The organism is Stenotrophomonas sp. 22692, from assembly GCF_052045015.1.
GTDB classification, from domain to species: domain Bacteria; phylum Pseudomonadota; class Gammaproteobacteria; order Xanthomonadales; family Xanthomonadaceae; genus Stenotrophomonas; species Stenotrophomonas geniculata.
Map to the genome: position 1 here is coordinate 281,875 of NZ_JBQEMR010000001.1, position 102,631 is coordinate 384,505.

Sequence of the window (102,631 nt, forward strand, 5' to 3'; positions counted from 1 at the left end):
GCTGGGCAATGGTCAGTTGATCAGCCACAAGCCGTACACCTTGCGCGGTGCCACGCCGGGCCAAGCGAAAACGCTCGACCTGCGGCTGGAAGCGAGCAGCTGGAACCTTCCAGCCGGCAGCCGCCTGACCTTGGTGGTCGATACCGTGGACCTGCGCTATGCGGGCATCAGCCAGCTGGGTGGGGCGGTGACCTTCAGCTCGCCAGCCAATGCGCCGTCGGTGCTGAAAGTGCCGCTGCATTGATGTGCGGCCGCGCCCGTTGCGGCGGGCGCGGTACACCGGGCCGGAAAACTGCGAGACTCGTGTTTGTCCCGGCAAACGGATGAATCCATGGTCATTGCATGGCTGCTGCTCGGTGCGGTGCTCGCGGCACCCACCGCGAAAGGTGCGCCGATCGATTGGCCGGACACGCTGTTGAAGGATCTGGACGCTGCCGACGCCGCCCTGCGTGGCAGTCATCCGGGCGCAGTGGATCTGCGGAATCCCGGGTTCGGCGCGCAGCTCGACGAGGCCCAGGCGCTTGCACGTTCGCGTGCGGGTCGGGTCACCAACTACCAGGGCTACTGGTGGGCGATGAAAGGCTATGCGGCGTCCTTCAACGATGGGCATGTCAGCCTCAACGCGCTTGCCGACGCTCCCGATGTTCCAACGCAGTGGCCCGGGTTCCTGACCGGTTTCGACGGCGATGCGCAGTTGGTCATGACCGTGGATGGTGGCCATGGCCATCCGCCACTTGGGGCGCGATTGCTGTCCTGTGATGGCATCGATGCACAGACGCTGGCTGCGCGCCGGATCGGGGACTTCAGCGGGCGCTGGAACCTGCAGGCCAGCCGCATCCACGGCGGTGGCGAAGTGCTGCTGGATCAGGGCAATCCGTTCGTGCCCACGCTGCGCACCTGCGTTTTCCAGGTGGATGGACACGAGAAATCCTACACACTGCAGTGGCAGCCACTGCAGGCGGCACAGCGCAAGGAGCGTCTGGCCGATACCCGGCGCAGCTTCCGCCCGGCCAACGGCTGGCACATCATGCCCGATGGCGGCTACTGGATCACCACCAGCAGCTTCAATGCCGACCCCACGGAGCAGAACTTCAAGGAACTGACCGCCCTGCTTGAGCAGCTTGCTCCGAAAGCCGAAGCACTGCAGCAGGCACCGTCGGTGGTGCTGGACCTGCGCGGCAACAGCGGCGGAGCTTCGCAATGGAGCATCGAACTGGCGCGATTGATCTGGGGCCGGGCCGCCGTGGACGTGCTGCCCGACCCCAGCTGGGTGGAGTGGCGGACCTCCGAGGCCAACATCGCCCAGTTGCGCAGCTTCCTGCAGAAGCTGGTGCAGGCGCCCGACGCGTCGCCAGAGCTGCGTCGTATGCTGGAGTCGGTGACGGCGGGCATGGCACAGGCACGCGGCCGGGGTGAGGCATTGTGGCGCGAGCCATCCGAGGCCAGCGCAGATACAGCACCAACCTCAGGCCCGGCCGCACCGCTGCGCAAGGGCAGGGTGGTGATCGTGGCTGATGCAGCCTGTGGTTCGGCCTGCCTGGATGCGCTGGACCTGTGGAAGCGGTTGGGCGCGGTGCAGGTGGGCGTCGAGACATCGGCCGACAGTCTCTACATGGACGTGCGGCCAGAGCGGCTGCCAAGCGGGCTGGCCAGGATTTCGGTGCCGATGAAGGTGTTCCGGGGGCGGGTGCGTGGTTCGAACGAACCACACGTGCCCGATCATCGCTATACCGGCGACATGCGGGACACCGCAGCACTTGAGGCGTGGATCTCCGGACGATGATCCCGTCCTGGTGGCGTACCGGTGAAGCAGTTCCGGCGCATTAAACCTTTTCACCGGCAGCTGCATCCAACCCGCAATGAGCCCGGCAACCGCTGCTGCAGCTCTACTGACCGAAGGAGCCCTCGGATGTGCGAACTGCCTCGTACTGCGCTTCAATGCGCGATGTTGATCATGCTGGTGCCTTTCGCAGCAGGTGCTGCGGTCACCGAAGTTCCGTTCGAGCTGGGCAAGGATCACCGGATCTACGTGGAGGGTACGATCAACGGCTCGCGACCACTGCGCTTTCTCGTCGATACAGGCGCGTCGGCCATCGCCGTTGCCAGGCGCATCCAGCAGGACGCGAAGCTGGTCATTGACGACCAGAGTGAGAACACCGGTTCCGATGGCGTCACGCTTCTCGACTACAGCACGCACAACGCCGTGCAGATCGGCGGCGTGCAGCGACCGATGGGGGCCGTGGTGATCGACTACACGGGGCGCCCCTTCGATGCAGTACTGGGCTGGACCTTCTTCCAGGGCAAGGTGCTGGAGATCGACTACGACCGCAGCCTGCTGCGCGTGCACGACGATGTTCCCGACCTTGCGGGGTATATCCGGGCCAACGTGCGCTGGATCGACAATATCCCAGCCATCCAGGTCACGCTCGGCAACGGCAGCAGCACTTTCGCACCCTGGCTTACCCTGGACACCGGCAGCAACGGCAACATCGACCTGTCCTACGCCTTCGGCAGCGCCCACCGCCTGCAGGAAGCGTTTCCGGAACGACTTGGAACATCACAGTTCAGCGGCAGCGCGGGCCGGAAGATCCGCGCGGTGGACGTGCGCGTGCCCGTGGCCAGCATCTCGACCCTGCAACTGAAGGGGCCGAAAGCCTCGATCACCGTCGATGACGATGGCTCCACGGACGACGGGACGCTTGGCAGCGAAGTCCTGCAGCAGTTCAATATCCTGCTGGATGCCCGTTCCGGCAGCATCTATCTGCGTCCCAACCGTCGCTTCGTCGCCACCCCGGCGGGGTGACCACGCGCGTTCGGCATTCAGCGCTGGACATCCGCACCTCCATCGCCCAGCAGGGCCAGCACCTGCGCCTCAGCTACCGGGCTGAAGTCACCGGGAATGGCGTGCTTCAACGCGCCCGCAGCCAGTCCGAAGCGCACGGTGCTTTCTGCGTCGAGCCCGGACAGCATTCCGTGCAGGATGCCGGCGGCAAAGGCATCGCCGCCCCCGATGCGATCAACGATACCGAGGAGCGGGCGCGGTGGTGCCTGCGCCCGCGAGCCGTCGCGGCCGAGCAGCAGCGCGCCCAGGATGTGATGGTCTGCGCTCACCACATCGCGCTGGGTGCACGCCAACCACTGCAGATGCGGGAAGGCGGCAAAGGCGGCGGCCGCAGCGGCTTCGGTCCGGGCGACGGCATCGTCCTGCGGAAAGTGCAGCCCCAGCCCCAGTTCGATGTCCCGATGATCGGCAAAGACAATGTCGGCCTCGGCGAAGACTTCGCGCAGGATCGCCCCGGCGTCGCCGCCCCAACGTCGCCACAGTGAGGGACGGTAATTGCCGTCGAAGGACACCTGGACGCGCGCCGCGCGCGCCGCACGCACGGCCCCCAGCACGGACCCGGCCACGTTGTCGCCCAGCGCCGGGCTGATGCCGGAGACATGCAGCAGCTGCGCGCCGGACAGTAGAGCGGGCCACGCATGATCCTCGGCGCTGCTGTTTGCGAATGCAGACCCCGCCCGGTCATACACCACTTCACTGGCGCGGTGCACCGCACCGGGCGCCAGGAAGTACAGGCCCATGCGGTCGCGATCCACTTCGCGCACGCCGGCCACGCCTACGCCATGCCGCCGCAGCTCGGCCACGGCATGCCGGCCCAGCGCGTTGCCGGGTACCGTGCTGACCATCTGCACATCGTGGCCCAGGCAGGCCAGCGAGACCGCAACATTGGCCTCGGCGCCTCCTACATGGACCTGCAGCTGCGGCGTCTGCAGCAGCAGTTCACGACCCGGCGCACCCAGGCGCAGCAGCAACTCACCGAAACAAACCACGCGGCTCATCGGTTCCCTCTCAGTCGGCGGTGGCGCAGCCCAGCATGCGCAGATCGATGGCATCGGCCATGCGCCGGTAGCCTTCGTCGTTGGGATGCAGATGGTCGCGGGTGATGTCGTTGGGCAACGATTCCGCCGCTTTCGGATCACGCAGGGCGGCATCGAAATCGATGATGCCATCGAACCCGGTCTGCCCACCGCGTGCCCACTGGTTGATCGTGGTGCGGGTGGCTGCGGACACGGGCTCGTAGCGCTCGGAGCCGCCGAATGGGGTCAACGTACCCAGCCAGGCGCGGATGCCATGCGCATGCAGCCGCGCCGCAACCTGCTGATAGCCCGTCAGCATGTCCGCCGCATTGCGGCCAGGCAGCGGCTGCGCGCCACCGCTATGGCGGATGTCATTGATGCCTTCGAACAGGATCACCTGATCGGCATCGGCCGCCGCGATCACATCGCGATCCAATCGTGACAGTGCGCTGTGGCTGCGGCCATGGTCAAGCAGCTTGTTGCCGCTGATGCCCTGGTTGAGCACCACGAACCGGTTCGGGCAGGCCTGCTGCAGGCGCTGCGCCAACCGCTCCGGCCACTGGTTGAAGGTCCCGCGACGGGCTGTGGCACCTTCCGTGATGGAATCGCCCAGCGCCACGATCACCTGGGGACGATCTGCGCGCTGCACCATCACCGCCGAGAACACGTTCTGCTGGTAGCTCAGCCGCACGCTGTCGGCAACGGTTGCCTGCCTGCCGTCCGCTACCCGTAGCTCGGTGCGGCGCACGGCGGGACGGGTGGGCTGCGGGAAATAGGCACTCACGCTGATTTCCTGCAGCGCCGCCACCGGCATCCGCACCGGATCGCTCAGCAGCACGGCACCCACCGGCACCTCGATGACCGCGCGGCCATCCACCGTTACCGGTAGCGGTGCGGCCTTGCCGTTCTTGACTCCTAGGCGCAGGTCCTCGACCCGCAAGGGCACCGTGCCGAGCTCGTTGCTGATGCGCAGCCGCAGCGCATCGCCACGGCTGCCGATACGCATGTCCTGGCGCACGGTCTGTGCGGCGAACTGTACGGGTGCCTCGGCGGTGCCATCCTTGCGGTCAGGTGCCGGCGAGGCGGTCCAGGCGGTGACCCAGACCGGTGCAGCCAAAGCGGCAGGCGCGGCCGCGGCGGAACAGATCGTCAATGAAAGCAGGAGCGTCCAGCGCTGCATGAGCAGGATTCCAGTCAGGAGAAGTAGGTGCCGCCGTTGACGTCCAGATTCGCACCGGTGATGAACGCCGCCGCATCCGAGGCCAGGAATACAGCAGCGTCAGCGGCTTCGTCCGGCGCACCCTGGCGGCGCAGCGGGGTGGCGCCGGCAACGGCCGTGCGCACTTCCGGCTTGGTGAACTCGTCGTGGAAGCGGGTGGCGATCATGCCGCAGCACAGTGCGTTCACCCGGATACCCTTCGGCCCCAGCTCCTTGGCCATGGCGCGGGTGAAGGTCATCACCGCCGCCTTGGCGGTGGCGTAGATCGATGCGCCCGGGCCGCCGCCATCACGACCGGCCTGCGAGGCGAAATTGACGATGGCCGCGCCTTCGCGCATGTGCGGCACCACCGCGTGCGTGGTGAGATAGGTGGAGGTGATGTTGAGGTCCATCACCATGTGGAAGAACGCCGGGTCGATCTCGGCCAGCGGGCGACGCTGCACCATGCCACCGGCCACGTTCACCAGCAGGTCGATGCGCTCACCGAACGCGGTCTGTGCTGCAGCGACCAGGCCGGCAACGGCAGCGGCATCGGTGACGTCGGCGCGATGCACGATGGCCTGGCCACCGGCCGCCTGGATCTGCGCCAGCGTTTCCTGGGCACTGGCTTCATCATTGGCGTAGTTGATGCAGACGCGTGCACCGGCGGCAGCCAGTTTGATCGAAACGGCGCGACCGATATCGCGGCCACCGCCGGTGACAATGGCCACCTTGTCCTGGAACGACATGCGGAAAACTCCTTGGTTTGCGGGGGAATGGATGTACTTGGAAAAGAAGGAGACCCAGGCTCAGCCGGCGCGGCGGTCGAGCTTCTGGATAGGCCCGGTCCACCACCACAGCGCGGCCAGCGACAGCGGCACCAGCGCGGCAACGAGGATGAAGATCGGAGCGTAGGAATGGCGGGTCAGCACCGGCACCAGCCAGGTGGTGATCAAGGTGCCGGCCACGGCCGCGAGGCCACCGAGGCCCGCCAGCGTGCCCACCGAGCGGCCGTCGAACAGGTCGCCCGGCAGGGTCTGGATGTTGCCGATGGCCACCTGGAAGCCGAACAGCACGGCAGCGATCGCCAGCACCGCCAGCAGCGGCTGGTTGGCCAGCACGGCAGCCAGCAGGGCAGGGGCCATGATCACGCAGCCCAGCGTGATGGCCAGCTTGCGGGCGCGGTCCACGCTGTGCCCGGCGCGGATCATCCGCCCGGACAGCCAACCGCCGCTGAGGCTGCCCAGCATCGCGCCAACGAACGGCACCCAGGCGAACAGGCCGATCTGCTTGATGTCGAAGCCGAAGGTTTCGGCCAGGTAGATCGGCAGCCAGGACACGAACAACCACCAGATCGGGTCCAGCAGGAAGCGGCAGGCGAGCATGCCCCAGCTCTGCCGGTGGGCCAGCAGCTCACGAACGCTGGCCTTCGGTGCCACCTCTGCCTGCTGCCCGGCCTGGTCTTCCTGGATCAACCGGCGCTCGGCATCGCTCACCCACGGATGCTTGTCCGGCCCGGCGCGGTAGACAAACAGCCATGGCAGCAGCCACAGGAAGCCGATCGCACCGACCAGCACGAAGGTGCCGCGCCAGCCCAGCCACAGGTACAGGCCGGCGATGGCCGGTGCGGAGACAATCGCGCCGATCGACGCACCTGCGTTGAACACGCCCTGCGCCAGTGCGCGCTCGCGTGCCGGGAACCACTCGGCATTGGCCTTGACCGCGCCTGGCCAGGCACCGGCCTCGCTGATGCCGAGCATCGCCCGCACCAGGCTGAAGGACAGCATCGAATGGGTGACCGAATGCAGGGCGATGGAGATCGACCACACGCTGATCGACAGGGCGAAACCCAGGCGCGTTCCGATCATGTCGAACAGGCGCCCGAACAGGAACTGGCCGGCGGCATAGAACAGCATGAACACCGTCACCAGCAGCGCGTAGTCATTCTTGGTCGCGCCCACTTCCCTGGCGATTTCCGGCCACATCACCGCCAGTGCGTTGCGGTCGATGTAGTTGATGACCGTAGCCACGGCGATCAGGCCCACGATCAGCCAGCGCACTGTTGAACGCACCGGCACCTTGCGCAGGTTGGCCACCACCGCAGGGCCGTTCATTTCGCGTCATCCTTGCTGCGGTCCATGCGCGCGTGGCTGCCGCTCCAGCCGTAGGCATGGCCGTCGACGGTCACGCTGTGCTCGCCCTTGGCGCTGCTGTCATCGGCCACGCCCAGCGCGATGCGGGCTCCACTGGCAAGGCGCAGTTCGATCACCTCGGCATCGCTGCCACGGGTGCGCACGATGTCCTTGATGCGGCTGTCGGCGCCGTGCACGTACTCGGCGGTGCCGTTGTACTCGCCGTGCGGCTCCAGCACGCTGAAGAAGGCCACGTCCTTCTGGCCTTCCACGCGCTGCAGCAGGGCCGGTTCGCGGCGCAGGTTGAATTCCGGGTCGTTGGCACCGCTTTCCACCAGCAGCGCCTGCGCGGGTGCGCTGCTGCCGAAGCGGTAGGTGTAGAAGCGGCCGTCCAGCAGCCAGGCCAGCGAACGCGGTTCGCTGCCGGGTTTGCTGCGTGCATCCAGCCACAGGTGCTGGTAGCCGTTGTCCTTGCCCAGCACCGGGCGGTGGGCGGGGAAGTGTTCGGCCTCGAAGCCGGTGGTGACGATGTGACCGTTGAAGTGCAGCGGCAGGTCGTAGCGCGCGGCCTTGTTACCGTGCACCTGCAACAGATCCAGCACCACTGGCAGACCCAGGTCGGGGTGGCGCAGCAGCGCCTGGGTGCGGGTGAAGATCACGCCTGGATACGCATCGCGCATCGTTGCCGAGGCGACCTGGGTATCGGCATCGGCCCGGAAGAAGCGCACCTGCGGCGCGTGTTCCTCGCCGCGTTTCCAGTCGCCCTTGAAGTGGCTCTGCTCGTCCACCACCAGGGTGTTGTGAGCCACGGTCTGCTTGGCCCAGCTGCGGTTCTCAGCCAGGTAGATGCCGCCGCGCTTGGCTTCCACGTTGAGGAAGCGGGCCGCGCCGTAGTCGGTCACCACCGGGTTGCCGTTGTCGTAGAACAACCAGTTGAGCTTGTCGAAGTGGCCGTGGCCCATGCCCTGCATGGTGTCCTTCTGCACCAGCGCCTGGCCGCGCTCGCCGTTCATGCGCAGAATGGCCAAGCCGCCGCGGTCGCCGTCAGGGCCGTCGCGCAGCAGCATCGGCCTGTAGTCGAAAGGCTTGGCCTTGTTCGCCGCCAGCGCCTGCGCCACCTCCAGCCCTTCGGGCGAAAGCAGCAGGCGCTTCTGCTGCTGGGCCACGGACAGCATGCGGTCATCACCGGTACGCGCATAGGCGATGCCGATGCCGGCCACCAGCTCTTCGGTGTCGATGCCTTTGTCCAGGATGGCGTCGTTGATCGGGAAGAACAAGCCGTTGTAGCTGGACTGCACCAGCACATCCACGGCCTTCAACAGCACGCCGTCACGGCGCGCGAAGATCTTCCGCTGAGGTTCGTTGCGTTCTATGGCATTGGCGAACAGCAGGAACGGCGCCAGTGCATAGCGCTGGTAGTAGGGGCCTTCCTCGTAGTAACCATCGGGCGAGAACAGCAGGTCGATCTGCCGAAGAAAGCCGAATTGATCGTCCTTCCGACTGCCGCGCAGGGATTTCTCCACCAGCTCAGGGTCGCGCAGCACGTAGCCGGTCATGCCGGTGGCGGCCACCGCCCAGGTGGCGTGGTTGTGGATCTGGTCGTAGTTCTTCGGCTCGCTGACGAGGAACTCGGCCATTGGCCGGAACACCTTCGATTCGATGGTGTTGCGGTCGTTGGCGGACAGCGCGTCGCGGATCGCGTCGTAGCCCTGGATGGCGTTGACCAGCCATACCGAATCGTTGAGCACCTGCCAGAACACGCGCCCGGGGATCTGCCCACGGCCTTCCGGGTGCGGGCCCAGCGTCGGGTAGAGCTGGGCATACTGCAGCAGCATGTCGCGCGCATAGTCCACGTAGGCCCTGTCGCCGGTCAGCCGGTACAGCGTGCCCGCCGCCAGCAGCGCCTGGTAGTTGCGCTTGTGCTGTTCATGGGTGCGCCCGCCGCCCTTGTCCTTGGGTACCGGCACGTCGATACCGGCTTTCATCATCTTCTTCAGCGTCGCCTCGGTGCGCGCCTGTTCCTTGGAAAACCACGGGTAGCGGCGGCCTTCGCTGGCCATCTGCTGCCACTGTGCGGCGGTGACCAGCACCGGCGCGGCCTCGGCCTGTCGCACGGCAGCAGTGGGGGCTGCGAACAGCGATGCGCTCGGCAGCAGGGCGAAGGGGGCGGCCAAAGCCAGGGAAACGAACAGCGGCTGCAACCTCATCGATCAACTCCATTGCGGGTGCGTGGCAGGGCAACTTCGCCCACCTTGGGATACCAGGCAACGCCGGTCGCCTCGCGCGCGGTCATCGCCAGGGCAGGATCGGCACCCACGGCGGGCAGGGCAGGCGTGGCAACCCACAATCCGCTATCAGCCTGCTGCAGGCTGACACCACGGCTCTCTACGCCTCCCGGGAACACAGTGCTGGCTGCCGGCGACTGCACGTTGCCACTGAAGTCGATACCGGCCAGCGAACTGGCGGCACTGGGCGGGTTCCTGCTGGTGCGGTTGACGATCAGGTTGCCGGTGAAGCGGCTGTTGCTGGCGGCCACCACGATGCCCTTCGCCTCATCATGGCCGACGCCGAAACTGATCTTCGCCACGTCCACGAAGGTGTTGCGGCTGATCGTGGCATTCACCACCGGCGCATAGCCGGACAGCGGCGGATTGGCCTGCGCATCCATCACCGCCAGTGCCGAACGGTTGCTGGACCCGGCCAGCCGTTCAAAGTAGTTGTTGCTGACGGTCTGGTCTGCGTTGATGATGCGTACGCCGCCGGTGCCGGCCTTGTCATCGCCGAGGAAGACATTGTCGATCACCCGGTTGCCATTGCCGTGGCGCAGGGTCAGTGCTCCGGCCGAACGATAGAACACGTTGCCGCGGAAGGTATTGCCGCCAGACTTGTTGGAGACGATTTCGGTCTCGCCGTCGCAGCCTTCGAACCAGTTGTTCTCCACCGTGCTGTTGGAATTGCTCAGTGAGGTGTCACTGGTGCCGACGCGAATCGTTTCACCGCCGTTGACGCCCAGCGCTGGGCGTGGGCCGAACCAGTTGTGGTCGATGCGGTGCTGGTTGTCCAGGCCCTGGGTGGCATCGCGCACCACCACCACGGTCGGCCCGGCATTGGTCTTGCCGCGCAGCTGGCTGTGATCGAGGCGGTTGTGGCTGCCATAGAAGGAAACCCAGTAGTCCTGGTCGCTGGCATCGGGGTTGGTGTAGTCGTCGATCACCAGGCCGGTGACGCGGCTGTTGCTGGCGACGGCCTTGCTCGATTCGCGGAATGCCACCACCGCATCACCCGGTGCGTAGCCGTTGCGGAACACCAGGTTGGACACCTGCAGGTAGTTCCCTGCCAGGCGCAGGTCCGAGCGCCCGCTGAAGACGACCTTGCCGGCGGTCTGCGCGCGCAGCGTGATCGGCGCGGCTGCCGTGCCCTGGCCCTTCAGCAGCAACCGGGCGTCGGTCCAGATGCCGTCAGCCAACACGATCTCATCGCCGGGCTGCAGCGCCGAGGCGGCGGTAGTGAACTCAGCGACATCGTGGACGAGCCAGCTGGTTGCACTTGCCGCTGAAGTGGTCAGGCACATGACCAGACCAGTGGCCAGGCAAAACAGTGATGGATTGTTGGACGGGTGAGGTGGCAGCGAGTGAATGCGCATGAAATCCTTCCAGGGACGGCCCGGCCGTCGTTTCAGGGTGGGTCTGCATACCACTTTCGGGTCTGTTGTAAGCCAGCCTTCGCGCAAAGTCATGCTGCAGAAGCACATTAAATTGCGATCAACTGGTATGGATCAAAGGCATTTGAACATTCACATACCAATTGGTTGACATTTTCATGTCGCCGTGCCGAAGCTGCGTCCCACGCCTGGCATGCAGGCGATCCTTTGGGAGGAGGAAACCATGCGGCGACCCGCCGGAGCAGTGCACAGCATCTCGTTGTCCCCCACACCCCTGATCGTGGCGCTGCTCGCCGTGCTGGCGGGCCTGCCCACGGCCCAGGCGCAATCCAGCAAGGAGGCAGCAGGGCAGGATCCCACCACGCTGGACCAGGTGCAGGTCACCGGCATCCGCGAATCGATGCAGAGTTCGATCAACAAGAAGCGCGACGACACCGTCATTGCCGACGTGCTCTCGGCCGATGACATCGGCGACCTGCCGGCGCCCTCGCTGGCCGACGCGATCGAGACCCTGACCGGCGCCGCCTCGACCCGCGACAAGACCGGGGCCTCGGAAATCTCCATCCGTGGCCTGGGCGCCTTCCTCAGCAGCACCAACTTCAATGGCCGCGAGATCACCAACGGCAGTGGCGACCGCTCGGTGAACTTCAACATGTTCCCCGCCGAGCTGATCAATACGGTCGCCATCTACAAGACCCAGCGCGCCGACATCATCGAAGGCGGCGTGGCCGGCACCATCGGCCTGGAAACAGTGCGCCCACTGGAGTACGGCAAGCGGGCGGCGCAGATCGATCTGCGTGGCAGCTGGGCCGAGTATGACAAGAAGTACCGCGACGACGACGGCATCGGCTACCGCGGCACCGCCAGCTACATCGACCAGTTCGAGTTCGGCAACGGGCAGCAGCTGGGCATTTCGCTGGGTTTCCAGCGCCTGGACGGCACCGATCCGGAAGAGAGCATCACCAGCGGTTCCACCTGGTATGCCTGCGATGGCACGCAGAACGTGGGCAATGCCAACTGCAATGAAGTGTCCGCGCAGGCCATCGCCAACGGCGCACCTTACTACCTGGTGCCCAGCAGCCGCATCTACCGGCTCAAGCAGGAGCGCAACGACCGCCAGAGCGAGTTCGCTGCACTGCAGTGGCGGCCCAATGACGTGGTTGAAGTGAATCTCGACTTCGAACACACCGAGCGCAACTGGTACGAGAACCGCAGCGATCTGAGCCTGTCCAACGCACGTCGCGGCATCACCCAGCGCGACGTGGACGCAGAGGGCATCGTGCGCCACCTGCATGGCAGCACCTCGATCGACTCCACCTCCAACCGCTACTGGCGTGGCGAGGAATACACCGGGGGTGGCCTGAACCTGATCCTGCGACCGACCCCGGCCTGGGAGCTGTCCACCGATCTTTCGTACTCGCACACCAATCGCCTCGATAGCGAGCGCATGACCCGCCTGCGCGCGAACCAGCGCGACGTCAACAATGCCGCCGTGCCCGGCATCAGCAGTGGTGCCACCGGCTACGTGGACTATGACTGGGACTGGCACGGCGAAGTGCCCAGTGTTGCCCTGGCGCCGAACTTCGACCCCACCAACTGGGACGCCTACACCGGGGCGGCGCGGGTGACCTCAAGCGCAACGGAGAACGACCATAAGATCAAGGCCGGCCGCTTCGATGCCAGTTTCATGCCCGAGTCCGGTTTCTTCACCCGCATCAAGGGCGGCGTGCGCGCCAGCCAGGCAGACTACCGCCTGCGCGACAACACCCTGGTAACCGACTACGACCAGCGCGTGGCGACCGACAAGGCGAAGATCATCGCTGCCAACCAAGCCTGCCGTGCACCATTCCCCCAGGATGACTTCATGGATGCCGCCAGCGGCAACACGATCTCCTCGTGGGCGTACTTCGATCCGAACTGCCTGTACCAGTCGTTCCGTGGCAGCCTCGACAGCGGGCTGGATCCGGGTTTCCAGGATCCGAACAATGTCGATATCACCGAGAAGACACGCGCGCTCTATCTGCTGGGTGAGTTCAGCAGCAGCCTGTTTGGTTTGACGGTGACCGGCAACCTCGGCCTGCGCTGGGTCAAGACCGATGTTCGCTCCGAAGGCGTGCGTACCGGCCTGCGTATCGAGGACAACGGTGACGGGACGATCCGCCTGCAACCCACCGGCGAGTACAGCACGCAGGTGTTCAAGGCGGGCAACGACAAGCTGCTGCCCAGCCTCAACGCGGCCTTCGAACTGCGCCCGGACGTGTTGCTGCGGGTCGGTGCATACCGCGCGATGTCACGGCCGGACATCGCCGCGCTGGGTGCGGGGCGCACCATCAACGTGAGCAGTGATGCCACCTACGGCAACCTGGCCGATGCGCTGGATGACATCAGCGCCAGTGGCAACCCCGCTGCGCAGCCGCTGATGTCCTGGAACGGTGACCTCTCCCTGGAGTGGTACCCGAACCCGGACACGATGCTGGCCGGCGCGGTGTACTGGAAGCAGTTCAACGGCGGCACCGCCACGGCGCTGGTGCCGGAGACCTACACCATCGACGGCCAGAGCGTGACCGTGCCGGTGCGCCAGCAGGTAACCACCGACGAGGACAGCACGCTGACCGGCTTCGAGCTGACCGCCACCCATCGACTGTCGTACCTGCCCAAGCCGTTCGACGGGCTGGGCTTCAAGGTCAGTTACAACTACGCCGATGCCGACTACCGGACCCAGGACTCGCGACTGGGCGAGCAGCTGGCCAGTGATGGCACGATCATTCCGGCGATCGTGCCGCCGGCGGGTCTCAGTGGCTTCTCGCGGCACGTCCTGTCAGGTTCGATCTACTGGGACGTCGGACGTTTCAACATCCAGGCCATCGGCAAGTTCCGCTCGCACTACTACCAGGACTTCACCGGCAATACCGCGCAGCAGAACCGCTACTACGATGACAACACCAGCGTGGACCTGCGCCTGCGCTACCGGGTGAACAAGCAGTTGTCGCTGTCGCTGGAGATGATGAACCTGACCAATGAGCCGCGCGTGGCCTACCAGCCGCTTTATGGGAACTTCCGCGAAGTGGTGACCTACGGGCGGCGTGCGTATTTCGGTGTACGATACAAGTTCTGAACAGGGCGGCGCGGCCAGTGGTCGCGCCGTCGCTCCAACCGGACCCTTGCCGGCCGCGGTGGCAGGGCAGGGACCCGGAGGGAATCGCCAAGGGTCAGCCGCATGTCCGCCAACCGCCTTTACCAGACCATCGCCGCCAAGCTCCGCAAGCTGATCGAGGACGGCGAATTTCCGCCGGGCTCGCGGCTGCCGGGCGAGCGTGAACTGGCCGAACGGTTCGGTGTCAGCCGGGTCACCATCCGCGAAGCCGAGATCGCACTGGAAGCACAGGGCTGGATCGCCATCCGCATCGGTTCGGGCGTGCATGTGAAGCCGCGTCCGACGCAGGCGTCCGGCGGGCTGCCGGATGTCAGCGCCTTTGACCTCACCGCTGCTCGCGCGGTATTCGAAGCCGAGGCTGCCGCGCTGGCTGCCAGCAATCTGGATGATGCCGGCATTGCCGAGTTGCAGGCGTTGGCCGAAGCGCTGTGCCGTCGCGACCTGAGCGATGCGGAAGCAGGCGAGTACGATCGCCGTTTCCACCTGGCCATCGCACGGCTTTCCGGTAACCCGGTGGTGGAGTTTTTCGTGCAGCAGATCTGGCGCATGCGCAGCGAACTGCCGCGGGTGACCGAGGTCTATGCACGGGTCTGCCATGATGATGGCGCCAGCCGTGCCGACGAGCACATGGCGATCTTCGAAGCCTTGCGTGCGCGTGATCCGGTGGCCGCGCGCAATGCCATGCGCCATCACTTCCAGCGCCTGTTCGAAGCCATGCTGCAGGCGACCGAAAGCCAGGCGCTGGAGGAGATCCGCCGCCGCACGCAGCAGGACCGCGAACGGTTCATGGCGACGACGCGTATCTGAAAGGCGTTCTGCGGGCGGCGACCTGATGTGGCTGGCTACCGCCGTCGGGCTTGATGCCCACGGCCTTTCTACACCGCTGGAACCGTGATCCGCTGCAGATCCAGCTTGGCCCTGAGCGCATAGTGCTTGCGGGTGACCGGCACGGTGCAGGTCAGGCGTGGATCCAGGTAGTCCTTGAACATCGGCGGTCGCGAAGCGCCCAGATAGAACGGCCGATCCTGCTTCACCGCGGCTGGCAGCAACACGTCGGACAGATCACTGTCGGACGCATCGGTCACCAGGCAGGGGGCATGGCGGAAGCCGAGCCTGCGCAGCAGGTACAGCCGGTGCGAGCCGTTGGTCAGGATGATCCGGCGGCCAATACGTGTGGCGCTGATCAGGTTGTCGCTGAAACCGAGATAGATGACAAGGGCGTGGCTGGCTGCGCCGAACGGCTCGTAACCGGCGATGGTGCGAGGGTCGATCGTCGCCACGTCGAGGAAGCGCAGGTCGTTGGACGCAGATGCGAACGTGTAGATGCCATCGGACTGGGTAAAGCGCACATCCGGATGTGCGTGGCGTCCACGTCGCGCCACCAGCTCCATGATCTCGCTTGCATCGGGTGACGCGGCCGTGGCCGCTGCAAGCTGATCGATGTGGCGCAGGTTGATGCACTCCTGGAAGACCACCAGCCGGTCGATCTCCACCATCTTCCAACTGCGTGGGACCATGCTCGTCATGCGGTGCATCGAGGGTTGGCGAAGCGCCTGCTCGGCCAGTGGCCGCATTTCTTCGGGCAGGTCGAGGACGTCCATGGCATCGGCGTCGTCTGCTTCGTCGTGATGAAGGTGACGCACGAGGGCGCGGGCATCCCGCCACTGCTCCACCAGCATCGCTTCATCAAAGCTTCCTGGTGGGCAACGCTCCCGGACGAAGCGGATGAACTTCGGCAGTGGAAACAGGCCCTTCAGCAGAAGGGTGGAATCAAGGCCATCGTCATTGATCTCGGTGGGCATCCATCTCGCTCTCTTGGGAGTCGCTGCAGCGGCGTCCGATCACGGTCGGCCGTCACACCAAAATAATATGTTATATCGTAACATTTGCGTGCCTTGGCGGCAATCGTCCTGAAATACGCAGGGCGACGCTGGCCTGGCCGCTGTGCATCCGCTGCATCGCGTGGGTGCATCCACTGACTAGAGGAGATGTTCATGAACGAACTGATTGAGCTGGGCGTAGTGGCTGGAGAGCAGAATCACGAAGATCCGAGTGAACTGATCGAGCTGGGCTCGGTGGTTTCCGAAACGAAGGCGCACAACCACGGCACGTTGTGGGATGGCGTCTTCCCGACCACCTCGCCCTGATCCATCGCACCCTGCATGACCTGCGGTGCATGCCCCCCGCATGCACCGCTCTGATGCCTGCAGCAGCATGAGATCACGCTCGCGATGGACCAGCCTGAAACCACCTACTTCCTTTCGAAGCACGCACATGTCTGTGTGACCGGTGACGCAATGGTCATTCTTGATCAGGCCTCCGGCAGCTATCTCTCCATCGATCGGCGCGGAGCGGCGGCGCTTGGCGGGCTGGTGCAGGACTGGCCCCTGGCCTCCGATGGAGCGCCGAGCCCGAGGATGCTGCAGTCGCTGCTTGATCGGCGCCTGATCACCCAGGATCCGCTGCGTGGCAAATCCGCAGTAAGTGCCGAAATCGCGTTGCCCCTGCACTGGGTGCGCGAGGGCGAGTCCCGAGGATGTCCGCCGATCACGGCCTGCGATGTGCGCCGCTTCCTGGCCTCGGTCACGCGCGCGGCCTGCAGCAGGACGTTCCTGCCTTTCAGCTACACGGTGTCGGCAGCCCGCAGGCGTGGTCAGGCCTCCATGCCGGGCGAGGTGGATCTGCAGCAGCTGGCCCTCCTGGTCCGGGTGTTCGATTGGTTGCGACCGATCGCCTTCAGGAAGACCGATGAGTGCTTCCTCTACTGCCTGGCCATGCGTGAGTTCCTGTCGCGGTACGGCATCGTTCCCGCGTGGGTGTTCGCGGTGCGCACCCAGCCGTTCGCAGCGCATTGCTGGTTGCAGCACGGCGACCAGGTCCTGACCGACATCCCCTTCAATCTGCGCCGGATGACGCCCATCCTGGTGCTGTAACCGGCTTGAGGCATGTACCGATACATCGCTCTGTTCTGGAACGAACATTCCGAATCCGCTCGTGCGCAGGCTTTGCAGGCCATGGAACGGATCGAAGCGGGCCGCCCCGGAATCGCCTGCGTGATGAAGGGCTGCGGCGGCGCCATCTATGCCCAGACCGACAACCCGGGCTACTTCGAGTACAGCCGGTCCGGTCCGCTGGTGGTACTCGGCAAGCTGTTCCACAAGGTGTTCGCCGCCGATACCGTTCCCGCACAGGCATTTCCCGATGCTGCATCGGCAGACAGCGCCTGCAGTACGCAGGGCAGGAGCCTGGTGGAGCAGTACTGGGGGCGCTACGTTGCCGTGGGCTACCAGCCGGATACCACCCGCTGGTTCGTGCTGCGCGATCCGACAGCGGAGATTCCGTGCTACATGACCACGGTCGATCAGTTGACGGTGGTCTTTTCGAGCATGGAAGACTGCCTGCTGCTGGGAGTGGGTGACTTCAACGTCGACTGGTCGTTCCTGTCCTATTCGCTGCTGTTCCCGTTCCGTGACGGCCTGCAGACAGGCTTCGAGGAGGTCACCGCGCTCGAGGCGGGCGAGGCAGTGACGATCCGTGATGGCCGGCCGATCGGCCGGCACTACCAGTGGGATGTGGTGCGGCAGGCCAGTGAAGCGCCCATCGAAGATCTGGAGGAAGCCGTGCAACTGGCACGTGCAACGCTGCTGGGCTGTATCGGTGCGCTGGCGAGCCAGCATCGATGCATCCAGCTTCAGTTGTCCGGCGGGCTGGACTCCTCCATCGTCCTCGCCGGCCTGCTGCATGCGCCCTCCGCACCGGAGGTGAAGTGCGTCCATCACTACGATGCCGGCATTGGTGCCGATGAGCGCATGTTCGCGCGCATGGCCGTTGCCGGTGCCCGTGAATCCTCCGGAAGAAGCTGCGAGTTCGTCGAGTACCAACGGCAGCCGCACTGCTCGCTGGAAGAGATCATGGACTTCCCGCGAACCGCGCGTCCTGCGCATTGCTCGGGTTACCTGCTGCATCGGCGCGACGTGGATGTCGACGCGGACACGGTGCAGTTCACCGGTGTCGGCGGCGATGCGGTCTTCCTCCGCTTCAAGGGCAATGCCGCTGCCATCGATTATGCGTGGCGGCGTGGGATCGACCGCGAGTTCTTCCGTGTTGCGTTCGAAACCGCGCAGTCGGGTGATTCGCTGTACGGGGTATTCAAGGATGCCTTCGTCCACGGCGTGCTCAAGAAGCCGGGCAACATCAATGGCCGCTGGGGCAACCCGTGCGAATGGGTGAAGGTGGATGCGTCCGAACAGGATGGCGTGCCGCCGGCCTGGCTGCGGCAGGCACGCGCACAGGGGCACAGGCTCTCTCCGCACAAGCTGGCGCACATCGGCCGGATGATCTTCCCGACCAGCGTGCTCGATCCCTTCGAGGGCGCAGGACGCTGGCACGGCGTATCACCCATCAGCGCGCAGCCTGTGGTGGAACTGTTCGCCCGCCTGCCGCTGCACCTGCTGATGGCCGGCGCGGAAGACCGGACGATCGCGCGTCGCGCACTGCAGGGCCTGCTGCCGCAGGCGCTGCTGTCGCGCAAGGTGAAGTCCTACCTCGACGATCACTCGGTGGCGGTCACCCAGCGGCATCAGCAGTTCATCAGGGGCCTGCTGGTGGATGGCCTGCTGGCGCGGCGGGGCTACATCGACAGCGCATCGGCCGACGCGGGCATCCGCAGGGTCAGCCCGGATCACTCATCCCAGGTGCTGGGCATCTTCGGTCCGCAGGTCAACATCGAAGCCTGGCTCAGGCGCTGGATGGGCCGGCCAGGCGCGCCTGCGGTCGGCGTGGCCTAGGCGCTCCGGCTCATTTCCTCAAGGTAGAGGCTCTCCAGGTCATTGGCGGTGATCGTGCTGGCATCCAGTGTCCTGCGCAGCCTGCCGGCCTGCATCAGTCCGATGGTGGTCGCCACTTCGCGGGCACGGAACAGATCGTGGGTGGCCATCAGGATCGCCGTGCCGCGATCGCGCTGGCGCACGATCAGCTCGTGGAATTCGGCCGAAGCGGTCGGGTCCAGGCCGGACGTCGGCTCGTCAAGGAGCAGCGCCCTGGCTTCCTTGATGATGGCCAGCGCGATGCCCACCTTCTGGCGCATGCCCTTGGAGTAAAGGCCGACGCGTCGCCCGAATGCCTCGGGCGCCAGCCCGGCAGACCTGAGCGCATCCTTCAGCCGTGCGGGCGAACGCTGCTCCACCGCAGCCAGGCGCGCGAAGTAATCCAGGTTTTCATAGCCGGTCAGTTCGTCATACAGCGCCACGTTCTCCGGGATGTACAACAGGCGCCGGCGTACCTCCTGTGGCCGCTGCCAGGCACTGAGCCCCTCAACCTCGGCGGATCCGGAGGTGGGTTCGAGGAAGCCCAGGAACAGCTTGATCGTGGTCGACTTGCCGGCCCCGTTGGCACCCAGCAGGCAGAAGATCTCGCCGGGAGCTACCGTGAAGCTCACATCATCCAGCGCCCGATGCGTGCCGTGTTCCTTGACCAGATGCGTTGCAGTCAGCATGAGTGGTGTACCTCAGGGGGTGGCCAGCCGACGCCGCATCGACCAGGCTGCGATCAGCAGAAGCAGGGTGGCGACCGCCAACGCGGCCAGGTCGATCATTACACCGCGTTGCAGGGCGCCCGCCGTGTCCTGGAATTCGAAACGGGGCAGGGCGTCGTACTCGGCCAGCGTCTGTGGCACGTCACGGTCCAGATAGGCCTTGTGCAGCTGCCGACGTGCGTGCCAGTACATGAGGACCTGCTGCTGGAACGCCAGCGCCCGGTCGGCGTCGGATCCGGCGAGGCGGTCCAGTGCATCCTGCACCGCGACCGACGGCAGCAGCAGGCGCGCCCGGTCGAGTGCCCGGCGTCGCACGTCCTCAGCCTCCGTATGCGCGGCGATCAAGGGCGCGATGGCCTGATCGGCCTGGACCAGATCGGCATAGGCCACGCGCACGGCGTCCGCAATGCGCGGTGCTGGCGAACGCGTGGCGGGGGAGGCTGCCGCGTGGCGCAGTTGCTGCTGGCGGGCAGTGTTGGCCAGCTGCGCCTTCAATGCGGTCGCCAGCTGCATCTGCGAGGGCGGTGGAACCCTCAGGTTCACCGCTGCCAGGACCAGTGACGGGGCCATGACAACGATCAGCAGCCACAGTGCGCCGGAAGCGATCGCGGCCTCGGTGGTGCGCCGGGCGAAGCAGCCGATAAGCACCGCCAGCGCCAGCCAGACGCTGCCGTAGGCGAGCACGATCAGGGCAAGCGCGGCCAGGCCGGAAGGACTCGTGGCCCCCGAACCAGCGGCAACGGCCAGGATGATCGCCAGTGCAGGCAGCAGCACGATGGCACCTCGGGCCAAGGCCTTGACCGCGATCAGCCGTCCCGCCGCGATGGGCTGTGACAACACCAGCGCTGTGATGCCGCGCTCGCGTTCGCGCGACCAGAGATCGAAGGTGGTCGCGAGGATGACCAGGGGCAGAAGGAACACAATGACGAAGGCCAGGTCGAATCGGCCTGCGGCCTGCACGGCGGGATTACCGATGTCGGACCACACATGCCTGAGCAGCTGGCTACGGTCACCCAGCGCAACCACGTCGGCGGTGTAGGGGTAGGCGTCCGCCTGTCCAATCGACAACGCCGCCATCGGGCCGGGAGGGAGCACAGGCTGGACGCGGGGCAGTACCGACGGCGCCTTGCCAACGAACCCCCGGCTGCGGTCCCTGGCATCCTGTTCTTCCGCGTTGATCAGGCTGATGGCCGCCTCGCGCTGCCCGACCCACGCACTGCCATTCCATGCCGCATAGGCCGCCAGCACCACCAGCAGGCCAAGCAGCACCGGCAACGCCCGGTCACGCAGCAGGCGACGGATCTCATGCCCTGCGATCGACAGGCTGCTCATGGGGCACTCCCGAGATGCCGCGCGGACGTGAACACCAGCCCCAGGGCCAGCAGCACCCAGGCCAGCAGGATGGCGAAGTTCACCGACTGTGCCGCGGCGATGTGGCCCAGCGGGGGTTGTTGCGGGCTGTACGCCACGGAGCGGGTAAGGGTCGCGATATCGGCCAGATGCTTGCTGCCGTTCGCGGCCTTGTGCTGTTTCACTTCCAGGTTGAGTGCCTGGATCAGCCGGTAGCGATAGTCTTCGACCCCGCGCAGGAACGCCAGATGTGCAGGGAAGTCGGTGCGCGCCAGTGCCCGTGACACGGCCTGCAGCGCGAGGGTGGGGGACAGCGCCGCAAAGGCGCGTTGCGTGATCGCCTGCCGCTGGTAGGTGGCGTAGATGCGCTCGAAGTGGCGGTTATAGGTCTCGGTGGAATTCGCTTCGGCGAACTCCAGCGCCACACCGCGGAAGTTGACCGGAAGATCGTCCACGTCCTTCACCTGGTAGCGTGCCAGCATCTCTGCTTTCAGTGCGTCCAGCCGCTTGTCCGCCGGGTCGTGACCATCAGCGCCGTGCTCCGCGTCCTCGGTGACCGCCGCCCGGAACGCGGGTGCAGTAGGCGTGGGATACAGCGATTCGGCCAGTGCGGGGGCCACCCGCGGCGCGAGCAGGGTGGCCACCACCCAGAAGCCGAGCAGCACCACCAGCGACGTGCGTGCTGCGCTGAAGCGCGCCGAGACACCGATGGTGATGGCGCAGAACACCAGGAGATAGAGCGCATACGCCGCGAACATCGCAACGAGCGCCGTGATGTCGGCCGTGCCGAGGGTGCGGCCGACCATGCCCGGAAGGCTGACCGCCAGCAGGGCGAGGACCAGCAGCAGTGATGCCGTTGCCAGCGCGATCAGTCGGCCACCGATCAGCACGTGGGCCGATGCACCACTGCCGAGCTCCTGGCGGAGGGTTTCGCGGGCGACATCGCCGGAGAGGCTGGCGAATCCGGCAAGGATGATCAGCAGAGGCGCCACGACCTGCAGCGCCCATGCGGCGGAGAAGCCATCGAACCGGCTGAGCGCGGTGCCGGCGTCGACGGGTCGGTGCCGGGCCGGGTTCTGCGCATGGCCTTCGATGAACACCGAGGTGCCGACGAAATCCGTGATGCCCGGGTCGAGCGCCGCCAGCGGCCGCACCGGCGCGGGAATGGCGCGGCCGACGTGCGCGGCAGCATGCGGGTCGATCGTGCCCTGGCTGTCCCATAGCCCGGCCTCCTGCTCCGCTACGATCTGGCGCTCCTGGGCCTGCTGCGCCAGCCGTGCTGCGCCCGTGGTAACCGACGCTCCCGCAAGCAGCAGCAGGGTCAGCGCGAGCCACAACAGGCGCCGCTCGCGCCACATCAGCTTCAGCTGGGTCGCGGCAACGACCAGCGTCTGGCGCACGGCGGATGCGGGTCTGGAGAAGGTGGGGGAGGCATCGCTCATGGCGGGCGCCCTACCAGCGATGGGTCAATGTCATGGACAGGAATCGGCCGAGCGCCGTTGCATTGGTCGGGTCGAAACCGGTGTTGATGCTGTTGACGATGAAGGGCGGATTCCGGTCGAACAGGTTCTGCACGTTGAAGGCCAGCGAAGTGCCCTGTCCGGCACCGGCAGCACCGCTGAAGTCATACCTGAGATTGAGGTCGACCGTCGTCCACGAGCTGACATGGGGGTCGGCGCGGTTGGCGGGATCGCGATAGCTGTCCACGTAGTTCACGAACAGCCCGCCGGCAACCTGCCGGTGGCTCATGGCGAGGCCGCCGCGCACCTTCAGGTCGACCGGGAAGTACACCGCATTCACCGCGTCCACCTCGGGCGAGGTGGCGGTCACGCGGCGCTTGGAATCGATGATGTACTGGCCGGCAAGGTTCAACGCGATGCGGGTCTGGCCAGCGTCGAAATCGTAGGAGGCATTGAAATCGACGCCGCGCTGCGAAGTGAACGCGTTGTTGCGGAAGCGGTTGTCGAGGATGACCTCGCTGCTGGTTTCATCGGTTCCTGGTGCCAGGGCATAAGGGCCCACCCGCGATACGAACAGTCCCAGGCCGGAGGCACCCAGCTGGCGCGCCTGCTGGATCTGCTGCGGCGTCGGGTTGACGGTGAGCAGGTCCGCATAGGGCGCGGTGGACTGCAGGAACAGCGACGGGAAACTGCCGCCGAAACCGCTGCCGATCCGGTCGGCATACTCGATGTGGTAGTAGTTCGCGTCGATCTTGAGGCCCGGCAGCGACGGGGGCGCGAACGAGACGCCGCCGGTCCAGGTCTTGGCACGTTCGGGCCCCAGATCCGGGTTGCCGTTGGAGAGCATCATCAGCACCGTGCTTCCGTTGGCCGCGCTCGGGTTGGGTACTTTGGCCACCACCACAGTGTTGTTCAGCTGCATGTCCTGGTAGACCGGCGCGCGGTAGGAGCGGCCGTAGCTGGTGCGGAATGAAAGTCCTTCCGTTGCTTCCCACAGCAGGCCGAGCTTGGGATTGAGGGTGGAACCGAAATCGCTGTAGTCGTCGTAGCGTGCGGCCGCAGTCAGCGACAGCCGGCGAACGCCAGGCATGTCTGCCAGCAGCGGAATGTTGAACTCTGCGAAAGCGGAACGGATCGTGCGCTGCAGATCCAGCGGCTTCTCAAGCCCACGGTGATCGAGCAGTTCATAGCCATCGCGGCGGTAGCCCGCACCGAATGCCGCGCGTACGCTGCCGGCCGGAAGATTGAACAGCTCGCCGTCGGCGATCATCTCCAGGTAGCGCGATTCGGAATGGGTATCCGTCGGCGGTGCGGTGCTGACCGAGCTGCCGGTGATGGTGGTTCTCTCGTAGGAGACGTCGCTTCTGCCGAATCCGGAATTCAGACGGGCCTGCCACTGGCGCGGAAGCTCGAGGGTAAGGCCGGCGAACACATCGAACTGCCGCGTGTGCGGGAACAGGCGGGTCTCGTCGGCAGTGCCGGAAATGGTGGTGTCCATCTCGCGCTTGGCAAAGGAGCCGGTCAGGTTGAGCGTCAGCACATCACTGAGCGCCTGCACGCCGTCCAGATGCAGGCTGTGCCGCTTCGAGCCGGGATAGATGTCGTACGGCCTGACCGTGACGTTCCTGGAAAAGTCCTTGTCGACCGCGGCGAGGTTGGACTGCTTCAGGAACTCGTAGCTGGCCATCAGGTGGCCACCCTCCCACGACCAGCCGGCCGACTGCGATGCCTGGTATTCGTCCATGTTGCCGCGGGTGACGCTGCCGTAGCGCAGCGAGGTTTCATAGCCGGTGAAATCGCGGCGCAGGACGATGTTGACCACACCGCCGACGGCGTCGGTGCCGTAGATGGCCGAGGCGCCATCGGTGAGGATCTCCACGCGCTCGATGGCACTCAGCGGAATCAGCGAGATGTCGACGTACTGATAGCGGTTCGAGGAGGTCACGCGGTGGCCATTGATCAGCGTCAGCGTGGTGCCCGTGCCCAGGCCACGCAGGTTGATGGCGTTGCCCTGGCCGAAGTTGTTGCCGGTATCGCGGTCGACGCCGAGGTTGCCGACGTTGGCGCCGTTGGCACCACCGCCGAAGTTCTGTGGCAGCTTCTCGAAGAGCTGCTGCAACGAGGCCACCCCGGTTCGATCAATGGCCTCCCGGTCGATCACGATGACCGGGGAGGCGCCGCCGCCAATGGCATCGCGGATGTTGCTGCCAATGACCATCACCTTGTCCAGCGTGGCGGTATCGGATCGCCGGTCGCCCTGGACAGGACTGCCGGGAACGCTGGCATCCTGCGCCATTGCCGGCGCGTTGAGCTGCAGAGCGGCGGCCAGGCTGGCGACCACCAATGCCGCCGGCCTGGCGGTGGATGCGTTGTTCATGCCCCGGTCCATCGATCTCATCGGATGTTGGTCTGCGGCACGAGCCATCGCGCCTTCAATAGCGATGTTATATCATATCATTCAAGATGCGCGACGATCTCTTGCTGTGCCGAGAGGCGACAGCAGGCACACCGCCACACAGGAGCCACTGCACCGATGCCGGACCGACGCTGATGAGAATGTTCGCGCTGCCGCCGCCGGTCACCGAGATCCTCACCGCGTACTGGAAGGCGGACCGCAGGCTGCTGCTGTTGATTGCCGCCATCGTCGTGCTTTCCAGCCTGGCCACGGTGGCAGCGCCGTACCTGTTCTCGCGCCTGATCGACCGCATCAGCACGGAAGGCATCCGTGAACTGGCGGGAGGGTTCCTGCTCTACGCGGTGATGCTCGGCGCCGCCAGCATCCTGCAGAACACCGTGCAGTACCTGTCGTTCCTCAGTGGCGAGAACCTGGGTTTCATCACCAGCACCCGCTACTTCGCGCGGCTGCTGAAGAAGACACACAGCTTCTTCCTGGATTACAACGCAGCCGAACTGCAGGTGGCCGGGGAGAAGGGCCGCAACGCCCTGAAGATCGTGGTGCAGCTTGGCCTGGTGGTGTTCATTCCCAGCGCACTGCAGATCCTGCTGACCCTGCTGACACTGGGTGCGCTGATCAACCTGCAGATGGTGGCGATCGTGCTGGGCTACGGTTCTGTGGCCGTCACGCTCTCGGCCATCGCTACGCGGCGAGCACGGATCCATCGTGAGGCGGCGGTCGAAGCGGGCCAGCAGAATGCGCGCTTCGTCGGCAATGCGATGAACGCGATGGAGACGCTGCGGCAGTTCGGCGGCAGCGCGTGGATGATCCAGCGCTTCGAACAGAAGGCCCAGGAGGTGCGCGACAGCTGGCGGGCCTACGTGCTGCAGCGGGTCGGCTTCATCGCGCTGCTGGGCATCGGCCTGGCGGTCGAGTTCATCGTCACCTTCGCACTGCTGCTCCCGCGCTATCAGAGCGGTGACCTGAGCGTCGGCGATATCGTGCTGTTCAACCTGCTGTTGCTGCAGCTCAACATGCCCTTTGAAATGATCGCGCGCTCGATCGATGACGTTGCCCGTTCGTGGACGCTGCTGACGCCGCTATCGGCCCTGTGGGCGGCACCCGAAGAGCGGCAGGCAGCAAACGCCGGCCGATTCCACGGAGAATGCGGCCGGATCGAGTTCCAGCATGTCAGCCATCGCTACGGCAATGGACGCGGCGTCCGGGATGCGTCCTTCCACGCCGGGCGCGGCGGCATCAACTTCCTGATGGGGGAGACCGGGGCAGGGAAGTCGACGCTGTTCAAGCTGGCACTGAAGTCGATCGAGCCCCAGCACGGTCGCATCCTGGTGGATGGCACCGACCTGGCCGACATCGACCGTGCCGCGTGGCACGCCGCCGTCGCCGTCGTTCCCCAGGATGTCATCCTGCTCAACGAGAGCCTGGCCGACAACATCCTGCTGGGGCGCCCGCGCGACGACACCCGGTTGCGCCGCGCGACCCGCCAGGCGTCGATCCTGGCCTTGATCGACGCGCTGCCCGCAGGCTTTGAAACCACCGTGGGCGAGCGTGGCCTGAAACTTTCCGGCGGCGAACGGCAGCGCATCGCCATTGCGCGTGCACTCTACGGAGAGCCCGCCATCCTGTTCCTGGATGAAGCCAGCTCGGCGCTGGACGAGGCGACCGAGCGCGAGATCATGGGCCATATCCGTGCGCTAGCCGGTGATGTCACGATCGTAGCCATTACCCATCGCCGCAGCGTGGTGACCGCAGCCGACCAGGTGATCGTGCTTGCCACGGGCTGACGGGACATGGCTGACACCTGCACCTGCAGCTGGGGCGCGATGCTTCTGGGGTACGCTGTGCGCGACCGTTCCCGGTGCCTCCCGCGCTGTCGATGCCTGGCCCGTGACCCCGCACCGACTCATTCCAGGAATCCCGCATGTCCGACAACCCTCCACCGCTGAACATCCTGGCGTTTGCCGGCAGCCTGCGCAGCAACAGTTACAACCGGCGCCTGGTCAGGGCTGCAGCAGGCGCCGCGCCTGCGGGCCTGCTGCTGACCGTGCATGACACCATTGCCGATATTCCGCTGTTCGACGAAGACCTGGAAGCCGCCGACCCGGCCGGTCCTGCCGGGGTCAAGCGCCTGCGCGCGGCCATTGCAGCCGCTGACGGCGTGCTGATCGCCACGCCGGAGTACAGCCAGTCACTGCCCGGCGTACTCAAGAACACGCTCGATTGGCTGTCCCGCGACGATGCCGAATACCGCACGGTCCTTTCGGCCAAGCCGGTGGCGATCATCGGCGCCACGCCGGGTTACTGGGGCACCAAACTGGCGCAGTCGCAGCTGCGCCATACATTGACCGCCATGGGGGCATTGACCATGGCCTCGCCACAGCTCTATGTGGCCGAAGCAGCGGCCGCCTACAACAATGACGCGGACGATTTCGACGCGGCGACGCGCAAGCGCCTGCAGCGCTTCCTGGAGGGATTCCAGGCCTGGGTCCAGTTGCTGCAGGGCAGGGCATCGCGCGGTTGAGCCGTGCCGGCAGAGGGCGTCAGCGCCCGCCGGTGCCAGCGCCCGGATCATGCAGCCCGCGCAGTTTTTTCTTGTTGATCTTGCCCACGCTGGTCCGCTCGATCGCATCCACGAAGCTGACACGCTCCGGAATCGCATAGCGTGAGATGTCTCCGGAACGGCTGCGCGCTGCGACCAGTTCGATGATCTCCGCCTCTGACACATCACGGCCGGGCTGCCTGACCACCAGTGGCAGCGGCCGTTCGCCCCATTTCGCATCGGCGATACCGATCACCGCGACCTCGCTGACCGCCGGGTGCAGTGCGATGATGTCTTCCAGCGCGAGCGAGGAGATCCATTCGCCACCGGTCTTGATCACGTCCTTGATGCGATCGGTGACGCGCAGGTAGCCACCTTCATCGATGTTGCCGATGTCGCCGGTGTGCAGGTAGCCGCCCGCCCACAGCGCTGCCGAAGCGTCGGGATCGTGCAGGTAACCCTGGGTCAGCCAGGGTGCTCGTGCCACCACTTCGCCGGTGGCGACGCCATCGTGGACGACATCACCCATGTCCGGGTCGACAATCCGCAGGTCCACCAGCGGCACCGGGATGCCGGCCTTAGTGCGCAATGAAAGCACCTCGTCGGCATCGGTCACGCTGTCCACGTCGATCTGGGCGATGGTGAGCAGAGGGCAGGTCTCGGACATGCCATAGCCGCCGAAGATATCGACGCCCCGTGCCAGCGCACGCTGCGCCAGGGCACGGGGCAGGGCGGCACCGCCGATGATCACCTTCCAGCCCTCCAGGTCGGTCTGCGCCGCGTCCGGGTGCTCCAGCAGCATGTGCAGGATGGTTGGCACGCAGTGCGAGAAGGTCACCTTTTCGCGCGCGATCAACGCCAGCAGCTTCGCAGGCAGGTAGCGCCCCGGATAGACCTGCTTGATGCCCATCGCGGTAGCCACGTAGGGCAGGCCCCACGCGTGCACATGGAACATCGGGGTCATGGGCATGTAGACGTCGTCACGGTGCAGGCGGCCCTGGCGGGGGGCGCCGCCGAGCGCGGCCATCGCCGCCAGCGAATGCAGCACCAGCTGCCGATGGCTGAAATAGACCCCTTTGGGCAACCCGGTGGTTCCGGTGGTGTAGAACACCGTGGCACGGGCATTCTCGTCGAAGTCCGGGAAGCGGACGACCGGCGTGGCATCACGCAGGCCCGCTTCATACTCGGTGGCGAAGCCTGGCGGCAGCGGGCCATCGGCATCGTCCAGCAGAATGCGGGTGCGCAGGTCCGGCAGCTGCTCGTCGATGGCGTCCAGCAGCGGCAGGAACTCGCGGTTGGCCAGGATCGCCCGCGCGCCGCTGTGGTTCAGCGTGTACGCGATCTGCTCGGGGGCCAGGCGCACGTTCACCATCATCAGCACCGCACCGATCATCGGCACCGCGAAGTAGGCCTCCAGGTAGCGGTTGCTGTCCCAGTCCATCACCGCCACCGTGTCGCCGTGGCCGACTCCCAGCGAGGTCAGCAGGCCTGCCAGCTGGCCGATGCGCGCGTGCAGGGTGCGGTAATCGAACCGTACCTGGTCGCCGTAGACGATTTCCTGTCCAGGGCTCACCGCCAGCGGCATCAGCAGCAGCTGCTTGATCAGCAGTGGATAGGCATGGGCATCGGGAGTGGGGGCGGTTGACATGGCATTTCCTCGTGGGCGGCGTTGCGGTCGCCGGCCTTCTCCGCCCCACACTAGCAAGCCCTTCCTGCTGTACCAGCGTACCTAGGTACCTGTTCCCGCGCGCACCCGATTTGATAATCTCGCCAGGACATGCCAACCCTGCTCATCGCCGATGATCACCCCTTGTTCCGTGCGGCACTGCATCGCGCGGCGGAAGAGGCGGTCGCCGATCTGCAGATCAGCGAGGCTGATTCGCTGGACGGCGTGCTGGAGGTGATCGAGAACCAGTCGATCGACCTGATGCTGCTTGACCTGCACATGCCCGGCAACCACGGGCTGGCCGGGTTGGCCACGATCCGTGCCCTGCAGCCGGGCCTGGCGATCATCATCGTCTCCGCCAACGAGGAGCCGCAGGTCATCCGGCGTGCCATCGACCTCGGCGCCGCAGGCTACCTGCCCAAGAGCTCGGGCTTGAACGAACTGCAGTCCGCGCTGCAGTCCGTGCTGGAGGGTGAGCGCTGGATTCCAGCGTTGCTGCGCGAGCCGGTGGCGCGGGTGGCACCGTTCAGCAGGGATGCCGACCTGGCCGCACGCCTGGCCAGCCTGTCGGCACATCAGTACAAGGTGCTGGGGCTGGTGGCCGAGGGCCTGCTCAACAAGCAGATCGCCGACCGGCTGGGCGTACAGCTGCGCACGGTCAAGGCACACATGACACGCATCATGGAGCGGCTGGGCGTGCGCAACCGCGCGCAGGCCATCCGCGTGCTGCACGAAATGGGATTGGCCGATCCGTCCCGGCAGATCGAAGAGCTTCCCGAGCCCTGATGGGTCAGGGCGTGGCAGTGGTCGCCAGCAGGTGGTTGATCGCCCAGCGCAGCGCCAACGGCTTGAACGGCTTGTTGAGCAGGGACAGCCCAACGCCGCGCACCGCCCCGCGCGTATCGCTGCCGGTATCGGCACTGAGGATCACCGTCGGCCGCGGCCCATGCATGCCCACCAGCCGCTTCCACAGCGCAACACCGGTATCGCCATCATCCAGGTGATAGTCGAACAGCCACAGCGCCGCCTCGTGCGCTGAGGGTCCGATGTCATCGGCGTTGCCTGCCGCGATCACATCGCAACCCCAGGAATGCAGCAGCTGCCGCATCGCCTCCAGTGCGTCCGGGTCGTTGTCCACCACCAGTACACGAATTCCCTTCAGGGCGCTGCTGCCGCCCGTCGGTGGTGGACTGCGCGGGGTCACAGGGGGTGCTGCGCGTTGCACGCTGATCGAGAAGGCCGAGCCATGCCCGGGTACGCTGCGCAGGTGCAAGGGTGCATGCAGCAGGTCGGCGATTCGGTGCGCGATGGTCAAGCCCAGGCCCAGTCCTTGCCCGTTGCTGCGATCGATCCGGTGGAACTCCTCGAACACCACCGCCTGCTGCTCCGGAGCAATGCCGGGGCCGGTGTCATGCACGCCGATCATCAGTGCCTGCCCCTGGCGGCGCACACCCAGCAAGACACCGCCATGGCGGGTATAACGAATGGCATTGGCCAGGAAGTTCTGCAGCACCCGGCGCAGCAGCAGTGGGTCGCTTTGGACCCAGGCCTGGCTCCGCACGTGGCGGAACTGCAGGCCACGCGCCGCCGCCAGCACCGCGAACTCCTGCGCAAGCGGATCCAGCACGGTCGACAGCGCGAAGGGGCGGGGATCGGCCACCAGCCCACCGGCTTCCAGTCGCGAGATATCCAGCAGGCCGGACAGCAGGTCATCAGTGGAATCCAATGCGCCGCGGATCTGCCGCAGGAAACTGTCGAGGAACTCGGACTCGATGTGCTGCGACATCGCCTCGGTCAGCAACTGGGCCGCATGCAGGGGCTGGATGAGGTCATGGCCGACCGCCGTCAGGAAGCGCGTTTTTGCCGCGTTCGCGCGCTCGGCCTCCTGTACCGCCTGCTGCAGCCGCGCGGTGCGGTCCTGTACCCGGCGTTCCAGATTCTCATTACTGCGCTTGAGCGCATCTTCCGCGCGGCGGAACGCCGTGACATCGGTGAAGGTGGCTACATAGCCACCGCCCGGCATCGGGTTGCCGCGGATCTCGACGATGGTGTCATCGGGGAAGATCCGTTCGGACAGGTGTGGCGTGCCACGGCGCATATGCGCGACGCGGCGCTGCAATGCCTTGGTCGGCGTGTCGCCAGGGCCGTCGCCGATCTTCAGCTGTCCCAGTGCCCATGCCGTGAGGTTGACCACCGGCTGCCCGACCTGCAGCAGCTCCGGCGGGAACTTGAACAGCGCGGCGTAGCGGCTGTTCCAGGCCACCAGCTGCAGCTGCGCATCGACCACGCTGATACCCTGGCTCATGTTCTCCAGCGCAGCTTCCAGCAGGCGCTGGTTGAAGCGCAGCACCTGGGTGGCCTCGCCGACGGCGCGGGTCACCGCGTCCAGCGGCGCGGCGCCGCCCTCGCGTGCGGCTTCGACCAACAGCCGTGCCATGCCTGCGCCGACCACGGCCGTCAGCTCACGCTCGACGGCGGTGACCCGGTCGTCATCCAGCATCTGCCCGGCGTGGCCCTCCAGCAGCTGGCGCGCACGCTCCTGGCCAAGGAAGCGTCCGGCGGTCCTGCGCAGGGACGCCGCAGCCACCGCATCCCGCCTCCGCGGCAAGGACGGACGCACGGCCCGCGACACCAGGGCCACGGCCAGCAGGTTGACCGCCAGGCTGGCCCCCATGCTGATGGCGATATGCCCCGGCTGCACGCGCAGCGAGACCACCGACAACCAATGCAGCCCGTCGGCGTCGACCGACGGCGTCGCGGCCGGGATCACCATCGGCAGCAGTACCAGCCACAGCCAGGCCAACGAGCCCAGCACGATGCCGGCCATGATGGCCGCGGAGGGCGTACGTGGGCGATACACCGCCAGCAGCACAGCCGGTGCCAGCTGCGAGAGGGCGGTGAAGGACATCAGGCCGAAATCGCTGAGTGCCTCGGTGTCGCTCATCGCGCGGCTGTACAGCCACGACATCAGGAACACGGCGAGGATGCCGGCACGGCGGAACGCCAGCACGCGCGGGCGCAGATCGGCGTTGGCCACGCCACCCTCGATGCCGCCGAGCAGGCGCGAACCGAATCCGTGGTTGCCAAGCATGATCGACAGGGTCAGCCCGGAGAGGATCATCATGCCGGTGGCCGCGCTCAGGCTGCCCAGATAGGCCAGCAGCGCCAGCAGATGATGGCCACCGGCCTGCGGCAGCGCCAGCACGTACAGGTCCGGTGATACCGAGGCCGGCAGCTGCGCGGCACCGGCCAATGCCATCGGCACCGACGGCATACCGATCAGCAGCAGGTAGACCGGGAACATCCAGCGTGCCGTCTTCAGGTCCGATGTCTGGCGAAGCTCGACCACGCCGACGTGGAACTGGTGCGGCAGGGTGAACGCGGAGATCGCCCCCAGCGCGACCATGGTGAGATAGTCCGGCACGATGGCCGGTGGCGGCAGCTGCGCCATCTTCTCCAGCAGCGGCGTGCCGGCTTTGTTCACGGACAGCGCCGCATACAGGCCAATGGCCAGCAGTGCGACCAGTTTCAGCACCGATTCCAGGCCCAGCGCGACCACGATGCCGCGGTTGGGCTCGGTAGCCGAGGCCTTGCGTGCACCGAACAGCAGGGTGAACGCGGCCATCGTCAGCGCGAACCAGAACGACATGTCCAGCTGCGCACCGACAGGCGCGAACCGATCACCGAGCAGGGCACCCAGCCCCTGGCTGACGGCTTTCAGCTGCAGTGCGATGTAGGGAATGATGCCGAACAGCGCCACCAGGGTGATAGTGAAGCCGAGGCCGCGATCGGCACGCAGTCGTGCAACGACCAGATCGGCTATGGTGGCACTGTTGTGCTGCTTGGCCAGCCGCCCGAGGCGGAGCAGGAACGGCAGGCCCAACGCGAAGATCAGCGCCATGCCGGCCAGGGTCGGTGGAATGGGGAAACCCCATTGCTGCCCCTGCGAGGCCGCACCGTAGTAGGTCCACGCGGTGCAGTGCACGGCCAGCGACAGTGCATAGATGAGCGGCCAGGCCTTCGAAAGCCGGTGCCCGCGGCGCTCGCCCCACAGCGCCACGCCAAACAGCAGTGCGGTCCATGCAATGCAGGCGAAGAGGACGATGGAGGGCGTCAACATCGCTCCAGTGTAGGGAGAGAAGCGGGCAGGGTGGTGCTAGGCGGCGATCACGATCAGTGACAGCTGCTCAGCGACCAGTGCCAGCTCGCCATCGGCGACCCGCTCGACGGCCTTGCGCTGGGTCAGCAGCCACTGGCCGGGCTGGCGCGCATCCAGTGACACCAGCTGCGAGCGTACCCGCACCTCGGACCCGCTCGGCACCGGCGCCAGGAAGCGGACCTTGTTCAAGCCGTAGTTGAGCGCATGGGCGATGCCGGGGAAGCCGGCGAGGGCGGCCACATCGTCCTCCACCGTCAGCGAGAGCAACAGGAAGCCATGTGCGATGGTATGCCCACCCGGCATCTGCGCCTGCGCCCGCGCTGGATCGACATGGATCCAGTTGTGGTCACCGGTGGCGTCGGCAAAAGCATCGATGCGCGCCTGGTCCACGCGGGTCACGCCACTCAGCCGCTCACTGGCGGCCCACTGCTGCAACGCCTGCAGGGCGGGAGGCAGGTCGCTGTCCGCACTCACGCCACACGCTCCAGCAAGGTCAGGATCGCGTCACGCGCCTCTGGCTCGGACAGCATCGGCGCGTGCCCCACATCGGGCACCTCCACCAGGCGGGCACTTTCCGAGGTGGCCGCCATCTGCCGCGCGACATCGGCCGGCAGAATGTCGGACAGCGCACCGCGTACCACCAGCACCGGCACCCGTGCGGTCAGCCCGCGGACCGCACGCCACAGCAGCGGACGCAACAGCCACAGCAACCATGGCCGGGTAGTACGGATCACTGCCGGGTCGTAGTCCAGTTCCAGCAGGCCATCGCTGCGCGGGCGGAAGGTGCGCACCGCCATCTGCCGCCAGTCGTCGGTGCTGAAGCGCGGGAACGCAGCCTTGCCGATGGATTCCACGTAGGCCGTGGCCTGCACCGGGTCCATCGGCGGGACCGGCTTGCCGGCGTACTTGCCGATCCGTGCCAGCGCCTCGCGTGGCACCTTGGGGCCGGCATCGTTGAGCACCGCCCCGGAAATCCGCCCGGGCGCGCGCGAGGCGAGGGTGATGGTCACCAGCACGCCCAGCGAGGTGCCGATGAACACCGCCTTGTCGATGTTCTGCGAGCGCAGCAACGCAACCATGTCATCCGCATAGGCACGCGGGTTGTAGCTGGACGGGTGATATGCGCGTTCCGAGCCTGCACGACCACGCAGGTCGACCGCGATCACGCGCCAGCCCTCGGCGGTGAGTACATCGGCAAGCGCATCGAAGTCGGCACCATTGCGGGTCAGTCCTGGAATGCAGACCACCGTGCCACGCGCTGCCTGCCCCGCATCGGGTGCATGGTCGCGCGCATGCAGGCGCAATCCATCATTGCTGTTCCAGTACAGGTCGTCGTAAGACTGCGTCATGCAGAAGCTTCCTGAAGATCGTAACGGATGCGCTAGAAATCGTAACGGACGCTGAGGCTATATTCGCGTGGTGGGCCATAGAAGCCAATCAGCGTGCCGACCGCCGGGATGTTGTAGCCGGTGGTGCGGTATTCCTTGTCGGCCAGGTTGGTGCCCTGCAGCGAGAAGGTCCACGCGTCATCCAAGCGCCAGATGACGCCGGCATTGACCAGCCCGTAACCCTGCTGTCGGATCACCGGGCTGAGGTCGGTGGTCGGCCACACTTCGCTCTGGTAACTGTAGCTCACCCGTGCCGACAGGTTGCTGCCGTTGGCCAGGTCGGTGCGGTATTCCACGTTGAACGCACCAGAGAATTCCGGGGCATTGGTGAACTTCATCTGCCTGGCCACGTTGATGCCGCGGTCCATGTACTCGTCGTACTTGGTATCCAGCCATGCCAGGTTTCCGGAAATCAGCCAGTGCTGGCTGGGTAGGTACTGATACTCGACTTCCAGGCCTTTGACGGTACCGGCGCCGGCGTTGGTGAAGTCGCCGAAGAAGGAATCGTCGATGCCATCGCCGTTGGTATCCAGGCCGGTGAACACCGACAGCTGGATGTCCTTGTACTTGTTGTAGAACGCCGACAGATTCAGGAACAGGCGCTGGTCGAGGAAGGCCATCTTGCTGCCGACTTCGTAGCTGTCCACGGTCTCGTCATCGAACGGCTCCGCCGAGCGCGGTACCGCCACCGCGTTGGCACGGATGTTGTAGCCACCGGACTTGAAGCCACGCGTCGCCAGGCCATAGACCATGATGTCCGGGGTGATCTGGTAGTCCAGCGAGACCTTGGGCGAGACGTTCTTGAAGTTGGTCTTCTTGTCGAAATCGGCGGTCACCGCCACCGGCCGGCTGAAGCCCGGGTCGGCGTAGAGGCGGTTCAGCACGATCGCGCGCTTGTCCTCGTCGGTGTAGCGGGCGCCGACATCGAGCTTCAGTCTGCTGGTCAGGTCGAAGGTCCAGTCCGCGTACAGCGCGATGCTGTCGGTCAGCACCTTGCCCTGGTTGTCGGCGAACTGCGCACTGAAGTAGTTGTTCTGGATCTGCCCGCCAGCTTCGCCGCTGAACTGGTACAGGCCGACCACGCCGCGCATCCGGCCGCCGGCATCGTAGTTCACCTGCACTTCGTTGCTGACCTGGTCGTCGTGGTAGGTGCCACCCACGTCGGCGAGCTTGACCGGAGCGGTATCGAAGTCGATGTTGGCCTCGCTGTCCGATTCACGCTTGGCGATCACGTACTTCAGTGCGATGTCTTCGTTCGGCCGCCAGTTCACCGTGGCCGAGGCGCCCTTGCTCTCCACGTTGTTGAGGTTGCGCATGCCCGAGCGGATGTCATAGCGGCTGTCCATCGGCGGGTAGGCGCGCAGGAACGGATTGGGCGCCAGCATCTTCGAGCCGCGCATGCCGGACTGATCGTCGATCCAGTCCAGTGCGAACTGCACGTCGAAGTCATCGCCCGCATACGCGCCCAGGTTCAGGCGTGCCGCGTTGATCTGCTTGTCGCTGACCGGCTGGCCGTTGAAGGTGTTCTCGCCAAACCCGTCGTGGTTCATGCTGGCCACCGCCACACGGGCGCGCAGGCCGCTGTCGGCACCGCCGATCGGGCCACCGATGGCCGCCTTCGCATCCAGCTGGCTGTAGTTGCCCACGGTGATCTGGGCGAAGCCCTCGGTCTGGGTGGGCAGGCCGCGCGAGATGTACTTGATCGCGCCGCCGATGGTGTTCTTGCCATACAGCGTGCCCTGCGGGCCGCGCAGCACCTCGATGCGCGAGACATCGAACACATCCAGCAGCGCACCCTGCGGACGCGCGATATAGACGTCGTCCAGGTAGATGCCCACGCCCGGATCGGCGCCCCAGGTGGGATCAGACTGGCCGATGCCACGGATGTAGGCGGTGACCGTGCTGCTGGCGCCGCGGGCAGCGTAGATGGTCAGGTTGGGCACCTGCGCATCCAGGTCGCTGATGTCCTGGACATTCATCTTGTCCAGCGCCTCGGAGGTAAACGCAGTGACGGCAACCGGCACCTCCTGCAGGGTTTCCTCGCGCTTGCGTGCGGTGACCTTGATGCTGCCCAGGTTGGTGGGTGATGCAGTCCTGCTCACCGTCGGCGTGGCCTGGGGTGCTTCCTGTGCCAGTACCGGCCCGGAGGCCAGCAGCGCGCCGATCATGAGACTCAAACAATTCCGTTTCATTCGGTCCTCCCCCAGGCAGGTGCTTGCAGATGGCCCATTGCCACCCCTGCAGCCAAGGCTAGCGGTGTCATCGGGCAGCGGCGACTGGACCTAGGTCCAGTCGGCAGCGGCCGCCGGATGCGGATACTGGGCGCGCCCCCAGCCGGAAGCGCATCCCGGTACCCCTTCATCCACGACTCACGCATGAGGATCTGGCCATGAAATCCGGAATCGATTCGATCAAGGTTGTACTGCTGATACTGTGCAGTTGGCTGGCGATGGCGGGCAGCGCCGTTGCCGCAGGCCCGGCCGGGCATTGGGACATTGGCCTGTACGGCAATCTGTTCGGCGCCCGCGAATACCAGGTGTGGGTGCCCGCCGGCTACGACGACACACAACCGCTGCCCCTGCTGCTAGTGCTGCACGGCTGCGTGACCGGGCCGAACCTGATGGGCGAGGCCTCGGGCTTCAACGATGTGGCCGACACCGAAGGCTTCATCGTGGTCTACCCGCGGCAGAACGTCACCTCCAATCCGGCCCGCTGCTGGAACTGGCAGCTGCCGATCAACCAGGCACGCGACAGTGGCGAGCCCTCGCTCCTGGCCGGCATCGTGGAAAAGGTGAAGGCGGCTTACAGCGTTGATCCGCATCGCGTGTACGTCACCGGCATTTCGGCGGGCGGCGCGATGACCTCGATCATGCTGGGCTGCTATTCGGACGTGTTCGCCGCAGGTGCCATCCATTCCGGTGGCATGTTCAAGGGCGCGACCACGATTTCCGGTAGCGCCTACGCACTGTTGGCTGGCAGCATCTACTCGCCGGACAGCAACGGTCGCCTGGCATGGCAGTGTTCGGGTTCGCCGTCGCCGCGACCGCTGCCGGTGCTGGTGTTCCATGGCAGCGCCGACCTCACCGTCAACCCGGTGAACGGGCAGCAGGCCGTGCGCCAGTTCCTGCAGACCAATGACCTGGCCGACGACGGCATGGACAACGATTCGGTGAAGTACGTGCCGACCAGCACCTATCACGGCCAGGTGCCGGGCGGCCGCGCGTATACCGTCGACACCTACGCGTACGGCGGCAGGACGCTGGTCCAGCACTATGTGGTGCAGGGCATGGGGCATGCCTGGAGCGGCAGCCAGTCGGGCCTGCCATTCACCGACCCGAAGGGGCCGGATGCCACGCTGATCACCTGGCTGTTCCTGAAGGACTACCAGCGCTGAGTGGTCGCCGCTGCAGCGTCAAGCCTGGCGGTCGAGACACCATGCTAGCCTTCCCTTTGGCAGGATTGCCTGACAGGGGGAAGGCATGGATACCCGGCGCCGAGATTCCATCGTATTGGCTGCATCCGGCATGCTCGCACTGGCACTGTCCGCCAATGTGCTCGCGCATCCGGGCGGGTTCGACAAGCAGGGTTGCCACACCAACCGGAAAACGGGTGAGTATCACTGCCATCGAGGCGCTCCAGCTGCCCCTCGATACGTCGACACTCCGCGCAGCAGTTTCGCCCCCGCCCCCGCGCGCGGTTCCCGGGCATTTGCCAACTGCGCGGAGGCCCGCGCCGCTGGGGTTGCGCCGGTACGGCGTGGTGATCCGGGGTATGGCCCGCACCTCGATCGTGACAATGACGGCGTGGGCTGCGAACCCTATCGGGGCCGCAGGTAGGGCATGGCCCACCTGGCTTCAACTCCCGTTTCCCCGGGTTCGTCGGCCATCGCCGGGAGTGGTCGCACGATCTCCCCGTATTGCAGGGATATCCCCTAGGCTGTTGTGATTGAACTGCAAGGATGAAAGCAATCATGAAGCGCTGGATTTTCCTGGCATTGGCCACGCTCCCGTTCGCCACCGGTGCCGTGGTCATCCGCGATGATGTTGACGATGCCAGGTACCGGATCGACGCATTGGTGTTCCCGGCACTGGCAGACATGCCGGGCGAGGGGCACGGCGTCCTGATCGCACCGCAGTGGGTGCTGACCGCCGCGCATGCCGCGCCGATAGAGGGGATGGGCGCCACCATCACCATCGATGGGAAGGGCTACGGCGTCGAGCGTGTCTTCCTGCACCCCGGCTACCGGAGGATGCCCGAGGCACTGGGCAAGGAAGCGATGGCAACCGGGAGCGCGTCGAAAATCCACGCGTTTCTGGCGGCGTCGGATGACATCGCACTGATCAGACTTGCCGCCCCGGTGAGCGATGTGCCGCCGGTCGCACTCTACCGTGGCGCCGACGAGGTCACGCAGGTCGCCACCCTGATAGGGAAAGGCGCCACCGGCAACGGTGCCGTGGGCCTGGCGCCCGGCGGGCCGCATCGTACGGCGCTGCGGCGAGCCTGCAACGCGATCACCGGCGGCAACACGCGCTATATCTGGTACCGGTTCGATCCACCTCCGCAGGGCCTGCCCCTTGAGGGCGTGCTCGGCAACGGCGACAGCGGCGGCCCGCTGCTGATCAGTAAGGAAGGGACCTGGCAGCTGGTGGGCCTCGGCTCCTGGATCACCGCCGTTCCCGAGCATGCGCTTGAGGCGGGCTTCTATGGCCAGGTGGTCTACAACGTCCGCGTGTCCCGCTACCTCAACTGGATCGAAACCATCATTAAGCGTGACGCGTCACGTTAATCGTGCATCCGGGCAGCCTTCCGCGCAGGTGTTCGCCCGGTCTCAAGTCATGCGACGGGTGTTCGTATCCTTCCCGCCATGGCCTCTTCGTTCAAATTTCCTGCGTGCGTGACCGCCTCCCGGCCATCCGGCTGGGTGCAGAGCGGCGAGCGCTGGGATCTGTGGTGGAACGGCCGTTCGGTGGCCAGTATCGTGCCGCATGCCGGGCTCGGGTTCCGCCTGTACCTGGACGCACGCAAGATGTCACAGGCCAAGGTCGTGTCCGCCACCAGCGCCCGTCAGGCCAAGCGCTACGCCGAGCGCTGGTGTGCTGCACGGCTCTGCCCGCAGTTGCCTCTGCGCGATGCGGTGGCGCGGTTGGTGGCTGTTCCGCCCGGCGCGGGCGCCGTGCCCTCGCAGGTGCTGACGCGGGAGCAGCGGCAGCAGGCTCGGCGCCTGGCTGAAGCCGGGGCAGGGGAGATGGGGCGGATCAAGGAAGCGCTGGCACCACGGCCGCGCATGATGGCCGCCAGGCCCGAGGTGCAGGGACGAGGTGGAGCCTGGTCTGTACCCGGCCAGATTCCATCCTCCTCGCGCCGAAACGGGAACACATCTCCAGCCAGGGCTACACCGAAAGCTCCTCACGCACGATCCGGGCCCCTTCGCTGAGCGCACGCAGCTTGCCCCGTGCCACTTCACGGGCCAGCGGCGCCATGCCGCAGTTGGTGCTCGGGTAAAGCTTGTCGGCATCCACGAACTGCAGGGCCTTGCGCAGGGTGTTGGCTACTTCATCGGCGGTCTCCACCGTGCTGGACGCCACGTCGATGGCGCCGACCATCACTTTCTTGCCACGCACCAGCTCGATCAGGTCGATCGGTACGTGCGAGTTGTGGCATTCCAGCGAGATGATGTCGAGGTTGGAGGTCTGCAGCTTGGGGAACGACTCTTCATACTGCCGCCATTCCGACCCCAGCGTCTGCTTCCAGTCGGTGTTGGCCTTGATGCCGTAGCCGTAGCAGATGTGCACGGCGGTCTCGCACTTCAGTCCTTCGATCGCACGCTCCAACGCGGCTACGCCCCAGTCGTTCACTTCGTCGAAGAACACGTTGAAGGCCGGCTCGTCGAACTGGATGATGTCCACGCCAGCGGCTTCCAGCTCCTTTGCTTCTTCGTTGAGGATCTTCGCGAATTCCCAGGCCAGCTTCTCACGGCTCTTGTAGTGCGCGTCGTACAGCGTGTCGATCATCGTCATCGGGCCAGGCAGTGCCCACTTGATCGGCTGCGTGGTCTGCCGGCGCAGGAACTTCGCATCCTCCACGAACACCGGCTTCGGACGGCTCACTGCGCCGACCACGGTCGGCACGCTGGCATCGTAGCGGTTGCGGATGCGCACGGTCTCGCGCTTCTCGAAATCAACGCCGCTGAGGTGTTCGATGAAGGTGGTGACGAAGTGCTGCCGGGTCTGCTCGCCGTCGCTGACGATATCGATGCCGGCATGCTGCTGTTCCTGCAGGGACAGGCGCAGGGCATCCTGCTTGCCTTCAGTCAGGCCTTCGTCCTGCAGCTTCCAGGGCGACCAGAGCTTTTCGGGTTCTGCCAGCCAGGACGGCTTGGGCAGGCTGCCGGCGGTGGAGGTAGGGAGCAGTTTCTTCGTCGACATTGCGTCTTGTTTCCTGGGGGCGAATGGAAAATCGATGGATCAGCGGGCAGCCCACTGCTCAAGCACGGCGCGATACGGCTTGATGAAGTGTTCTTCGGTGAACTTGCCCTGCTTGACCGCCAGCTGGCTGCGCTCTTCGCGGTCGTAGACGATGCGGGTGGACGAATAGTCCTGGTGCTTCAGGCTGGGCTGGTAGACCTTGCCGGCCACAGAGTTGGCGTTGTAGATCTCCGGGCGGTAGATCTTCTGGAACGCTTCCATCGTGCTGATGGTGCCGATCAGTTCCAGATTCGAGTAATCCCCCAGCAGGTCGCCCTGGAAGTAGAAGGCAAGCGGCGCCACGCTGCCCGGTGGCATGAAGTAGCGCACCTGCAGGCCCATCTTGTCGAAATACTGGTCAGTGGGAGAGAACTCGCCCTGGCGGTATTCCACGCCCAGGATCGGATGGTGGTTCTCGGTGCGGTGGTAGGTCTTGCTGCTGGATACGCTGATGCAGATCACCGGCCCCTTGCTGAAGTTGGCACGGTAGGCGTCAGACTCCAGGAAGTGCTTGAACAGCTTGCCATGCAGGTCGCCAAAGCCTTCCGGAATGCCGAAGGTGGCCTTGCCCTCGTTGCTGGCCGGCAGCACCACGCTGAAATCGTAGTCGCGCACGTAGGACGAGAAGTTGTTGCCGACGATACCCTCGGTGCGCGCACCGGTCTGCGTGTCGACAATGGTTGGGCGCAGGACCTCGATCAACGGGAACGGATCACTGCCATCGCTGCCGTCGATGTGCATCTCCACCGAGATGATGTCCAGCTCGACCGCATAGCGATCCGCGCTCGGGTTGTCCCAGTGCGCCAGATCGTTGAAGCGGTTGTTGATCATGCTGATCGTGTTGCGCAGGTTCTCCTGCCGGGATGCGCCGCGCGCCAGATTGGCGAAATTGGTGGTGATGCGCGTGCCATCGGCGGGCTGGTAGTCCTCGTTGAAGGGGATGCGCGTGATGCTGAAGGTGAAGGTGTCGGTCGTCATGGGCGGCGTTCCGTGTTGCGGGGTGGCATCCGGATGCGGGCGAGGGCATCCGGCATTCAAAGCGCTGCGGCGGTCTCAAGGGCGGTGGCACGATGGCGGGGCAGCGCCAGCAGCGGCATGGCCCGCCGTACCGCCAGTCGCGCCCGCTCGATCAGGGCGTCGCTGTGCACGCGGCCGTCGGCGAAATCGCGATCGGTGGCGTAGACACCCAATGGCAGGGTGCGCGCCTGGAAGAAGCTGAAGAGCGGGCGCAGCTGATGGTCGATCACCAGCGAGTGGCGCTCGCTGCCACCGGTGGCGGCCAGAAGGATGGGGGTGTCGACCAGTGCGTCCTGGTGGATGAAGTCGAAGAAGTGCTTGAACAGCCCCGTGTACGAACCGCGGTAGACCGGCGTTGCCACCACCAGTACGTCGGCCTGTTCAACAGCAACCAGCTGCCGCTCCACAGCGTCGGGCAACTGTGAGCGCCACAGTGCGCCGGCCAGCTGCGGCGCCAGCTCGCCCAGTTCGATCAGGTGTTGCTCGCAATGGATGTCCTCGCCGATCAGGTCCAGCAGATGCTCGGCCAGCGTGGCGGCCCTGGAAGGGCGTTGCAATCCGCCGGAGACGGCGACGATTCGAAGGGGGTGGGCAGGTGAAAGCATGACCCGATCCTAGTCAGTGCCTTCCATGACGTAAAATGGTATTACTTCACCAATCCATGAGCGAGATTCATCGTCATGCTGGAACGGATCCACCTCAGCATCGTGCAGCAGGTTGAGCAGCAGGGCTCGCTCACCGCCGCGGCCGGCGTGCTCAACCTGACCCAGTCAGCCCTGAGCCACAGCATGAAAAAGCTGGAGCAGCAGCTCGGCACCGATGTGTGGCTGCGCGAAGGCCGCAGCCTGCGGCTGACCCAGGCCGGGCAATACCTGCTGGCAGTCGCCAACCGCGTGCTGCCGCAGCTGGACCTGGCCGAGGAGCGGCTGGGCCAGTTCGCACAGGGCGAGCGCGGCGCGCTGCGCATCGGCATGGAGTGCCATCCCTGCTATCAGTGGCTGTTGAAGATCGTCTCGCCGTACCTGGCGGCATGGCCGGACGTGGATGTGGACGTCAAGCAGAAGTTCCAGTTCGGCGGCATCGGCGCGCTGTTCGGCTATGAGATCGACCTGCTGGTCACCCCCGACCCATTGCTGAAGCCAGGCCTGAAGTTCATTCCCGTGTTCGACTACGAGCAGGTGCTGGTGGTGGCCAGCAACCACGCCCTGGCCAAGGTGGACTACGTAAAGCCGCGCCAGCTCGGCCAGGAAGTGCTGATCAGCTACCCGGTGCCGTTCGAGCGCCTGGACATCTACAACCAGTTCCTGCTGCCGGCCGGCATCACGCCGCGGCGCCACAAGGCCATTGAAACCACCGACATCATGATGCAGATGGTGGCCAGCGGCCGCGGCGTGGCCGCCATGCCGCGCTGGCTGGTGGAGGAGTACGCTGCGCGCATGGACGTCGTGCCCGTCCGCCTGGGTGCCAAAGGCATCCCCAAGCAGATCTACCTGGGCGCGCGCGAGGCCGATACCGGTATCGACTACCTCCAGGCCTTCATCGAGCTGGCCCGTAACAGCTCGCCGCTTGCCGGCAATGTGGGCGGAGCGCGTTGATGTCGGCAGGCATGTCACTGCGGGCGGACGCCTTCCTCAACGCCTTTTCACTGGAAGTCAGCGCGAAAGCCATGCCTGCGCTGCGCGCCGAGGCGGCCCGCATACCGCGCGGCACAATCATCTCCATTCCCTGGCTGGCCAGCGAGGACGACGATGCACGCCTGGCCGCCGCATGCGCGGTGCGCGAGCTCGGCTTCGAGCCGATGCCGCATCTCTCCGCGCGGCGTATCGGGTCACACGCAGCGCTTGAACGCTTCCTGGAACGTACCGCCGGCGAAGCCGGGGTCGCGCGTTGCCTGCTGATCGCGGGTGACCTGGCCACGCCCATCGGACCATTTGCAGACAGCGCGTCGATCATCGAGACCGGTCTTCTGGAGCGACACGGTATCAAGGTCGCCGCCATCGGCGGGCATCCGGAAGGCCACCCGGTAATGAGCAGTGACGAACGCTGGCAGGCGCTTCAACACAAATGCCAGCGCATAGAAGCACGCGGCATGGCCCCCTTGATCGTCACCCAGTTCGCGTTCGATGCCGATACCGTGCTGACCTGGCTGGATGCACTGCGCACGCGTGGCATCACCGTTCCGGTGCTGGTCGGTGTGCCGGGTCCGGCCAGCATCACCCGCTTGCTGCGTTATGCGGCGATGTGCGGCGTAGGCGCCAGTGCATCGATGCTCGCCCGGTATGGCATCTCGATCGGCCGCCTGCTCGGAACGGCGGGGCCGGAGGTTTTCGTCGATTGCCTGGTGAAGGGGCTGACCCGCGCCCATGGCCAGGTCAGCCCGCATTTCTTCCCGTTCGGCGGTGTTGCGCCGTCGCTGGAGTGGGTGGCGCAGTACCGGCGGCGCATTTCCATCAGCCAGCGCCGATGATCTGCGTCATGGCATGGATCGCGTTGTCCGGGTGCCGGGTTGATCCAGCGAAGGCGCCGGCCTGGAAAGCCTCCCATTGCAGCGACGCATGCCCAGGTCGAGGCGCTCTGCAATGCCCTGCGGGTTGATGTCTCCGGCGCGATTGATCAGTACGACGAGCGTTCTTCGATCGGTGGGACGGTGCCGGAGATACCCGGTAAAGCCTGCGGTCCCGCCGCCATGGCCGACTACCTTTCCGCCATCGGAAACTTCCCAGCCGGCCCCCCAGCCCGCCTTGCTGCCATTGGCGAGGAGTGTGTCGCACCACATCCGCTTCAGGGCCGCCTCGGGCAACAGTCGATGCTGGTCCAGCGCCACAGCAAAGCGCGCCATGTCGTCGATGCTGGCGAGCAGGCCGCCGGCGGCCCATGCCGAGCCCGGAGCAGTGGGCGGTGGTGCGCGCCAGTGGCCATCCTGGAACAGATGCCCCTGGGCAACCCGGCGCCGATCGCCTGCACGACGCGGTCCCGCATCGCGCATGCCCAGCGGCGACAGTATCTCCTCCTGCAGAACCCGCCAGTAGTCCATGCCGGTTGCATGCTCTATGGCCAGGCCGAGCAGGATGTAGTTCGTATTGGAATAGGCGTGCCGCGCACCGGGCGCAAACGCCAGCGGCCGCTCGGCCACCTCTGCGAGCAATTCACGGGGGGCTGGATTCGTCGGCATCAACCGCAGGAAATTTTCTTCATTCAGATAGTTGGGAATGCCTGAGGTATGGCTCAGCAGCTGCAGCAGCGAAGTGGATGCCCATGCGGAAGGCAACCCTTCCACGTACTGGCCGATGGGCGCGGTGACGTCGAGCAGATGCCGCTGCTGGAGCCGGAAAATCAGCAGGGCCGTGAACAGCTTGGTGATCGACCCCAGTTCGAACACGGTATGGCGATCAATCGGTGCAGGCCGGGTGTCATTGAGCCGCCCGGTCGTGCACAGCGCGGCAATGCGCCCGTGATCGACCAGAACGGCCGCCATGCCAGGCTGCCGTTCGGCCTGCAGCAATGCGGTCAGCGAACCGCATCCCGCCAACGTCGCCCGGCTCGCCAGCGCCGACGGTGCTGACAGGCCGAAGCCAGTGGCCAGCAGCGCCGCACACAGGCGACGTCGAACAGGGTCGTGGTACATGCACGTGGCTCGCAGCGGCGTCGTGGTGATGGTAGCGCGGACTGAGGGCCGGCCCGCGCAGGGTGCACCGGGTGAATCCACCCCGACAGCTGCCGGGGACGCGCAGCATGCCGGCGGGTCATCCGCGATGGCTGACAGCTGTCACTGGCTGCAACCCGGGCGGAAGCGAATAGTGAGCGCCAATGCGAGGGCACCTCGCCACCACTCAGCCACCACTCATCAAGGGGACCGCTCATGAACATGCTCCAGCAACTCGCCTCGCAGACGCCGATCTGGGTCTGGCTGCTCCTGGCCTTCCTGGTCACCCGTGGCATCGCCGCCATGAAGCCTGCAGAAACCTCGCTGCACAAACTGGCGATCGTGCCCGCGCTGTTCGCCGTCTGGGGCGCGTGGTCGATCAGTCATCGCTTCGGCGCGTCGCTGGCCGCCTGGAGCGAGTGGCTTGCCGGCATAGCCACGGGCGCGGCACTTGCCTGGCTGCTGCTGAATCGATTGAAGCTGACGCTGGATCGCAGCACCGGCAAGCTCTGGCGCAGCGCGGACTTCAGCCTGCTGCCGCTGCTGCTGGTCACCTTCCTGGTGAAGTACGGCTTCGAAGTCGCATTTGCGGTGTCGCCGTCGCTGACCTCCCATGCCGGTTTCAGTGCGGCCTACCTGCTGCTGACGGGCGGGTTCACTGGCATCTTCGTCGGCAAGTACGCCCGGTACCTGGCCTCGCTGCGGGTGGATGCGGCAGGCAAGGGGCTGAAACCGCAGGCTCACTGACCTGGTAGTGCCGGCCGCTGGCCGGCTTCCCCATGCAGCGTTGCGCGGGGCTGGCGCAGGCGTCACGATGCCCGCCACTGGCCAACACCGGAAATGCTGACGTCATGAAGACCACATCCTGGTTCTGGATCAACGTGGCCAGTCACTTCGGCATTGTCGCAGCCCTGGCCTGGCTGCCCGCACGGTGGACGGGGCAACTTGTGGAAGCCCTGGCCGGAACTCAGCCGGCTATCGGCGACACCCGCCATTTGGCCTTCATAGGCTCCATGTTCGGCTTTTGCGTGACCGCACTGATCCTGATGGGGGCACTGACAGTCACCGGCGAACTGCTGGGTTTCTCCAGGCCCTATGCGCGACGGTCGGAGGCCCAGAACGAAGCGCAGGCCGTCCACCGGAAGGTACTGCTGACTGCATTCGCCACGCTCTCATGGGCGGCCGTGGGATCGCTTGCAGGTATTGCGTCGATCTTCGCGGCCTCGTCATGAAGGGCGACCCTGTCAGCGCCCAGTGTGCCGGAACGGATGGGTGCGTGAACTGCGGGGCTGCTCACGCCTCCCCGCGCCACTGGCTCATCAGCATCTGCAGGAATCGCTCCGCAGTGGGCGAGAGCAGGGCGCCGCGGCGGCGGACGATGCCGATCGTGCGTGACACCACCGGGTTGCCGATCGCGCGCGTCACCAGGGTGGGGTGACCCCCATCTGGCGTGGCCATCTTCGGCAGCACCGACACCCCGATGCCGGCCTCGACCATGCCCAGTGACGTCGACAGGTGGGTCACTTCGTAGTGCCAGCTCAACTTGAGGTTCTCGCGCGCCAGCGCACCATCCAGCAGCGTGCGGTTGCCGCTGGTGCGATGCACGGTGATCAACTGGTGCTCGGCCAGGTCGGCCCATTCCACCTTGCGCTTGCGCGCCAGCGGATGATCGCGACGGCACGCCAGCACGAACGGGTCCTCTGCCAGTACGTCGAAATCGAGATTCGGATCGTTGGCGCCCATGAAGTTGATGCCGAACTCCACTTCGCCACGTTCCACTGCCTGCAGACCCTCCGTGGCCGGGATATCCAGAATGCGGAAGCGCACGTTCGGGTGCGCTTCGTGGAAACGCGCCATCACGCTGGGCAGGAAGTAGAACGCCGCCGTCGGCAGGCAGGCGATGGTCACTGTCGCGCCGCGGGTGTCCTCGCGGCCGCGCAGCGAGAACAGTGATCCATCGAATTCCTCCAGCATGCGGCGCACCAGCGGCAGCAGGTTCTCGCCGACAGCGGTGGTACTGACGCTGCGCGTGGTGCGCTCCAGCAGCGGCGACCCCACCGCCTGTTCCAGTTTCTGGATACGCCGGCTGAGTGCTGGCTGGGAGACGTGCAGGATTTCCGCGGCGCGATGGAAGCTGCGGGTCTCCGACACCAGCAGGAACGCACGCAGATCCAGGATTTCGCAATTGATGCTCATCGGGTATCAATCATCCAAAAATCAGCAATTCACAGATCAATTGGGGTCATGCCAGTATCGAATCACAGAGGGGTCATTCATCCCCTACACGCATCAATCTAGCACACGTATGTCCAACGATCTGCTCAGCATTCCCTGCGTTCTCATGCGCGGCGGTACCTCCAAGGGCCCGTTCTTCCTGGCCAGCGACCTTCCGGCTAACACCGCCGAACGCGATCGCCTGCTGCTGGAAGTGATGGGATCGGGGCATCCGCTGCAGATCGATGGCATCGGCGGAGGCAACGCGCTGACCAGCAAGGTGGCGATCATCGACCGCTCCAGCCGTCCGGACGCCGATGTCGACTACCTGTTCGCCCAGGTACGGGTAGAGCAGCAGGTGGTGGATACCTCGCCCAACTGCGGCAACATGCTGGCGGCCGTAGGCCCGTATGCCATCGAGCGTGGGCTGGTGCAGGCGCAGGATCCGCAGACCGAGGTGCGCATCCACAACGTCAACACCGGCAAGCTGATCGTCGCCACGGTGGAAACGCCCGGCGGCAACGTGGTGTACCGAGGTGACACGCGCATTGCCGGCGCGCCGGGCTCGGCTTCGCCGGTCAGGCTCTCCTTCCTTGATGCGGCAGGTGCCCGCACCGGCAAGCTGCTGCCCAGCGGGCACGCGCAGGAGACCATTGATGGCGTGCCGGTCAGCCTGGTGGACTGCGCGATGCCGATGATGCTGGTGCGTGCCGAAGACCTGGGCATGCGCGGCGATGCCCCGCCCGCCGAACTGAACGCGGACGCGGTATTCATGCGCCGCCTGGAAGCGCTGCGCATCGAGGCGGGCGCCCGCATGGGCATCGCCGACGCCGGCAACAAGGTCATTCCGAAGCCGGTGCTGCTGTCGGCGCCGCAACATGGGGGCGATCTGCAGGTGCGCTATTTCATGCCGCATCAATGCCACACCGCGCTGGCCATTACCGGTGCCGTTGGCCTGGCCACCGCCGCCGTTACGCCGGGCACGCTGGCCCACACTTTGGTCGGATGCCTGTCCGTTCCCGGCCGCATTACCCTCGAACATCCGAGCGGGGCCCTGGAGGTGGGCCTCAGTCGCAGCTCGGGCGATTCGCCGGTGATTGCCAGCGTGGTCCGCACGGCGCGCCGCTTGTTCGAGGGCCGCGTGTACGCGACTTCGCCCGCGCCCACCACGGCCAGTGCCACCCAAGCCCGCCAATGGACGTCAGCGGCATGATCTGAATCCGGACGGGCCGGCGTAGACACGCATGCCCGCCATTACAACGTAGATGCTTCACTCCTGGGAGGGATGATGTACAAGCAGTTCTTGATGGCCGCGCTGTGCGCGGCTGGTCTGGCCGCGGCCGGATGCAGCAACAGCGGGCGCACCGAAGGCGCATCCGCCGGCGGTGGTGACAATGCACCGGTACGCATCAGCGTCGGCTCCTACAACCTCAACAACCTGCCGTTCTTCATCGCCGACGCAAAGGGCTATTTCAAGGATGTCGGTCTCGAAGTGAAGACCGAGAACTTCGCCCAAGGCGGCTCCAAGGTACTGCAGGCGCTGGTGGCCAATTCCACCGACGTGGCCGTCGGCTTCTACGACCACACCATCCAGATGCAGGCCAAGGGCAAGGACGTGGTGGCCTTCGTGCTGCTCTCGCGCAACTCCGGCCTGGTGATGGCCGGCCGCGAGGATGCCACCTTCGATCCGGCCCGCCCGGACACCATCAAGGGCCAGAAGGTCGGCATCACCGCACCGGGCTCCTCGTCAGACTTCTTCGTCCGTCACTTCCTCGCCCAGCACGATATTCCGGCCGACAGCATCTCGCTGATCGGCGTCGGCTCGGGCGCCGCAGCGGTCGCCGCGCTGGAGCAGGGCAAGATCGACCTGCTGGTCAACTACGACCCGGCCGCCACCCTGATCACCGAGCGCAAGGTCGGGAAGATCCTCCTCGACGCGCGCAGCGATGACGGCGCCCGCCAGGTCTATGGCGGCCTGTACCCGACCTCGGTGATGTACGCCAACCAGAGCTTCCTGGACAAGCGACCGGAGGCGGCCGCGAAGATTGCCCGGGCCGAGCAGATGGCGCTGAAGTTCATCGCCGACAACAGCGCCGAGGAGATCGTCGCGGCCCTGCCGGACAGCTACGTCTCCGGCGACCGCGCCACCTATGCCCGCGCGGTGGAGAACGCCCGCGCGATCTTTACCCGGGACGGTCACTTCACGCCGGCCGACCTGGAAACCCCACTGAAGGTGCTGCGCGAGTTCAACACGGATGTGGCCAAGGCCAACATCGATCTGTCCAGGACCTACACCAATGCCTTCGTCGAGCGTGCCAACGCTGCGGCGCCGGCGGCCCAACCGTAAGCGGAGGTAACCCCATGGCCCTCAATGCCACCGTGCGCCAGCTCAACGGCGCGCCGCAGCTGGAGCCTGCACAGACCATGGTCGCCCTCAACAAGGTGACCATGTCCTTCGGCGAATTCACCGCCGTGCGTGATGTCGACATCCAGGTGGGTGACGGCGAGTTCCTTGCCATCGTCGGCCCGACCGGCTGCGGCAAGAGCACCATCCTCAATTCCGTGGCGGGGCTGTTGAAACCGTCCTCCGGAGAAGTAGCCATCGATGGCCGCACTGTCAGCGGTGTGCAGGAGTCGGTCGGCTACCTGTTCCAGCAGGATGCGCTGCTGCCGTGGAAGACGGCTTACCAGAATGTTGAACTCGGCCTGCGCTTCCGCGGCGTGCCCGAAGCCGAACGCAAGGCCAAGGCCAACGCGTGGCTGGCCAAGGTCGGCCTGGCCGGTTTCGAGCATCGCTACCCCCATCAGCTGTCCGGTGGTCAGCGCAAGCGTGTGCAGATGGCGCAGGCGCTGATCGTCGAGCCGAAGGTGATCCTGATGGATGAACCGTTCTCGGCGCTGGACATCCACACCCGGCACCTGATGCAGAACGAGCTGCTGCGCCTGTGGCAGGAGGACCGGCGCTCGGTGATCCTGATCACCCACGATCTGGAAGAAGCGATCGCCCTGGGGGATCGCGTGGTGGTGCTGTCCTCCGGCCCAGCCAGCCGCGTGGTGCGCAGCTTCGACGTGGATCTGGAGCGTCCGCGCAATGTGGCCGAGATCAAGCTGGATGACCGTTTCACCGACCTGTACCGCGACATCTGGGCCTGCCTGCGCGGCGAAGTGGAGAAGAGCTATGCACGCCAAGACTGACAAGTTCATCCAGCTGGCCCTGGTGGTCGCCGTGTTCGGCGGCTGGGAAGGCGGTATCGCGCTGGGCGTGATCGATCCGTTCTTCTTCCCTTCGCCGACAGCGATCGTGCAGCAGGCCTGGACCTGGTTGTCCGACACCTCGTTCTACCAGCACGTCTACATCACCCTGACCGAAACCGCGCTGGGCTACATCATTGGCACCGGCCTGGGTGTGGCTGGCGGCGTGTGGCTGGGCCTGAGCCGACGCTCGGCGCGCATCCTCGACCCCTTCATCAAAGGCTTCAACGCAATTCCGCGCGTAGTACTGGCGCCGATTTTCGTGTTGTGGCTGGGGCTGGGCCTGTGGTCGAAGGTGGCGCTGGCGGTCACCCTGGTGTTCTTCACCACGTTCTTCAATGCCATGCAGGGCGTGCGCGAGGTGAATCCGGTGGTGCTGGCCAATGCCCGCATCCTGGGCGCAAGCCGTAGCGACCTGCTGCGCCATGTCTACTTCCCTGCAGCAGCCAGCTGGATCCTGTCCTCGCTGCGCACCTCGGTGGGCTTCGCGGTGGTCGGCGCGATCATCGGTGAGTACCTCGGGGCCTCGGCGGGCCTGGGTTACTTGATCGCGCAGGCCGAGGGCAACTTCAATGCCGTGGGCGTGTTCGCCGGCATCATCATCCTGGCCGCCTTCGTGCTGGTCATCGACGCCCTGCTGGACGTGGTCGAGAACAAGCTGATCACCTGGCGTCCCAACGCCCAGGCACAGGCCACCAGCTGAACCGGCCGCGCTGAGCCGGCCCGCCGCGCCGCCGGACCGATCCGGCGGCGCGCACTTCCTCCCCCGATCTTCCCCCGCACCACCGCAACAGGCCAGCGCCGGGCCAGGGGGCCGGCTGGCCGGAGAGAGAGCCCATGAATCATTCCACCGTGCTGCCGCTGGCAGTGCTGCCGGTCGCGCTTGGCCTGCTGTTGGCCAGTGGCCATGTTGGCGCCCAGGCTGTTTCGTCCCCTCCCGCACCACTGAGCCAGGCCGAACTCTCAAGCCTGGTGCAGCAGCAGGCGCTGCAGATCCAGCAGTTGGAGGCGCGCCTGCGTGCCGTGGAAGGCGGGCGCGGCACTTCCGGCGCGGCGGTCGCAACGCAGGCTCCCGCGCTGGACACCCGCATTGCCGCACTGGAATCCAGCCAGGCCAAGGCGCCCAAGGTCACCTGGTCCAAGGGCGCACCGGAATTCAGCAGTGCCGATGGCAGCGTGGTGTTCCGTCCGCGCGGACGCCTGTTCGTCGACGCATCCAGCACCGATGGGTCCTCAGTGAGTGACCGCAACATCTCCGGTACCGAGATCCGCTCGGTGCGGTTGGGCGCCGAAGGCCGCTACGGCATCCTCGGCTGGGCGGTGGAAGGTGACTTCGCCGACAACGCGGTGGCGTGGAAGTCGGTCTACACCACCGTGGACCACCGCCTGTTCGGGCTGCCGGCCGACCTGACCGTGGGCAACCGCCTCAACGACCGGGGTATCGACGGCTCCAGCAGCACGTCCAACACGCCGTTCCAGGACCGCAACGTGGTCGGCACGCTGATGCTGCCGCAGCGCGGCCTGTTCGGTGTCGGCCTGACCGAGCGCGTGTACGGCAAGGACTGGCATGCCAGCCTGTCGGTGGCCGGCAACGATCTCAACAACACCGGCACCGACAACGACAGCCAGACCTGGGCCACGCGCGTGCATTGGAACCCGGTGGCCAACGAAGCGGTCACGGTGCACCTGGGGGCCTGGGCCTTCCATGAGGAGATCGCCGCAGGGGCCAGCGGCGTCGTCCGCAGTTCGGCCATCGCCGGGCACTTCAACGACCTGGTCAAGATCGCGCCGGGCACACTGCTGGGCGCCGAGCGCAGCACGGCCCATGGCGCGGAACTGGCAGGCTTCTTCGGGCCGGCCTGGGCGACCGGCGAATGGGGTACGCGCAACCTGCGCGGGGCCGACGCCAGCGGGCGCTACGATCTGGACCACCAGGCCTGGGCGATTTCGGCTGGCTGGTTCCTGGCCGGTGCAAGGCCGGCCTATTCGGGCAAGGCCGGCACCTGGGGCCGGGTCAAGGTGGCCGATCCTGTCACCCGCGGCGGCGCCGGGGCATGGGAACTGAAGGGGCGCTACGAGGATGTGGACTATGCCGAGCTGCCCAGTGGCGGTACCGGCCACGCGTGGACGCTGGGTGCGAACTGGTATCTCAACGACTTCAGCCGCGTGATGTTCGAGGCGATCCGTTGGCAGACCCGCAACCGCAGCGGCACCGGCCAGGGCAGGGATGAAGGCACCACCTTCAATACCCGCCTGCAGGTGGCATTCTAGAAGCGCATGCCGCTCGCGCGCCGATCAGAGCAGCAGCAACGCTCCGATCAACGCCGGCGGCATCACCAGCGCGCCGACGCGCAGGAAGTCGAGCGCGCTGACATGCTCGCCCTCGCGGCGCAGCGCCACCAGCCACAGCATCGTCGCCAGCGAACCGGTGACCGACAGGTTGGGTCCCAGATCCACACCGACCAGCAATGCGGCACGGGTCTGCGCCGGCAGGTCGGCCATCTGCCCCAGCGAACCGGCGGCCAGGCCGACCGGCAGATTGTTGGCTACGTTGCTCAGCAGCGCAGCCGCGCCACCGGCCAGCCAGCTGGCCTGGCGGGGAGATGCCTGCGCCAGGGCCTGCAGGGCGCTGGCCGCGGTCTGGATGACACCGGTCTGCGCCACCGCTTCCACCAGCACGAACAGTCCCGCCACCAGCGGCAGCACGCCCCAGGACACGTGGCGAAGCAGTGGCAGCGGGCTGCGCCGCTGACGGATCGCCACCACCGCCACACTCAGCGTGCCCGCGCAGAACGTGGTCAGGCCCAATGGCCCGTTCAAGGCGGACGTGACCAGCAACACGGTGCCGGTGAACAGCACGCCCAGTGCGCTCAGCCGGCCGCCGTCGGTCAACGGGCGATGCGCCGGCGCGGCCACCAGCGGCTGGGCGATCTCGCGCCGGTGCACCCAGCGCAGGACCAGGTAGGTGGCACCGATCGCCGCCGCCGACGGCAGCGCGAACTGCGCCAGCCACTGCAGCAGCGGCGGCATGTGCTGGCCGTACACCACCAGGTTGGCCGGATTGGAAATGGGCAGCACGAAGCTGGCCGCATTGGCGATGAATGCACAGACGAACAGGTAGGGCAGGGGATTGGCGCGCGCTGCCTTGCAGGCGGCGTAGACCGCCGGGGTCAGCACCACGGCCGTTGCATCGTTGGACAGGAACACCGTCACCAGCGTGCCGACCAGGAACACCAGGTCGAACAGGCGTCGCCCGGATCCGCCCGCATGCCGGACCGCGTACAACGCCACCCAATCGAACAGGCCTTCGCGCCGCGCCAGTTCGGCCAGCATCATCATGCCGACCAGGAAAAGGTAGACGTCGCGGCCTTCGGCCACCGCGCTCCATGCGGTGTGCAGCGACACCGCGCCCAGCAACGGCAAGAGGGCGGCAGCGCACAACGCCCACACATATTCGGGGATGCGGAAAGGACGGAACAGCAGGCCGATGGTGGCAACGGCGACCGCTGCCCAGATCACGAGGGGGGCTTGGGGGGCGAGCATGGAGTGGGGCTTCAGCGGCACCGGCAGCGACCCCGGCGCAGGGGGTCCTGGCGCGCGCGATCAGCGGATGGGCGGCCGCTGCAATCATCGCAGGTTCCGGGTCGCCGCATCATACCGTGCGGCGCGGCATGGCGACCGCTGCAGTCGACCGCGCTGCAGGTGGGCCGGAGCGGCGCCCAGCCCACCTTCAGCACTCAAGCGCGGCATGACTTCAGGCACTGCAGTTTGACTACACATGTAGTCAAACTGCACACACGCTCATTGGACGAGATTGCGATGCCAAGATCCTGCTGGTTGTCCTGCGCCCTGGCCCTGGTGTTCGGCATCGCCGGGCCCACCCAAGCGGCGACGCGTGCCGAAGCCCTTGCCGCGATCGAGCGCAACGCGCGCGCCGCGCATTCCGATGCGGTCCTGGTGGTGCACGACCGGGAAACGCTGCTTGAGCTGAAGCCCGCCGCGGGGCAGGAATCGGTTCACCTGATGTCGGCCACCAAGTCGGTCGTCGCGCTGGCCATTGCGTTGCTGCTGGACGAAGGAAAGCTGGCTTCGATCGATACGCCGGTCAGCCAGATCTATCCCGAATGGAAGCAGGGCAGGAAGAGCGCCATTACCGTGCGCATGCTGCTGGACCATACCTCGGGCCTGCAGAACGTGGCGAACGCGGGCGAAGAGCTGGAAGGGGCCCCGGACCTGGTCAGGCTGGCACTGGCCGCCGAGCTGAGCGATGCCCCGGGTACCGTGTTCTCCTACAACAACAAGGCCACCAACCTGCTGCCCGGTATTGTCGAGCGCCTGGCAGGCGAGCCGCTGGATGCCTATGTTGACGCGCGCCTGTTCAAGCCCCTGGGCATTGCCCACTACACCTGGATGAAGGATGAGGCAGGCACCCCGCTGGGCATGGCCGGGCTGTCCCTGCGCGCGGCCGATCTTGCCGCCATCGGGCAACTGTTGCTGGAAGGAGGCGTGGCGCCGGATGGCAAACGTCTCCTGAGTGAGCAGTCGGTCGCGTTGATGACGACCGAAAGCGCCCGTGCGCCAGATGTCGGGCTGCTGTGGTGGCGGGTACCGGCCTGGGAACGCTACCAGCTCAAGCCCCGGCTACAGGATCTGCTGGTGCAAAGGAGGGTGGACGACGACGTGCAGCGCGCACTGCAGGCCAGTGCAGGGCGTGCATTCGAAAGCCGCAGCGCGCTGGTGGCCTTCCTTGCCGATCAGTTGGGCGCGGACTGGTCGCAGCGTTACGGCAGCCAGATCTCCGGGCGAGGGCTGAAGCTTGCCGATCTCTACGACATCACACGTGGGCCGGTCGTCGGCTTCGCCGCCAACGGCTACCTGGGCCAATACATGATGATCATCCCGGAACAGCGTGTCGTCGCAGTGCGCCTGATCCACCGGCGCGAGAGCCACAGCGCTCCACAGGACGACTATCCCTCCTTCTTCACCGATGTCCTGCAGTTGGCGCGGACACTGCAATAGGCCCTGTCGTCATCATGTCCACGCGCGCTGAACATCTTCCTGGAGCGTTCTTCACTGTCGTGCCGCCTAAAGTGGGATGACATCTTGGCCGCACACCTACTGAAGCATGTTTGATTATCAGGACTGGACCTTCCACGCCAATGGCCGAACGGTAGTGGCGCGGGTAGCGCTGGACGGTGAAGGTGGCGGCACCATCAACCGCTACCAGCTGGTGCCGGGACCGGCACAGTCGGGGTTGTGCATCAAGGTCGCCTCCCAGGACGAGGCCGCGCAGAAACTGGAGGCCGAAGTGACGAAGCTGCTGGGACCGGTGTGGTAGCCACTGCGCCATGCCGGCCGGGCATCCGCATGCTGACGGCGGAATGACCGGCCCGGGCAACGGGCATCGCGCCGGATGCCCGTTGCATGAGGACGCCTACTTGGGCATCAGCACGGTGTCGACCACGTGGATGACGCCGTTGGACTGGCTGACATCTGCAACGCTGATGCCTGCCTTGCCACCCTCTGCATCGATCACCCAGAGCTTGCCATCGTGGAGCGCCACGGTGAGAGGCTCACCCTGTACGGTCTTCAGGGTGGCCTTGCCGCCGTGCTTGCGGGCATCGGCCAGAAGCTGGGCCGAACTGTAGCTGCCCGGGACGACGTGGTAGGTCAGGATCCGGGTCAACCGTGCCTTGTTTTCCGGCTTCACCAGCGTATCGACAGTGCCTGCAGGCAGTTTTTCGAAGGCCGCATTGGTGGGCGCGAAAACAGTGAAGGGCCCGGTGCCGTTGAGGGTGTCGACCAGGCCGGCTGCTTTGACCGCTGCAACGAGCGTGGTGTGATCCTTGGAATTGACGGCGTTCTCGACGATGGTCCTGGTGGGGTACATTTCTGCCCCGCCCACGATGACGGTGTTGGCGGCGAAAACTGAGGAGCCGGACGAAACGAGTACGGCGAAGCCGACTGCGGCGGCGATGCGCTGAAGAGCGTTCACGGTGCGTTCCTTTCTGGATGACCCGCAAGCGCGGGCATCTTTCCTACGGCGGGCGAGCGTGACCGGATGCAGCAACGGCCGAGTCAGCAGCTGTTTCGTGCGCTGCCGGTTTTGCTGCGCTGCATGGTGACAACGGCGAACCTCGGTGATTACTCTCCGCTGCAACGCGATGGTAGCGCTACCAGTCGGACGGGGATCCAGGGTCCGGGAGGCTGCCTTCTTTGCCGCGTGTTTGTCCTGGCAGGCTTGAAAAGCAAGTGTAAGTCGCGGCGTGCCCGAGCACCCGTGCTGTTCGGTTTGGAATGCGGGCCACGCCCGTGCGTGCCCCTGGGAGGGGGCGGTACATCCATTCGATCGTATGTCAGAGGGGACTTTCATGAGCACCTGCAGTTTCCGTGGCACCCCGGGCCCGAGGTCCGGTTCATGAGCCGCGCGTTGGCGAAGTTCCGGTCCCGGGCCATGTTCACCTTCGTGGGTGGTGCCCTGGTCATCAATCCCGCCTTTGCGCAGGACGCCGCACCGGCGACCGGGCCGCAGCCGCAGAGCCAGTCGCAACCCACCCAGCTTGATGCAGTGCAGGTCACGGGCATACGCAACAGCCTGAGCCAGGCCATGGACATCAAGCGCGACTCGGCGGGCGTGGTCGACGCGATCAGTGCCGAGGACATCGGCAAGTTCCCCGATACCAATCTTGCCGAGTCGTTGCAGCGCATCACCGGCATCTCCATCGAGCGCCGTGACGGCGAGGGCGCGCAGGTGACCGCGCGTGGCTTCGGTCCGCAGTTCAACATGGTCACGCTCAACGGTCGGCAGATGCCGGGCGCGGACGCGTTCGGTGCCTCCGGACAGGTGGCCATCGGCGGTGTCGACGGCGGCACCCGCGCCTTCAATTTCGCGCAACTGGCCGCCGAGGCCATCAATGGCATCGAGGTCTACAAGACCAGCCAGGCACAGGTGCCCAGCGGTGGCATCGGTGCGACGATCAACATCCTGACCTCGCGTCCGCTCGATCACGCCGGCATCGTGGCCAGCGCCGGGGCGAAGCTGGTGTCCGACCAGAGCCAGCCGTTCGACAATGACCTGACACCGGAGCTGTCGGGCATCTTCAGTTACAGCAATCCGGAAAAGACCTTTGGCGTCAGCCTCAGCGCGAGCCAGCAGAAGCGCAAGGGTGGCTCGGTGCAGGCCACGGAGAACTACTGGAACGTGCAGCCGTGGACAGGGTCGATGCCGGGCAACCCGACCGTGGTCAATGCTCCGGCCGTCGGCCAGCTTTACGCGCGGCCCAATGACCTGCGCTACGCGTTCTCCGAATTCGAGCGCGAACGCGTCAACGGCCAGGCCGTGCTGCAGTTCGCGCCGACGGACAGCCTGACCCTGACCGTGGATTACACCTACTCGACCAACGAGATCACCGAGAATCGCGGCGAGCAGGGCATGTGGTTGCAGAACAGCAACTACACCAACGTCGAGTTCGACACCAGTGGCGCCGTCGCGACGCCGGTATACATCCGCGAAATCGCCGGCACCAAGGATTTCGGCCTGGAACAGCAGCGCAGCATGCAGGAGTACAAGCTGGGTTCGCTGGGCTTCAACGCCGTCTGGAATGTCAGCGACCGCTTCAAGCTCAGCTTCGATGCGCACAACTCGAAGAACGAGAGCCGCCCGAATGATCCGCTGACCGGCGGTGGTTCGATCTTCATGAGCATCGCCGGCACCAACAACTGTACCCGTGGCCCGCATTGCGGTGGCTCCTGGGTGCAGGAGCTGAACTTCAACAATGGCCTGCCGGTTGGCACCCAGGTCTGGTATCCCAGCACCGCCGATGCGGTCGCCGGGACCAATGGCGTGGTCAATCCGGGCTTCCAGGAAGGCGAGGTTGGCACGCAGGTGCTGCGCGTCAACGCGCAGACCCAGATCAGCGAGATCAAGCAGGCGCGCGTCGATGGCGAATGGAACTTCGACCACGGCCGCTTCCAGTTCGGCGTGGACACCAACAAGTCCACCACCCACCGCATCCAGGCCGCCGAGGCCTACTCCACCCTGGGCGACTGGGGCGTGGCCAACGTGGACCGGGATACCGCCGCGGGCCTGATGGACCTGCTTCAACCGGTCAGCATCGTCGGCTTGTTCGACGACTACAGTGCAAACAGCTGGCCGGCCTGGCGCGGCAATGCCGGGCAGCTCGCGCAATGGGCGTCGCGCGAGTACGGCGTTGGCCTGGGTGTGAACCCGCAACGCGCGGCCGACAATTTCGTGGAAGAGAAGACCAAGGCGGCGTACTTCCAGGTAGAGCTGGACGGGGAACTGGGGGGCATGCGCACCAACACGCGCCTGGGCGTGCGCTATGAAACCACCGACGTGATGTCGACCTCGGTCATTGCCGTTCCCGAGTCCATCGAGTGGCAGGCCAACAACGATTTCCGCATCGTGCTGTCCGATGAGCAGCAGCCCTTCACGGAAAAGGCGCGGTACAGCTACATCCTGCCCAACCTTGATTTCAGCATCGACCTCACCGAGGAACTGAAGGGCCGTGTGTCGTTCGGCAAAAGCATCGCCCGCGCGCCGTACGGCAATCTCTATGCAGGACCCGGGGCCCAGCAACCGTTCGGCTCGGTGCTGATCGATCCCTCGTCGCGCGCCAGCGGCAATTCCCAGAACCCGAGCCTGAAGCCGCTGGAATCGGACAACCTCGACCTGGGGTTGGAGTGGTACTTCGCCGATGCCAGCTATGTGTCATTGACCTACTGGAACAAGTCGGTCAGCAACTTCATCGGCAACACCGTCGTCCAGGAAAGCCTGTACGGCCTCACCGACCCGACCTCCGGGCCGGATGCGCGGGCGGCGTTGGACTTCCTGACCAGCGGCGCCTGCGTCGCCCAGGTCGGGCCGGCCAACGCAGCCGCCTGCTCGGCCAACGACACCTCGCTGTTCACCGCACTGGCGTTGCTGCGCAACAATCCTGCCGGCCTGGGCGCCTACAACGGAACCGATGCGCAGGTCCTGGCCACCGAAGCGGCCTACGATCTGTATGGGCAGGCCAACGATCCGCTGTACCAGTTCAACGTCAATCGCCCGATCAACCAGAACAAGTCCAAGCTGCACGGCTGGGAGCTGGGCGGGCAGTACTTCTTCGGTGACACCGGGTTCGGCGTACTGGCCAACTACACGGTGGTGAAAGGTGATGTCGGCTACAACAACGGCGGCGATCCGGGTATCGACCAGTTCTCGCTCACCGGCCTGAGCGACACCGCCAACGCCATGCTGATGTACGAGAAGTACGGGTGGTCGGTGCGACTGGCATGGAACTGGCGCGATCAGTACCTGATCCTGGCCAACCAGGGCTCCAGCCGCAATCCGTACTATGTGGAGCCGTACGAGCAGTGGGATCTCAGCGTCAACTACGCGCTCGATGACCACTGGTCCTTCAGCCTGGAGGCGATCAACCTGACCGGTGAGGATGTGCGGTGGCGCTCGCGCACGTCGCAGATGATTGTCAAGCTGGCAGACCAGAGCCCGCGCTACATGCTGGGCGTCCGCTACAAGTTCTGAGCCTGGTTGCCGATGCGTCCGGCACGGCACCGCTGCCCGCCAGCGGTGCCGTGCCGGGACGGTGTCGCCGCACCTGTCGCGCCTGCGCTACCCTGCTGTCCAGCCACCCCGCGCTGGACTGGATATCCTGATGGCCCGCTATGAAATGCTCAACAACATCGCGCATCGGGACCTGAAGGTCGCCACCGGCTTCGGGCCGCAGTTCGGCGATGCGGTGGGCATGGTGCCGGCCTATCCCAGCGAGTTCGCTGAACTGCAGCGTGAGTATCCGATCTTCCTGCGAAGGGAAACCGGGACGGAAGCGTGGCAGTCCGTGGCCCTGCTGGGTTTCGAACAACACGAGAACCTGTTCCTGCAGGACGGGCGCTGGAATGCCTCCTACCTGCCTGGCGCGGCCGCCAAAGGGCCGTTCCTGATCGGGTTCCAGGAGCACTACGTGGATGGCGTGCTCACCCAGGATGCGGTGATGCACGTGGACCTGGACCATCCGCGCGTCACCGCCGGCGCCGGTGAGCCGGTGTTCCTGCCGCAGGGCGGCAACACGCCCTACCTGGACCACATCGCCGGCGTGCTGCGCGGCATCCACGAGGGGAGTGCCTTCGCGGCCAATATGTTCACGATGCTTGACGACTGCGGGCTCATCCAGCCGGTGACGCTTGATGTGCAGCTCGCGCCGCATCACCGCGTGGGCGTGAGCGGATTGCACGGCATTGACCGCGAGCGCCTGGCGGCGCTGGACAGTTCACGCCTGGCTGCGTTGAACCGCGCCGGTTACCTGGAAGGTGCGTACCTGATGCTTGCCTCGCTGCATAACATGCGCCGCCTGATCGCCGAGAAGCAGCGCCGTCTCCGCGTCCAGGACGGCACCACGCAGGCGGTCAGGAACTGACCGGTGCACGCCAGCCTGCCGATGCGGATCCTGGAAGGCATCGATCCTGCCGCGTTGCCATTGGCTGACCTGGTGGACGCCGGTGAGCCGGTCGTACTGCGCGGCATCGCCAGCGGTTGGCCACTGGTCCAGGCCGGACTGGGCGGCGTGCACGACGCGATGGTGTACCTGTGCAGCGTCGATGCGGGTGCGCCCATCCAGTACTCGTTCGGCGGCCCCGAGATCGCAGGCCGCCCGTTCTACAGCGCGGACTTCACCCGGCTGAACTTCGAAGTGCGGCGTGGCCTGCTGGCCCAGGTGCTGGAAGAGATCGCCACGACGCTGCATGCGCCGCGGCCGCCAACCTATTACGTGGCCTCGCTGCCGATCGAGCGGGCCCTGCTGCCGGCATTCGCGCAGGCCAACGACGCCGGGCTGGCGAAGCAGGGCATCGACGCCACCGCCAGCATCTGGATCGGCAACCGGGTGACGGCCTCGTGCCATTTCGACACACCCGACAACCTCGCCTGCTGCGCGGTGGGGCAGCGCGAGTTCACGCTGTTCCCGCCCGCCCAGATCGACAACCTCTATCCGGGTCCGCTCGATCCCACGCCGGGTGGACAGGTGGTCAGCGTGGTGGACTTCGAACACCCCGACTTCGGTCGGCATCCACGCTTCCGCGACGCGCTGGCGCATGCACGCAGGGCGGTACTTGGGCCGGGCGATGCGATCTTCATTCCCAGCATGTGGTGGCACCATGTACGCAGCCTGGAACCGTTCAACGTGCTGGTGAACTACTGGTGGCGAAGCTCGCCGGCCTGGCTGGGGGCGCCTCTGGCGGCGCTACAGCACGCGATGTGGTCCGTGCGCGACCTGCCAGCGCGTGAGAAGCAGGCCTGGGAAGGGCTCTTCCGATACTACGTATTCGGCCCCGGCGAGCGCGCCGGGCAGCACCTGCCTGACACGGCGCGCGGGGATCTGGCACCGTTCGACGAGCAGCGCGCCCGCCGCATGCGCGCGATGCTGCTGGGCAGGCTCAACCGTTGAGAGAGGGCACCGTGTTGGATACCGAGAGCACGCCTGCAGGGCGCATCCGTAAAGTGGTCATTGCCGGTGGCGGTACAGCGGGATGGCTGGCCGGCTGCGCGCTGGCGCATCAGTTCCGCGACCAACTGCAGATCACGCTGGTCGAGTCCGAGCAGATCGGCACGGTCGGCGTCGGTGAGTCCACCGTGCCGCCGATCCGCACCTTCCATCGCTTCCTGCAGATCGACGAGCAGGAGTTCCTGCGCGCGGTGGCCGGTACCTTCAAGCTGTCGATCTCGTTCGAGAACTGGCGGCTGCCCGGGGATCGCTTCTTCCATCCGTTCGGCACCATCGGCCATGGCACCTGGGCGGCTCCCTTCCATCACTTCTGGCTGGACAGCCTGCGCCGCGGCATGCCCTCGGACCTGGGCGACTTCTGCCTGGAGAGCATCGCCTCGCGTGGCGACCGCTTCTCGCTGCAAACCCAGCCGCAGGCCAGCTATGCATATCATTTCGATGCCAGCCTGTATGCGCGGTTCCTGCGCCACAGGGCCGAGGCCCACGGCCTGCGCCGGATCGAAGGCAGGATCGCCCTGGTCAGGCAGCACGCACACGACGGCTCGGTGCAGGCGCTGGTGCTGGACGACGGCCAGGTGATCGAGGGCGATCTGTTCATCGACTGCACAGGGTTCCGTGGCCTGCTGATCGAGCAGGCGCTGGGCACCGGCTACGAGGACTGGCACGAATGGCTTCCGTGCGATCGGGCCGTGGCGGTGCAGACCGAAGCGGTGGCGCCGCCGGTTCCCTATACCCGCGCGATCGCCCACGAAGCGGGGTGGCGCTGGCACATCGCGCTGCAGCACCGCGTTGGCTGCGGGCTGGTGTATGACAGCCGCCACCTGTCCGATGACGAGGCCGCAGCGAAGCTGCTGCGCGATGCCGGGGCCCCACCTTTGCGCGATCCATGGAAGGTGCCGTTCCGCAGCGGGCGCCGGCTGAAGGCCTGGAACGGGAACGTGGTGTCGCTCGGGCTGGCCAGCGGTTTCATCGAGCCACTGGAGTCGACCAGCATCCATCTGACGATCAGCGCGGTGGTGCGCCTGATCCAGTTGTTCCCGTTCGACGGCATCCGTGCGTCGCTGGTGAAGCTGTACAACGATGTCAGCCGCCAGGAAATGGAGCACGTGCGCGACTTCATCATCCTGCACTATCACGCAACGCAGCGCACCGAACCGATGTGGAAGGCGTGTCGCGAAATGCGCGTGCCCGAATCGCTGCAGCAGCGGCTGCAGGCGTGGCGCGAGCGCGCACACGCCTGGCAGGACCCCGGCGAGCTGTTCCGCGTGGAATCGTGGACCAGCGTGCTGCTCGGGCAGGGCATCGCGCCCGGTCCTGCCCACCCGCTGGCGCGGGCAGTGAGCGACGCCGATCTGCGCACCCTGTTGAAGGGCATCCAGCAGCCGGTGCAGCAGGCCGCCGCGCAGATGCCGACGCAGGCGGAGTTCATCGCGCAGTACTGCAGGTCCGGCGTTGACGTGTGGCGTTCGACGGCAGCAAACGCGTAGCAGGGTTTTGCGTTGCAGCACGCTTTTTCCGCTGCAGCTGGTTACAGTGCGGCAACACCGGTGGCGATGACGCGAGCGGTGGCAAGGAGGGGCTGAACATCACGCCCCTTTTTTGAGTCCACGGAATGTTAGCGCTACCTTTTTTGAATGGAGGCGGTTTCGATGGGTCTGGTTGCAGGAATCGATGCAGGGACGCAGAGCCTGAAGGTGCTGGTCTATGACCCGCGGAAGCAGGCGGTTGTGGCCTCGGCCAGCGCGCCGCTCGCGCTGGACAGCGGCACCGACGGCAGCCGTGAACAGGCGCCTGCCGACTGGGTGTCGGCCCTGCGCGACTGCTTTGCCCGGATCGATCCCTCGCTGCGCGCTCGCATCGTCGCGCTGGCGGTATCGGGCCAGCAGCATGGGTTCGTGCCGGTTGATGATGCTGGTGAAGTACTGGCGCCGGCCAAGCTGTGGTGCGACACCAGCACCTCGGCCGAGTGCATCCAGATCATGGACGCCGTGGGCGGGTTGCAACGGACCATCGCGTTGGCGGGCAACCCGATCCTGGCCGGTTACACAGCGTCCAAGCTGCCCTGGACCCGGGTCCACCGTACCGACGCCTACGCGCGGATGGCGACCATCCTGCTGCCACACGACTATCTGAACTTCGTGCTGACGGGGCAGCGGTTCTGCGAGCTTGGCGATGCGTCTGGAACCGGTTGGCTGGACGTGCGCACACGCACCTGGTCGCAGCAGCTGCTGCGCGCAACCGACCCTGATCGTGATCTTGCCGCCTGCCTGCCGCCCATCGCATCACCCGATGCGCTGTTCGATATCGCGCCTGCTGCGGCAGCCGCGCTGGGGCTGCCGACGGCGGTGAAGGTGGCCGTTGGCGGCGGCGACAACATGATGGCGGCGATCGGCACCGGCTGCGTCACCGAAGGACGCCTGGCGATGAGCCTGGGAACGTCTGGAACGCTGTTCGCCTATTCCAGCGCGCCGGTGATCGACGCGGACGGCGCCTGGGCCGCGTTCTGCTCGTCCACGGGAGGATGGCTGCCGCTGATCTGCACCATGAACTGCACCGTGGCGACCGAACAGGTGGCCCGTGCCTTCGGCTTCAGCACTCGCGACGGCGATGCGCACCTGCGCGCGACGCCACCGGGAGCAGGCGGGCTGGTGATGCTGCCCTTCCTCAATGGCGAGCGTACGCCGGACCTGCCGCTCGGCAAGGGTGTGCTGGCCGGCCTGGACACCGCCAACTTCACTCCGGCGCACCTCTACCGCGCCGCCATGGAGGGCGCGACCTACAGCCTGAGGTACGGCTACGACGCCTTCGTCCGCGCGGGCATGCAGTTTGATCGCATCGTACTCACCGGCGGTGGCAGCAACAGCGCTGCCTGGCGTCAACTGGTGGCCGATGTGTTCGGCCTGCCCGTGGAGGTCCCGGTGCAGGCCGAAGGCGCGGCGTTTGGAGCGGCGCTACAGGCGCTGTGGTCGCTCGCCCGATCGCAGGGCAACGCCACTTCGATCAGCGACATCACCGCACGGCACGTCACCGTCGATCCCACGCTCTCCGCGCGCCCGGATCCGGACCGCAGCGATGCCTATGCACGGGCCTACGCACGCTTCCTCAGTCATCTTGATGCCATCACGCCGCTGCAGCGCGGCTGATGGCTCCTCCACGACACCCCGTACAACGACAGGAGCACGCACCATGAGCACGCAGCCCTTCATCGGCGCCAAGGAATACTTCCCCGGCATCGGCCGCATTCCGTTCGAGGGCAAGGGCTCGGACAATCCGCTTGCCTTCAAGGTCTACGATGCCAACCGGGTCATCGGCGGCAAGACCATGCAGGAGCATCTGCGCTTCGCCGTGTGTTACTGGCACACCTTCTGCAATGCCGGGCACGATCCGTTCGGCCCGGGCACCCGGCAATTCCCGTGGGAGGCATCGTCACCGCTGGCCACGGCCGAGGCAAAGGTGGACGCAGCGTTCGAGTTCTTCACGAAGCTGGGCGTGCCGTACTGGTGCTTCCACGACATCGACCTGGCGCCGGATGCCGATGACATCGGCCAGTACCAGAAGAACCTCGCGCACATGGTGGGCCTGGCCAAGGCGCGCCAGGAGGCCACCGGCGTCAAGCTGCTGTGGGGCACGGCCAACCTGTTCTCGCACCCGCGCTACATGAACGGCGCATCGACCAATCCCGACTTCGCGGTAGTCGCGCGTGCAGCCGTGCAGGTCAAGGCTGCACTGGAAGCGACGGTCGAGCTGGGCGGCGAGCATTACGTGTTCTGGGGCGGACGCGAGGGCTATGCGTCGCTGGCCAATACCCAGATGAAGCGCGAGATCGAGCACTTCGCACGCTTCCTGACCATGGCCCGCGACTACGGCCGCAGCATTGGCCTGAAGGGCAACTTCCTGATCGAGCCCAAGCCGATGGAGCCGATGAAGCACCAATACGACTTCGACAGTGCCACGGTGGTGGGTTTCCTGAAGGAGCATGGGCTGGACAAGGACTTCAAGCTCAACATCGAGGCCAACCACGCCACGTTGTCCGGGCACACCTTCGAGCACGATCTGCAGGTCGCGTCCGATCACGGCCTGCTGGGCAGCATCGACGCCAACCGCGGCAACGCGCAGAACGGCTGGGACACCGACCAGTTCCCCAGCGATCTGTACGACACCGTCGGCGCGATGCTGGTCGTGCTGCGCCAGGGTGGGCTGGAGGGCGGGTTGAACTTCGATGCGAAGGTGCGCCGCGAGTCGACCGACCTGGAGGATCTGTTCATTGCCCACATTGGCGGCATGGACGCGTTCGCACGCGGCCTGGAGGTTGCCCATGCACTGCTGACCGAGTCGCCCTGGGAGCAATGGCGCAAGGAGCGCTACGCAAGTTTCGACAGCGGTGCCGGCCAGGATTTCGAGCGTGGCACGCTCAGCCTGCCGGACCTGGCGGCACTGGCCTCCCGGCTCGGCGAACCGCGCCAGGCCAGCGGCAAGCAGGAGCGTTACGAAAACCTGCTCAACCAATACCTGCTGCGCTGAGCGCGGCAGGCGAAGGGCGCAACGGTGCACTCAAGGGGACGGGGATGAACCAGGCAGCAGGCAGCGGTGAAAACACACGACTGATCGTACTGATCAGCGTGGTAGCGACGATTGGCGGTTTTCTGTTCGGCTTCGACAGCGGTGTGATCAATGGCACCCAGGATGGCCTGCACCAGGCGTTCCGGTCCGGCGAATGGATGCAGGGCTTCGAGATCGCGTCGATGCTGCTGGGCTGTGCGGTGGGCGCATTCAGTGCTGGACGGCTGGCCGACCGTCTGGGCCGTCGCAACGTGCTGATCCTTTCGGCAGTGATGTTCCTGCTGTCGGCGCTCGGTGCCGGGGCGGCGGTCTCGTCGGGCTGGTTCATTGCGGCGCGGGTGGTGGGCGGATTCGCGGTAGGCGCGGCCAGTGTGATCTCGCCGGCCTACATTGCCGAGGTCGCTCCGGCCCGCTATCGCGGCCGCCTGGCTACGGTGCAGCAGATCGCCATCATCACCGGGCTCACCGCTGCCTTCCTGTCCAACTACCTGCTGGCGGCTGCAGCGGGCGCGTCGACCGAACCGCTGTGGGGTGGGCAGGCCGCCTGGCGCTGGATGTTCTGGATGCAGGCCGCGCCATCGCTGCTGTTCCTGCTGCTGTTGCTGACCATTCCTGAGAGCCCGCGCTACCTGGTGGTGAAGCGGCGCAAGGACGATGCACTGCGGGTGCTGACCCGGCTGCTGGGCAGCGACAAGGCTCGCGCCACGCTCGAGGAGATCGATGCCTCGTTGTCCAACGACCATCATCGCCCTCGACTGTCCGACCTGAAGAGCCGGGCGACCGGGCGGATCCGCCCGATTGTCTGGGTCGGCGTCGGGCTGGCCTGCTTCCAGCAGCTGGTCGGCATCAACGTGGTGTTCTATTACGGCGCCGTGCTGTGGCAGGCGGTCGGCTTTTCCGAAAACGACGCGCTGCTGATCAACGTGCTGTCCGGCGCGCTGAGCATCGGTGCCTGCGTGGTCACGGTACTGCTGATTGACCGGATCGGCCGCAAGCCCCTGCTGTGGTTCGGCTCGGCAGGGATGTCGCTGTCGCTTGCACTGGTGGTGGTGGCCTTTGCCAGCGGTTCGCTGGCGGACGGGCACCTGCAGCTGCCCGGTCGCATGGGCACGCTGGCGCTGGTGGCGGCCAATGCCTACGTCGTGTTCTTCAATCTGTCCTGGGGGCCGGTGATGTGGGTGATGCTGGGCGAGATGTTCCCGAACCAGATCCGCGGTTCGGCACTGGCGGTCGCTGGCGCAGCGCAATGGACCTCCAACTTCGTGGTTACGGTGACGTTCCCGATGCTGCTGGCCGCGGCAGGGCTGGCAGCCACCTACGGCATCTACCTGGTGGCTGCCGTGATCTCGGTGATCTTCGTCGTCCGGCATGTGCACGAGACCAAGGGCAAGGAACTGGAGCAGATGGAAGGATGAGCGCCATGACATCGCAGGCCTTGGTAATCCGCAGCGGTGCGTTGGTCGCCGCACTGATGCTGGGATTGCTCGGCTGCCGCGGCCAGGACCGGGCTGCCGCCGCCGCAGCTACCGACAATGATCCCTGGCCGAAGGTCGCCTGGCCGCTGGCTGCGGATCCGGCACTGGAGAAGCGCATCACCGACCTGATGGCCGGCATGACGGTGGAGGAAAAGGTCGGCCAGCTGGTGCAGGGCGACATCGCCAGCGTCACCCCCGACGACGTGCGCCGCTACCGCCTCGGCTCGATCCTGGCCGGAGGCAACTCCGATCCCGGCGGCCGCTATGACGCCTCGCCGGCCGAATGGCTGGCGCTGGCCGACGCGTTCTACGACGCCTCCATGGATACGTCCAAAGGCGGCAAGCCCATCCCTCTGCTGTTCGGCATCGATGCCGTGCACGGGCAGAGCAACATCATGGGTGCCACGTTGTTCCCGCACAACATCGGGCTGGGCGCCACGCGCAATCCGGAGCTGCTGCGGCAGATCGGTGGCATCACCGCGCTGGAGACCCGCGTCACCGGCATGGAGTGGACGTTCGCGCCGACCGTTGCGGTACCCCAGGATGATCGCTGGGGCCGAACCTACGAGGGCTACTCGGAATCGCCCGAGGTGGTGGCCAGCTACGCGGGCGCCATGGTGGAGGGATTGCAGGGCAGGGTGGGAACACCGGAGTTCCTCGATGGCCGCCATGTAATCGCGTCGGTGAAGCACTTCCTGGGCGATGGGGGCACCACTGACGGCAAGGACCAGGGCGACACCCGTATCAGCGAGTCAGATCTGGTGCGCATCCACGCGGCCGGATACCCGCCGGCAATCGCCGCCGGCGCGCAGACCGCAATGGCGTCGTTCAACAGCGTCAACGGTGAAAAGATGCATGGGCACCGGCATTACCTCACCGATGTGCTCAAGGGCCGCATGAACTTCGGTGGCTTCGTGGTGGGTGACTGGAATGGTCATGGACAGGTCAAGGGCTGCACCACCACAGACTGCCCGGCCACCATCATCGCGGGCCTGGACATGGCGATGGCTTCGGACAGCTGGAAGGGCTTCTACGAGACGACGCTGGCTGCGGTCAAGGACGGCCGGATCACGACGCAGCGGCTGGACGATGCAGTGCGCCGGATCCTGCGGGTCAAGTTCCGCCTTGGGCTGTTCGAGGCCGGCAGGCCATCCACGCGGGCCGTCGGCGGGCAGTTCGCACTGATCGGCGCGCCGGCACATCGCGCGGTCGCCCGGCAGGCCGTGCGCGAATCGCTGGTCCTGTTGAAAAACCAGGACCACGTCCTGCCGCTGTCTCCGAAGCAGCGGATCCTCGTGGCCGGCGACGGTGCCAACGATGTCGGCAAGCAGGCGGGCGGCTGGACGCTCAACTGGCAGGGCACCGGCACCACCCGCAAGGACTTCCCCAATGCGGACACGATCTATGAGGGCATCGCGCGCCAGGCCAGCGCGGCGGGTGGTGAAGCCTTGCTTGCCGTTGACGGTCGCTATGCAGTGAAGCCCGATGTGGCGGTGGTGGTGTTTGGCGAAGACCCCTATGCCGAGTTCCAGGGAGACCGGCCGACGCTGGCGTACAAGCCCGGCAACGAAACGGACCTGGCGCTGCTCAAGCGGCTCAAGGCCGAAGGCATACCGGTTGTTGCGGTTTTCCTGAGCGGGCGGCCGCTCTGGGTGAACCGGGAAATCAATGCCGCCGATGCCTTCGTGGCTGCATGGCTGCCGGGCTCGGAAGGCGCCGGCATTGCCGATGTACTGCTGCGCGGAAGCGATGGCCGCGTGCAGCACGATTTCAAGGGCAAGCTCAGTTTCAGCTGGCCGCGCACCGCCACCCAGTACGCCAACAACGTTGGCCAGAAGGACTACGATCCGTTGTTTGCGTTCGGCTTCGGCCTGACCTACGCCGACAACGGCGACCTGGCCGCGCTGCCGGAGGCATCGGGCGTGACTGGCAACGAGGGCGCGACCGGCGTCTACTTCGCGCGTGGTGACGCAGGCCCTGGCATGGCGCTGCGACTCGAGGATGCCGCTGGCCAGGGCCTGACCGTGACCCGCGTACCGGACGCATTGCCAGATGACCGGCTGAAGATCACCGGCGTGGATCATCTGGCGCAGGAGGATGGGCGACGCCTGGCCTGGTCGGGCAAGGGCGAGGCCGTCGCTGCACTGCAGTCGCACACGGCGGTGGACCTGCAGCGCGAATCCAACGGCGACCTGATGCTGCTGACCACGCTGCGGGTCGACGCTGCGCCGCAGGGTGAGGTGTGGCTGTCGGTCGGTTGCGGCGCGGGCTGCTCGGCACGCATCGCCATCGGGTCGTCGCTGGCGGCGCTTCCACAAGGCCAGTGGAAGCGTGTTGGCGTGCCACTGAAGTGCCTGGCCAAGGCGGGCGCCAAGCTGGACGCGATCGACCGACCGTGGTCGGTGGTGACGGGCGATGCGATGACGATCTCCGTGTCACGCGTCGCGCTGGGTGCGCTGAACGAAGCCGAGGTCACCCTAGGATGCGGAGCATGATGCCTGCGCTACCGCCGCCGGGGTGGCGCGGCGACCGAATCGCGTGCGATCAGCCGATGCGGCATCACATGATCGCGCAGCACCGTTGCGTCCGCCGCCGGACGGCGGATGGTGCGCAGCAGGATGTCGACGGCCGCGTTGGCCATCGAGGCGATGGGCTGGTGGATCGTGGTCAGTTCCGGCCACACGGTGGTGGCGGCCGAGGTGTCATCGAAACCCACGACCGACAGGTCGCGCGGCACTTCCAGCCCGCGCCGATGCGCCACCGAGATGGCGGCGGCGCCCATGTCGTCGTTGCTGGCGAAAATCGCGGTCGGTGGCCGGCGCTGGGACAGCAGCTTCTCGGCCGCAGCCAGGCCGGACCGGTAGGTGTAGTCACCGTGCTGGACCAGGCCGGGGTCCACCGCCAGCCCGGCCTCGCGCAGGGCGGTGACGAACCCGTCGTAGCGGAGCGCACTTGCGCTCAGGTCATCGCGCCCACGGATGAAGCCGATGCGGGTGTGTCCCTGCCGGAGCAGGTGATCGGTCATTTCCCTGCCCGCACTGAAATCGTCGATGCGGACGCAGGACAGGGCTTCGCTCAGGCGCCCCGATGCGATGGCCACCACCGGAATGCCAGCCTTGACCAGTTCGCTTACGGCGGCCTGCGATTCGCACAGGGGCGGCGGCAGGATCACCCCGTCGACGCGTCCGGCGAGCGCGCGCGCCGCCCTGCGTTCGGATTCGGCATCCAGGTTGTCCCAGTAGTCGATGACCAGCTGGATGGCGGAACTGGAGGCGACGCGCAGCAGGCCCACCAGCAGTTCGCGCAGGTAGGCGCCGCTGGGGTTGGTGTAGATCAGCGCAATGCGCGTGTGCTGTGCGGCGGCCAGCGAACTGGCGGCAAGATTGGGCGTATAGCCCAGCTCACGCACGGCGCGCAGCACGCGCTCGCGGGTGACGTCGCGCACCTTGCCCTGGTTGATCACCCGCGACACGGTCATCGGCGAAACGCCGGCAAGGGCCGCAACCTCGTCGATCGTCACGCCAGCGGTTCTGCGGCGAACCGATTTCTTCGGCTTGTCCAATGCACGATCCCTTTGTTCTTGGTGGCGCTGCCGCGCGGGTGCGAAGGACGATGATGCGCTGCCCCGGGCCCGGACGTAGTCTACAAAGGCGCATGTTAACGCCGTTGTTGCGCGCTGTCGGCACGCAGCTGTGGGCCCTGCTCGTGCTGCTGGCCTGTGCTGGCGGGGCACGGGCGGAGGATGGCTATGCGCTGTGGATGCGGTACCAGCCGGTTGCCGCAACGGTCGCTGCCGATTACCGGCGGCAACTGGCCGAAGTGGTGGCCCCGGATTGCACGCCGATGCAGCGCGCTACCCGCGACGAGCTTGCGCGCAGCCTCCCTGGATTGCTGGGAGCGGCACCGCCAATGCGAACGGCAATCAGTACTGACCATGCCCTGGTGCTGGGCACGCCGCAATCCTCGACCCTCGTCGCCGCGTACGGCAACGAGATCGCCACGTTGGGCGACGGGGGGTTCCTGATCCGGCGGGTCCGGATCGAGGGGCGCGATGTACTGCTTGTGGCGGCACGCCAGGATGTCGGCGTGCTGTACGGCACCTTCCATCTGCTGCGCCTGCTGCAGCGTGGCACGTCGCTGCGGGGGCTGGAGGTGCGTGAGTCGCCTCGGGTCGCACTGCGTGTGCTCAACCATTGGGACAACCTGGATCGTTACGTCGAGCGTGGCTATGCAGGCAGCTCGCTCTGGGACTGGCAGACGTTGCCGCAGTGGCGTGACCCGCGCTACACCGATTACGCCCGTGCCAACGCCTCGCTCGGCATCAACGGCACCGTCCTCAACAACGTCAATGCCAGTGCGATGAGCCTGTCGCCGGCCTATCTGGCCAAGGCCGCCGCGCTGGCCGACCTGTTCCGCCCCTATGGCATCCGGGTCTACCTGAGCGCGCGCTTCAGTGCACCCATCGAACTCGGCGGCCTGGCAACGGCTGATCCCCTGGATCCGACTGTGCGGCGCTGGTGGCGCGACATGGTCGATGAGATCCATGCGCGCATTCCGGATTTTGGCGGCTTCCTGGTCAAGGCGAACTCCGAAGGGCAACCCGGCCCACAGGATTACGGTCGTTCCCATGCCGACGGCGCCAACCTGCTGGCCGACGCGCTGGCGCCCTACAACGGTGTGGTGATGTGGCGGGCCTTCGTGTACTCGCACGAGGTTCCCGAAGATCGCGCCAAGCAGGCATACAGCGAGTTTGTCGGGCTGGACGGCGCCTTCCGCCCCAACGTGATCGTGCAGGTGAAGAACGGCCCCATCGACTTCCAGCCGCGCGAGCCGTTCCACCCCTTGTTTGGCGCGATGCCGCGCACGCCGCTGATGATGGAGCTGCAGATCACCAAGGAGTACCTGGGTTTTGCGACGCACCTGGTGTACCTGGGAGCGCTCTACGAAGAAGTGCTGCAGGCCGACACCCATGCACGCGGCGAAGGCTCCACGGTCTCCCGCGTGGTCGATGGCTCGCTGGAGGGTCATGCGCTGACCGGTATCGCCGGCGTCGCCAACATCGGCGTGGACCTCACCTGGAGTGGCTCGCACTTCGATCAGGCCAACTGGTACGCCTTCGGCCGACTGGCCTGGAACCCGCAGGAATCCGCGCGCGCGATTGCCGAAGACTGGGCAGCGCTGACCTTCTCGCCCGACCCGCAGGTGACAGGCCCGATCGTGCGCATGATGATGGACTCGCGCGAGGCGGTGGTGGATTACATGACGCCGCTGGGTCTGCATCACCTGATGGCACGCGGCCATCACTACGGCCCCGGCCCCTGGGTGGACGGCGGCCCGCGTGCGGACTGGACGTCGGTCTACTACCACCGCGCAGATAGCAAGGGCATCGGCTTTGACCGCAGCGCCAGCGGAAGCAACGCCGTGGGCCAGTACGCGTCGCAGGTGGCCGAGGTCTATGGCGACCCCGAGCGGGTGCCCGAGTCGCTGCTGCTGTGGTTCCATCATGTGCCGTGGGACCGCCGCATGCGCTCGGGCAGGACGCTCTGGGACGAACTGGTCGGGCGCTATTCGCGCGGCGTGCGCCAGGTGCAGTCGATGCAGGCGACCTGGGCTGGCCTGAGCGACCGGATCGATCCGCAGCGGCATCGGCACGTCGCGGCGTTCCTGCAGATCCAGCACGACGAAGCGCAATGGTGGCGTGACGCCAGCGTGGCGTACTTCCAGTCGCTCAGTGGCCGGCCACTGCCCGCCGGCGAGCGGCCGCCGCCGCATCCGTTGTCGTACTACCAGGCCTTGCAGTTTCCGTTCGCACCGGGGGATGGCCGATGAGCAGATTCGGAGCGGTCGGGTGTGCGCTGTTGATGATGGCTGCGGCAGTAGTGGCGATGCCGGCCGCGGCGCGGGAAACGACGGGACTGCTGCATCCCCTGTTCAAGGATCACGCGGTCCTGCAGCGCGACCGGCCCATTGCGGTCTGGGGGCGCGCAGGCCCCGGGCAGCCGGTTTCCGTGACGTTTGCGGGGCAGGCGGTGAGCAGCCGGGCGGACGCCGCAGGCCGCTGGCAGGCGATACTTCCCCCGGTCGCCGCTGGCGGTCCCTACACGCTGGAGGTAAACGACGGAACGCGCCGGCAGACGGCGCGCGATGTGCTGATGGGCGACGTGTGGCTGTGCTCGGGCCAGTCGAACATGGAGCTGCCGGTGTGGCGCTCGCTCAACGCTGCCAGCGAGATCGCCTCGGCCACGATGCCACGGATCCGGCTGTTCACCGTGCCGCAGGAGGGGGCCGCGCAGGCACAGGAGAGCTTCAAGGGCGACCCTGCATGGACAACGGCAACCCCCGACAGGGTGCGCGACTTCTCCGCAGCCTGTTTCTATTTCGCGCGCGAGCTGCAGCGCACGGCTGCCGTGCCGATGGGCTTGATCCAGGCGGCGTGGGGCGGGTCCCGGATCGAGGCGTGGACCAGCCCGGGCGCGCTGCGCGGGCAGGGCGGCATGGACGAGCCCCTGGACATCCTTGCTCAGTCTGCCCACGACCCGCAGCAGGCACATGCACGCTGGGGTCGCTACTGGCAGCACTGGTGGGCCACACGCGAGGGCGCACTGTCAGGTGACGCACCATGGCGGACGGATGCCGATGACCGCGGATGGTCGCGCGCACCGGCCACACTGGGCGCATGGGAGCGGTGGAACGAGCCCGCACTTGCCGACTACAACGGCATGGTCTGGTATCGCACGCAGGTGATGCTGAGCGCTGAACAGGCTGCACGCGGCGCGACCCTGGAGCTGGCATCGGCTGACGAGGTGGACGTGACCTGGGTGAACGGGGTCGCCGTCGGCAGCCAGTACGGCGCCGGCGAGAGGCGCTACCCGTTGCCACATGGCCTGCTGAAGGCAGGATCCAACAGCATTGCGGTCAACGTGCTGGACACCTACGGCGAAGGCGGCCTGGCCGGTCCTTCAACGGCACACCGCCTGCAGTTCGATACCGGCGAGCGGGTGCCACTGCAGGGGCCGTGGATGTATCGGGTTGCGCCGGGCCAACAGGCGCCGCCGTTTGCCCCGTGGCAGGCCGCCACCGGGCTGTCGACGCTGTACAACGGAATGATCGCACCGCTCGGGGGCTTCGGGCTGCGCGGCATGCTCTGGTATCAAGGTGAATCGAACACCGGCGATGGTGCGGCCTATGCAGTGCGGTTGCGTGCGCTGCGCGAGGACTGGCGACGGCAGTTCGGTGCGCGCACGCCACTGCTGCTGGTACAACTGGCCGGCTACGGCCAGCCGCCGGCTGCGCCCGCCGACAGCGGCTGGGCGCAGGTGCGTGAGGCGCAGCGGCGCGTCGCGGCCGAGGATGCGCAGAGCGGTCTTGCCATTGCCATCGACATCGGCGACGCCTACGACATCCATCCGCCGAACAAGCAGGAGCTCGGGCGCCGTCTGGCGCGCGTGGCGCGCCATGTGGTGTACGGCGAGCAGGGCATGGCACCGTCGGGCCCGCGAGCGGTCGCCGCCGTGCGGACGCCCACGGGCGTCGCCATTGCGTTCGAGGATGTCGAAGGCGCGCTCACCGCGACCGGCGCACTGCGTCCGATCGGCTTTGAACTGTGCGAGGCCAGGGGCCATACGCGCCACTGCGAGTACGCCGATGCCGGACTGGATGCGCGCCGGATCCTGCTGCGCGGCCCGCTGTCCACGCGCGCAACGCATGTGCGCTACTGCTGGGCCGATGGCCCGGTGTGCACGCTGCGCGACCGCAGCGGGGCGCCGGCCGGCCCGTTCGAACTTCCCATTGCCGAAGCCGAGGCCCGACGATGATGACGTTGTCCAAGCAGTCCCCTCTGGCCCGCGACAGGGCCGGCCTGAGGTCGATGGCGCGCCACCTGCTGGGGGCGTTGTTCCTGCTGTCGGCCGCAACCACCCGGGCCAGCGCGCCGCCGGATGCTCCCCCGGTGTACTTCGACTGGTTCGAGTACCGCGGCAATGACCAGGCTTTTGAAGTGCCCCTACCGGCCGGCCACTACCGCAATCCTGTCCTGGCCGGCTTCCATGCCGATCCCAGCGTCGTGCGCGCGAACGGCCGGTTCTACCTGGTCAATTCCAGCTTCACCTACTTCCCTGGCATTCCGGTGTTCGAAAGTGCCGACCTGGTGCACTGGAAGCAGATCGGCAATGTGATTGACCGCCCCACGCAACTGGATTTCGACGGCCTGAGCGTCTCGCGCGGCATCTTCGCGCCGACCATCGAGTACCACGACGGTACCTTCTACGTCGTCACCACCGCCACCGACAGTGGTGGCAACTTCATCGCCACCGCGCGTGATCCGGCCGGTCCGTGGTCCGATCCGCACTGGCTGCCCGGCATCGATGGCATCGACCCGTCACTGTTCTTCGACGATGACGGCAAGGTATACCTGGTCAACAACGATGCACCGCCCGGCCCGCCGCGCTACGACGGGCACCGCGCCATCTGGATGCAGCAGATCGATCTGGCGGCATTCAGGCCGGTCGGGCCGCGCCGGGTGCTGGTTGATGGAGGCGTGGAGCCGGCGAAGAATCCCATCTGGATCGAGGGACCGCATATCTACAAGCGGGAGGGCTGGTATTACCTGTCCGACGCTGAAGGAGGTACCGGGCCGCAGCATTCGCAGGTGGTGCTGCGCAGCCGCACGGTGTGGGGCCCCTACGTTCCCTATACGGGCAATCCGATCCTGACCCAGCGAGAACTGCCGGATGACCGTCCGCTTCCGATCACCAATGCCGGCCATGCCGACCTGGTCGAAGGCCCGGATGGCTCGTGGTGGGCGGTGTTCCTGGCCAGCCGCAACTACCAGAAGCGGCACTACAACACCGGGCGCGAGACCTACCTGTTGCCGGTGCGCTGGCAGGATGGCTGGCCGCAGATCCTGCCGGTTGACCAGGCCATTCCCTATGTGGCCAAGGCCCCCGCGTGGATGCAGGGCGAGGCATCCCAGGCCCCTTCGACCGGCAATTTCGTAGCGCGCGACAATTTTGATGGCCCGACGCTTGATCCACAGTGGCTGCGCGTGCGGGTGCCCAGGCATGCCTGGGCCGACCTGGCCATGCGCCCCGGCATGCTGGCCGTGCACCCGCTCGCCGAGGATCTGGACACGCTGCGCAATCCGGCGTTTCTCGGCCGGCGCCAGCAGCATCTGCGCTTCGAGGCGAGCACCGCGATGACCCCGCCAGCTTCCGGAGTCGCCGCCGGCCTGGCGGCGTTCCAGAGCGAGGCGTACTGGTACTTCCTTGGCGTTCGTGACCTTGGCGGGGGGCGCCTCTCGCTCTTCCTCGAAGCGCGCGACGGTGGCCGCAGCACGCGGACGCTGGCCAGCCGTGAAGTACCGGTGCCTGCAGCACTGCGCCTGAAGATTGCCGGCAACGAGGGCGACTATGCGTTCTCGTTCGACACCGGCGATGGGCAGGGCTGGCAACTGCTCGCAGGCGGGGTGGACGGCACCGTTCTGAGTACGGACCGGGCAGGCGGCTTCGTGGGCGCACTGCTGGGTCCTTTCGCGCGCGACGAGCGCACCGGGAGAAGCAAATGAGGCTGTCGATTTCGTCCAAGGCCCGCCGCCGTACCTTGCGCGGTGGGGCCGCCCTGTTCGTACTGACCTGCGTGGCGGCCGCCGCGTCCGCGGCCGCGCCACGGCCCTGGCTGGACGTTTCGGCCAGCTTCGAGCAACGGGCCGCCGCACTCGTCGCGCAGATGACGCTGGAAGAGAAGGCCGCGCAGATGCTGAACGCCGCGCCGGCGATCGAACGCCTGGGGGTACCCGCCTACGACTGGTGGAACGAGGGACTGCACGGCGTCGCACGGGCAGGGCAGGCCACGGTGTTTCCGCAGGCGATCGGCCTGGCCGCGACCTTCGATGTACCGTTGATGGGGCAGGTGGCCGCGACCATCAGCGACGAGGCCCGCGCAAAGCACCACCAGTTCCTCCGCGAAGGCTCGCACGGGCGTTACCAGGGTCTGACCTTCTGGTCGCCGAACGTCAACATCTTCCGCGACCCGCGCTGGGGCCGCGGACAGGAAACCTATGGCGAGGACCCGTACCTCACCGCGCGCATGGGCGTGGCCTTCGTACGTGGCCTGCAGGGCGACGACCCCGTCTACCGCAAGCTGGACGCCACCGCCAAGCATCTGGCCGTGCACAGCGGACCGGAGGCCGACCGCCATCACTTCGATGCACGGCCCAGCCGGCGCGACCTGTATGACACCTACCTTCCGGCGTTCGAGGCGCTGGTGAAGGAGGGCGACGTCGATGCGGTCATGGGCGCCTACAACCGCGTGTACGGGGAGTCCGCCAGTGCCAGCCGTTTCCTGCTGCGCGATGTGCTTCGACGCGACTGGGGCTTCAAGGGCTACGTGGTCTCGGACTGCTGGGCCATCGTCGATATCTGGAAGCACCACCGTATCGTCACCACGCGCGAAGCCGCTGCGGCGCTGGCGGTGAGGAACGGCACCGAGCTGGAATGCGGCCAGGAGTACGCCACATTGCCCTCGGCCGTGCGCCAGGGGCTGATCAGCGAGGCGGAGATCGACGATGCAGTGACCCGCCTGTTCACCGCACGGATGCGCCTGGGCATGTTCGACCCACCGGAGCGGGTGCGCTGGGCGCGTATTCCCGCCTCGGTGAACCAGGCGCCGGCCCATGATGCGCTCGCGCTCAAGGCTGCGCAGGCATCGCTGGTGCTGCTGAAGAACGACGGCATCCTGCCACTGTCGCGCAACACCAAGCGCATTGCCGTGGTTGGACCCACCGCCGACGACACCATGGCGCTGCTCGGCAACTACTTCGGCACACCGGCCGCGCCGGTGACGATCCTGCAGGGCATACGCGAGGCGGGCAAGGGCGTTGAAGTGCGTTATGCCCGCGGCGTCGACCTCGTGGAGGGCCGTGACGATCCCGGCACCACACCGCTGATCGAGCCGACCTACCTGCGGCCCTCGGCGGACTCGCCCGAGCGCGGCCTGCGCGGTGAGTACTTCCGCACGCCCGACCTGTCCGGCACTCCGGCCCTGGTGCGTACCGACGCGCAGATCGGCTTCCGCTGGGACCGCGGCTCGCCGACCGACAACCTGCTGGCACGTGGCGAAGCGGCACCGGGGCAGGGGATTCCCAACGACCGCTTCAGCATCCGCTGGAGTGGCCAACTGCTGCCACCCGTGTCCGGCCGTTACCGGCTGGAGGTGGCCGGCGATGATGGCTACCGCCTGTATCTGGACGGCAAGCGTGTGATCGATCATTGGGTGAATACTGATCGCCTGCATGCCGAGGGCGTCGAACTGGACCTGCAGGCCGGGCGTGCCTATGCGCTGACACTGGAGTACTACGACGACCAGCGCGATGCGGGCGTGCGCCTTGGGTGGCGCATGCCCGGCGCCAAGGCGCCCTTCGACGAAGCGCTGGATGCAGCACGCGATGCCGATGTGGTGGTGTTCGTCGGTGGCCTCACCGGCGATGTCGAAGGCGAAGAGATGACGGTCAACTACCCGGGCTTTGCCGGTGGCGACCGTACCGACCTGCGGCTGCCCGCGCCGCAGCGCACCCTGCTGGAGGCCCTGCACGGCACCGGCAAGCCGGTGGTGATGGTGCTCACCGGTGGCTCGGCCATCGCCGTGGACTGGGCGCAGGCGCATCTGCCGGCGATCCTGATGAGCTGGTACCCGGGGCAACGCGGCGGCACCGCTGTCGGCCAGGCGCTGTTCGGCGACGTCAATCCCTCCGGCCGTTTGCCGGTCACGTTCTACAAGGCCGGCGAAGCGATGCCGGCATTCGACGACTACGCCATGGAGGGCCGCACCTATCGCTACTTCCGCGGCACGCCGCTGTATCCGTTCGGTCACGGTCTGTCGTATACGCGGTTCGACTATGGAACGCTCCGCCTCGATGCAGACAGCCTCCGCGCCGATGGCCGCCTGGGCGTGGCAGTGGATGTCGCCAACACGGGCACGCGCAGCGGTGACGAAGTGGTACAGCTGTACGTGCGGCGCGAGCACGCCGGCAGCGGCGATGCCGTGCAGGAACTGCGTGGCTTCCAGCGCGTCCAGCTGGCCCCGGGCGAACGCCGCACGGTGACGTTCACCCTGGAGGCGGCGCAGGCCCTGCGCCACTATGACGAGGCGCGTGCGGCGTACGCGGTGCAGCCCGGTGCCTACGAGGTCAGGGTGGGGGCGTCCAGTGCCGATATACGTGCGCAGGGCAGGTTCACCGTGGTGCCCGCGCATGACTGATCGCCCCCGCCGGCATCGATTCCCCTTCGACCAGATCCCTTTTCCAGGATGTCCGCTGCATGGCAAGCACTGAACACGCGCTATCGGTACGCGAGAAGCTCGGCTACAGCCTGGGCGATCTCGCTGCCAACCTGATCTTCCAGACCCTGATCACCTACCTGGCGTTTTTCTACACCGACGTCTACCGCCTGCCAGCTGCCACCGCGGCCACGATCATCTTCGTGGTCGGCCTGCTGGGTGCGTTCGTGTTCACGCCGTTGATCGGCATCGCGGCTGACCGAACGTCCACCCGCTGGGGCCGCTTCCGCCCGTGGATCCTGTGGACGGCCATTCCCTTTGGCGTACTGTCACTGCTGGCGTTCAGCACCCCCGACCTGGGCGAGCGCGGAAAGGTGATCTATGCACTGGCCACCTACGCGCTGCTGGTCTGCGTTTACGCCGCGAACAACCTGCCGTACTCCGCGTTGAGCGGCGTGCTGACCGGCAGCATGGCCCAGCGCAACAGCCTGTCGGCCTACCGCTTCGTGGCCGTGATGATCGCGCAGTTCATCATCCAGGTGCTGCTGATGCCGCTGGTGCTGATCCTGGGCAATGGCGACCGGGTGCGCGGCTTTGAACAGGTCATGACCGCCTTCGCACTGATCGGCACGGTGTTCTTCCTGATCACCTTCGCCACCACCCGCGAGCGCATCGTGCCGACGCGCGAGCAGACCGGCGGCATAGTGCAGGACCTGTCGGACCTGCTGCACAACCGCCCGTGGCAAGTGATGCTGGCGCTGACCGTGCTGGTGTTCATCAACCTGGCGTTGAAAGGCGGCACCTACATCTATTACTTCCAGTACTACATGAGCGAAGCGGCGCTGGCCGGCTTCCTGGAAAACTCAGGCTTCAACGGCCTGATCAGTGCATTGAATGGCGCCCTGGCCAGCGCCGGTTTCGCGGCGTTCACCTGGCCGAAGGATGCGGCCACCTCGGCGTTCAGCCTGTTCAACGCGTGCGGCATCCTCTGCATGATCCTGGGTATCGGCGCATCACGGCGGCTGGCGGATCGCTTCGGCAAGCGCGATGTCTTCGGTGGCGCCCTGTTTGTCTCGACCCTGTTCCTGCTGGCCTTCTACCTGTTCCCCCCGACGGCGGTGGCGGTGGCGTTCGCAGCCTTCATGCTGCATGGCTTCTGCTATGGCATCACCATCCCGTTGCTGTGGGCGATGATCGCCGACGTCGCGGACTACTCGGAGTGGAAGAACCATCGAAGGGCAACGGCGATCATCTTCTCGGCGATGTTGTGCGGGCTGAAGATCGGCCTCAGCGTCGGCGGCGCGCTGGTCGCCGCGATCCTTGCCCACTACGGCTACCAGGCAGGACTGGCGCAACAGCCTGAGGGCGTGGTGCAGGGCATCCGCTTGACCGTAAGCGTCTACTGCTCCCTTCCTTTCCTGCTCGCCGTGGCGCTGCTGTTCTTCTACAGGATCGACAAGCGCACCGAAACCCGCATCGAGCAGGACCTCCACCTGCGTCGACGTTCCGCCGACGCCTCCGCGTAACGCCAAGATGACAACCATGATCGACCTCCATGCCGGCGAAGACGGCCAGGCCAGCAAAGCCCGTCTTGCGCAGCTCACCGCGCACGCCATTTCGCAACCGCTGGTGACCCACATCTACACCGCCGACCCTTCGGCGCACGTGTTCGAGGGGCGCCTGTACATCTATCCCTCGCACGACATCGACGGTGGCCAGCCATTCGACGACGAAGGTGGCCATTTCGGCATGCAGGATTACCATGTGCTGAAGATGGATACGCCCGATAGCGCGGCCATGGATTGCGGCATGGCGCTGCACGTGCGCGACGTGCCCTGGGCGCGGAAACAGATGTGGGCCCCCGATGCCGCCTGCCGCGATGGCCACTACTACCTGTACTTCCCGGCCAAGGACGCCGAGGGCCGGTTCCGCATCGGCGTGGCGATCGGTAAGCGGCCGGAGGGCCCGTTCGTGCCCCAGCCGGAGCCGATCAAGGACGCGTACTCGATCGACCCGGCCGTGTTCGAAGACGAGGATGGCAGCCACTACCTGTACTTCGGCGGCATCTGGGGCGGGCAGCTGCAGAAGTATCGTGACAACCAGTACAGCGAGGCCCACGAGGAACCCGAGGGCAGCGCGCCGGCCCTGGGGCCGCGCGTGGGCCGCCTGGATGTCGGCATGACCGAGCTGGCCGAACCCACCCGCGAAGTGCAGATCCTGGATGAGCATGGCCAGCCGCTGCGTGCGGACGACCATGCGCGCCGCTTCTTCGAAGGCCCGTGGCTGCACAGGTACCAGGGTCGCTACTATCTGTCGTACTCCACTGGCAACACCCACCAGCTGTGCTACGCCGTGGGAGACAGCCCGTATGGCCCGTTCACCTACGCTGGCGTGATCCTCACCCCCGTCGTGGGCTGGACCACCCACCACTCCATCTGCCAGTTCGAAGGGCAGTGGTACCTGTTCTATCACGATGCGCTGATGTCCGGCGGCATCACCCACCTGCGCTCGGCCAAGTGCACGCCGCTGCACATGGAGCCGGACGGAAGCATCCGCACGATCAATCCGTATGGGGCCTGAGCGCATGCTGCCGGTGGATGATGCGCTGGCCCCGCTGCCGGCCGGCGAACTGCACTGGCTGAGATGCGGCGAACTGGAGGTTGCGCTCGCCGCAGGGGCGGGCGGGCGCGTGGCGCACCTGCGTTACCAGGGCGTGGAGTGGCTGGTGGATGCGCAGGAGGGCGGGGCGGCTGCGATCGCCTGGGGCTGCTACCCGATGGTGCCCTGGGCCGGGCGCATCCGCCATGGAACGTTCCGCTTTGATGGCAGGCCGCATCGGCTGCCGCTCAACGTCGACGGGCATGCCATTCATGGGTTGGGCTTCTCGCGACCGTGGCAGATCGACCGGCTGGATGCGGCGGCAGCCAGGTTGGCGCTGGCGTTGCCGCGTGACGGCTACTGGCCCTTCGGTGGCATTGCCATGCTGGACCTGCAGCTGCAGGCCCACACCCTGCAGATGCGCCTTTCGGTCCAGGCCGGCGAGCAGGCGATGCCGGCGGTGCTGGGCTGGCATCCCTGGTTCCGGAAGCCGGACCGGCTGCTGTTCACGCCTCGTGCGATGTACCCGCGGGACGAGGAAGGTATTGCCACGCTGCCCTGTGTGGATCCGACCACCGGTCCCTGGGATGACTGCTTCATCGCCGACAGTGACATCACGCTGATACGTGAAGGCCAGCGCCTGCGGCTGCGCTCGGACCACGACCATTGGGTGGTCTACGACGGCACGCCGCACGCCACCTGTGTCGAGCCGCAGAGCGGTCCGCCGGACGGCTTCACGCTGGCGCCGCACCGGCTGGAGCCCGGCCAGCGCCTCGCGTTGACGTTCGACCTGGCGTGGGCGGCGGACAGCACCTGAAACCCCGGCCAGGGCAGGCGATCATCCGGGTGCCGGGCGGTCGGTACGCCGCCTGGACCGGCCGTGGACCCGGTGCCTGACACGGGCCGCGCCCAGGAGCACCTGACATTTCCTACAGGTTCCAGTCGATCCGCATGCCCGCGATCAGCGCATCCGGCAGGTCGTGCTGGCGTGCGGGCTCATTGAACTGGTCGGGGTGCACGACGTAGTGCAGGTTCGGTGCAACACGAAGCTGCGGGGTGAGCTGGATGCCATAGCTCAGCTCCATCATCACCTGGCTCCCGTGCGGGGTGCCGCTGCCACCGGCTGCGGCGCGGGCGAGGCGCAGGTCTTCCAGCGCCATGCTGCTGTACTTCTGCTGGGTCACGACGAAAGCGATGCTGTCCTGCGGCCGCCGGGCGAACGTGCCTTTCTGCACCAGCCCGGCCTGCAGGAAATGATCCTCGATCAACTGGCCGGAGGTGCCCTTGAGCGCCGCACCGAAAAAGGTCAGGCCGCGGCCGGCGCCATCACTGGTGAGTTGCTGCTCGAAGCGGGCGAACGCGCCTGAGCGACCGTGACGTATCGCGTACTCCTGGCCACTGAGCAGCGCGGGAATGCCGTTGGCATCGCGCAGCGGATCGCGATAGGTCGAGTTGTCCTGCCAGCCACCGAGTTCGTAGTGGGCTTTCAGTCGTGCCGAAGCAGGGCTGCGCCAGCCGATCGTGTAGGGCACGATCCAGCCGGTGGCCTGGTTCGTGCTCCATTTCAGACCGTGCTGGCCATCTTCGGCCTGGCTCGGGTCGACCTGGTACGCGCCGACGCGTACGTAGACATCCGGCGTCACCCATGCCGTGGCATCAGCCATCCAGCTCGATACCGGCCACCAGGTGAAGTTGCTGGTACGGAATACGTAGGTCGGGTTGCCGCAGGCCGAGTTGCCTTGGAAGTACTGGCACAGCTCCGAACCGAGATGATGGATGTTGGCGACGCTGCGTCCCGCCTCAAGCACCAGCCGGTCGTCCAGCAGTTTCTGCTCCAGCGTCAGGTTGGCCAGGCGCGTGCCCTGGCCACCGTAGATTTCCTGCACCGAGGTGCTGTTGCCCGTGCTGCTGTTGGCGAGGTTGGTGCCATGACGATTGATGCCGTAGGCCTTGATCGTCGCGCCTCGCCAGCCAAACGCAGCGTCCAGGTCCACATCGGCACCGAACATCAGCTGGCCGGCATAGGCCGTGCCGCTCCGCTTGCCCCCATCGAGCGTGGCGGCGGCTTCGCCGGTGTAGGCGAGCTTGGGAGTGAAGACGTCGCTCGCGTCTGCGGTGGTGGCCAGGGATGGCAGGGCAAGCGCGATCGCCATCGGCAACATGTGTCGGGAAGAGCGGGTCATGGGCGAGGGTCCTTGTGCAGGGCGTAGGTCGCTGCGCCCCTGCGTGCGCAGGGGAGGTGGAAGGGGCTTGGTGATGGGGTGGATCAGGCCGGCGTGGTGACCGGCTTCTTGAGGATGCGCAACGCGACTGCAGTGACGGCCACGCCCGCCAGCAGTGCCAGCAGGTAGATGCCGAGGTGAGTGACTGCGTTCGGGATCGGCAGCACGAACACGCCGCCGTGCGGCACCTTCAGCTCGACGCCAGCGGCCATCGAGATTGCACCTGCCACGGCAGAACCAAGAATCAGCGCCGGAATGGTGCGCAGCGGATCACGCGCGGCGTAGGGGATCGCGCCTTCGGTCACGAAACTGAGGCCAAGCACGCCGGCGGCACCGGCCGTGCCGCGCTCCTCGGCGGTGAAGCGGTTGCTGAACAGCCATGTCGCCAGTGCGATACCCAGCGGCGGCGTCATGCCGCCGATCATCGTCGCCGCCATCGGCGTGTAGACCTGGCTGGAAATCAATGCAGTAGAGAACGCATAGGACGCCTTGTTGACCGGCCCGCCCATGTCCACCGCCATCATGCCGCCCAGCAGCAGGCCAAGCAGGATCGCGCTGCTGCCTTGCATGCCGCGCAGCCAGTCGGTCAGCCAGGCCAGCAGCCCGGCCACCGGCGTACCGATCACATACATCATCAACAGGCCGGCCAGCAGCGTGCCCAGCACCGGCAGGATCAGCACCGGCTTGAGGCCTTCCAGGCTGCGCGGCAGGCGCAGCGCACGGTTGATCCAATGCACGCCGTAGCCGGCGATGAAACCGGCCAGGATGCCGCCGATGAAGCCCGCATCCATGTTGACTGCCACCAATCCCCCGATCATGCCCGGGGCGATGCCCGGGCGATCGGCGATGGAGTAGGCGATGTAGCCGGCCAGTGCCGGCACCATCAGCATGAAGCCGGACTTGGCGCCGATCTGGAACAGCGACCAGGCCAGCGTGCCCTTGTGTGCATCGTCGAAGGCATAGATGCCGCCGAGTGCGAATGCCAGTGCGATCAGCAGGCCGCCGGCAGTGACGAACGGCAGCATGAACGACACGCCGGTCATCAGGTGCTTGTAGGGCCCGGTGGCCTTGGTCTTTTCGGTCGTGCGCCCTGAAGTTGCCGTACCTGCCTGCACGCCGGCCTCGGCCAGCGCCTTGCGGATCAGGTTCTGGCCGTCGTTGATCGCCGGTTTGGTGCCGCTCTTGAACAGGCGTTTGCCAGCGAAGCGCGACAGATCGACTTCGCGGTCTGCGGCGATCAGGACGAGGTCAGCAGCCGCGATTTCCTCGTCGCTCAACGCGTCCTGCGCGCCGACCGAGCCCTGGGTTTCGACCCGGATTGCATGGCCCAGCGCTTTGGCGGCCTGTTGCAGCCCCTCAGCCGCCATGAAGGTGTGAGCGATGCCGGTGGGGCAGGAGGTAACGGCAACGATGCGCTTGTCCGCATTCGTGCCGGCGTCGTTTGAATGTGCGGCCGCGAGCGGTGCGAGCGCCGCAACCGGGTCGTCCAGTACTTCGCCCAGGCTGGCATGCGCGATCTCAGCATTGGCGAAGCGCGCGATGTCCGCCTCACCATCACCCACCAGCAGCAGGTGCGTCGCGGCGGCGGCGTTCGATGCAGGCAGTGCGCCGGTCACGCCCTGGTCGCTGCGGATCTCGATCATCAGCTCGAGCCCGCGCTGGCGGGCGGCGCGGCGCAGCGCTTCGGCGGCAAGAACCGCCTCGATGCTGCGCTCGCCAGCGGCGATGACTACGGTGGAAGCGTGCATGGGAACTCCTGGAATTCTTCGGGTTCGTCCTTGCCGAGGGCGCTGCGGTTGGCGTGAAGCCAGCCGCCGTGCCTCCGGCAGGAGGGGTCAATCCAACCGCTCGATCAGTACATCGCCGGCCCATGCGCGTACCTGCGCCGGGTCCAGCCGTCGTGCGTCACCGCTTTGCAGCCGGCTCATCGAGAACGCGGTCGCCAGCCGTGCGCAACCGGCCAGATCGAGGGAGGACTCCAGCATCGCGGCAGCGATGCCGGCGACCATGGCGTCGCCCGCACCGACCGTGCTGCCCCGGGCCAGTCGCGGCGGTCGTGCGACCAGCGCGCCGCTGCGATCAATGAACAGCGCGCCGTCGGTGCCCATCGAGATCGCTACGAGCGCAACACCGCGTTCGACCAACGCCTGGCCAGCGACACGCAGGGCGCCGCGGTCCGGCAGCTGGGTGCCGGTCCAGGCCTCCAGTTCGTGGCGATTGGGCTTGACCGCGTAGGGCAGCGCACCCGCGGCGTCACTCAAGGCAGCCACAAGTGCGTCGCCGCTGGTGTCCAGCAGCACGCGCGCATCGGCGGTGCCAGCCTGTACCTGCAATCGCGCCCATGCATCGGCCGGCAGCCCGGACGGCAGGCTGCCGGACAGCACCACCGGCAGGCCCGGCCGCAGCAGGGCAGTGAGCCGGCGCGACACCGCATCCAGATCGGCACCGTCGAGTGCCAGGCCGGGCAGGTTGATGTCGGTGGTTTCGCCGTTGTCCTCGTCAACCAGCTTGATGTTGGTGCGGGTGCTGCCCGGAATACGCAGGCAGCCATCCACGATGCCACGCGCCGAGAACAACGTGCCGAACACACCGTCGTTGCCACCACCGAGCACGCCCAGCGCCGTGGTCGGCACGCCCCAGTCGGCCAGGCAGGCTGCCACATTGATGCCCTTGCCTCCTGCATCGTCGTGGCTGCTGCGGGCGCGGTGCACCTGGCCCGGGCGCAGGCCGGCCAGCCGCACGGTCTGGTCGATCGCCGGGTTCAACGTGACGGTGACTGCGCGGATATTCATGCGCCTGCTCCATCGAGCGCGCGTACCTGCTCAGCGGTTTCGCAGTCCAGAGCGGTGTCTGCGAGCTTCTGCAGATCGGCCAGCGCAGTGCCGCGCAGGCGTGCCTTCACCGACGGGACGTCGTTCGGGGTCATCGACAGTTCGTCCACGCCCAGTCCCGCCAGCAGCATCGCACCGAACGGATCGCCGGCCAGGCCGCCGCAGACACCCACCCAGCGCCCCTGCGTGCGTGCACCGTCCACCGTGGCGCGGATCGCGCGCAGCACGGCCGGATGCAGGCTGTCGGCCTCTGCGGCAAGCTCCGGATTCTGGCGGTCGATCGCCAGCACGTACTGGGTCAGGTCGTTGGTACCTATCGAGAAGAAGTCGGCGTGGCGGGCAAGCACATCGCTCTGGGCGGCAGCGGCCGGCACTTCGATCATGATGCCGATCGGCACGTCGGGCGCCTCGAGTTCGGTGCGCAGGCGCTCGCAGATGGCGCGCAGAGCGACCAGCTCGGGCACCGAGGTGATCATCGGGAACATGATGGACAGGCGTGCACCGTCCTTGGCTGCGCGATACAGCGCACGCAGCTGCGGTTCCAGAAGATCCGGGCGGCGCAGCAGCAGGCGCGCGCCGCGCACGCCGAGGAACGGGTTTTCCTCGTGTGGCAGCTCCAGGTGGGCGACCTGCTTGTCGCCACCGATATCGAGCGCGCGCACGATCAACGGACGGCCGTCCAGCGCGTTGGCCATCGCCATGTAGGTTGCGTACTGCTCCTCCTCGCTGGGCGTGCTGCCGCGTTCGAGGAACAGGAATTCGGTGCGCATCAGGCCGACACCTTCCGCGCCCTGTTCCAGCGCCAATGGCACCTGCTCGGGCAGGTTCACGTTGGCGCCGATGTCGATGCGATGGCCATCGGTGGTCTGCGCTGGCTGCGCACGTTGCGCCGCTTCTCGCGCGCGGATCTGCTGCTGCCCAGCGATCCAGGCGCGAGCCGAAGCAAGATCTGCCTCGGAGGGGGACAGGTAGAGCCGCCCGCTGCTGCCGTCGATGATCGCCTCGCGGCCGGCCTGGATCGCCAGCAGTTCGGCGCCACCGGCAACCAGCGCCGGCAGGCCGAGCGTGCGCGAGAGGATTGCAGTGTGTGAGGTGGGACCGCCCAGTGCGGTGGCGAGGCCGAGCACGCGGGTGGTGTCGAGGTTGGCGGTATCCGAGGGCGACAGGTCGGCGGCAAGCAGGATGCACGGCTGCGCCGGCAGATCGGCTAGGCCGCCACCGGCCGCAGAGGGGTCAAGCTGCGCCAGTACGCGCCGACCCACATCGCGCAGGTCGGCAGCGCGCCCGGCCAGCACCGGATTGCCCAGCGCCGCCAGCCCGGAGGCGATCTGCTCGATGGCCTGGTGCCACGACCAGGCGACACCATGACCTTCAACCATCAGCTGGCAGGTGCGGGTAATCAGGTCGGTGTCGTCAAGCAGCGCAGCCTGCGCCTTGAAGATCGCAGCATCCGAAGCGCCAAGGCGGCGCTGCGTGTCGTCCTGCAGTGCGGCCAGCTGCTGGCGGGTGCGACCGAGTGCATCCTGCAGGCGTGCGCCGCCCTCGCCGAGCGGGGCAGGGCGATCGGCAACATCGGCCTGCGCGCTGGCCAGTACATGCACCGGTCCGATGGCCAGTCCGGGGCTGGCGCCGATGCCGACGATCGCCGCCTGCGCTTCGGGTGGACTCCAGCCCGCGACCGGCGCTGCCTTTCGCTGTGCTGCACGCTCCGCATCGGTCTTTTCCTGCGCCACCAGCCCATCCATGACCTTGCGCAGTGCGGCCAGCAGGGCGTGGGCATCGGCACCCTCGGCAGAAACACTAACGGCATCGCCCTCGCGAAGCCCGAGCTGCAGCAGCGCCACCAGACTCTTGGCATCGGCCACCTGATCGCCCGCGCGCACCTGCGCACGGGCCGTGAAACCCCGCGCCGTCTCTGCCCAGCGCGTGGCCGGGCGCGCGTGCAGTCCACTGGGGTAAGCGATGGTCCAGTCGAAGCGCTCGGCCAGGTCCGCCACCGGCACGTGGGCTGCCGTGACCGCGACATCACTGGCCAGCGCATTGACGATGTCGCTCGCATCGGGGGTGGTGAACAACCGCTGCAGCGTTGCCTCATCCTGGATCAGCCGGGTCAGGCGGCGCAGCAGGGTAATGTGGGTATCGGACTGGGCAGCGATGCCAACCACCAGACGGGTGACCTGCCCCGGATTCCATTCCACGCCTTCCGGCAACTGCAGCACGGCAATGCCATCGCGGCGCACCAGATGGCGGTCCTCGCCAAGCCCGTGCGGGATTGCCACACCATGGCCGAGGAAGGTGTTGGCCAGCGCTTCGCGCCGTCCCATGCTGGCCTCGTACCCCGGCGCCACGCAGCCGGCCGCGACCAGCATCTGCGCGACCTGGGCGATCGCATCGGTCTTGTCCTGCGCCCGCGCGTCCAGGCGGATCAGTTCCCGGCTGACGGGGGAGGGGAAGGTCTGGGGCGACAAAGGGCGGCTCCGGCAAAAGGATGGCTGGACATATTGGGAACGTTCCCACTGCCTATTTCAATGTGCACTGCACAAAATGCCGATAGCTCGTTGGCGTTAGAATTGTCCTGAACAGCCGCCGGGCCATGGCAGGCGCACTTTTCCGGGAACGTTTCCAATGAGTATCAGCATCAATGACGTCGCGCGTGTAGCGGGGGTATCCAAGTCCACCGTGTCGCGGGTGCTCGGGGGCGGCCCGGTCAGCGAAGAGGTTCGCGGCCGGGTCGAGGTGGCGATCCGCCAGACCGGCTATCGGCCGAACCTGCAGGCAAGACGGCTGCGCTCCCGGCACACCGGCATCATCGGGTTGATCGTTGCGGATATCCGCAACCCGTTCTTCACTGCGCTTATCCGTGCGGTGGAGGAGGTCGCCTATCGCGAAGGCCTGCGCGTCACGCTCTGCAACACCGATGAAGACCCCGAGCGCGAGGCGCTGTATCTTCAGTTGATGCACGAGGAGCGCATCAGTGGACTGATCTTTGCGCCCACACGGACCACGGTGGGGCGGCTGGAACGGCTCGCGCTGGACTTCCCGACGGTACTGGTGGACCGCGCCGCGGCCAGCGGGTCGATCGACAGCGTGGTGCTGGACAATCCCGCGGCGATGGGCGCCCTGGTCGAGCATCTCGTCGAGCGTGGCTATCGCCGCATCGGCGGCCTGTTCGGCAGCACCAGCACCACGGCGGCCGAGCGCCGCGACGGCTATCTTGCTGCGATGCGCACGCACGGGTTGGAGCCGGATTACCGCGAAGTCGAGCCAACGGCCGAGGCCGCCATCGCAACGGTCGACCAATGGCTGGCCGGCCCTTCGCGTCCCGACGCGCTGGTCACCAGCAACAGCCTGCTGCTCATGGGTGCATTGAAGGCGGCGCGCAGCGCCGGTCTCGCCATCCCAGGAGAGCTGGCGCTGGCAGGGTTCGACAACGAGCGCTGGACCGAACTGGTCGAACCTGGCATTACCGTGGTCGAGCAGCCGGTTGAAGACATGGGGCGAGCTGCGATGTCGCTGTTGCTGGAACGCCTGCGCATGCCGGAGCTGCCCGTGCGCAGACTGGTGATGACGGGAAGGTGCGTCGTGAGAGGGTCGACGGCTGCGCGATAGTCCGGCGCCTGCTTGCGGCAGTCCATGAAGCAGCCGCCAGGTGTTGGCGGGTCATGCGTTGTCTGCTACAAGCCATCCGTACGCAGACACAGTGGAGGATCGCATTGTCAGAGCCATATTCAACACTGCTCCGCCTGCAGATATCCCACCACGATCTTTCCAGATGGCTGGCAGCGCCCGTGCCTTCAGCATCCCGTTGGTCCGACTGGCGACGTATCTCCGGGCAGTGGCGCATGGAAAACGGCCAATACGACGTATTCTGAAAGCCTCTACGATGCCATCGCGTTTCTTGGCTAGCTTGATCGGCTTTGACCTCTGCCGCGTGGCATCCATGAAAGCAACAGCCAGGGCCTCAACATGAAGGGACATCACCAACCCCAGGCGCGCCGCGTCATGTGTCGGCTCCTCGCACTTGGCCTCTGCGCGCTGGCTGGGTCCGCCGTGGCCGGAACAACGCAGCCGGCACGGACCTGGCTTGTCAGCGGCACGGAACTCATCACCCTCCTGCAGGGGAAAGGCGATGACGGGTTCTGCGACGGCGAACAGTGCCGGAGCCTGTCCAGCGCTCGCGCCAGCGGCTATATCCTGGGCGTCGCCGATGCCAGCCGCGGACAGTGGTGCGGGCAGGGCCAGATCCTTCCGCATGAACTGGTCGACCATGTGTCTTCCCATCTCCGGCAACTGCCCCGTGAGCGATTGCAGCAGGATGCGTCGCCACTGGTTGTCGAAGGGCTGCGGACGGCGTTTCCCTGTGGTCGCGGCACACCACGTGGCAACAGTGCCGAGCCCGGCAATGACCAATGAAGCACGCCGCGCCCGCTTGGCGACGGTGCGAACGTCCTACACCCTCGCGACACGGTGCATTCACGGCCACCGACATTCGCGCTTGCCACACTGCATGTTCCTTCCACAGCACGAGGTGCCCCATGGCTACCTGTGATGTCTGCGGCAACAACTACGACAAAAGCTTTACGCTGCAGCAGGGCGGGCGCAGCGGCACGTTCGATTCGTTCGAGTGCGCGATCCACGCATTCGCACCCCGCTGCGCACACTGCGAATGCGCGGTTATCGGGCATGGCGTTGAAGGAAATGGCCAGATCTTCTGCTGTGCACATTGCGCCGGTCATGCGGGCGTACAGGGTATAGCCGACCGGGCCTGAGCTGCCTTCAGCGCCATCCTGCTTCCTGCCCGGAGACGAGCGAAGAAAGCCGCGCGATCCTGGCTGCGCCCGAATCAGCCAGCAGCGCCAGTGCGCGCCGCTTCCGGGATGGCAGCCCCGCCACGACCTCCGGTGCCAACACGACGTGGAACTCTCTGGCGTTGGCATCCAGCGCGGTGGCCAGAACGCACGAATCGGCCGTCATGCCACTCAGGCACAGGCGGCGCACTCCGAGTTTGGCCAGCAGAATCGGCAAGGGACTGGCCAGGAACGCCGAATGCTTGGGTTTGAGTACGAAGTAATGACCGGGCAAAGGTGAGAGAAGGCTGGCAATTCGCCCCGCCGGACCGCCGTCACGCCGGCACTGTTCCACCTGCTGGCGGAAATCGCGCTTCCAATCCGAGAAGTTGTCATTGGCGTAGATGACCGGCCACCCGCGTTCGTCGAAGTGATCCCTCAGGCGCCGGATCTGCCGGGCCGCCCGCTCCGCCGCGGGCGCCAGCTCCTGCGCGCCCGGGAAATCGAAACGGCTGAACATGTCGATGATCAGCAAGGCCGTCGATGGATCATGTCCCATGGCTCAATCACCTGTCTGTGCGTGCGGGGCCTCGACCGGCTTGGACTGCGGTGAATCCTTCTGGCGCAGGAAGATCGTCAGTACAACCAGGGACAGCACGGCGAGAAATTCGCTCTGCCAGTTCTGCATGGATTCGAACCAGAATGTGCTGCTGGCGAGGTGCTCCACAAAGCCTGGCGGCGGCAATCCCTTCAACTGCTGTTCGGCCTCCTCGGCGCGCCAGCTTCCCAATGCATGCAGCGTAAAGCTGAGCAGGAACAACAGCCCGAACGCAATCGCCAGCGAATGACCGTAAAGAACCTTCCACAGGCCACCGCGCCTGACCGGCCAGGGCGTGCGGCCGGGTTCGATGCGATTCTGTTCCTGCGCAGGGTCCAGCGGCCGCGATTCGGCCGAGCCGCGCTGGCGCAGGCTGACCGTCAGAAGTACATACATCCCCATCTGCAGGAACTCGCTCTCCCAGTTCTCGAACGTGGCGCTGACGAAGTGCCCCGTCGCGAGGTAGTGCCAGAGATCGATCGGCGCACGTCCGTGCTCGATCAGTTCCTGGTTGTGCACGTGATGCCCGGCAACCGCCTGCCCAACGATGAACACAAGCGTGAGTGCAAGCAGCACCAGCGAGAGACCGTTGCGTTTCCACATGCAACACCTCGATCAGCTGTTCCAAAGACCGTGCGGAAGCATGCGCGGGCAAGAGGGCAGGGCTCGTGATTACTGCGCATCGAGGATGTGAGGCGGGCTCAACGCTTGCCTGTCGGGTCAGGATCCGGCCGCTCGTAGTCTTCAGGTACCGCCTTGGGGTCGTCCCCATCGTCGGGCATGTCGTGGTCCTTCCACCTGGCCTGGTCGTTGCGACGTTTGTCCGGCGTATGGGCCTTCGACTGATCGTCCACGTCTGTGGTTGGATTGAAAGGCAGCTTGTCGTTCATGGGCAGCTCCTGCGGCGAGAACCTGAAGCCTGCACCGGTCCGGGTTAACGCCACGACGCCGCGGAATGAACGCTGCGCACACCCGGATGTCACCGCAGCAGGAGGAATGCCCTGCGATGCTGGTGTTCCGATCTTTCTGGAGAACCGCGATGCAGGCATTGACCTATCACGGCCGCAGGGATGTGCGCGTCGAGACCGTGCCGGACCCGGTGCTGGCGGCCGAGGATGATCTGATCCTGAGGGTGACCGCCACCGCCATCTGTGGTTCGGACCTGCACCTGTACCGGGGCAAGATTCCTGACCTGCACGATGGCGATGTGCTGGGCCACGAATTCATGGGCGTGGTGGAAGAGGTCGGCAGCGGCGTGACCCAGGTGAAACCCGGTGATCGCGTGGTGATTCCGTTTGTGATTGCCTGTGGCGAGTGCTTCCACTGCCGGCTGGCCGAGTATGCCGCCTGCGAGACCACAAATCCGGGCAAGGGCGCCGCACTGAATCAGAAGGGCATACTGCCTCCGGCCGCCTTGTTCGGCTACAGCCATCTGTATGGCGGCGTGGCCGGTGGGCAGGCCGAATTCGTGCGTGTACCGAAGGCGAATGTGGGTCCCTTGCGCATTCCGGAAGGCATTGCTGATGAGCAGGTGCTGTTCCTGTCTGACATTCTCCCCACCGGCTACCAGGCTGCGTTGAACGCAGGGGTCAAGGCAGGCTCGACGGTGGCCATCTTCGGTGCCGGGCCGGTGGGGCTGATGAGCGCAGCCTGCTGCCGGCTGCTGGGGGCCGAGACCATCTTCATGGTGGACCATCTTCGCTACCGCCTTGACTACGCGCGTCGCGCCTACGGGGTGACCCCCATCGACTTCAGGGAGATCGAGGACCCGGCCGATTACATCCTGACCCAGACCAGCGGGCGCGGCGCAGACGCCTGCATCGAGGCCGTAGGCTTCGAGGCCGAAGGCAGTGCGCTGGAGTCAGCGCTGACCGCCGTGAAACTGGAAGGCAGCAGCGGGGTGGCGATCAGGCAGTGCATCGCAGCGGCCCGCCGCGGCGGCGTGGTCAGCATCCCCGGTGTCTATGCCGGCTTCATCCACGGTTTCCTGCTGGGCGACGCGTTCGACAAGGGCTTGACGTTCAAGATGGGGCAGACCCATGTCCAGGGGCTGATGCCCGAGCTGCTGGACGCCATCATGGAAGGAAAGCTGGACCCGGGTGACATCATCTCGCACCGGATGCGCCTGGCCGATGCAGCGCAGGGCTATGCGATGTTTGATGCCAAGGATGACGACTGCCGCAAGATCGTTCTGACACCGTGAGCGTGGCGCCATGAGTGCGATTGTCGTGGGCTGTGTGTACGCACTGTGGTTGGTGGCCGGTTCGCTGGACTTCCATTTTCACCGCCGGACCGACCTTCCACACACCTCCGCGATGCGCGAAAGCCTGTTGCATGGGGTGCAGCTGCTTCTGATCGGCAGCGGCGTGCTGGCGTGGCTGCTGCTGGAAAACACGTTGTCGCTCCTCACGTTTCTGGCACTTCTGGTCATCGCACACGCGGTCGCCGGATACTTCGATACCGTCAGCGCGGACGGCCGTCGACGCATCAGCCCGGCGGAACAACATGTGCACAGCGTGTTGGATGCCGCGCCGTGGGTCCTGCTGGGCTGGGTCGGCTGGCAGGTGCACCCCCGGTGGTCGCTCGACGTGAAATCTGCAGCACCAGACGTCTGGTGGTTCACCCTGTTGCCGGCACTGGGCCTGGTGGTGCTGCCATGGCTGTGGGAACTGCGGCAGTGCGTGCGTGCACGAGAGCAACGCACGCAGACGGGTCCGTGAGGATCACGGTACCGGGCATTCATGTGCCCGCCACGCGGTCAAGACAGGCATGTGACTGCCTGCCGCCTACGTTCATGGCGTATCTCCAATGCAGGTCTGCCACCCATGCAGGATGTGACGTCATCCTCTTCGCTGTTCAATCGCGCACGCCAGGTGCTGGTACAGCAACCGGCATTGCCTTTGCCCGGGGGCGGCCAGACGCTGCAGCGTTGGCAGGCGCTGGCAGCCTGCGGGGCAGAGGATCTCTGCCTGGCCAAGGTACTGGAGGCCCACTATGACGCCCAAGCGATTGCTGCCGAGTTGAGGGTGCCCATCCATGCTGAAGACACGTTGCTGGCGGTGTGGGCTGCAGAGGGTCCGGCCAACACCGTTCGCATCGATGCCGGCGGTGGACTGTACGGTGACAAGCCCTGGTGTTCCGGCAGCGCATGGGTGGATTCGGCACTGGTAACGGTTCGCAACGCGCAGGGCGTGTGGCTATGCCAGGTGGCGGCGGAACACTGGCACACACTTGCAGGCGAGCCATGGCCCGCCGTGGGCATGGCCGCAATCCCGTCCACCACGGTGCGCTTTGACGGCGCACCGATGGTGATCCTGGGGACGCGCGATGACTACCTTCAGCGCCCGGGCTTCTGGCATGGCGGGGCAGGCATCGCGGCGGTCTGGTTTGGCGCAGCGGCCGCATTGGCCGAGCGCATGCGACCGGCCTGCACCGAGGGGAATCGCGCGCGGCTGCTGGGTGAAGTGGACCTCGCCCTGGGCCCGGCTGCCGCGCTGCTTCGCGAACTGGCGGCGCGCATCGACGCCGCGCCCGAACTGACCCATCGCGAAGATGTGGTGCGCCTGCGCTGTGTGGTCGAGCGTGCGGCAACGCGTGTGCTGGACCTGGCGGGTCGCGCGCTGGGCCCGGGCCCGATGTGCCTGGAGGCCTCCCATGCCCGTCGCTGCGCGGACCTGACCGTGTTCCTTCGCCAGAGCCACGCCGATCGCGATTGGGAATGGCTGGGCGAGCAGCGTGCCACACAGGAGGCGACATGGGCGCTGTAGCCAGGACACCCCTGCAAGGGGAAGGAACCCAGGAGCAGGCCTGGCTGCACTGCGATTGGCTCTGGCAGCAACCGACCATACCGGCAACCGCACTCTGCAGCGGGCATGACCGCATGGTGGTGGTCGCGCCGCATCCGGATGACGAAATACTCGGCTGTGGCGGGCTGCTGCATCACGCTGTGGGGCAGGGTATCGACGTCAGTGTCGTTGCGGTGACCGACGGTGAAGCATGCTATCCGGGCGAGCCGTGGTGGACGCCCGAACGCCTGCGATCAACGCGCCGAGCGGAGCTTGCCGCGGCATTGGGCGAACTAGGTATTCCGGTCGGCTCCATCTTCCACCTGGGTATCGCCGACGGCGCGGTCAGCGCGCACGAGCAGGGGCTGGAAGGCTGGCTGCAGCAGTATCTGCAACCGCGCGATCTGGTCCTGGCGCCATGGCGGTTTGATGGCCACCCCGATCACGAAGCCGCAGGGCGCGCTGCCTGCCGCGCCGCGCGGGCGGCCGGTTGCCACCGGCTGGAGTACCCGGTGTGGGGCTGGCACTGGCTTGACCCTGCCTGCGCACATATGGCGTGGGAGGTTCCGAAGCTGATCGACATTTCAGCGGTGGCGTCCGCAAAACGAAACGCGATCGCGCATTTCCGGACGCAGACGGGTGACGTGGCGGGCCTGAACAGCCCGCCGGTGCTGCCCGCACATGTACTCGCCCGATTCTTCCGAAACTACGAGGTGTTTCTGGCATGAGCGCCCAACCGTACTTTGATGACCTGCATGAGCAGGAGGACCCGTTCGGCTACCGCAGCCGGTGGTATGAAGAGCGCAAGCGTGCGCTGCTGCTGGCAAGCCTCAGCCAGCGCCAGTTCGCTCGCGGCTGGGAACTGGGGTGTTCCAACGGCGTACTGACCGAGGCGCTGGCGGCACGTTGCGAACGCCTGCTTGCAACCGACATCAGTCCACGTGCGGCGTTCCAGGCGCGCCGCAACCTGGCCCATCTGCCGCACGTGCAGGTCCATTGCGCCAGCCATCCCGAGCAATGGCCGCCAGGACGCTTCGACCTGATCGTCTGCGGCGAAATGGGCTACTACCTGGGGGCAGGCGCACTGCGCGAGCTGCGCGGTGGCATCGATGAAGCACTTCGCGATGACGGCCTGCTGGTCGCCTGCCATTGGTTGCCCTCGTTCCCGGGACGCGCGAGCCGGACCGAGGTGGTGCATCGATGCCTGGGGGAAGGCCTGCAGGAAGCCTTCCACTACCGCGATGCGGACTTCGTGCTTCAGGGATGGACACGGGGCCCCTTATCATTGGCCCGGAACGAGGGCTTGCGGTGATAGGCGTCCTGATACCCGCCCACAATGAGGCGGACAGTATCGCGCGGTGCCTGCAATCCATCCGGGTGGCGGCCCTGCACCCAGGCCTCGGCGGCGAAGCAGTGGAGGTAATGGTCGCGCTGGACGCTTGTACGGATGCAACGGGCACCATCTGCCACCGATACCGGGTCGGGAGCGTACAGCTGGATGCACGCTGCGTCGGTGTCGCCCGGGCCGCAGCCGCTGCTGAACTGCTGGGGCGGGGCGCCAGGTGGCTGGCAAGCACGGACGCTGACAGTGAGGTGCCTCCCGAGTGGCTGGCCGCACAGGTTCAGAGCAGTTGTGACGCTTTCTGCGGACTGGTGGACATAGCGACGACCTGCCAGAGTGAACGGCGCCTGCGCAGGGCATTCCAGGCAAGGCAGCAGTGGGGCGACCATCATGGGCGCATCCACGGTGCCAACCTCGGCGTCTCTGCCTGTTCCTATCGGGCCGTTGGCGGCTTTGCTCCCCTGCACTGTAGTGAAGACGTGGCGCTTGTCAGAGCGCTGCAACGCCGCGGTGCGGTGGTGCGATGGGCCGGCGCTCCCGTGGTGATGACCAGTGCGCGTCTGCAGGGGCGCGCTACAGGCGGATTCTCCGCTTATCTGGCGGCGCTGGGTGGCGAGCGCTCTGGCGCGGAAGCACCTGCCCTGATCACCTGAGGGTCAGCCACTCCGTCACGCAAGGACCCCGTGTTATCGGGGCGTGCGGTTTAGGAAAGCGTTGGGACAGGGCAGGCCACGAAGGCCCTCATCCCTGCCTACTCCGAGATCCGCAGCGTGGCGCGCAGCAACTGGGATGGGCTCTCCCGTGGTGGCGCGCTGCGCCAGCTGAGCCTGGTGGTGGCCCCGTACCTGGGGTGACGGTTGTATGGAGTCAATGCGCGGGCGGGTGCGCGCAGGTATCGCCCAGCACGCGCCGGACCGTGTCCTGCAATTGACTCACATGGAACGGTTTGGCCACGAAGGCTGCGCGCCGGTGGCGCTGCGGCACCAGCTGGTCGTAGACCGCAGAGACAAACAGGTAGGGGATGCCGAGTTCTGCCAGGCGATCAGCGACGGGAAAGACCACACCGTCGCGAAGTTCGACATCGAGCACGGCGCCGTCGAACCGCTGGGTGTCCAGCAGCCCGAGAGCGTCGAACACGCTGTAGGCATGCGTCACCTGATCGCCGACGTCCTCAAGGGCGTGCTCCATGAGTGCGGCCAGGTCGAGTTGGTCTTCCACCAGCAGCAGGTTGCATCTGCGCTGGCCGGTTGCGGATTGCATGCGTGCATGCCTGTGTTGTCCTGGGAACACCAGTTTCTGCTGTGCTGCATCAAGATCCTGCGTGTGCATTGTCAGTCCGGCGCGAAGCTCTGCGCGCGTGGCCAACCTCGTGGAGGAGGCGTGGAAGGCGTTATGGATTTCGTTGACGGCTTCTTGGCATGCACTGTGGATACTGCCGCCGACCCCTTATCGGAGTTTCTGTCATGCCTCAATCCGGAACCGAAGCGGCCTCTCCTGGCGTGCTGCGTATCGAGTGCATGCCGCTCGATTGTGGCGGCGCCGCCATTGTCGTGGAACTGGACCGTACGCCTGATCGGACATGGATGAAGTCGCTGAAGCGAGCGCTGCTGGCCGACGACGCCCTGGACGGTGCACAGGCCAAGTTTGATGGGCGCTTTGTCTATGTCGTGGGCGTGGACGGCGGCGCGCATCGTGCTGAACATCGGGTCATGCAGGCCGTGATGGCGGCAGAGGGCGCGGGCGCCTCGAACGCCAGGCGCCAGCGCCCTGCAGTCAACGTAGGCGTATCCAGCGCCTTGGCGAACTGAGAGCGCCCGGGTCCAGCAAGGGGACGCGGATGTTGTTATCGCCGCATCAGCGCTGCGTGCAGCGCCGAGCTTCGGCGGATCACAGCGGCCGACAAGGCGGTGATTGCCAGCGCTCCACCATGGTCTCCGGAGGCATGTTGCCCCGCACCGGAGATCGAGATGGCAGACCAGAACACCGCCCGAAGCGAGCGCCTGCTGAAGTGGCTGCAGGACGCCTACGCCATGGAACAGGAAGCGGAGACCATGATGAAGGCCATGGCTTCGCGGATCGAGAACTATCCCCAGCTTGCCGCACGCGTCAGCCAGCACGTCCAGGAGACGCAAGGGCAGGCAGCTTCCCTGCGCGAGTGCATTGAGGCGCTTGGGGGAAGCGTGCCGACCGCAAAGGGGCTGTTCGCGAGCATGACTGCCGCCCTCCACGCGGCGGGCACCAGTCTGATGGAGGACGAGGTGGTCAAGAGCGTAGGCCTCTCGTTCGGCTTCGAGAATACCGAGATCGCCACGTACCGGGCGCTGGTGATCGCTGCCGAGCGCGCCGGCGCGCCCGACATTGCGGCCGTGTGTGGCCAGATCCTGCAGGAAGAGGTTGCCATGGCGCGTTGGCTGGAGGACCACCAGGACGGACTGGTCGGAGCGTTCCTCAACCGTGACGAAACGCCTGGCGCCCAGGCCAAGCGTTGACCCCGAAGCCAGCCCACGCCAGCCACCGGAGAAACCCTCATGTTCTTTCATCACAAGAAGCTGATGTACACCGTACGCGTGCGCGAATCCAACCCGCAGCTCGCCAGTCTCATGCTTGAACAGTTCGGCGGCCCACAGGGCGAGTTGGCCGCGGCGATGCGCTACTTCACCCAGGGACTTGGAGAATGCGACCCCGGGCGCAAGGACCTGTTGATGGACATCGCCACCGAGGAGATCAGCCATCTGGAGATCATCGGCACCATCATCGCCATGCTCAACCGCGGGCCCAAGGCGATCCAGTCCGAAGGGCTTGCCGAGGCCGAGGACATGCGCCTGCTGGGCCAGAACAGCACCAGCCACACCGAACAGATCCTGTACGGTGGCGGCCCCGCGCTGGTCAATTCCAGCGGGGTGCCGTGGACAGCCGCCTACATCGACTCGATCGGCGACCCCACCGCCGACCTGCGCTCGAACATCGCGGCCAAAGCGCGCGCCAAGCTGGTGTATGAGCGCTTGATCAACGTCACCGACGACCCCGGCATCAAGGATGCGCTGCGCTTCCTGATGACGCGCGAGATCGCGCACATGAAGTCATTCGAGAAGGCGCTGCACAGCATCCAGCCCAACTTCCCGCCGGGCAAGCTGCCGGGGGACCCTGCATTCACCGATCTGTACATGGACATGTCGCAGGGCGACGGCGCCGACGACCTGCAGGGCAGCTGGAACAGCGGCGAGCTCTGGGAGCGGGTCAGCGACCGCGAGGCACAGGCCGCTGTGGATGGTGGCGACGGCGGCGGCACGGTGGACCTGGACCCACGCGAACAAGCGGCAGTACAGGCCATGACCCTGCGCACGCTCTCCGACCCGGAAGCGTGGCCGACCACCGGGGCCGAGCTGGGGGCCGGCCCGGGCGCAGGCGCACTGGACCTGCCACCACGCGAGCCGTGAAAGAACCCGGTGCGCCCGTGCGGCGCCCCGGTTGCAACGCCCCTGGGCAGCGTGGGGCATACGAAAGTGGGGGGGCACCCCGTCCCCCCCCTCAAGGAAGCCC

The 102,631-nt window shown here is 66.3% G+C and carries 85 protein-coding genes (1 of these 85 cut by a window edge); 53 read left to right on the forward strand and 32 right to left on the reverse strand.

The annotated features are described in order from the left end of the window. From ACTJJM_RS01240 to ACTJJM_RS01250, 3 genes are all read left to right on the forward strand, one after another. Positions 1 to 244 carry the 3' end of a S15 peptidase family protein gene (locus ACTJJM_RS01240; RefSeq protein ID WP_241885151.1) on the forward strand. It extends 1,331 nt beyond the left edge of the window, so only the last 244 of its 1,575 coding nucleotides appear in the window; its start codon lies beyond the left edge, outside the window; it ends in the stop codon at positions 242 to 244. A gap of 87 nt (positions 245 to 331) precedes the next feature. Beyond that, positions 332 to 1,783: a S41 family peptidase gene (locus ACTJJM_RS01245; protein ID WP_342787378.1), complete on the forward strand. Its 1,452-nt coding sequence runs from the start codon at positions 332 to 334 to the stop codon at positions 1,781 to 1,783. Positions 1,784 to 1,804: 21 nt separating this feature from the next. Next, positions 1,805 to 2,803 (forward strand): retropepsin-like aspartic protease, encoded by a 999-nt coding sequence (locus ACTJJM_RS01250; protein ID WP_248853516.1) that lies wholly within the window; start codon positions 1,805 to 1,807, stop codon positions 2,801 to 2,803. A 17-nt stretch (positions 2,804 to 2,820) separates the two neighbouring features. Here ACTJJM_RS01250 and ACTJJM_RS01255 read toward each other — a convergent pair whose 3' ends face one another. Genes ACTJJM_RS01255 through ACTJJM_RS01280 form a run of 6 tightly spaced genes read right to left on the reverse strand, consistent with a single transcriptional unit; the run spans position 2,821 to position 10,831 of the window. Further along, positions 2,821 to 3,840, reverse strand: a complete 1,020-nt coding sequence (locus ACTJJM_RS01255; protein WP_440865060.1) for a sugar kinase — start codon at positions 3,838 to 3,840, stop codon at positions 2,821 to 2,823. Positions 3,841 to 3,850: 10 nt separating this feature from the next. Continuing rightward, complete coding sequence (locus ACTJJM_RS01260; protein WP_241885147.1) at positions 3,851 to 5,038, reverse strand: GDSL-type esterase/lipase family protein; 1,188 nt, start codon at positions 5,036 to 5,038, stop codon at positions 3,851 to 3,853. 14 nt (positions 5,039 to 5,052) lie between these two features. Then, the gene (locus ACTJJM_RS01265; protein WP_053443078.1) at positions 5,053 to 5,805 is read right to left on the reverse strand and encodes an SDR family NAD(P)-dependent oxidoreductase; all 753 of its coding nucleotides are present in this window, start codon (positions 5,803 to 5,805) and stop codon (positions 5,053 to 5,055) included. Between the two features lie 60 nt (positions 5,806 to 5,865). Further along, positions 5,866 to 7,170 (reverse strand): MFS transporter, encoded by a 1,305-nt coding sequence (locus ACTJJM_RS01270; RefSeq protein ID WP_440865061.1) that lies wholly within the window; start codon positions 7,168 to 7,170, stop codon positions 5,866 to 5,868. After that, positions 7,167 to 9,395, reverse strand: a complete 2,229-nt coding sequence (locus ACTJJM_RS01275) for an oligoalginate lyase (RefSeq protein ID WP_440865062.1) — start codon at positions 9,393 to 9,395, stop codon at positions 7,167 to 7,169. Before ACTJJM_RS01275 ends, ACTJJM_RS01270 begins: the two co-directional genes overlap by 4 nt. Continuing rightward, positions 9,392 to 10,831 (reverse strand): polysaccharide lyase 6 family protein, encoded by a 1,440-nt coding sequence (locus tag ACTJJM_RS01280; RefSeq protein ID WP_440865063.1) that lies wholly within the window; start codon positions 10,829 to 10,831, stop codon positions 9,392 to 9,394. The genes ACTJJM_RS01275 and ACTJJM_RS01280 overlap by 4 nt, the downstream gene beginning before the upstream one ends. Before the next feature lie 241 nt (positions 10,832 to 11,072). Here ACTJJM_RS01280 and ACTJJM_RS01285 point away from each other — a divergent pair, with 241 nt between their 5' ends. Together ACTJJM_RS01285 and ACTJJM_RS01290 are read left to right on the forward strand one after the other, a co-directional pair. Further along, positions 11,073 to 13,964 (forward strand): TonB-dependent receptor, encoded by a 2,892-nt coding sequence (locus tag ACTJJM_RS01285; protein WP_440865064.1) that lies wholly within the window; start codon positions 11,073 to 11,075, stop codon positions 13,962 to 13,964. Between the two features lie 102 nt (positions 13,965 to 14,066). Beyond that, on the forward strand, positions 14,067 to 14,810 hold the full coding sequence (locus ACTJJM_RS01290) for a FadR/GntR family transcriptional regulator (protein WP_032127248.1): 744 nt from the start codon (positions 14,067 to 14,069) through the stop codon (positions 14,808 to 14,810). A 68-nt stretch (positions 14,811 to 14,878) separates the two neighbouring features. On the opposite strand, the gene ACTJJM_RS01295 is transcribed toward ACTJJM_RS01290, so the two are convergent. Beyond that, positions 14,879 to 15,805 carry a hypothetical protein gene (locus ACTJJM_RS01295; protein ID WP_440865065.1) on the reverse strand — a complete coding sequence of 309 codons (927 nt, stop codon included), beginning with the start codon at positions 15,803 to 15,805 and terminating at the stop codon, positions 14,879 to 14,881. A gap of 192 nt (positions 15,806 to 15,997) precedes the next feature. Here ACTJJM_RS01295 and ACTJJM_RS01300 point away from each other — a divergent pair, with 192 nt between their 5' ends. The 3 genes from ACTJJM_RS01300 to ACTJJM_RS01310 all read left to right on the forward strand — a co-directional run bounded on the left by ACTJJM_RS01300 (position 15,998) and on the right by ACTJJM_RS01310 (position 18,790). Further along, entirely contained in the window at positions 15,998 to 16,150 is a 153-nt protein-coding gene (locus ACTJJM_RS01300) for a hypothetical protein (protein WP_162257677.1), read from the forward strand. An 84-nt stretch (positions 16,151 to 16,234) separates the two neighbouring features. Further along, positions 16,235 to 16,936, forward strand: coding sequence for a lasso peptide biosynthesis B2 protein (locus ACTJJM_RS01305; RefSeq protein ID WP_440865066.1), 702 nt, complete (start codon positions 16,235 to 16,237; stop codon positions 16,934 to 16,936). A gap of 81 nt (positions 16,937 to 17,017) precedes the next feature. Continuing rightward, entirely contained in the window at positions 17,018 to 18,790 is a 1,773-nt protein-coding gene (locus ACTJJM_RS01310; RefSeq protein ID WP_241883293.1) for an asparagine synthase-related protein, read from the forward strand. Here ACTJJM_RS01310 and ACTJJM_RS01315 read toward each other — a convergent pair. The 4 genes from ACTJJM_RS01315 to ACTJJM_RS01330 are packed head-to-tail and all read right to left on the reverse strand — an operon-like array spanning position 18,787 to position 24,723. Continuing rightward, positions 18,787 to 19,497, reverse strand: a complete 711-nt coding sequence (locus ACTJJM_RS01315; RefSeq protein ID WP_440865067.1) for an ABC transporter ATP-binding protein — start codon at positions 19,495 to 19,497, stop codon at positions 18,787 to 18,789. The two genes, ACTJJM_RS01310 and ACTJJM_RS01315, sit on opposite strands and share 4 nt — an antisense overlap. A 12-nt stretch (positions 19,498 to 19,509) precedes the next feature. Beyond that, positions 19,510 to 20,868 carry an ABC transporter permease subunit gene (locus tag ACTJJM_RS01320; RefSeq protein ID WP_313508496.1) on the reverse strand — a complete coding sequence of 453 codons (1,359 nt, stop codon included), beginning with the start codon at positions 20,866 to 20,868 and terminating at the stop codon, positions 19,510 to 19,512. Further along, entirely contained in the window at positions 20,865 to 22,328 is a 1,464-nt protein-coding gene (locus ACTJJM_RS01325; RefSeq protein ID WP_440865068.1) for a DUF3526 domain-containing protein, read from the reverse strand. The genes ACTJJM_RS01320 and ACTJJM_RS01325 overlap by 4 nt, the downstream gene beginning before the upstream one ends. A gap of 10 nt (positions 22,329 to 22,338) precedes the next feature. Continuing rightward, positions 22,339 to 24,723: a TonB-dependent receptor domain-containing protein gene (locus ACTJJM_RS01330; RefSeq protein ID WP_440865069.1), complete on the reverse strand. Its 2,385-nt coding sequence runs from the start codon at positions 24,721 to 24,723 to the stop codon at positions 22,339 to 22,341. Positions 24,724 to 24,896: 173 nt separating this feature from the next. Here ACTJJM_RS01330 and ACTJJM_RS01335 point away from each other — a divergent pair, with 173 nt between their 5' ends. Together ACTJJM_RS01335 and ACTJJM_RS01340 are read left to right on the forward strand one after the other, a co-directional pair. Further along, positions 24,897 to 26,546 (forward strand): ABC transporter ATP-binding protein, encoded by a 1,650-nt coding sequence (locus ACTJJM_RS01335; protein ID WP_071305238.1) that lies wholly within the window; start codon positions 24,897 to 24,899, stop codon positions 26,544 to 26,546. A 137-nt stretch (positions 26,547 to 26,683) separates the two neighbouring features. Then, on the forward strand, positions 26,684 to 27,283 hold the full coding sequence (locus ACTJJM_RS01340) for an NADPH-dependent FMN reductase (protein ID WP_440865070.1): 600 nt from the start codon (positions 26,684 to 26,686) through the stop codon (positions 27,281 to 27,283). A gap of 19 nt (positions 27,284 to 27,302) precedes the next feature. On the opposite strand, the gene ACTJJM_RS01345 is transcribed toward ACTJJM_RS01340, so the two are convergent. Further along, a complete protein-coding gene (locus ACTJJM_RS01345; protein WP_071305236.1) occupies positions 27,303 to 28,949 on the reverse strand; it encodes a fatty acid--CoA ligase in 1,647 nt (548 codons plus the stop codon). A 129-nt stretch (positions 28,950 to 29,078) separates the two neighbouring features. Between ACTJJM_RS01345 and ACTJJM_RS01350 the strand changes: the two genes are divergently transcribed. Next, positions 29,079 to 29,753 (forward strand): response regulator transcription factor, encoded by a 675-nt coding sequence (locus tag ACTJJM_RS01350; protein ID WP_010485636.1) that lies wholly within the window; start codon positions 29,079 to 29,081, stop codon positions 29,751 to 29,753. 4 nt (positions 29,754 to 29,757) lie between these two features. On the opposite strand, the gene ACTJJM_RS01355 is transcribed toward ACTJJM_RS01350, so the two are convergent. From ACTJJM_RS01355 to ACTJJM_RS01370, 4 genes are read right to left on the reverse strand one after another with little or no spacing between them, the layout of a single operon-like run. Further along, positions 29,758 to 33,087 carry a hybrid sensor histidine kinase/response regulator gene (locus ACTJJM_RS01355; RefSeq protein ID WP_440865071.1) on the reverse strand — a complete coding sequence of 1,110 codons (3,330 nt, stop codon included), beginning with the start codon at positions 33,085 to 33,087 and terminating at the stop codon, positions 29,758 to 29,760. 36 nt (positions 33,088 to 33,123) lie between these two features. Then, positions 33,124 to 33,600: a MaoC family dehydratase gene (locus tag ACTJJM_RS01360; RefSeq protein WP_053443063.1), complete on the reverse strand. Its 477-nt coding sequence runs from the start codon at positions 33,598 to 33,600 to the stop codon at positions 33,124 to 33,126. Then, a complete protein-coding gene (locus ACTJJM_RS01365; RefSeq protein WP_440865072.1) occupies positions 33,597 to 34,475 on the reverse strand; it encodes an alpha/beta fold hydrolase in 879 nt (292 codons plus the stop codon). The genes ACTJJM_RS01360 and ACTJJM_RS01365 overlap by 4 nt, the downstream gene beginning before the upstream one ends. A 32-nt stretch (positions 34,476 to 34,507) precedes the next feature. Continuing rightward, the gene (locus tag ACTJJM_RS01370; protein ID WP_049409691.1) at positions 34,508 to 36,682 is read right to left on the reverse strand and encodes a TonB-dependent receptor; all 2,175 of its coding nucleotides are present in this window, start codon (positions 36,680 to 36,682) and stop codon (positions 34,508 to 34,510) included. A gap of 221 nt (positions 36,683 to 36,903) precedes the next feature. On the opposite strand from ACTJJM_RS01370, the gene ACTJJM_RS01375 reads away from it, so the two are divergent. The 4 genes from ACTJJM_RS01375 to ACTJJM_RS01390 all read left to right on the forward strand — a co-directional run bounded on the left by ACTJJM_RS01375 (position 36,904) and on the right by ACTJJM_RS01390 (position 39,948). Further along, the gene (locus ACTJJM_RS01375; protein WP_043395915.1) at positions 36,904 to 37,908 is read left to right on the forward strand and encodes an extracellular catalytic domain type 1 short-chain-length polyhydroxyalkanoate depolymerase; all 1,005 of its coding nucleotides are present in this window, start codon (positions 36,904 to 36,906) and stop codon (positions 37,906 to 37,908) included. Between the two features lie 130 nt (positions 37,909 to 38,038). Next, a complete protein-coding gene (locus tag ACTJJM_RS01380; protein ID WP_440865113.1) occupies positions 38,039 to 38,350 on the forward strand; it encodes an excalibur calcium-binding domain-containing protein in 312 nt (103 codons plus the stop codon). Positions 38,351 to 38,484: 134 nt separating this feature from the next. Continuing rightward, complete coding sequence (locus tag ACTJJM_RS01385; protein ID WP_440865073.1) at positions 38,485 to 39,300, forward strand: S1 family peptidase; 816 nt, start codon at positions 38,485 to 38,487, stop codon at positions 39,298 to 39,300. Positions 39,301 to 39,378: 78 nt separating this feature from the next. After that, positions 39,379 to 39,948 (forward strand): hypothetical protein, encoded by a 570-nt coding sequence (locus ACTJJM_RS01390; protein WP_440865074.1) that lies wholly within the window; start codon positions 39,379 to 39,381, stop codon positions 39,946 to 39,948. On the opposite strand, the gene ACTJJM_RS01395 is transcribed toward ACTJJM_RS01390, so the two are convergent. The 3 genes from ACTJJM_RS01395 to msuE are packed head-to-tail and all read right to left on the reverse strand — an operon-like array spanning position 39,905 to position 42,600. After that, a complete protein-coding gene (locus tag ACTJJM_RS01395) occupies positions 39,905 to 40,939 on the reverse strand; it encodes a methionine synthase (RefSeq protein ID WP_049455201.1) in 1,035 nt (344 codons plus the stop codon). The two genes, ACTJJM_RS01390 and ACTJJM_RS01395, sit on opposite strands and share 44 nt — an antisense overlap. A gap of 39 nt (positions 40,940 to 40,978) precedes the next feature. After that, positions 40,979 to 41,956 (reverse strand): DUF1852 domain-containing protein, encoded by a 978-nt coding sequence (locus tag ACTJJM_RS01400; protein WP_054171777.1) that lies wholly within the window; start codon positions 41,954 to 41,956, stop codon positions 40,979 to 40,981. A 56-nt stretch (positions 41,957 to 42,012) separates the two neighbouring features. Further along, positions 42,013 to 42,600: an FMN reductase gene (msuE, locus tag ACTJJM_RS01405; RefSeq protein WP_019337727.1), complete on the reverse strand. Its 588-nt coding sequence runs from the start codon at positions 42,598 to 42,600 to the stop codon at positions 42,013 to 42,015. A 75-nt stretch (positions 42,601 to 42,675) separates the two neighbouring features. On the opposite strand from msuE, the gene ACTJJM_RS01410 reads away from it, so the two are divergent. Next, positions 42,676 to 43,590 (forward strand): LysR family transcriptional regulator, encoded by a 915-nt coding sequence (locus tag ACTJJM_RS01410; protein WP_010485658.1) that lies wholly within the window; start codon positions 42,676 to 42,678, stop codon positions 43,588 to 43,590. Continuing rightward, positions 43,590 to 44,462 (forward strand): methylenetetrahydrofolate reductase, encoded by an 873-nt coding sequence (locus tag ACTJJM_RS01415; RefSeq protein WP_440865075.1) that lies wholly within the window; start codon positions 43,590 to 43,592, stop codon positions 44,460 to 44,462. Before ACTJJM_RS01410 ends, ACTJJM_RS01415 begins: the two co-directional genes overlap by 1 nt. 6 nt (positions 44,463 to 44,468) lie before the next feature. On the opposite strand, the gene ACTJJM_RS01420 is transcribed toward ACTJJM_RS01415, so the two are convergent. Further along, entirely contained in the window at positions 44,469 to 45,620 is a 1,152-nt protein-coding gene (locus tag ACTJJM_RS01420; RefSeq protein WP_171953072.1) for a serine hydrolase domain-containing protein, read from the reverse strand. A gap of 234 nt (positions 45,621 to 45,854) precedes the next feature. Between ACTJJM_RS01420 and ACTJJM_RS01425 the strand changes: the two genes are divergently transcribed. Beyond that, positions 45,855 to 46,385: a DUF6622 family protein gene (locus ACTJJM_RS01425; RefSeq protein WP_440865076.1), complete on the forward strand. Its 531-nt coding sequence runs from the start codon at positions 45,855 to 45,857 to the stop codon at positions 46,383 to 46,385. A 104-nt stretch (positions 46,386 to 46,489) separates the two neighbouring features. Continuing rightward, positions 46,490 to 46,870, forward strand: a complete 381-nt coding sequence (locus tag ACTJJM_RS01430; RefSeq protein WP_049481171.1) for a hypothetical protein — start codon at positions 46,490 to 46,492, stop codon at positions 46,868 to 46,870. A gap of 61 nt (positions 46,871 to 46,931) precedes the next feature. Here ACTJJM_RS01430 and ACTJJM_RS01435 read toward each other — a convergent pair whose 3' ends face one another. Then, positions 46,932 to 47,834 (reverse strand): LysR substrate-binding domain-containing protein, encoded by a 903-nt coding sequence (locus tag ACTJJM_RS01435; protein WP_049481172.1) that lies wholly within the window; start codon positions 47,832 to 47,834, stop codon positions 46,932 to 46,934. Between the two features lie 109 nt (positions 47,835 to 47,943). On the opposite strand from ACTJJM_RS01435, the gene ACTJJM_RS01440 reads away from it, so the two are divergent. The 5 genes from ACTJJM_RS01440 (at position 47,944) to ACTJJM_RS01460 (ending at position 53,375) form a co-directional block, all read left to right on the forward strand. Continuing rightward, the gene (locus ACTJJM_RS01440) at positions 47,944 to 49,065 is read left to right on the forward strand and encodes a 4-oxalomesaconate tautomerase (RefSeq protein WP_312384976.1); all 1,122 of its coding nucleotides are present in this window, start codon (positions 47,944 to 47,946) and stop codon (positions 49,063 to 49,065) included. A gap of 75 nt (positions 49,066 to 49,140) precedes the next feature. After that, positions 49,141 to 50,199, forward strand: coding sequence for an ABC transporter substrate-binding protein (locus ACTJJM_RS01445; RefSeq protein WP_100445756.1), 1,059 nt, complete (start codon positions 49,141 to 49,143; stop codon positions 50,197 to 50,199). Between the two features lie 14 nt (positions 50,200 to 50,213). Next, positions 50,214 to 51,047 carry an ABC transporter ATP-binding protein gene (locus tag ACTJJM_RS01450; protein ID WP_057504056.1) on the forward strand — a complete coding sequence of 278 codons (834 nt, stop codon included), beginning with the start codon at positions 50,214 to 50,216 and terminating at the stop codon, positions 51,045 to 51,047. Beyond that, the gene (locus ACTJJM_RS01455) at positions 51,031 to 51,807 is read left to right on the forward strand and encodes an ABC transporter permease (protein ID WP_005409726.1); all 777 of its coding nucleotides are present in this window, start codon (positions 51,031 to 51,033) and stop codon (positions 51,805 to 51,807) included. The genes ACTJJM_RS01450 and ACTJJM_RS01455 overlap by 17 nt, the downstream gene beginning before the upstream one ends. A gap of 134 nt (positions 51,808 to 51,941) precedes the next feature. Then, the gene (locus ACTJJM_RS01460; RefSeq protein WP_440865077.1) at positions 51,942 to 53,375 is read left to right on the forward strand and encodes an OprO/OprP family phosphate-selective porin; all 1,434 of its coding nucleotides are present in this window, start codon (positions 51,942 to 51,944) and stop codon (positions 53,373 to 53,375) included. A gap of 24 nt (positions 53,376 to 53,399) precedes the next feature. Here the strand turns inward: ACTJJM_RS01460 and ACTJJM_RS01465 are convergent, their stop codons facing one another. Then, a complete protein-coding gene (locus ACTJJM_RS01465) occupies positions 53,400 to 54,647 on the reverse strand; it encodes an arsenic transporter (protein ID WP_440865078.1) in 1,248 nt (415 codons plus the stop codon). Between the two features lie 294 nt (positions 54,648 to 54,941). Here ACTJJM_RS01465 and ACTJJM_RS01470 point away from each other — a divergent pair, with 294 nt between their 5' ends. Together ACTJJM_RS01470 and ACTJJM_RS01475 are read left to right on the forward strand one after the other, a co-directional pair. Further along, the gene (locus ACTJJM_RS01470) at positions 54,942 to 56,123 is read left to right on the forward strand and encodes a serine hydrolase domain-containing protein (RefSeq protein WP_440865079.1); all 1,182 of its coding nucleotides are present in this window, start codon (positions 54,942 to 54,944) and stop codon (positions 56,121 to 56,123) included. 106 nt (positions 56,124 to 56,229) lie between these two features. Then, a complete protein-coding gene (locus tag ACTJJM_RS01475) occupies positions 56,230 to 56,442 on the forward strand; it encodes a hypothetical protein (RefSeq protein WP_010485683.1) in 213 nt (70 codons plus the stop codon). A 96-nt stretch (positions 56,443 to 56,538) separates the two neighbouring features. Here ACTJJM_RS01475 and ACTJJM_RS01480 read toward each other — a convergent pair whose 3' ends face one another. Continuing rightward, positions 56,539 to 57,099, reverse strand: coding sequence for a fasciclin domain-containing protein (locus ACTJJM_RS01480; RefSeq protein ID WP_043395883.1), 561 nt, complete (start codon positions 57,097 to 57,099; stop codon positions 56,539 to 56,541). 423 nt (positions 57,100 to 57,522) lie between these two features. Here ACTJJM_RS01480 and ACTJJM_RS01485 point away from each other — a divergent pair, with 423 nt between their 5' ends. From ACTJJM_RS01485 to ACTJJM_RS01520, 8 genes are all read left to right on the forward strand, one after another. Continuing rightward, the gene (locus ACTJJM_RS01485; protein ID WP_440865080.1) at positions 57,523 to 60,651 is read left to right on the forward strand and encodes a TonB-dependent receptor; all 3,129 of its coding nucleotides are present in this window, start codon (positions 57,523 to 57,525) and stop codon (positions 60,649 to 60,651) included. A gap of 130 nt (positions 60,652 to 60,781) precedes the next feature. After that, positions 60,782 to 61,540, forward strand: a complete 759-nt coding sequence (locus tag ACTJJM_RS01490; RefSeq protein ID WP_043395877.1) for a SapC family protein — start codon at positions 60,782 to 60,784, stop codon at positions 61,538 to 61,540. 3 nt (positions 61,541 to 61,543) lie between these two features. Then, positions 61,544 to 62,566, forward strand: a complete 1,023-nt coding sequence (locus tag ACTJJM_RS01495; protein ID WP_109814146.1) for a cupin-like domain-containing protein — start codon at positions 61,544 to 61,546, stop codon at positions 62,564 to 62,566. A gap of 11 nt (positions 62,567 to 62,577) precedes the next feature. Further along, positions 62,578 to 64,110 (forward strand): tryptophan halogenase family protein, encoded by a 1,533-nt coding sequence (locus tag ACTJJM_RS01500; protein ID WP_272773489.1) that lies wholly within the window; start codon positions 62,578 to 62,580, stop codon positions 64,108 to 64,110. 162 nt (positions 64,111 to 64,272) lie between these two features. Next, the gene (gene xylB, locus ACTJJM_RS01505) at positions 64,273 to 65,766 is read left to right on the forward strand and encodes a xylulokinase (protein WP_440865081.1); all 1,494 of its coding nucleotides are present in this window, start codon (positions 64,273 to 64,275) and stop codon (positions 65,764 to 65,766) included. A 43-nt stretch (positions 65,767 to 65,809) separates the two neighbouring features. Next, positions 65,810 to 67,144 (forward strand): xylose isomerase, encoded by a 1,335-nt coding sequence (gene xylA, locus ACTJJM_RS01510; protein ID WP_440865082.1) that lies wholly within the window; start codon positions 65,810 to 65,812, stop codon positions 67,142 to 67,144. Positions 67,145 to 67,188: 44 nt separating this feature from the next. Continuing rightward, the gene (locus ACTJJM_RS01515; RefSeq protein WP_010485699.1) at positions 67,189 to 68,598 is read left to right on the forward strand and encodes a sugar porter family MFS transporter; all 1,410 of its coding nucleotides are present in this window, start codon (positions 67,189 to 67,191) and stop codon (positions 68,596 to 68,598) included. Continuing rightward, positions 68,595 to 71,153 (forward strand): glycoside hydrolase family 3 protein, encoded by a 2,559-nt coding sequence (locus ACTJJM_RS01520; protein ID WP_241883311.1) that lies wholly within the window; start codon positions 68,595 to 68,597, stop codon positions 71,151 to 71,153. The genes ACTJJM_RS01515 and ACTJJM_RS01520 overlap by 4 nt, the downstream gene beginning before the upstream one ends. Positions 71,154 to 71,161: 8 nt before the next feature. Here the strand turns inward: ACTJJM_RS01520 and ACTJJM_RS01525 are convergent, their stop codons facing one another. Further along, the gene (locus ACTJJM_RS01525; protein WP_019337710.1) at positions 71,162 to 72,220 is read right to left on the reverse strand and encodes a LacI family DNA-binding transcriptional regulator; all 1,059 of its coding nucleotides are present in this window, start codon (positions 72,218 to 72,220) and stop codon (positions 71,162 to 71,164) included. 92 nt (positions 72,221 to 72,312) lie between these two features. On the opposite strand from ACTJJM_RS01525, the gene ACTJJM_RS01530 reads away from it, so the two are divergent. Genes ACTJJM_RS01530 through ACTJJM_RS01560 form a run of 7 tightly spaced genes read left to right on the forward strand, consistent with a single transcriptional unit; the run spans position 72,313 to position 84,343 of the window. After that, on the forward strand, positions 72,313 to 74,487 hold the full coding sequence (locus tag ACTJJM_RS01530) for an alpha-glucuronidase family glycosyl hydrolase (protein ID WP_440865083.1): 2,175 nt from the start codon (positions 72,313 to 72,315) through the stop codon (positions 74,485 to 74,487). After that, positions 74,484 to 76,472 carry a sialate O-acetylesterase gene (locus ACTJJM_RS01535; RefSeq protein WP_425605350.1) on the forward strand — a complete coding sequence of 663 codons (1,989 nt, stop codon included), beginning with the start codon at positions 74,484 to 74,486 and terminating at the stop codon, positions 76,470 to 76,472. Before ACTJJM_RS01530 ends, ACTJJM_RS01535 begins: the two co-directional genes overlap by 4 nt. A gap of 53 nt (positions 76,473 to 76,525) precedes the next feature. Then, positions 76,526 to 78,220: a glycoside hydrolase family 43 protein gene (locus ACTJJM_RS01540; RefSeq protein ID WP_440865114.1), complete on the forward strand. Its 1,695-nt coding sequence runs from the start codon at positions 76,526 to 76,528 to the stop codon at positions 78,218 to 78,220. Continuing rightward, on the forward strand, positions 78,217 to 80,910 hold the full coding sequence (locus ACTJJM_RS01545) for a glycoside hydrolase family 3 C-terminal domain-containing protein (protein ID WP_440865084.1): 2,694 nt from the start codon (positions 78,217 to 78,219) through the stop codon (positions 80,908 to 80,910). The genes ACTJJM_RS01540 and ACTJJM_RS01545 overlap by 4 nt, the downstream gene beginning before the upstream one ends. A 59-nt stretch (positions 80,911 to 80,969) precedes the next feature. Next, entirely contained in the window at positions 80,970 to 82,454 is a 1,485-nt protein-coding gene (locus ACTJJM_RS01550; protein ID WP_057504068.1) for an MFS transporter, read from the forward strand. A gap of 16 nt (positions 82,455 to 82,470) precedes the next feature. Continuing rightward, positions 82,471 to 83,508, forward strand: a complete 1,038-nt coding sequence (locus tag ACTJJM_RS01555; protein WP_010485713.1) for a glycoside hydrolase family 43 protein — start codon at positions 82,471 to 82,473, stop codon at positions 83,506 to 83,508. Next, the gene (locus ACTJJM_RS01560; protein WP_043395844.1) at positions 83,498 to 84,343 is read left to right on the forward strand and encodes an aldose epimerase family protein; all 846 of its coding nucleotides are present in this window, start codon (positions 83,498 to 83,500) and stop codon (positions 84,341 to 84,343) included. Before ACTJJM_RS01555 ends, ACTJJM_RS01560 begins: the two co-directional genes overlap by 11 nt. 112 nt (positions 84,344 to 84,455) lie before the next feature. Here the strand turns inward: ACTJJM_RS01560 and ACTJJM_RS01565 are convergent, their stop codons facing one another. From ACTJJM_RS01565 to ptsP, 4 genes are all read right to left on the reverse strand, one after another. After that, entirely contained in the window at positions 84,456 to 85,709 is a 1,254-nt protein-coding gene (locus ACTJJM_RS01565) for a carbohydrate porin (protein ID WP_197654004.1), read from the reverse strand. Between the two features lie 83 nt (positions 85,710 to 85,792). After that, positions 85,793 to 87,496 carry a PTS fructose transporter subunit IIC gene (locus ACTJJM_RS01570; RefSeq protein WP_191862336.1) on the reverse strand — a complete coding sequence of 568 codons (1,704 nt, stop codon included), beginning with the start codon at positions 87,494 to 87,496 and terminating at the stop codon, positions 85,793 to 85,795. An 87-nt stretch (positions 87,497 to 87,583) separates the two neighbouring features. Then, positions 87,584 to 88,540: a 1-phosphofructokinase family hexose kinase gene (locus ACTJJM_RS01575; protein ID WP_049409737.1), complete on the reverse strand. Its 957-nt coding sequence runs from the start codon at positions 88,538 to 88,540 to the stop codon at positions 87,584 to 87,586. Then, positions 88,537 to 91,047 carry a phosphoenolpyruvate--protein phosphotransferase gene (gene ptsP, locus ACTJJM_RS01580; RefSeq protein ID WP_440865085.1) on the reverse strand — a complete coding sequence of 837 codons (2,511 nt, stop codon included), beginning with the start codon at positions 91,045 to 91,047 and terminating at the stop codon, positions 88,537 to 88,539. The genes ACTJJM_RS01575 and ptsP overlap by 4 nt, the downstream gene beginning before the upstream one ends. 157 nt (positions 91,048 to 91,204) lie before the next feature. On the opposite strand from ptsP, the gene ACTJJM_RS01585 reads away from it, so the two are divergent. The 3 genes from ACTJJM_RS01585 (at position 91,205) to ACTJJM_RS01595 (ending at position 93,348) form a co-directional block, all read left to right on the forward strand. After that, a complete protein-coding gene (locus tag ACTJJM_RS01585; protein ID WP_019337699.1) occupies positions 91,205 to 92,188 on the forward strand; it encodes a LacI family DNA-binding transcriptional regulator in 984 nt (327 codons plus the stop codon). 357 nt (positions 92,189 to 92,545) lie between these two features. Next, positions 92,546 to 92,992, forward strand: a complete 447-nt coding sequence (locus ACTJJM_RS01590; protein ID WP_224329367.1) for a Rap1a/Tai family immunity protein — start codon at positions 92,546 to 92,548, stop codon at positions 92,990 to 92,992. A 122-nt stretch (positions 92,993 to 93,114) separates the two neighbouring features. Then, positions 93,115 to 93,348: a hypothetical protein gene (locus tag ACTJJM_RS01595; RefSeq protein WP_100041155.1), complete on the forward strand. Its 234-nt coding sequence runs from the start codon at positions 93,115 to 93,117 to the stop codon at positions 93,346 to 93,348. Between the two features lie 7 nt (positions 93,349 to 93,355). Here the strand turns inward: ACTJJM_RS01595 and ACTJJM_RS01600 are convergent, their stop codons facing one another. The 3 genes from ACTJJM_RS01600 to ACTJJM_RS01610 all read right to left on the reverse strand — a co-directional run bounded on the left by ACTJJM_RS01600 (position 93,356) and on the right by ACTJJM_RS01610 (position 94,854). After that, the gene (locus ACTJJM_RS01600; RefSeq protein WP_043395826.1) at positions 93,356 to 93,925 is read right to left on the reverse strand and encodes a cysteine hydrolase family protein; all 570 of its coding nucleotides are present in this window, start codon (positions 93,923 to 93,925) and stop codon (positions 93,356 to 93,358) included. Positions 93,926 to 93,928: 3 nt separating this feature from the next. Beyond that, a complete protein-coding gene (locus ACTJJM_RS01605; RefSeq protein WP_440865086.1) occupies positions 93,929 to 94,567 on the reverse strand; it encodes a DUF6766 family protein in 639 nt (212 codons plus the stop codon). A 98-nt stretch (positions 94,568 to 94,665) separates the two neighbouring features. Then, entirely contained in the window at positions 94,666 to 94,854 is a 189-nt protein-coding gene (locus ACTJJM_RS01610; RefSeq protein WP_100445724.1) for a hypothetical protein, read from the reverse strand. Between the two features lie 149 nt (positions 94,855 to 95,003). Here ACTJJM_RS01610 and ACTJJM_RS01615 point away from each other — a divergent pair, with 149 nt between their 5' ends. The 6 genes from ACTJJM_RS01615 to ACTJJM_RS01640 all read left to right on the forward strand — a co-directional run bounded on the left by ACTJJM_RS01615 (position 95,004) and on the right by ACTJJM_RS01640 (position 99,744). After that, complete coding sequence (locus ACTJJM_RS01615) at positions 95,004 to 96,167, forward strand: zinc-dependent alcohol dehydrogenase (protein ID WP_100445722.1); 1,164 nt, start codon at positions 95,004 to 95,006, stop codon at positions 96,165 to 96,167. A gap of 10 nt (positions 96,168 to 96,177) precedes the next feature. After that, positions 96,178 to 96,684, forward strand: a complete 507-nt coding sequence (locus tag ACTJJM_RS01620; protein ID WP_049409757.1) for a hypothetical protein — start codon at positions 96,178 to 96,180, stop codon at positions 96,682 to 96,684. Between the two features lie 105 nt (positions 96,685 to 96,789). Beyond that, positions 96,790 to 97,731, forward strand: a complete 942-nt coding sequence (locus ACTJJM_RS01625; protein ID WP_049409759.1) for a hypothetical protein — start codon at positions 96,790 to 96,792, stop codon at positions 97,729 to 97,731. Next, positions 97,719 to 98,477, forward strand: a complete 759-nt coding sequence (locus tag ACTJJM_RS01630) for a PIG-L deacetylase family protein (protein ID WP_043395815.1) — start codon at positions 97,719 to 97,721, stop codon at positions 98,475 to 98,477. Before ACTJJM_RS01625 ends, ACTJJM_RS01630 begins: the two co-directional genes overlap by 13 nt. Next, positions 98,474 to 99,061: a class I SAM-dependent DNA methyltransferase gene (locus ACTJJM_RS01635; protein ID WP_019337690.1), complete on the forward strand. Its 588-nt coding sequence runs from the start codon at positions 98,474 to 98,476 to the stop codon at positions 99,059 to 99,061. Before ACTJJM_RS01630 ends, ACTJJM_RS01635 begins: the two co-directional genes overlap by 4 nt. Beyond that, positions 99,058 to 99,744 (forward strand): glycosyltransferase, encoded by a 687-nt coding sequence (locus tag ACTJJM_RS01640; RefSeq protein WP_043395812.1) that lies wholly within the window; start codon positions 99,058 to 99,060, stop codon positions 99,742 to 99,744. Before ACTJJM_RS01635 ends, ACTJJM_RS01640 begins: the two co-directional genes overlap by 4 nt. 214 nt (positions 99,745 to 99,958) lie before the next feature. Here the strand turns inward: ACTJJM_RS01640 and ACTJJM_RS01645 are convergent, their stop codons facing one another. After that, positions 99,959 to 100,351: a response regulator gene (locus tag ACTJJM_RS01645; protein ID WP_317214834.1), complete on the reverse strand. Its 393-nt coding sequence runs from the start codon at positions 100,349 to 100,351 to the stop codon at positions 99,959 to 99,961. A 203-nt stretch (positions 100,352 to 100,554) separates the two neighbouring features. Here ACTJJM_RS01645 and ACTJJM_RS01650 point away from each other — a divergent pair, with 203 nt between their 5' ends. From ACTJJM_RS01650 to ACTJJM_RS01660, 3 genes are all read left to right on the forward strand, one after another. Beyond that, complete coding sequence (locus tag ACTJJM_RS01650; RefSeq protein ID WP_099560605.1) at positions 100,555 to 100,899, forward strand: hypothetical protein; 345 nt, start codon at positions 100,555 to 100,557, stop codon at positions 100,897 to 100,899. A 159-nt stretch (positions 100,900 to 101,058) separates the two neighbouring features. Then, positions 101,059 to 101,580, forward strand: coding sequence for a ferritin-like domain-containing protein (locus ACTJJM_RS01655; protein ID WP_019337686.1), 522 nt, complete (start codon positions 101,059 to 101,061; stop codon positions 101,578 to 101,580). A gap of 39 nt (positions 101,581 to 101,619) precedes the next feature. Beyond that, complete coding sequence (locus tag ACTJJM_RS01660; RefSeq protein ID WP_440865087.1) at positions 101,620 to 102,528, forward strand: manganese catalase family protein; 909 nt, start codon at positions 101,620 to 101,622, stop codon at positions 102,526 to 102,528. The last annotated feature ends 103 nt before the right edge of the window (positions 102,529 to 102,631 follow it).

What these genes read in the sequence shown, in the direction of transcription:
- ACTJJM_RS01630 (WP_043395815.1), top strand. Translation starts at nt 97,719, where the DNA reads ATGGGCGCTGTAGCCAGGACACCCCTGCAAGGGGAAGGAACCCAGGAG.
- ACTJJM_RS01280 (WP_440865063.1), bottom strand. Translation starts at nt 10,831, where the DNA reads ATGCGCATTCACTCGCTGCCACCTCACCCGTCCAACAATCCATCACTG.
- ACTJJM_RS01550 (WP_057504068.1), top strand. Translation starts at nt 80,970, where the DNA reads ATGGCAAGCACTGAACACGCGCTATCGGTACGCGAGAAGCTCGGCTAC.
- ACTJJM_RS01595 (WP_100041155.1), top strand. Translation starts at nt 93,115, where the DNA reads ATGGCTACCTGTGATGTCTGCGGCAACAACTACGACAAAAGCTTTACG.
- ACTJJM_RS01420 (WP_171953072.1), bottom strand. Translation starts at nt 45,620, where the DNA reads ATGTACCACGACCCTGTTCGACGTCGCCTGTGTGCGGCGCTGCTGGCC.
- xylB (WP_440865081.1), top strand. Translation starts at nt 64,273, where the DNA reads ATGGGTCTGGTTGCAGGAATCGATGCAGGGACGCAGAGCCTGAAGGTG.
- ACTJJM_RS01555 (WP_010485713.1), top strand. Translation starts at nt 82,471, where the DNA reads ATGATCGACCTCCATGCCGGCGAAGACGGCCAGGCCAGCAAAGCCCGT.
- ACTJJM_RS01620 (WP_049409757.1), top strand. Translation starts at nt 96,178, where the DNA reads ATGAGTGCGATTGTCGTGGGCTGTGTGTACGCACTGTGGTTGGTGGCC.
- ACTJJM_RS01435 (WP_049481172.1), bottom strand. Translation starts at nt 47,834, where the DNA reads ATGAGCATCAATTGCGAAATCCTGGATCTGCGTGCGTTCCTGCTGGTG.
- ACTJJM_RS01325 (WP_440865068.1), bottom strand. Translation starts at nt 22,328, where the DNA reads ATGAGCGATGCCTCCCCCACCTTCTCCAGACCCGCATCCGCCGTGCGC.
- ACTJJM_RS01575 (WP_049409737.1), bottom strand. Translation starts at nt 88,540, where the DNA reads ATGAATATCCGCGCAGTCACCGTCACGTTGAACCCGGCGATCGACCAG.
- ACTJJM_RS01385 (WP_440865073.1), top strand. Translation starts at nt 38,485, where the DNA reads ATGAAGCGCTGGATTTTCCTGGCATTGGCCACGCTCCCGTTCGCCACC.
- ACTJJM_RS01270 (WP_440865061.1), bottom strand. Translation starts at nt 7,170, where the DNA reads ATGAACGGCCCTGCGGTGGTGGCCAACCTGCGCAAGGTGCCGGTGCGT.
- ACTJJM_RS01465 (WP_440865078.1), bottom strand. Translation starts at nt 54,647, where the DNA reads ATGCTCGCCCCCCAAGCCCCCCTCGTGATCTGGGCAGCGGTCGCCGTT.
- ACTJJM_RS01255 (WP_440865060.1), bottom strand. Translation starts at nt 3,840, where the DNA reads ATGAGCCGCGTGGTTTGTTTCGGTGAGTTGCTGCTGCGCCTGGGTGCG.
- ACTJJM_RS01265 (WP_053443078.1), bottom strand. Translation starts at nt 5,805, where the DNA reads ATGTCGTTCCAGGACAAGGTGGCCATTGTCACCGGCGGTGGCCGCGAT.
- ACTJJM_RS01395 (WP_049455201.1), bottom strand. Translation starts at nt 40,939, where the DNA reads ATGTCGACGAAGAAACTGCTCCCTACCTCCACCGCCGGCAGCCTGCCC.
- ACTJJM_RS01485 (WP_440865080.1), top strand. Translation starts at nt 57,523, where the DNA reads ATGAGCCGCGCGTTGGCGAAGTTCCGGTCCCGGGCCATGTTCACCTTC.
- ACTJJM_RS01285 (WP_440865064.1), top strand. Translation starts at nt 11,073, where the DNA reads ATGCGGCGACCCGCCGGAGCAGTGCACAGCATCTCGTTGTCCCCCACA.
- ACTJJM_RS01515 (WP_010485699.1), top strand. Translation starts at nt 67,189, where the DNA reads ATGAACCAGGCAGCAGGCAGCGGTGAAAACACACGACTGATCGTACTG.
- ACTJJM_RS01390 (WP_440865074.1), top strand. Translation starts at nt 39,379, where the DNA reads ATGGCCTCTTCGTTCAAATTTCCTGCGTGCGTGACCGCCTCCCGGCCA.
- ACTJJM_RS01275 (WP_440865062.1), bottom strand. Translation starts at nt 9,395, where the DNA reads ATGAGGTTGCAGCCGCTGTTCGTTTCCCTGGCTTTGGCCGCCCCCTTC.
- ACTJJM_RS01490 (WP_043395877.1), top strand. Translation starts at nt 60,782, where the DNA reads ATGGCCCGCTATGAAATGCTCAACAACATCGCGCATCGGGACCTGAAG.
- ACTJJM_RS01310 (WP_241883293.1), top strand. Translation starts at nt 17,018, where the DNA reads ATGGAACGGATCGAAGCGGGCCGCCCCGGAATCGCCTGCGTGATGAAG.
- ACTJJM_RS01305 (WP_440865066.1), top strand. Translation starts at nt 16,235, where the DNA reads ATGGACCAGCCTGAAACCACCTACTTCCTTTCGAAGCACGCACATGTC.
- ACTJJM_RS01605 (WP_440865086.1), bottom strand. Translation starts at nt 94,567, where the DNA reads ATGTGGAAACGCAACGGTCTCTCGCTGGTGCTGCTTGCACTCACGCTT.
- ACTJJM_RS01365 (WP_440865072.1), bottom strand. Translation starts at nt 34,475, where the DNA reads ATGACGCAGTCTTACGACGACCTGTACTGGAACAGCAATGATGGATTG.
- xylA (WP_440865082.1), top strand. Translation starts at nt 65,810, where the DNA reads ATGAGCACGCAGCCCTTCATCGGCGCCAAGGAATACTTCCCCGGCATC.
- ACTJJM_RS01330 (WP_440865069.1), bottom strand. Translation starts at nt 24,723, where the DNA reads ATGAACAACGCATCCACCGCCAGGCCGGCGGCATTGGTGGTCGCCAGC.
- ACTJJM_RS01315 (WP_440865067.1), bottom strand. Translation starts at nt 19,497, where the DNA reads ATGCTGACTGCAACGCATCTGGTCAAGGAACACGGCACGCATCGGGCG.
- ACTJJM_RS01400 (WP_054171777.1), bottom strand. Translation starts at nt 41,956, where the DNA reads ATGACGACCGACACCTTCACCTTCAGCATCACGCGCATCCCCTTCAAC.
- ACTJJM_RS01475 (WP_010485683.1), top strand. Translation starts at nt 56,230, where the DNA reads ATGTTTGATTATCAGGACTGGACCTTCCACGCCAATGGCCGAACGGTA.
- ACTJJM_RS01660 (WP_440865087.1), top strand. Translation starts at nt 101,620, where the DNA reads ATGTTCTTTCATCACAAGAAGCTGATGTACACCGTACGCGTGCGCGAA.
- ACTJJM_RS01415 (WP_440865075.1), top strand. Translation starts at nt 43,590, where the DNA reads ATGTCGGCAGGCATGTCACTGCGGGCGGACGCCTTCCTCAACGCCTTT.
- ACTJJM_RS01590 (WP_224329367.1), top strand. Translation starts at nt 92,546, where the DNA reads ATGAAGGGACATCACCAACCCCAGGCGCGCCGCGTCATGTGTCGGCTC.
- ACTJJM_RS01430 (WP_049481171.1), top strand. Translation starts at nt 46,490, where the DNA reads ATGAAGACCACATCCTGGTTCTGGATCAACGTGGCCAGTCACTTCGGC.
- ACTJJM_RS01245 (WP_342787378.1), top strand. Translation starts at nt 332, where the DNA reads ATGGTCATTGCATGGCTGCTGCTCGGTGCGGTGCTCGCGGCACCCACC.
- ACTJJM_RS01445 (WP_100445756.1), top strand. Translation starts at nt 49,141, where the DNA reads ATGTACAAGCAGTTCTTGATGGCCGCGCTGTGCGCGGCTGGTCTGGCC.
- ACTJJM_RS01455 (WP_005409726.1), top strand. Translation starts at nt 51,031, where the DNA reads ATGCACGCCAAGACTGACAAGTTCATCCAGCTGGCCCTGGTGGTCGCC.
- ACTJJM_RS01410 (WP_010485658.1), top strand. Translation starts at nt 42,676, where the DNA reads ATGCTGGAACGGATCCACCTCAGCATCGTGCAGCAGGTTGAGCAGCAG.
- ACTJJM_RS01425 (WP_440865076.1), top strand. Translation starts at nt 45,855, where the DNA reads ATGAACATGCTCCAGCAACTCGCCTCGCAGACGCCGATCTGGGTCTGG.
- ACTJJM_RS01540 (WP_440865114.1), top strand. Translation starts at nt 76,526, where the DNA reads ATGGCGCGCCACCTGCTGGGGGCGTTGTTCCTGCTGTCGGCCGCAACC.
- ACTJJM_RS01645 (WP_317214834.1), bottom strand. Translation starts at nt 100,351, where the DNA reads ATGCAATCCGCAACCGGCCAGCGCAGATGCAACCTGCTGCTGGTGGAA.
- ACTJJM_RS01530 (WP_440865083.1), top strand. Translation starts at nt 72,313, where the DNA reads ATGTTAACGCCGTTGTTGCGCGCTGTCGGCACGCAGCTGTGGGCCCTG.
- ACTJJM_RS01375 (WP_043395915.1), top strand. Translation starts at nt 36,904, where the DNA reads ATGAAATCCGGAATCGATTCGATCAAGGTTGTACTGCTGATACTGTGC.
- ACTJJM_RS01440 (WP_312384976.1), top strand. Translation starts at nt 47,944, where the DNA reads ATGTCCAACGATCTGCTCAGCATTCCCTGCGTTCTCATGCGCGGCGGT.
- ACTJJM_RS01615 (WP_100445722.1), top strand. Translation starts at nt 95,004, where the DNA reads ATGCAGGCATTGACCTATCACGGCCGCAGGGATGTGCGCGTCGAGACC.
- ACTJJM_RS01625 (WP_049409759.1), top strand. Translation starts at nt 96,790, where the DNA reads ATGCAGGATGTGACGTCATCCTCTTCGCTGTTCAATCGCGCACGCCAG.
- ACTJJM_RS01585 (WP_019337699.1), top strand. Translation starts at nt 91,205, where the DNA reads ATGAGTATCAGCATCAATGACGTCGCGCGTGTAGCGGGGGTATCCAAG.
- ACTJJM_RS01300 (WP_162257677.1), top strand. Translation starts at nt 15,998, where the DNA reads ATGAACGAACTGATTGAGCTGGGCGTAGTGGCTGGAGAGCAGAATCAC.
- ACTJJM_RS01260 (WP_241885147.1), bottom strand. Translation starts at nt 5,038, where the DNA reads ATGCAGCGCTGGACGCTCCTGCTTTCATTGACGATCTGTTCCGCCGCG.
- ACTJJM_RS01340 (WP_440865070.1), top strand. Translation starts at nt 26,684, where the DNA reads ATGTCCGACAACCCTCCACCGCTGAACATCCTGGCGTTTGCCGGCAGC.
- ACTJJM_RS01560 (WP_043395844.1), top strand. Translation starts at nt 83,498, where the DNA reads ATGGGGCCTGAGCGCATGCTGCCGGTGGATGATGCGCTGGCCCCGCTG.
- ACTJJM_RS01600 (WP_043395826.1), bottom strand. Translation starts at nt 93,925, where the DNA reads ATGGGACATGATCCATCGACGGCCTTGCTGATCATCGACATGTTCAGC.
- ACTJJM_RS01545 (WP_440865084.1), top strand. Translation starts at nt 78,217, where the DNA reads ATGAGGCTGTCGATTTCGTCCAAGGCCCGCCGCCGTACCTTGCGCGGT.
- ACTJJM_RS01610 (WP_100445724.1), bottom strand. Translation starts at nt 94,854, where the DNA reads ATGAACGACAAGCTGCCTTTCAATCCAACCACAGACGTGGACGATCAG.
- ACTJJM_RS01345 (WP_071305236.1), bottom strand. Translation starts at nt 28,949, where the DNA reads ATGTCAACCGCCCCCACTCCCGATGCCCATGCCTATCCACTGCTGATC.
- ACTJJM_RS01460 (WP_440865077.1), top strand. Translation starts at nt 51,942, where the DNA reads ATGAATCATTCCACCGTGCTGCCGCTGGCAGTGCTGCCGGTCGCGCTT.
- ACTJJM_RS01535 (WP_425605350.1), top strand. Translation starts at nt 74,484, where the DNA reads ATGAGCAGATTCGGAGCGGTCGGGTGTGCGCTGTTGATGATGGCTGCG.
- ACTJJM_RS01380 (WP_440865113.1), top strand. Translation starts at nt 38,039, where the DNA reads ATGCTCGCACTGGCACTGTCCGCCAATGTGCTCGCGCATCCGGGCGGG.
- ACTJJM_RS01295 (WP_440865065.1), bottom strand. Translation starts at nt 15,805, where the DNA reads ATGCCCACCGAGATCAATGACGATGGCCTTGATTCCACCCTTCTGCTG.
- ACTJJM_RS01450 (WP_057504056.1), top strand. Translation starts at nt 50,214, where the DNA reads ATGGCCCTCAATGCCACCGTGCGCCAGCTCAACGGCGCGCCGCAGCTG.
- ACTJJM_RS01570 (WP_191862336.1), bottom strand. Translation starts at nt 87,496, where the DNA reads ATGCACGCTTCCACCGTAGTCATCGCCGCTGGCGAGCGCAGCATCGAG.
- ACTJJM_RS01635 (WP_019337690.1), top strand. Translation starts at nt 98,474, where the DNA reads ATGAGCGCCCAACCGTACTTTGATGACCTGCATGAGCAGGAGGACCCG.
- ACTJJM_RS01355 (WP_440865071.1), bottom strand. Translation starts at nt 33,087, where the DNA reads ATGTTGACGCCCTCCATCGTCCTCTTCGCCTGCATTGCATGGACCGCA.
- ACTJJM_RS01320 (WP_313508496.1), bottom strand. Translation starts at nt 20,868, where the DNA reads ATGAGCAGCCTGTCGATCGCAGGGCATGAGATCCGTCGCCTGCTGCGT.
- ACTJJM_RS01565 (WP_197654004.1), bottom strand. Translation starts at nt 85,709, where the DNA reads ATGACCCGCTCTTCCCGACACATGTTGCCGATGGCGATCGCGCTTGCC.
- ACTJJM_RS01335 (WP_071305238.1), top strand. Translation starts at nt 24,897, where the DNA reads ATGAGAATGTTCGCGCTGCCGCCGCCGGTCACCGAGATCCTCACCGCG.
- ACTJJM_RS01520 (WP_241883311.1), top strand. Translation starts at nt 68,595, where the DNA reads ATGAGCGCCATGACATCGCAGGCCTTGGTAATCCGCAGCGGTGCGTTG.
- ACTJJM_RS01650 (WP_099560605.1), top strand. Translation starts at nt 100,555, where the DNA reads ATGCCTCAATCCGGAACCGAAGCGGCCTCTCCTGGCGTGCTGCGTATC.
- ACTJJM_RS01350 (WP_010485636.1), top strand. Translation starts at nt 29,079, where the DNA reads ATGCCAACCCTGCTCATCGCCGATGATCACCCCTTGTTCCGTGCGGCA.
- ACTJJM_RS01290 (WP_032127248.1), top strand. Translation starts at nt 14,067, where the DNA reads ATGTCCGCCAACCGCCTTTACCAGACCATCGCCGCCAAGCTCCGCAAG.
- ACTJJM_RS01370 (WP_049409691.1), bottom strand. Translation starts at nt 36,682, where the DNA reads ATGATCGGCGCGCTGCTGGCCTCCGGGCCGGTACTGGCACAGGAAGCA.
- ACTJJM_RS01655 (WP_019337686.1), top strand. Translation starts at nt 101,059, where the DNA reads ATGGCAGACCAGAACACCGCCCGAAGCGAGCGCCTGCTGAAGTGGCTG.
- msuE (WP_019337727.1), bottom strand. Translation starts at nt 42,600, where the DNA reads ATGCTTTCACCTGCCCACCCCCTTCGAATCGTCGCCGTCTCCGGCGGA.